The 113,435-nt window shown below is 35.1% G+C and carries 131 protein-coding genes, 2 pseudogenes and 3 riboswitches (1 of these 136 running past the window's edge); of the genes and pseudogenes, 89 read left to right on the forward strand and 44 right to left on the reverse strand.

Features of this window, described 5'->3' with window-relative positions; all coding sequences use genetic code 11:
* Positions 1-126: 126 nt before the first annotated feature.
* Genes ACUXEY_RS17700 through ACUXEY_RS17715 form a run of 4 tightly spaced genes read right to left on the reverse strand, consistent with a single transcriptional unit; the run spans position 127 to position 3,524 of the window.
* Positions 127-1,191 (reverse strand): ABC transporter permease, encoded by a 1,065-nt coding sequence (locus ACUXEY_RS17700; RefSeq protein ID WP_429599816.1) that lies wholly within the window; start codon positions 1,189-1,191, stop codon positions 127-129.
* Between the two features lie 12 nt (positions 1,192-1,203).
* Positions 1,204-2,268, reverse strand: a complete 1,065-nt coding sequence (locus ACUXEY_RS17705; RefSeq protein ID WP_429599813.1) for an ABC transporter permease subunit — start codon at positions 2,266-2,268, stop codon at positions 1,204-1,206.
* Positions 2,258-3,139 carry an ABC transporter ATP-binding protein gene (locus tag ACUXEY_RS17710; protein WP_461301252.1) on the reverse strand — a complete coding sequence of 294 codons (882 nt, stop codon included), beginning with the start codon at positions 3,137-3,139 and terminating at the stop codon, positions 2,258-2,260. Before ACUXEY_RS17710 ends, ACUXEY_RS17705 begins: the two co-directional genes overlap by 11 nt.
* The gene (locus ACUXEY_RS17715) at positions 3,105-3,524 is read right to left on the reverse strand and encodes a GntR family transcriptional regulator (RefSeq protein WP_000548033.1); all 420 of its coding nucleotides are present in this window, start codon (positions 3,522-3,524) and stop codon (positions 3,105-3,107) included. Before ACUXEY_RS17715 ends, ACUXEY_RS17710 begins: the two co-directional genes overlap by 35 nt.
* A gap of 166 nt (positions 3,525-3,690) precedes the next feature.
* Here ACUXEY_RS17715 and dacF point away from each other — a divergent pair, with 166 nt between their 5' ends.
* From dacF to ACUXEY_RS17785, 14 genes are all read left to right on the forward strand, one after another.
* Positions 3,691-4,881, forward strand: a complete 1,191-nt coding sequence (dacF, locus tag ACUXEY_RS17720) for a serine-type D-Ala-D-Ala carboxypeptidase DacF (RefSeq protein WP_166701907.1) — start codon at positions 3,691-3,693, stop codon at positions 4,879-4,881.
* A 170-nt stretch (positions 4,882-5,051) separates the two neighbouring features.
* Positions 5,052-5,402 carry an anti-sigma F factor antagonist gene (spoIIAA, locus tag ACUXEY_RS17725; protein WP_048530890.1) on the forward strand — a complete coding sequence of 117 codons (351 nt, stop codon included), beginning with the start codon at positions 5,052-5,054 and terminating at the stop codon, positions 5,400-5,402.
* Positions 5,403-5,843, forward strand: coding sequence for an anti-sigma F factor (gene spoIIAB / locus ACUXEY_RS17730; protein ID WP_001243399.1), 441 nt, complete (start codon positions 5,403-5,405; stop codon positions 5,841-5,843). It begins immediately after the preceding gene.
* Positions 5,844-5,855: 12 nt separating this feature from the next.
* The gene (sigF, locus tag ACUXEY_RS17735; protein ID WP_000350734.1) at positions 5,856-6,614 is read left to right on the forward strand and encodes an RNA polymerase sporulation sigma factor SigF; all 759 of its coding nucleotides are present in this window, start codon (positions 5,856-5,858) and stop codon (positions 6,612-6,614) included.
* A gap of 138 nt (positions 6,615-6,752) precedes the next feature.
* A complete protein-coding gene (locus ACUXEY_RS17740; RefSeq protein ID WP_166701908.1) occupies positions 6,753-8,279 on the forward strand; it encodes a sodium-dependent transporter in 1,527 nt (508 codons plus the stop codon).
* Positions 8,279-8,377 (forward strand): methionine/alanine import family NSS transporter small subunit, encoded by a 99-nt coding sequence (locus tag ACUXEY_RS17745; RefSeq protein ID WP_000016826.1) that lies wholly within the window; start codon positions 8,279-8,281, stop codon positions 8,375-8,377. Before ACUXEY_RS17740 ends, ACUXEY_RS17745 begins: the two co-directional genes overlap by 1 nt.
* 116 nt (positions 8,378-8,493) lie before the next feature.
* Positions 8,494-9,114 (forward strand): stage V sporulation protein SpoVAA, encoded by a 621-nt coding sequence (gene spoVAA, locus ACUXEY_RS17750; protein WP_429599801.1) that lies wholly within the window; start codon positions 8,494-8,496, stop codon positions 9,112-9,114.
* Positions 9,107-9,523, forward strand: a complete 417-nt coding sequence (spoVAB, locus tag ACUXEY_RS17755) for a stage V sporulation protein SpoVAB (protein ID WP_166702113.1) — start codon at positions 9,107-9,109, stop codon at positions 9,521-9,523. The genes spoVAA and spoVAB overlap by 8 nt, the downstream gene beginning before the upstream one ends.
* A gap of 14 nt (positions 9,524-9,537) precedes the next feature.
* Positions 9,538-9,996 (forward strand): stage V sporulation protein AC, encoded by a 459-nt coding sequence (spoVAC, locus tag ACUXEY_RS17760; protein WP_166701910.1) that lies wholly within the window; start codon positions 9,538-9,540, stop codon positions 9,994-9,996.
* Between the two features lie 13 nt (positions 9,997-10,009).
* A complete protein-coding gene (gene spoVAD / locus ACUXEY_RS17765; protein WP_166701911.1) occupies positions 10,010-11,026 on the forward strand; it encodes a stage V sporulation protein AD in 1,017 nt (338 codons plus the stop codon).
* 3 nt (positions 11,027-11,029) lie between these two features.
* Entirely contained in the window at positions 11,030-11,380 is a 351-nt protein-coding gene (spoVAE, locus tag ACUXEY_RS17770; protein ID WP_461301253.1) for a stage V sporulation protein AE, read from the forward strand.
* Positions 11,381-11,385: 5 nt separating this feature from the next.
* Positions 11,386-11,955: a stage V sporulation protein SpoVABEA gene (spoVAEA, locus tag ACUXEY_RS17775; protein WP_048530877.1), complete on the forward strand. Its 570-nt coding sequence runs from the start codon at positions 11,386-11,388 to the stop codon at positions 11,953-11,955.
* Complete coding sequence (spoVAF, locus tag ACUXEY_RS17780; protein WP_166701914.1) at positions 11,942-13,414, forward strand: spore germination protein SpoVAF; 1,473 nt, start codon at positions 11,942-11,944, stop codon at positions 13,412-13,414. Before spoVAEA ends, spoVAF begins: the two co-directional genes overlap by 14 nt.
* Positions 13,415-13,510: 96 nt before the next feature.
* Positions 13,511-14,314: a Cof-type HAD-IIB family hydrolase gene (locus ACUXEY_RS17785; RefSeq protein ID WP_166701915.1), complete on the forward strand. Its 804-nt coding sequence runs from the start codon at positions 13,511-13,513 to the stop codon at positions 14,312-14,314.
* 30 nt (positions 14,315-14,344) lie between these two features.
* Here ACUXEY_RS17785 and ACUXEY_RS17790 read toward each other — a convergent pair whose 3' ends face one another.
* Entirely contained in the window at positions 14,345-15,211 is an 867-nt protein-coding gene (locus tag ACUXEY_RS17790) for a DUF1002 domain-containing protein (RefSeq protein WP_461301254.1), read from the reverse strand.
* Positions 15,212-15,398: 187 nt separating this feature from the next.
* Here ACUXEY_RS17790 and ACUXEY_RS17795 point away from each other — a divergent pair, with 187 nt between their 5' ends.
* The 3 genes from ACUXEY_RS17795 (at position 15,399) to ribT (ending at position 16,675) form a co-directional block, all read left to right on the forward strand.
* The gene (locus ACUXEY_RS17795; RefSeq protein WP_000853783.1) at positions 15,399-15,836 is read left to right on the forward strand and encodes a peptidylprolyl isomerase; all 438 of its coding nucleotides are present in this window, start codon (positions 15,399-15,401) and stop codon (positions 15,834-15,836) included.
* A gap of 220 nt (positions 15,837-16,056) precedes the next feature.
* On the forward strand, positions 16,057-16,239 hold the full coding sequence (locus ACUXEY_RS17800) for a hypothetical protein (RefSeq protein WP_243870695.1): 183 nt from the start codon (positions 16,057-16,059) through the stop codon (positions 16,237-16,239).
* A gap of 67 nt (positions 16,240-16,306) precedes the next feature.
* Positions 16,307-16,675 carry a GNAT family N-acetyltransferase RibT gene (gene ribT, locus ACUXEY_RS17805; RefSeq protein ID WP_166701917.1) on the forward strand — a complete coding sequence of 123 codons (369 nt, stop codon included), beginning with the start codon at positions 16,307-16,309 and terminating at the stop codon, positions 16,673-16,675.
* Between the two features lie 20 nt (positions 16,676-16,695).
* On the opposite strand, the gene ACUXEY_RS17810 is transcribed toward ribT, so the two are convergent.
* Positions 16,696-17,214, reverse strand: coding sequence for a DUF309 domain-containing protein (locus ACUXEY_RS17810; RefSeq protein WP_166701918.1), 519 nt, complete (start codon positions 17,212-17,214; stop codon positions 16,696-16,698).
* Between the two features lie 97 nt (positions 17,215-17,311).
* Entirely contained in the window at positions 17,312-17,407 is a 96-nt protein-coding gene (locus ACUXEY_RS17815; RefSeq protein ID WP_000510194.1) for a YjcZ family sporulation protein, read from the reverse strand.
* Between the two features lie 169 nt (positions 17,408-17,576).
* Between ACUXEY_RS17815 and scpA the strand changes: the two genes are divergently transcribed.
* From scpA to phnF, 6 genes are all read left to right on the forward strand, one after another.
* The gene (gene scpA / locus ACUXEY_RS17820) at positions 17,577-18,320 is read left to right on the forward strand and encodes a segregation/condensation protein A (protein WP_048530863.1); all 744 of its coding nucleotides are present in this window, start codon (positions 17,577-17,579) and stop codon (positions 18,318-18,320) included.
* A gap of 158 nt (positions 18,321-18,478) precedes the next feature.
* A complete protein-coding gene (gene scpB, locus ACUXEY_RS17825) occupies positions 18,479-19,051 on the forward strand; it encodes a segregation/condensation protein ScpB (protein WP_048530861.1) in 573 nt (190 codons plus the stop codon).
* Between the two features lie 79 nt (positions 19,052-19,130).
* Positions 19,131-20,033, forward strand: coding sequence for a ComEC/Rec2 family competence protein (locus tag ACUXEY_RS17830; protein WP_429606925.1), 903 nt, complete (start codon positions 19,131-19,133; stop codon positions 20,031-20,033).
* A 361-nt stretch (positions 20,034-20,394) separates the two neighbouring features.
* Positions 20,395-21,537, forward strand: coding sequence for an N-acetylglucosamine-6-phosphate deacetylase (gene nagA / locus ACUXEY_RS17835; protein ID WP_429600095.1), 1,143 nt, complete (start codon positions 20,395-20,397; stop codon positions 21,535-21,537).
* Positions 21,538-21,541: 4 nt separating this feature from the next.
* Positions 21,542-22,330 carry a glucosamine-6-phosphate deaminase gene (gene nagB, locus ACUXEY_RS17840; RefSeq protein ID WP_048530857.1) on the forward strand — a complete coding sequence of 263 codons (789 nt, stop codon included), beginning with the start codon at positions 21,542-21,544 and terminating at the stop codon, positions 22,328-22,330.
* Positions 22,260-22,991, forward strand: a complete 732-nt coding sequence (gene phnF, locus ACUXEY_RS17845; protein WP_002194085.1) for a phosphonate metabolism transcriptional regulator PhnF — start codon at positions 22,260-22,262, stop codon at positions 22,989-22,991. The genes nagB and phnF overlap by 71 nt, the downstream gene beginning before the upstream one ends.
* A 70-nt stretch (positions 22,992-23,061) precedes the next feature.
* Here the strand turns inward: phnF and ACUXEY_RS17850 are convergent, their stop codons facing one another.
* On the reverse strand, positions 23,062-23,868 hold the full coding sequence (locus tag ACUXEY_RS17850) for an HAD family hydrolase (RefSeq protein ID WP_166701920.1): 807 nt from the start codon (positions 23,866-23,868) through the stop codon (positions 23,062-23,064).
* Between the two features lie 165 nt (positions 23,869-24,033).
* Here ACUXEY_RS17850 and glcT point away from each other — a divergent pair, with 165 nt between their 5' ends.
* The 4 genes from glcT to ptsP all read left to right on the forward strand — a co-directional run bounded on the left by glcT (position 24,034) and on the right by ptsP (position 29,396).
* Positions 24,034-24,882, forward strand: coding sequence for a glucose PTS transporter transcription antiterminator GlcT (gene glcT, locus ACUXEY_RS17855; protein ID WP_166701921.1), 849 nt, complete (start codon positions 24,034-24,036; stop codon positions 24,880-24,882).
* A 339-nt stretch (positions 24,883-25,221) separates the two neighbouring features.
* Entirely contained in the window at positions 25,222-27,285 is a 2,064-nt protein-coding gene (ptsG, locus tag ACUXEY_RS17860; RefSeq protein ID WP_166701922.1) for a PTS glucose transporter subunit IIABC, read from the forward strand.
* Positions 27,286-27,420: 135 nt separating this feature from the next.
* Positions 27,421-27,684: a phosphocarrier protein HPr gene (gene ptsH, locus ACUXEY_RS17865; RefSeq protein ID WP_000411080.1), complete on the forward strand. Its 264-nt coding sequence runs from the start codon at positions 27,421-27,423 to the stop codon at positions 27,682-27,684.
* Entirely contained in the window at positions 27,684-29,396 is a 1,713-nt protein-coding gene (gene ptsP, locus ACUXEY_RS17870; protein ID WP_445423646.1) for a phosphoenolpyruvate--protein phosphotransferase, read from the forward strand. Before ptsH ends, ptsP begins: the two co-directional genes overlap by 1 nt.
* Positions 29,397-29,493: 97 nt before the next feature.
* Here the strand turns inward: ptsP and ACUXEY_RS17875 are convergent, their stop codons facing one another.
* The 3 genes from ACUXEY_RS17875 to ACUXEY_RS17885 form a co-directional block, all read right to left on the reverse strand.
* Complete coding sequence (locus tag ACUXEY_RS17875) at positions 29,494-29,874, reverse strand: DUF3915 domain-containing protein (RefSeq protein WP_429599767.1); 381 nt, start codon at positions 29,872-29,874, stop codon at positions 29,494-29,496.
* Between the two features lie 196 nt (positions 29,875-30,070).
* On the reverse strand, positions 30,071-30,289 hold the full coding sequence (locus tag ACUXEY_RS17880; RefSeq protein ID WP_000100487.1) for a hypothetical protein: 219 nt from the start codon (positions 30,287-30,289) through the stop codon (positions 30,071-30,073).
* 290 nt (positions 30,290-30,579) lie between these two features.
* Positions 30,580-31,197: a nitroreductase family protein gene (locus ACUXEY_RS17885; RefSeq protein WP_000180385.1), complete on the reverse strand. Its 618-nt coding sequence runs from the start codon at positions 31,195-31,197 to the stop codon at positions 30,580-30,582.
* A gap of 331 nt (positions 31,198-31,528) precedes the next feature.
* Here ACUXEY_RS17885 and ACUXEY_RS17890 point away from each other — a divergent pair, with 331 nt between their 5' ends.
* The 4 genes from ACUXEY_RS17890 (at position 31,529) to ACUXEY_RS17905 (ending at position 35,269) form a co-directional block, all read left to right on the forward strand.
* Positions 31,529-32,821 (forward strand): GGDEF domain-containing protein, encoded by a 1,293-nt coding sequence (locus ACUXEY_RS17890; RefSeq protein ID WP_429600093.1) that lies wholly within the window; start codon positions 31,529-31,531, stop codon positions 32,819-32,821.
* A 90-nt stretch (positions 32,822-32,911) separates the two neighbouring features.
* On the forward strand, positions 32,912-34,048 hold the full coding sequence (locus ACUXEY_RS17895) for a serine hydrolase domain-containing protein (RefSeq protein ID WP_461301255.1): 1,137 nt from the start codon (positions 32,912-32,914) through the stop codon (positions 34,046-34,048).
* A gap of 4 nt (positions 34,049-34,052) precedes the next feature.
* Positions 34,053-34,931: an NAD(P)-dependent oxidoreductase gene (locus ACUXEY_RS17900; RefSeq protein WP_048530841.1), complete on the forward strand. Its 879-nt coding sequence runs from the start codon at positions 34,053-34,055 to the stop codon at positions 34,929-34,931.
* A 5-nt stretch (positions 34,932-34,936) separates the two neighbouring features.
* The gene (locus tag ACUXEY_RS17905) at positions 34,937-35,269 is read left to right on the forward strand and encodes a DUF3909 family protein (RefSeq protein WP_166701926.1); all 333 of its coding nucleotides are present in this window, start codon (positions 34,937-34,939) and stop codon (positions 35,267-35,269) included.
* Between the two features lie 50 nt (positions 35,270-35,319).
* On the opposite strand, the gene ACUXEY_RS17910 is transcribed toward ACUXEY_RS17905, so the two are convergent.
* From ACUXEY_RS17910 to ACUXEY_RS17935, 6 genes are all read right to left on the reverse strand, one after another.
* Positions 35,320-35,595, reverse strand: coding sequence for a hypothetical protein (locus ACUXEY_RS17910; RefSeq protein WP_048530837.1), 276 nt, complete (start codon positions 35,593-35,595; stop codon positions 35,320-35,322).
* Positions 35,596-35,900: 305 nt separating this feature from the next.
* On the reverse strand, positions 35,901-36,413 hold the full coding sequence (locus ACUXEY_RS17915) for a 1,2-dihydroxy-3-keto-5-methylthiopentene dioxygenase (protein ID WP_000057308.1): 513 nt from the start codon (positions 36,411-36,413) through the stop codon (positions 35,901-35,903).
* Positions 36,391-37,029, reverse strand: a complete 639-nt coding sequence (locus tag ACUXEY_RS17920; RefSeq protein ID WP_000811317.1) for a methylthioribulose 1-phosphate dehydratase — start codon at positions 37,027-37,029, stop codon at positions 36,391-36,393. Before ACUXEY_RS17920 ends, ACUXEY_RS17915 begins: the two co-directional genes overlap by 23 nt.
* Positions 37,026-37,685 (reverse strand): 2-hydroxy-3-keto-5-methylthiopentenyl-1-phosphate phosphatase, encoded by a 660-nt coding sequence (mtnX, locus tag ACUXEY_RS17925; RefSeq protein ID WP_000027472.1) that lies wholly within the window; start codon positions 37,683-37,685, stop codon positions 37,026-37,028. The genes ACUXEY_RS17920 and mtnX overlap by 4 nt, the downstream gene beginning before the upstream one ends.
* Positions 37,682-38,926, reverse strand: a complete 1,245-nt coding sequence (mtnW, locus tag ACUXEY_RS17930; protein WP_461301256.1) for a 2,3-diketo-5-methylthiopentyl-1-phosphate enolase — start codon at positions 38,924-38,926, stop codon at positions 37,682-37,684. Before mtnW ends, mtnX begins: the two co-directional genes overlap by 4 nt.
* 64 nt (positions 38,927-38,990) lie before the next feature.
* Positions 38,991-39,096, reverse strand: a riboswitch (SAM riboswitch).
* Positions 39,097-39,160: 64 nt separating this feature from the next.
* Positions 39,161-40,339 (reverse strand): aminotransferase class I/II-fold pyridoxal phosphate-dependent enzyme, encoded by a 1,179-nt coding sequence (locus ACUXEY_RS17935; protein ID WP_461301257.1) that lies wholly within the window; start codon positions 40,337-40,339, stop codon positions 39,161-39,163.
* Between the two features lie 14 nt (positions 40,340-40,353).
* Between ACUXEY_RS17935 and ACUXEY_RS17940 the strand changes: the two genes are divergently transcribed.
* The 4 genes from ACUXEY_RS17940 (at position 40,354) to ACUXEY_RS17955 (ending at position 43,968) form a co-directional block, all read left to right on the forward strand.
* Positions 40,354-41,217 carry a carbon-nitrogen family hydrolase gene (locus ACUXEY_RS17940; protein ID WP_461301279.1) on the forward strand — a complete coding sequence of 288 codons (864 nt, stop codon included), beginning with the start codon at positions 40,354-40,356 and terminating at the stop codon, positions 41,215-41,217.
* 71 nt (positions 41,218-41,288) lie between these two features.
* Positions 41,289-41,430, forward strand: a riboswitch (SAM riboswitch).
* A 91-nt stretch (positions 41,431-41,521) separates the two neighbouring features.
* A complete protein-coding gene (mtnK, locus tag ACUXEY_RS17945; RefSeq protein ID WP_461301258.1) occupies positions 41,522-42,703 on the forward strand; it encodes an S-methyl-5-thioribose kinase in 1,182 nt (393 codons plus the stop codon).
* Positions 42,700-43,761, forward strand: coding sequence for an S-methyl-5-thioribose-1-phosphate isomerase (gene mtnA, locus ACUXEY_RS17950; protein WP_461301259.1), 1,062 nt, complete (start codon positions 42,700-42,702; stop codon positions 43,759-43,761). Before mtnK ends, mtnA begins: the two co-directional genes overlap by 4 nt.
* 69 nt (positions 43,762-43,830) lie before the next feature.
* A complete protein-coding gene (locus tag ACUXEY_RS17955) occupies positions 43,831-43,968 on the forward strand; it encodes a YvrJ family protein (protein WP_000393345.1) in 138 nt (45 codons plus the stop codon).
* A gap of 54 nt (positions 43,969-44,022) precedes the next feature.
* Here ACUXEY_RS17955 and ACUXEY_RS17960 read toward each other — a convergent pair whose 3' ends face one another.
* Positions 44,023-44,799 carry a 3-hydroxybutyrate dehydrogenase gene (locus ACUXEY_RS17960; protein WP_461301260.1) on the reverse strand — a complete coding sequence of 259 codons (777 nt, stop codon included), beginning with the start codon at positions 44,797-44,799 and terminating at the stop codon, positions 44,023-44,025.
* A gap of 194 nt (positions 44,800-44,993) precedes the next feature.
* Between ACUXEY_RS17960 and ACUXEY_RS17965 the strand changes: the two genes are divergently transcribed.
* From ACUXEY_RS17965 to ACUXEY_RS17985, 5 genes and pseudogenes are all read left to right on the forward strand, one after another.
* Positions 44,994-45,326: a PadR family transcriptional regulator gene (locus tag ACUXEY_RS17965; RefSeq protein WP_327801936.1), complete on the forward strand. Its 333-nt coding sequence runs from the start codon at positions 44,994-44,996 to the stop codon at positions 45,324-45,326.
* On the forward strand, positions 45,326-46,093 hold the full coding sequence (locus ACUXEY_RS17970; RefSeq protein WP_461301261.1) for a DUF1129 domain-containing protein: 768 nt from the start codon (positions 45,326-45,328) through the stop codon (positions 46,091-46,093). Before ACUXEY_RS17965 ends, ACUXEY_RS17970 begins: the two co-directional genes overlap by 1 nt.
* 14 nt (positions 46,094-46,107) lie before the next feature.
* Positions 46,108-46,869: a DUF1129 domain-containing protein gene (locus ACUXEY_RS17975; protein ID WP_461301262.1), complete on the forward strand. Its 762-nt coding sequence runs from the start codon at positions 46,108-46,110 to the stop codon at positions 46,867-46,869.
* A 22-nt stretch (positions 46,870-46,891) separates the two neighbouring features.
* Positions 46,892-47,557 (forward strand): DUF1129 domain-containing protein, encoded by a 666-nt coding sequence (locus tag ACUXEY_RS17980; RefSeq protein WP_461301263.1) that lies wholly within the window; start codon positions 46,892-46,894, stop codon positions 47,555-47,557.
* A 54-nt stretch (positions 47,558-47,611) separates the two neighbouring features.
* A pseudogene (locus ACUXEY_RS17985) lies at positions 47,612-47,833 on the forward strand (DNA-binding protein).
* 42 nt (positions 47,834-47,875) lie between these two features.
* On the opposite strand, the gene ACUXEY_RS17990 reads toward ACUXEY_RS17985, so the two are convergent.
* Positions 47,876-48,493 carry an ImmA/IrrE family metallo-endopeptidase gene (locus ACUXEY_RS17990; RefSeq protein WP_098344945.1) on the reverse strand — a complete coding sequence of 206 codons (618 nt, stop codon included), beginning with the start codon at positions 48,491-48,493 and terminating at the stop codon, positions 47,876-47,878.
* A gap of 160 nt (positions 48,494-48,653) precedes the next feature.
* Between ACUXEY_RS17990 and ACUXEY_RS17995 the strand changes: the two genes are divergently transcribed.
* The 3 genes from ACUXEY_RS17995 (at position 48,654) to ACUXEY_RS18005 (ending at position 50,823) form a co-directional block, all read left to right on the forward strand.
* Positions 48,654-48,947 (forward strand): DUF3928 family protein, encoded by a 294-nt coding sequence (locus tag ACUXEY_RS17995; RefSeq protein ID WP_098344946.1) that lies wholly within the window; start codon positions 48,654-48,656, stop codon positions 48,945-48,947.
* A 111-nt stretch (positions 48,948-49,058) separates the two neighbouring features.
* Complete coding sequence (locus tag ACUXEY_RS18000) at positions 49,059-49,508, forward strand: NUDIX hydrolase (RefSeq protein ID WP_341077241.1); 450 nt, start codon at positions 49,059-49,061, stop codon at positions 49,506-49,508.
* 139 nt (positions 49,509-49,647) lie between these two features.
* The gene (locus tag ACUXEY_RS18005) at positions 49,648-50,823 is read left to right on the forward strand and encodes an acetyl-CoA C-acetyltransferase (protein WP_002194058.1); all 1,176 of its coding nucleotides are present in this window, start codon (positions 49,648-49,650) and stop codon (positions 50,821-50,823) included.
* 29 nt (positions 50,824-50,852) lie between these two features.
* Here ACUXEY_RS18005 and ACUXEY_RS18010 read toward each other — a convergent pair whose 3' ends face one another.
* Both ACUXEY_RS18010 and ACUXEY_RS18015 read right to left on the reverse strand, forming a co-directional pair.
* Positions 50,853-51,605, reverse strand: a complete 753-nt coding sequence (locus tag ACUXEY_RS18010) for an AAA family ATPase (RefSeq protein WP_461301264.1) — start codon at positions 51,603-51,605, stop codon at positions 50,853-50,855.
* 10 nt (positions 51,606-51,615) lie between these two features.
* Positions 51,616-51,884: pseudogene (locus tag ACUXEY_RS18015) on the reverse strand (hypothetical protein).
* Positions 51,885-52,032: 148 nt separating this feature from the next.
* Here ACUXEY_RS18015 and ACUXEY_RS18020 point away from each other — a divergent pair.
* The gene (locus ACUXEY_RS18020) at positions 52,033-52,761 is read left to right on the forward strand and encodes a DUF4184 family protein (protein WP_429599728.1); all 729 of its coding nucleotides are present in this window, start codon (positions 52,033-52,035) and stop codon (positions 52,759-52,761) included.
* A 37-nt stretch (positions 52,762-52,798) separates the two neighbouring features.
* Positions 52,799-53,563, forward strand: a complete 765-nt coding sequence (locus tag ACUXEY_RS18025; protein WP_166701936.1) for a hypothetical protein — start codon at positions 52,799-52,801, stop codon at positions 53,561-53,563.
* 46 nt (positions 53,564-53,609) lie between these two features.
* Here the strand turns inward: ACUXEY_RS18025 and ACUXEY_RS18030 are convergent, their stop codons facing one another.
* Positions 53,610-54,041, reverse strand: a complete 432-nt coding sequence (locus tag ACUXEY_RS18030) for a DUF3997 domain-containing protein (protein ID WP_151632861.1) — start codon at positions 54,039-54,041, stop codon at positions 53,610-53,612.
* A gap of 132 nt (positions 54,042-54,173) precedes the next feature.
* On the opposite strand from ACUXEY_RS18030, the gene ACUXEY_RS18035 reads away from it, so the two are divergent.
* From ACUXEY_RS18035 to ACUXEY_RS18045, 3 genes are all read left to right on the forward strand, one after another.
* On the forward strand, positions 54,174-54,629 hold the full coding sequence (locus tag ACUXEY_RS18035; RefSeq protein ID WP_461301265.1) for an RDD family protein: 456 nt from the start codon (positions 54,174-54,176) through the stop codon (positions 54,627-54,629).
* A 161-nt stretch (positions 54,630-54,790) separates the two neighbouring features.
* Positions 54,791-54,889, forward strand: coding sequence for a hypothetical protein (locus tag ACUXEY_RS18040; protein WP_000145657.1), 99 nt, complete (start codon positions 54,791-54,793; stop codon positions 54,887-54,889).
* A 64-nt stretch (positions 54,890-54,953) separates the two neighbouring features.
* Positions 54,954-55,463 (forward strand): SDR family NAD(P)-dependent oxidoreductase, encoded by a 510-nt coding sequence (locus ACUXEY_RS18045; RefSeq protein ID WP_461301266.1) that lies wholly within the window; start codon positions 54,954-54,956, stop codon positions 55,461-55,463.
* 65 nt (positions 55,464-55,528) lie between these two features.
* Here the strand turns inward: ACUXEY_RS18045 and ACUXEY_RS18050 are convergent, their stop codons facing one another.
* Positions 55,529-56,629: an ABC transporter ATP-binding protein gene (locus ACUXEY_RS18050; RefSeq protein ID WP_151632857.1), complete on the reverse strand. Its 1,101-nt coding sequence runs from the start codon at positions 56,627-56,629 to the stop codon at positions 55,529-55,531.
* Between the two features lie 260 nt (positions 56,630-56,889).
* Between ACUXEY_RS18050 and malL the strand changes: the two genes are divergently transcribed.
* The gene (gene malL, locus ACUXEY_RS18055; RefSeq protein WP_461301267.1) at positions 56,890-58,566 is read left to right on the forward strand and encodes an oligo-1,6-glucosidase; all 1,677 of its coding nucleotides are present in this window, start codon (positions 56,890-56,892) and stop codon (positions 58,564-58,566) included.
* 39 nt (positions 58,567-58,605) lie between these two features.
* Here malL and ACUXEY_RS18060 read toward each other — a convergent pair whose 3' ends face one another.
* Entirely contained in the window at positions 58,606-60,366 is a 1,761-nt protein-coding gene (locus tag ACUXEY_RS18060; RefSeq protein WP_429599715.1) for an alpha-glycosidase, read from the reverse strand.
* A gap of 323 nt (positions 60,367-60,689) precedes the next feature.
* Here ACUXEY_RS18060 and ACUXEY_RS18065 point away from each other — a divergent pair, with 323 nt between their 5' ends.
* The 4 genes from ACUXEY_RS18065 (at position 60,690) to malR (ending at position 65,464) form a co-directional block, all read left to right on the forward strand.
* Positions 60,690-61,949 carry an extracellular solute-binding protein gene (locus ACUXEY_RS18065; RefSeq protein WP_461301268.1) on the forward strand — a complete coding sequence of 420 codons (1,260 nt, stop codon included), beginning with the start codon at positions 60,690-60,692 and terminating at the stop codon, positions 61,947-61,949.
* A gap of 65 nt (positions 61,950-62,014) precedes the next feature.
* On the forward strand, positions 62,015-63,316 hold the full coding sequence (gene malC / locus ACUXEY_RS18070; RefSeq protein ID WP_001194989.1) for a maltosaccharide ABC transporter permease MalC: 1,302 nt from the start codon (positions 62,015-62,017) through the stop codon (positions 63,314-63,316).
* The gene (gene malD, locus ACUXEY_RS18075) at positions 63,317-64,159 is read left to right on the forward strand and encodes a maltosaccharide ABC transporter permease MalD (RefSeq protein ID WP_001022608.1); all 843 of its coding nucleotides are present in this window, start codon (positions 63,317-63,319) and stop codon (positions 64,157-64,159) included. It begins immediately after the preceding gene.
* A gap of 282 nt (positions 64,160-64,441) precedes the next feature.
* Positions 64,442-65,464, forward strand: a complete 1,023-nt coding sequence (malR, locus tag ACUXEY_RS18080) for a maltose operon transcriptional repressor MalR (protein ID WP_087956791.1) — start codon at positions 64,442-64,444, stop codon at positions 65,462-65,464.
* 15 nt (positions 65,465-65,479) lie between these two features.
* On the opposite strand, the gene ACUXEY_RS18085 is transcribed toward malR, so the two are convergent.
* Together ACUXEY_RS18085 and ACUXEY_RS18090 are read right to left on the reverse strand one after the other, a co-directional pair.
* Entirely contained in the window at positions 65,480-66,643 is a 1,164-nt protein-coding gene (locus ACUXEY_RS18085) for an aminotransferase A (protein ID WP_166701941.1), read from the reverse strand.
* Between the two features lie 122 nt (positions 66,644-66,765).
* Positions 66,766-66,966, reverse strand: a complete 201-nt coding sequence (locus ACUXEY_RS18090) for a hypothetical protein (protein WP_000929281.1) — start codon at positions 66,964-66,966, stop codon at positions 66,766-66,768.
* A 309-nt stretch (positions 66,967-67,275) separates the two neighbouring features.
* On the opposite strand from ACUXEY_RS18090, the gene kinB reads away from it, so the two are divergent.
* A complete protein-coding gene (gene kinB / locus ACUXEY_RS18095; RefSeq protein WP_461301269.1) occupies positions 67,276-68,550 on the forward strand; it encodes a sporulation sensor histidine kinase KinB in 1,275 nt (424 codons plus the stop codon).
* Positions 68,551-68,602: 52 nt separating this feature from the next.
* Here kinB and ACUXEY_RS18100 read toward each other — a convergent pair whose 3' ends face one another.
* Positions 68,603-69,352 carry a DUF3967 domain-containing protein gene (locus ACUXEY_RS18100; protein WP_461301270.1) on the reverse strand — a complete coding sequence of 250 codons (750 nt, stop codon included), beginning with the start codon at positions 69,350-69,352 and terminating at the stop codon, positions 68,603-68,605.
* Positions 69,353-69,588: 236 nt separating this feature from the next.
* Between ACUXEY_RS18100 and nucA the strand changes: the two genes are divergently transcribed.
* Both nucA and ACUXEY_RS18110 read left to right on the forward strand, forming a co-directional pair.
* On the forward strand, positions 69,589-70,023 hold the full coding sequence (gene nucA / locus ACUXEY_RS18105) for a DNA-entry nuclease (RefSeq protein ID WP_000811502.1): 435 nt from the start codon (positions 69,589-69,591) through the stop codon (positions 70,021-70,023).
* Positions 70,024-70,058: 35 nt separating this feature from the next.
* Complete coding sequence (locus ACUXEY_RS18110; RefSeq protein ID WP_461301271.1) at positions 70,059-70,448, forward strand: competence protein ComJ; 390 nt, start codon at positions 70,059-70,061, stop codon at positions 70,446-70,448.
* A 37-nt stretch (positions 70,449-70,485) separates the two neighbouring features.
* On the opposite strand, the gene metE is transcribed toward ACUXEY_RS18110, so the two are convergent.
* A complete protein-coding gene (metE, locus tag ACUXEY_RS18115) occupies positions 70,486-72,774 on the reverse strand; it encodes a 5-methyltetrahydropteroyltriglutamate--homocysteine S-methyltransferase (protein ID WP_429599701.1) in 2,289 nt (762 codons plus the stop codon).
* A 128-nt stretch (positions 72,775-72,902) separates the two neighbouring features.
* Positions 72,903-73,090: riboswitch (cobalamin riboswitch) on the reverse strand.
* Between the two features lie 329 nt (positions 73,091-73,419).
* On the opposite strand from metE, the gene ACUXEY_RS18120 reads away from it, so the two are divergent.
* Positions 73,420-73,851: an NUDIX hydrolase gene (locus ACUXEY_RS18120; RefSeq protein ID WP_048530766.1), complete on the forward strand. Its 432-nt coding sequence runs from the start codon at positions 73,420-73,422 to the stop codon at positions 73,849-73,851.
* A gap of 183 nt (positions 73,852-74,034) precedes the next feature.
* Here ACUXEY_RS18120 and ACUXEY_RS18125 read toward each other — a convergent pair whose 3' ends face one another.
* Both ACUXEY_RS18125 and ACUXEY_RS18130 read right to left on the reverse strand, forming a co-directional pair.
* The gene (locus ACUXEY_RS18125) at positions 74,035-74,592 is read right to left on the reverse strand and encodes a PadR family transcriptional regulator (RefSeq protein ID WP_166701945.1); all 558 of its coding nucleotides are present in this window, start codon (positions 74,590-74,592) and stop codon (positions 74,035-74,037) included.
* A gap of 151 nt (positions 74,593-74,743) precedes the next feature.
* Entirely contained in the window at positions 74,744-76,285 is a 1,542-nt protein-coding gene (locus ACUXEY_RS18130) for an MDR family MFS transporter (RefSeq protein WP_166701946.1), read from the reverse strand.
* A gap of 419 nt (positions 76,286-76,704) precedes the next feature.
* Between ACUXEY_RS18130 and ACUXEY_RS18135 the strand changes: the two genes are divergently transcribed.
* Positions 76,705-77,205, forward strand: a complete 501-nt coding sequence (locus ACUXEY_RS18135; protein ID WP_166701947.1) for a hypothetical protein — start codon at positions 76,705-76,707, stop codon at positions 77,203-77,205.
* 32 nt (positions 77,206-77,237) lie between these two features.
* On the opposite strand, the gene ACUXEY_RS18140 is transcribed toward ACUXEY_RS18135, so the two are convergent.
* A complete protein-coding gene (locus ACUXEY_RS18140) occupies positions 77,238-77,471 on the reverse strand; it encodes an SPP1 phage holin family protein (protein ID WP_033691462.1) in 234 nt (77 codons plus the stop codon).
* A 164-nt stretch (positions 77,472-77,635) separates the two neighbouring features.
* Here ACUXEY_RS18140 and ACUXEY_RS18145 point away from each other — a divergent pair, with 164 nt between their 5' ends.
* Positions 77,636-78,277, forward strand: a complete 642-nt coding sequence (locus ACUXEY_RS18145; protein WP_461301272.1) for a diguanylate cyclase domain-containing protein — start codon at positions 77,636-77,638, stop codon at positions 78,275-78,277.
* A gap of 669 nt (positions 78,278-78,946) precedes the next feature.
* The gene (locus ACUXEY_RS18150) at positions 78,947-79,609 is read left to right on the forward strand and encodes a YkyA family protein (protein ID WP_429599688.1); all 663 of its coding nucleotides are present in this window, start codon (positions 78,947-78,949) and stop codon (positions 79,607-79,609) included.
* A gap of 31 nt (positions 79,610-79,640) precedes the next feature.
* Here the strand turns inward: ACUXEY_RS18150 and ACUXEY_RS18155 are convergent, their stop codons facing one another.
* Positions 79,641-80,099 carry a YkyB family protein gene (locus tag ACUXEY_RS18155; RefSeq protein ID WP_000804864.1) on the reverse strand — a complete coding sequence of 153 codons (459 nt, stop codon included), beginning with the start codon at positions 80,097-80,099 and terminating at the stop codon, positions 79,641-79,643.
* Between the two features lie 177 nt (positions 80,100-80,276).
* Between ACUXEY_RS18155 and ppx the strand changes: the two genes are divergently transcribed.
* Together ppx and ACUXEY_RS18165 are read left to right on the forward strand one after the other, a co-directional pair.
* Positions 80,277-81,815 carry an exopolyphosphatase gene (gene ppx, locus ACUXEY_RS18160; RefSeq protein WP_461301273.1) on the forward strand — a complete coding sequence of 513 codons (1,539 nt, stop codon included), beginning with the start codon at positions 80,277-80,279 and terminating at the stop codon, positions 81,813-81,815.
* Between the two features lie 108 nt (positions 81,816-81,923).
* A complete protein-coding gene (locus ACUXEY_RS18165; RefSeq protein WP_429599681.1) occupies positions 81,924-84,032 on the forward strand; it encodes a polyphosphate kinase in 2,109 nt (702 codons plus the stop codon).
* A 159-nt stretch (positions 84,033-84,191) separates the two neighbouring features.
* Here the strand turns inward: ACUXEY_RS18165 and ACUXEY_RS18170 are convergent, their stop codons facing one another.
* Positions 84,192-84,428, reverse strand: coding sequence for a hypothetical protein (locus ACUXEY_RS18170; RefSeq protein WP_166701952.1), 237 nt, complete (start codon positions 84,426-84,428; stop codon positions 84,192-84,194).
* Between the two features lie 97 nt (positions 84,429-84,525).
* The gene (locus ACUXEY_RS18175) at positions 84,526-85,383 is read right to left on the reverse strand and encodes a metallophosphoesterase (RefSeq protein ID WP_461301274.1); all 858 of its coding nucleotides are present in this window, start codon (positions 85,381-85,383) and stop codon (positions 84,526-84,528) included.
* A gap of 243 nt (positions 85,384-85,626) precedes the next feature.
* Between ACUXEY_RS18175 and fadH the strand changes: the two genes are divergently transcribed.
* The 3 genes from fadH to ACUXEY_RS18190 all read left to right on the forward strand — a co-directional run bounded on the left by fadH (position 85,627) and on the right by ACUXEY_RS18190 (position 88,535).
* Positions 85,627-86,391: a 2,4-dienoyl-CoA reductase gene (gene fadH, locus ACUXEY_RS18180; RefSeq protein WP_087958527.1), complete on the forward strand. Its 765-nt coding sequence runs from the start codon at positions 85,627-85,629 to the stop codon at positions 86,389-86,391.
* Positions 86,392-86,646: 255 nt separating this feature from the next.
* Positions 86,647-87,864 carry an EAL domain-containing protein gene (locus tag ACUXEY_RS18185; protein WP_166701954.1) on the forward strand — a complete coding sequence of 406 codons (1,218 nt, stop codon included), beginning with the start codon at positions 86,647-86,649 and terminating at the stop codon, positions 87,862-87,864.
* 182 nt (positions 87,865-88,046) lie between these two features.
* Entirely contained in the window at positions 88,047-88,535 is a 489-nt protein-coding gene (locus ACUXEY_RS18190; RefSeq protein ID WP_048530737.1) for a DUF3993 domain-containing protein, read from the forward strand.
* 113 nt (positions 88,536-88,648) lie between these two features.
* Here ACUXEY_RS18190 and ACUXEY_RS18195 read toward each other — a convergent pair whose 3' ends face one another.
* The gene (locus ACUXEY_RS18195) at positions 88,649-88,885 is read right to left on the reverse strand and encodes a glutaredoxin family protein (protein WP_048530732.1); all 237 of its coding nucleotides are present in this window, start codon (positions 88,883-88,885) and stop codon (positions 88,649-88,651) included.
* Between the two features lie 233 nt (positions 88,886-89,118).
* Here ACUXEY_RS18195 and ACUXEY_RS18200 point away from each other — a divergent pair, with 233 nt between their 5' ends.
* The 10 genes from ACUXEY_RS18200 (at position 89,119) to ACUXEY_RS18245 (ending at position 96,110) form a co-directional block, all read left to right on the forward strand.
* A complete protein-coding gene (locus ACUXEY_RS18200; protein ID WP_000055151.1) occupies positions 89,119-89,355 on the forward strand; it encodes a YkuJ family protein in 237 nt (78 codons plus the stop codon).
* Positions 89,356-89,572: 217 nt separating this feature from the next.
* On the forward strand, positions 89,573-89,722 hold the full coding sequence (locus tag ACUXEY_RS18205; protein WP_048530729.1) for a hypothetical protein: 150 nt from the start codon (positions 89,573-89,575) through the stop codon (positions 89,720-89,722).
* 74 nt (positions 89,723-89,796) lie between these two features.
* Complete coding sequence (locus ACUXEY_RS18210; protein WP_166701955.1) at positions 89,797-90,315, forward strand: ribonuclease H-like YkuK family protein; 519 nt, start codon at positions 89,797-89,799, stop codon at positions 90,313-90,315.
* A 107-nt stretch (positions 90,316-90,422) separates the two neighbouring features.
* On the forward strand, positions 90,423-90,614 hold the full coding sequence (gene abbA, locus ACUXEY_RS18215) for an antirepressor AbbA (protein ID WP_000817794.1): 192 nt from the start codon (positions 90,423-90,425) through the stop codon (positions 90,612-90,614).
* A gap of 170 nt (positions 90,615-90,784) precedes the next feature.
* Positions 90,785-91,228 carry a cyclic-di-AMP-binding protein CbpB gene (cbpB, locus tag ACUXEY_RS18220; protein ID WP_048530727.1) on the forward strand — a complete coding sequence of 148 codons (444 nt, stop codon included), beginning with the start codon at positions 90,785-90,787 and terminating at the stop codon, positions 91,226-91,228.
* 141 nt (positions 91,229-91,369) lie between these two features.
* The gene (locus ACUXEY_RS18225) at positions 91,370-92,254 is read left to right on the forward strand and encodes a LysR family transcriptional regulator (RefSeq protein WP_002003406.1); all 885 of its coding nucleotides are present in this window, start codon (positions 91,370-91,372) and stop codon (positions 92,252-92,254) included.
* A gap of 71 nt (positions 92,255-92,325) precedes the next feature.
* The gene (dapD, locus tag ACUXEY_RS18230) at positions 92,326-93,048 is read left to right on the forward strand and encodes a 2,3,4,5-tetrahydropyridine-2,6-dicarboxylate N-acetyltransferase (protein ID WP_048530722.1); all 723 of its coding nucleotides are present in this window, start codon (positions 92,326-92,328) and stop codon (positions 93,046-93,048) included.
* Positions 93,049-93,110: 62 nt separating this feature from the next.
* Entirely contained in the window at positions 93,111-94,241 is a 1,131-nt protein-coding gene (locus ACUXEY_RS18235; RefSeq protein WP_461301275.1) for an N-acetyldiaminopimelate deacetylase, read from the forward strand.
* A 253-nt stretch (positions 94,242-94,494) separates the two neighbouring features.
* Entirely contained in the window at positions 94,495-95,361 is an 867-nt protein-coding gene (locus ACUXEY_RS18240) for a cytochrome C oxidase assembly protein (RefSeq protein WP_166701956.1), read from the forward strand.
* 83 nt (positions 95,362-95,444) lie between these two features.
* Positions 95,445-96,110 carry a potassium channel family protein gene (locus ACUXEY_RS18245; RefSeq protein WP_166701957.1) on the forward strand — a complete coding sequence of 222 codons (666 nt, stop codon included), beginning with the start codon at positions 95,445-95,447 and terminating at the stop codon, positions 96,108-96,110.
* 38 nt (positions 96,111-96,148) lie between these two features.
* On the opposite strand, the gene rnjA is transcribed toward ACUXEY_RS18245, so the two are convergent.
* Positions 96,149-97,816 carry a ribonuclease J1 gene (gene rnjA, locus ACUXEY_RS18250; protein WP_000670370.1) on the reverse strand — a complete coding sequence of 556 codons (1,668 nt, stop codon included), beginning with the start codon at positions 97,814-97,816 and terminating at the stop codon, positions 96,149-96,151.
* Between the two features lie 4 nt (positions 97,817-97,820).
* Entirely contained in the window at positions 97,821-98,033 is a 213-nt protein-coding gene (locus ACUXEY_RS18255; protein WP_048530714.1) for a DNA-dependent RNA polymerase subunit epsilon, read from the reverse strand.
* A gap of 547 nt (positions 98,034-98,580) precedes the next feature.
* On the opposite strand from ACUXEY_RS18255, the gene ACUXEY_RS18260 reads away from it, so the two are divergent.
* Positions 98,581-99,354, forward strand: a complete 774-nt coding sequence (locus tag ACUXEY_RS18260) for a Cof-type HAD-IIB family hydrolase (protein ID WP_461301276.1) — start codon at positions 98,581-98,583, stop codon at positions 99,352-99,354.
* Positions 99,355-99,414: 60 nt separating this feature from the next.
* On the opposite strand, the gene def is transcribed toward ACUXEY_RS18260, so the two are convergent.
* Positions 99,415-99,969, reverse strand: coding sequence for a peptide deformylase (def, locus tag ACUXEY_RS18265; RefSeq protein ID WP_461301277.1), 555 nt, complete (start codon positions 99,967-99,969; stop codon positions 99,415-99,417).
* Positions 99,970-100,119: 150 nt separating this feature from the next.
* Positions 100,120-100,266, reverse strand: coding sequence for a YjcZ family sporulation protein (locus ACUXEY_RS18270; RefSeq protein WP_048530707.1), 147 nt, complete (start codon positions 100,264-100,266; stop codon positions 100,120-100,122).
* A 513-nt stretch (positions 100,267-100,779) separates the two neighbouring features.
* On the opposite strand from ACUXEY_RS18270, the gene pdhA reads away from it, so the two are divergent.
* The 5 genes from pdhA (at position 100,780) to ACUXEY_RS18295 (ending at position 106,140) form a co-directional block, all read left to right on the forward strand.
* A complete protein-coding gene (gene pdhA / locus ACUXEY_RS18275; protein ID WP_000536893.1) occupies positions 100,780-101,895 on the forward strand; it encodes a pyruvate dehydrogenase E1 component subunit alpha in 1,116 nt (371 codons plus the stop codon).
* A gap of 3 nt (positions 101,896-101,898) precedes the next feature.
* Positions 101,899-102,876 carry a pyruvate dehydrogenase complex E1 component subunit beta gene (pdhB, locus tag ACUXEY_RS18280; protein ID WP_000068166.1) on the forward strand — a complete coding sequence of 326 codons (978 nt, stop codon included), beginning with the start codon at positions 101,899-101,901 and terminating at the stop codon, positions 102,874-102,876.
* A 93-nt stretch (positions 102,877-102,969) separates the two neighbouring features.
* Complete coding sequence (pdhC, locus tag ACUXEY_RS18285; RefSeq protein WP_087958536.1) at positions 102,970-104,259, forward strand: pyruvate dehydrogenase complex dihydrolipoyllysine-residue acetyltransferase; 1,290 nt, start codon at positions 102,970-102,972, stop codon at positions 104,257-104,259.
* Positions 104,260-104,264: 5 nt separating this feature from the next.
* Positions 104,265-105,677, forward strand: coding sequence for a dihydrolipoyl dehydrogenase (lpdA, locus tag ACUXEY_RS18290; protein ID WP_061678278.1), 1,413 nt, complete (start codon positions 104,265-104,267; stop codon positions 105,675-105,677).
* Between the two features lie 235 nt (positions 105,678-105,912).
* Positions 105,913-106,140 (forward strand): hypothetical protein, encoded by a 228-nt coding sequence (locus ACUXEY_RS18295; RefSeq protein WP_048530702.1) that lies wholly within the window; start codon positions 105,913-105,915, stop codon positions 106,138-106,140.
* A gap of 1 nt (position 106,141) precedes the next feature.
* Here ACUXEY_RS18295 and ACUXEY_RS18300 read toward each other — a convergent pair whose 3' ends face one another.
* The gene (locus tag ACUXEY_RS18300; protein WP_166701961.1) at positions 106,142-106,534 is read right to left on the reverse strand and encodes a DUF1885 family protein; all 393 of its coding nucleotides are present in this window, start codon (positions 106,532-106,534) and stop codon (positions 106,142-106,144) included.
* A gap of 128 nt (positions 106,535-106,662) precedes the next feature.
* On the opposite strand from ACUXEY_RS18300, the gene ACUXEY_RS18305 reads away from it, so the two are divergent.
* From ACUXEY_RS18305 to ACUXEY_RS18320, 4 genes are all read left to right on the forward strand, one after another.
* On the forward strand, positions 106,663-106,959 hold the full coding sequence (locus ACUXEY_RS18305) for a DUF3055 domain-containing protein (protein WP_166701962.1): 297 nt from the start codon (positions 106,663-106,665) through the stop codon (positions 106,957-106,959).
* A gap of 194 nt (positions 106,960-107,153) precedes the next feature.
* Positions 107,154-107,282, forward strand: a complete 129-nt coding sequence (locus ACUXEY_RS18310) for a GapA-binding peptide SR1P (RefSeq protein ID WP_000536778.1) — start codon at positions 107,154-107,156, stop codon at positions 107,280-107,282.
* Between the two features lie 59 nt (positions 107,283-107,341).
* Complete coding sequence (locus ACUXEY_RS18315; RefSeq protein WP_000536800.1) at positions 107,342-107,470, forward strand: GapA-binding peptide SR1P; 129 nt, start codon at positions 107,342-107,344, stop codon at positions 107,468-107,470.
* A 44-nt stretch (positions 107,471-107,514) separates the two neighbouring features.
* Entirely contained in the window at positions 107,515-107,643 is a 129-nt protein-coding gene (locus ACUXEY_RS18320; protein WP_048530698.1) for a GapA-binding peptide SR1P, read from the forward strand.
* Between the two features lie 35 nt (positions 107,644-107,678).
* On the opposite strand, the gene ACUXEY_RS18325 is transcribed toward ACUXEY_RS18320, so the two are convergent.
* Positions 107,679-108,509 carry a protein-glutamine gamma-glutamyltransferase gene (locus ACUXEY_RS18325; protein ID WP_151632785.1) on the reverse strand — a complete coding sequence of 277 codons (831 nt, stop codon included), beginning with the start codon at positions 108,507-108,509 and terminating at the stop codon, positions 107,679-107,681.
* Between the two features lie 75 nt (positions 108,510-108,584).
* Complete coding sequence (gene speA / locus ACUXEY_RS18330) at positions 108,585-110,057, reverse strand: arginine decarboxylase (protein ID WP_166701964.1); 1,473 nt, start codon at positions 110,055-110,057, stop codon at positions 108,585-108,587.
* 367 nt (positions 110,058-110,424) lie between these two features.
* Here speA and ACUXEY_RS18335 point away from each other — a divergent pair, with 367 nt between their 5' ends.
* Positions 110,425-110,694, forward strand: coding sequence for a UPF0223 family protein (locus tag ACUXEY_RS18335; protein WP_166701965.1), 270 nt, complete (start codon positions 110,425-110,427; stop codon positions 110,692-110,694).
* 81 nt (positions 110,695-110,775) lie between these two features.
* On the opposite strand, the gene ACUXEY_RS18340 is transcribed toward ACUXEY_RS18335, so the two are convergent.
* The gene (locus ACUXEY_RS18340) at positions 110,776-111,402 is read right to left on the reverse strand and encodes a YktB family protein (RefSeq protein ID WP_166701966.1); all 627 of its coding nucleotides are present in this window, start codon (positions 111,400-111,402) and stop codon (positions 110,776-110,778) included.
* A 206-nt stretch (positions 111,403-111,608) separates the two neighbouring features.
* Between ACUXEY_RS18340 and ACUXEY_RS18345 the strand changes: the two genes are divergently transcribed.
* Both ACUXEY_RS18345 and ACUXEY_RS18350 read left to right on the forward strand, forming a co-directional pair.
* On the forward strand, positions 111,609-111,797 hold the full coding sequence (locus tag ACUXEY_RS18345) for a hypothetical protein (protein WP_001250164.1): 189 nt from the start codon (positions 111,609-111,611) through the stop codon (positions 111,795-111,797).
* Positions 111,798-111,885: 88 nt separating this feature from the next.
* A complete protein-coding gene (locus ACUXEY_RS18350) occupies positions 111,886-112,677 on the forward strand; it encodes an inositol monophosphatase family protein (protein WP_461301278.1) in 792 nt (263 codons plus the stop codon).
* A 44-nt stretch (positions 112,678-112,721) separates the two neighbouring features.
* On the opposite strand, the gene ACUXEY_RS18355 is transcribed toward ACUXEY_RS18350, so the two are convergent.
* Positions 112,722-112,901 carry a DUF5325 family protein gene (locus ACUXEY_RS18355; protein WP_000400130.1) on the reverse strand — a complete coding sequence of 60 codons (180 nt, stop codon included), beginning with the start codon at positions 112,899-112,901 and terminating at the stop codon, positions 112,722-112,724.
* Between the two features lie 140 nt (positions 112,902-113,041).
* On the opposite strand from ACUXEY_RS18355, the gene typA reads away from it, so the two are divergent.
* Positions 113,042-113,435, forward strand: partial view of a translational GTPase TypA gene (gene typA / locus ACUXEY_RS18360; protein WP_000914759.1) — the 5' portion only. Its footprint extends 1,451 nt past the window's final position; 394 of the gene's 1,845 nt are visible here — the first part of the coding sequence; its start codon is at positions 113,042-113,044; the stop codon falls past the right edge of the window.

Consider the following 113,435-nt stretch of genomic DNA (forward strand, 5'->3'; position numbering starts at 1 on the left):
GAAATCTCTCCTTTTCCTCTTTTTATCAGTGTTGACACATAAAAAGAGGCTCAGACACAAAAACAGGCTGTGGAGAAGACTTTCTCCACAGCCTGGAAATAACCTCCTCATCTAGAGGAGGTTATTTTATTTAAAATTCCAAGAGACTTTCCATTTTAATATTTTTGATAGGAAGAAATACGTAATGAAACTAGTAACTAAAAATCCGATGTAAAAGCTGGACAATGACTGCGCACGACTCAGCATTAAACCTCCAACCATTCCACCAAAGAAAATCGCACAACCCATAACTATTTTTTGTAGTTTTGGATATAATAAGTAGTTACCATTTCGCTCATTGACTGAACGAGCATATAAATATATACCGAGTGGTAATAAAACAATGATATGTGCGATAGGTGCAATCAATGTTTTTGCTGGCGGAATCTTTGTAAAGTTTGGTTCGTTATGACGTACTCCATTTTGATCGGTATAAGCGCTTTGTGGATCATAATTAAAGTTAATAGTAAAATCTTCTGCTGGACCAGAAATACGTATGTTTTCCATAACATCATGTATACGGCCATTCTTCTCATGAAAGTCGACATTCGAGTGAACAGCGATGACTCCTGATATAAGTGGTGGAAGTAATAACGGGAAGATGAATATAACGGCAGTGAGAAATCCTTGCGAGATAATATTCCCAGTTATTGTTCCTACGCATAATGCGAGTGTATAAATAGCGATTAATACAATTAACATATATATATAGTAACTATGAAACGGGGAAAATACTTGATATTTATTATGAAAAGTCAACCTTTTCATAATAGCAAATAGCCCCCAGTTTAAAATGACAACAGCGGCAATATTACAGATTCCAAACAACCACTTTGTTATATAAAGGTGTGAACGCTTAAAGGGCATAGACCATAACAAGTCGCTAGAGTTGTTTTGTCTTTCCCATCCAATTAACGTACAAGCTAGAATGATCAGTACGCTACCTAACAGCATGACAGGATCTAGAAGTGTTAAATCAAAGTGATAATGATATACATAGTTCCATTTTTTATTGTCATTTAGAAAGTGTTGCTGTTGAATAGAAGTCATATAGTAGTAATATGACAAAGTATAGAAGCTGACGAGCCAAAATAACCATACAACATATTTACTTTGTTGATACGTTCTTAGCCACAGTGCTTTTTGAAACATAGGATCTCTCCTTTAAAAAACTTTATAATTTGTTAGGCGTGATAATATAACATAAGTAATGATTCCAGTTAGAAACAAACCGATATAGTAGCTAGGTAAGAAATTAAAATTGTTTATTTTATAGCCGCCTAGTAATGCAAAGTAAATGGTTGTCCCCCATATCCATATTTTTAAATGCTTCTGGAAAATAAATATTTTTTGACTGTTTTCATTTGGTGATCGCATATATAAATATGTTCCAAGTAGTAAGTAAAAAATCGTATAGAAAATAGGGACTAACATTGATTTAGCTGAATAATACGCATGAGATACTGGATTTCTTAAAATAGTTGGATCGTTTTCCTTCTCAAGGTGTTCTGGATGATAGTTATAATCAATAGAAAAGCGATAAATTGGTGCAACTATATTTGTTTTTTGATTGATTTCATAGAGTTGTCGATATAAGTTTTTATTTTTAATATCTGCAGCGTACAAATGATTTATTGTAAAAGTGTATAGTAATGTAATAAATGTAACCCCTGCTAGTAACCACGGAATACAAAAAACAATCTGTGAAACAACACTGCCAGTAAAAGTACCGATGCATAGTGCAGCTGAATATACTGCAACATAAGAAACAATCGCATAAAGAAAGTATCGATGAAACGGACTAAATGATTGATAATCAAAATGAATAGTTGTTCTATAAATAACATACATAAGGATCCAATTTATAAGTAACGAGCTCACAATACAAAGTGAACCGAAAGTCCATTTAGATAAGAAAACATCTTTTCTTTTAAACGGCATTGTCATAAGTATTGTATTCGATTGGTTGCTACGTTCCCATCCTATCAATAAGCAGGCTAAAGCAATGATAAGAACAGTTAACCAAAAACTATTACCTTCTCCTGAAGAAAAGGAATAAAAATAATAATACTGTTTTCCCTTTTCTTGTAATTCGTAATACACATCAAGTTGTTGCTGAGCACTTCTATAATATCCAAAAGATAAAAGATAAAGCGAACTAAAGAAGAATAGCAATACTGCATATTTCCCGCGTTTCCAATTCCACATCCACAACGCCTTATGAAACATACCCATCCTCCTCTAGTGTCGTAACGAAGACATCTTCAAGTGACATTGTTAATTCTTCAATGAGTATAGGTTGTTCTTTATAAAACTTCTCCAGTGTTGTAGCCACATTTCCCTCAATTAAGATTGTATATACTTTTCCTGTTTGATTTAATATTTTAATATTGCTTAAGTTTTCTAGTTTTTGAGGTAATGAACGTTCGTAAGCTACTTGTATTTTAGCAAATCGTGATTTGGCATCGTCTAGTGATGTAATAGACGAGATAGTATGGCCTTTTAGTATAATAATTGTATCTGCAATTTGTTCCACTTCATCTAAATGGTGAGTGGAGATGAAAATGGTAATCTCTTTTTCTGCAACTTCTCCAACGAGAAACTGTAAAATTTGTCTTTTCACAATAGGGTCAAGTCCGTTTGTCGGTTCATCTAAAATGATATATTCTGCTTTTGTAGAAACGGCTAAAATGATGGCAAGTAATGCTTTCATCCCTTTCGAATAACTACGAATTCGTTTGTTTGGTAAGTTAAAACGTTCTAACAGTTCATAGAAATAAGCTTCATCAAATGCGGTATAAACTTCTTTATAAAACTTTACAATTTCTTTTACCGTATATCCGTTTAGTATGTTAGTAGAATCAGGGACATAAACAATTTTTTGCTTTATTTCAGGACACTGATGAATGTTTGTATCTTCATATGTAATAGTCCCGGCATCAGGTTCTAAAATACCGACCATCGTTCGTAATAAAGTTGTTTTCCCCGCACCGTTTCTTCCGAGTAATCCGATAATACTTCCTCTTTGTAATGTGAAAGAAACATCATCTAAAATCGTTTGATTATCAATTGTTTTCTTCAAGCTTGTCACTTTCAGCATCCGCATTTCCTCCAATCTCTTTGTAGTATGAGTCTATCCAATCATGAATTTTATCTTTCGTAACACCAAGATAAGAGGCTTCTAATAGTAATTGATGAAATTGCTTTTCAACCATAGCGATTTTCCTTTCGTCTAATGTTGGGGTAATCGATTGGGATACAAATGTTCCTTTTCCTCGTAATGTTTCAATAATCCCTTGTCGCTCTAACTCTTGGTACGCTTTACTCACTGTGTTTGGATTTATAACGAGTAAAGAAGCGAGTTCGCGTACAGAAGGTAGTTTGTCACTTGGAGCTAACATGTTCTTCAATACGAGTTCTTTTATATTTTGAACAATTTGTTCCCATATCGGAGTGTTGCTTCTTGGATCAAGTTGAATATGCAAGAGCAATGTCTCCTTTCTGACGTGTATTAAGTGTACTACTGTATGTAATACACTTAATACAATATAGGTGATGAATGTATTTGTCAACTGTAAATATTAGAAAAATATGGTATTAAAAAATAAAAAATTGGAAAAAATAGGTCTGATATAGAATGGAGGGTTAGTCATGAAGCGAGTTTTTGGAATACTTGTTTGTTTCATGTTATTGCTTTCTGGTACTTCAGTTAGTTTCGCACAATCTGAGAAGACGAAGCAGGAGAAAACAGAAGAAACAACGCCGAAGTTAGCGGAACAAGCGTCATCAGCAATTGTAATTGAACAAGATACAGGTAAAGTTTTGTTTGATAAAAATCCAAATGAGAAGTTACCACCTGCTAGTATGACGAAGATTATGACAATGCTATTAATTATGGAACAAGTTGAAAAAGGAAAACTAAAACTGACCGATAAAGTTAGAGCAAGTGAGCATGCAGCTTCAATGGGTGGATCACAAATCTTTTTAGAGCCTGGAGAAGAGATGACTGTAAATGAAATGCTAAAGGGAATTGCAATTGCATCAGGAAATGATGCGTCTGTTGCAGTAGCGGAGCATATCGCTGGTTCAGAAGAAGGTTTTGTAAATATGATGAACAAAAAAGCGAAAGACTTAGGACTGAAAAATACTCATTTTCAAAATCCAACAGGTCTTCCGGCTAAAGACCATTATTCTACAGCGAATGATATGGCTATAATGGCGAAAGAATTGATGAAGTACCCACTTATTCGCAAATACACAGGTAAATACGAAGACTATTTACGTGAAGATACGGATAAGAAGTTTTGGCTCGTTAATACGAATAAGTTAGTACGCTTTTATCCTGGAGTAGATGGTGTGAAAACGGGCTTTACGACAGAAGCAAAATATTGTTTAACAGCATCGGCTGAAAAGAATGGGATGCGTGTTATTTCAGTTGTTATGGGAGCACCTACATCGAAAGAACGGAACAATCAAGTAACGAAGCTTCTTGACTACGCGTTTGGTCAATATATGACAAAGAAATTGTATACACGAGGCGAAAAAATTAAGACTGTTCAAGTAGGAAAAGGGAAAAAAGAAAAAGTAGATTTAGTTGCGTCAGACAATGTGTCTCTTCTTATGAAGAAGGGCGAAAATATGGACAAAGTAAAGCGAGAAGTTATTGCTGAAAAGAAAGTGAAAGCGCCAATTAAAAAGGGCGATGCACTTGGTACACTTGTTATTAAAAGAGATAAAGATGTTTTACTAAAACAAACAATTGTAGCAAAAGAAGATGTTGCTGCAGCGAGCTGGTGGGAGTTATTTAAAAGAAGTTTTGGGATGTTTTCAACATCAAAATAGCGGCAAATATTTTGCCGCTTTTCTATTCATATGTAAGTAAATAATTGCTGAATGGTTTCACTTTATGGCGAAATAGTTCTTCTTTTGTCAGTAGGAAGGATTCTTATGTTGTATCACGAAAATCTTTATGTATGTAAATGAGTAAAGTTTGAGCATAAGGAGGAAATCGTGTGAGTCTTTCCATGCAATTAGAAGTAAAACGTGACGTCCTATGTGTGAGACTAGCGGGTGAATTAGATCATCATACTGCTGAAGAGTTGCGAACGAAAGTAACAGATATGATTGAGACACGTGGTGTTCATCATATTGTTTTGAGCCTAGAGAACTTATCGTTTATGGATAGTTCTGGTTTAGGGGTTATATTAGGCCGATATAAGCATGTAAAGGGATTGGGTGGAGAAATGGTTGTTTGTGCAATTTCACCGCCTGTTAAACGTCTATTTGAAATGTCGGGCTTATTTAAAATTGTTCGTTTAGAAGAAAGTGAAGCGCATGCGCTCGCGACGTTGGGGGTGGCATAAATGAGAAATGAAATGAACCTTCAATTTTCAGCATTAAGTCAAAATGAATCGTTCGCTCGCGTTACAGTAGCTGCTTTCATTGCGCAACTAGACCCAACGATGGAAGAACTTACGGAGATTAAAACAGTTGTGTCAGAAGCAGTTACAAATGCAATTATTCATGGGTACGAAGGAAATGCAGAAGGTGTTGTTTATATTTCTGTAATTTTGGAAGAAGCAATGGTGAAACTCACGATTCGAGATGAAGGGATTGGCATCTTTGATTTAGATGAAGCGAGACAACCCCTTTTTACAACTAAACCTGAATTAGAGCGTTCCGGAATGGGATTTACTATCATGGAAAATTTTATGGATGAAGTAGAAGTTATTTCAAACGAATCTTTCGGGACAACAATCCATTTGACAAAATACTTATCAAATAGTAACGCTCTATGCAATTAAGGAGAATAGCCTATGGACATAGAGGTCAAAAATGAGAAGAAGAAACCTCAGTTAAAGGACCACGAGCTAAAAGCGTTAATTCAACAAAGTCAAGATGGAGATCAACAAGCGAGAGATACAATCGTTCAAAGCAATATGCGTCTCGTATGGTCGGTTGTGCAGCGTTTTCTTAATCGAGGATACGAACCAGACGATTTATTTCAAATTGGATGTATTGGGCTCTTAAAATCGGTAGATAAATTTGATTTATCTTTCGACGTGAAATTTTCAACATATGCAGTTCCAATGATTATTGGGGAAATACAGCGGTTTTTACGTGATGATGGATCAGTGAAAGTAAGTAGATCTTTAAAAGAAACAGGAAATAAAATTCGGAAGATGAGAGACGAGCTTTCGAAAGAATTTGGAAGGGCTCCAACGATTAATGAAGTAGCTGAAGCGTTAGAACTAACGCCAGAGGAAGTGGTTCTTGCGCAAGAAGCAAGTCGTGCTCCTTCATCCATACATGAAACGGTGTATGAAAACGACGGGGATCCGATCACTATTTTAGATCAAATTGCTGATCAATCTGAAACGAAATGGTTTGATAAAATTGCTTTAAAAGAAGCAATTAGAGAACTAGATGAGCGAGAACGTTTAATTGTGTATTTACGCTACTATAAAGATCAAACTCAATCAGAAGTAGCAGAGCGCATAGGTATTTCGCAAGTACAAGTTTCAAGACTTGAAAAGAAAATATTAAAACAGATGAAAGATCGAATAGATGAATAGCTATCTATTCGATCTTTTTTTTATGAATTTAATAGAAGGAGATTATAAACTTTCTTAAAAATTAACAGAATTTATTGATAATTTAGTAAATTTAAAATATAATCCAATTATGAACTTGTCACAAAGGGGGAAGGAAATATGGAAACGAGGCAACAATGGGGAACGAGGGCTGGATTTATTTTCGCAGCGGTCGGCTCTGCCGTTGGATTAGGAAACATATGGCGTTTTCCTTATACAGCGTATGAAAATGGGGGAGGCGCATTCTTTTTACCGTACTTATTCGCATTATTAACGACTGGTATTTCATTATTGGCGTTTGAATTCGCTCTTGGGCATCGTCACCGTGGTTCCGCGCCACTTACGTTCTTCCGTATTAGTCCGCGTGCTGAATTCATCGGATGGTGGCAAATGTGTGTAACGTTTATCGTTTCAACATATTATGCAGTAATTATTGCTTGGTCTATTTCATATACGTATTTTTCAATTACTGGAGCGTGGGGGAAAGACACGCAAACATTTTTATTTAAAGAGTATTTGCATGTTGCAGATAAGCCAGGGCAGTTTGGAGGGCTCGTACCGGAAGTATTAATTCCATTAGCTCTCGTTTGGATTATTGTGCTCGGCGTTGCATTCAAAGGAGTTAAAAAAGGAATTGAAGTTGTTAACCGCATTTTCATTCCTTTACTAGTTGTTATGTTCCTTATTATCGTAGTTCGTGCAGTGACGATGGAAGGTGCGATGCAAGGATTAGATGCATTCTTTAAACCAGATTGGAGTCGTATTTTTGATGGGAAAGTATGGCTTGCTGCTTACGGTCAAATTTTCTTTAGTTTATCTTTAGCATTTGGAATTATGATTACGTATTCTAGTTATTTACCGAAAAATTCAGATACAACAAATAATGCCTTTATTACTGGCTTTGCAAACTCAGGATTTGAATTATTAGCAGGGATTGGAGTCTTTGCAGCTCTTGGATTTATGGCAAACAATATGGGAGTACCGGTTGATAAAGTAGCAAGTGCTGGTGTAGGGCTTGCGTTCGTAGTGTTCCCGCAAATTATTAATGAATTACCGATGTCACCGTTATTTGGCGTATTATTTTTCTTATCATTAACAGTTGCTGGAATTACATCTCTCATTTCACTTGCGGAAGTATGTTTTGCTGCCGTATCTGAAAAGTTCAGCTTAAGCCGCCAAAAAACAATTGGAATTATGGGGACGCTTCTCGTACTCGTTTCTCTTGTTTTTGCAACACGTGGCGGGCTTATGTTCCTAGATGTTGTTGATTATTTCGCTAATAACTTCGGATTAATTTCAATTGCACTAGCAGAAGTAGTTACAATAGGGCTCATTTTACGCCGTTTACCAGTTTATCAAAATCACGCAAACTTCGTATCTGATATTAAGTTAGGCACGTTTTGGAGAGTGAGTTTACTCGTTATTACTCCGCTTATGTTAGGATACATGTTAATTGATGGTACAATCCAAAATATTAAAAAGAACTACGGAGATTATCCAACGGAGTTTGTCGTAACGTATGGTTGGTCAATCGCAGCAGCGTTCCTTATCGTTGCACTAATCATTAGTCTAAAGAAATGGAATGCACAAATACATTCAGATTCTGCTAAGCTTGAAAAAGAATGGAAAGATCGGGGTGTTTCATAATGAGTGGATCAGCGATTATGATGATGGTTATTGGTATTGTAGTCATTTGGGGAGGACTTGCGTTAAGTATTGCAAATTTATTTAAGAAAAAAGCATAAACTAAAAAACATCTGTACCGAAATGGTACAGATGTTTTTTTATGAAAAAATTGTATTAGAAAAAAATTCAATAACCATACTACAACTACGAGGAAGAGTGAAGAGGTGAATGGAAATTGGAACAAACAATTTATATTAAAATGCGTAATCGATTAAAAGTTTCTCCTACGTATGAAGTGAAGCTGGGTGATGTTGCTCAACTTGCGGGAGATGCTCTCGTAGTTCAGTCGTTACAGGATGAGGTAGTTTACAAAATAACAGCGCATGATAAGACGCATGTTGTAATTGATGTTATGAAAATTATTGAGATTATTAGGCAAAAAGCGGCCCATATACAAATTAATTTACTCGGTTCTGGACAAACTCTAGTTGAAATTATATATGAAAAAAAGAGAGTACATCCAATTTTCTTCGGACTTGTATGGTTGTTACTTTTTATTGGAGCGGCCCTTGCGATTATTTATTTCCATGAAGATGTAAGCATGCAACAAGTGCACCAACGGTTATATTACATGATTACAGGAGAATTTAAGGCGCAGCCACTTTTATTTCAAATTCCGTATTCATTAGGTCTTGGGTTAGGTATGGTCTTATTTTTTAATCATGTATTTCAAAAGCGAATTAATGAAGAGCCGAGTCCGTTAGAAGTAGAGATGTTCCAATACCAGCAATCACTTGACCAATATGTAATTGTTCATGAAAACAAGGACAATATGAAACAACTTGCCGATGATTGAATCTGGGTTTGTTATTCTAATTGGTTTAGCGGGAGGAATTGCAGTAGGTAGCGGATATGTCGCGTTTTTAGCTGTACTTGGTATAATCCCCCGGCTAGCTCAATTAACGAGAAGTGGAAAGCACATTCAATATTTTGAGTGGGCCGTTATTGCAGGTACGTTAACAGGAGCTTGGTGTAGTTTGAAAAACATTACATTTCAAACATCGCAATATTGGCTTGTTGTATTAGGTATATTTTGTGGTACATTCATTGGAATGCTTGCAGCCGCATTAACAGAGGTGTTAAATGTTCTACCTATTTTAGCGAAGCGAGTAGGGGTAGAGGGGAAAATTGTTGTTTTACTCGTTGCTCTTGTACTTGGGAAAGTAATAGGCTCGTTGTTTCACTGGATTTATTTCGTAAAGTAGGAGGCAATATATAAATGACAGGGCGAAAACTAAAGGATGATTACGTAAATAAAGTGAAGGAGTACCATCCGAAACCAAATTATTTCATAAATTGTGTTAAAGCATTTCTTGTAGGTGGACTCATTTGTACAATCGGTGAAGTATTGATGAAATTTTATATACATTATTTTCATTTCAGTGAACAAGAGGCAGGGAATCCTACGGTTGCCACTCTTGTATTATTGTCAGCGATTTTAACAGGTTGTGGTGTATATGATAAAATTGGTCAATTTGCTGGAGCTGGATCGGCTGTACCTGTTACGGGATTTGCGAATTCTATGGCGAGCGCTGCGTTAGAACATAAGAGTGAAGGAATTGTGCTTGGGATTGCTACAAACATGTTTAAGCTAGCGGGAAGTGTTATCGTTTTTGGGGTCGTTGGGGCATACATTATTGGGTTAATAAGATATACTTTTAACATTTTTATGTCTTAAAGGAGGGGCTAGTATGAGGTTGACTGGAAAACAAACGTGGGTATTTCAAAATGATATTTATGTGAATGCAACCGGTACTGCTGTCGGTCCGAAAGAAGCTGAAGGCCCTCTTGGAAAGGATTTTGATATTTCATATGATGATTTACATTGCGGAGAGGAGAACTGGGAACTTGCTGAACGGAGATTAATGTCAGATTCAATTCAGCAAGTCGTGCAAAAAGGAAATGTAGAAACATCACAAATTGATTTCTTTTTAGCGGGTGATTTATTAAATCAAACAGTGACAGCAAATTATGTTGCGCGTAAGTGGGGGATTCCCTTTTTAGGGATGTTCAGTGCTTGTGCGACCTCAATGGAGACTTTAGCGGTCGGATCCGCCTTTATAGATGGTGGATTTGCAAATCGTGTTTTAGCGACGGTAAGTAGTCATAATGCAACGGCTGAAAGACAGTTCCGTTATCCAACCGAGTATGGGGGCCAAAAGCCAGGAACAGCAAATTCCACTGTTACAGGTGCGGGATCCATATTAATTAGTAAAGAAAAAAGTGCCATTAAAATTACGGCAGCTACGATTGGAAAAGTGCAAGATTTAGGAATTGCGAATCCTTTAGATATGGGGTCAGCGATGGCGCCTGCTGCTGCTCATACAATTCAGCAACACTTTGAAGATTTAAAGAGAAGTGCCGATGATTATGATTTGATTGTTACCGGTGATTTATCAGCTATTGGGACACCAATCGCGAAACAACTGTTACTGGAAGAAGGTTATGATCTTGGGCATATATATAATGATTGCGGATTAATGATTTATGATTCCGGTCAAGAAGAAGTATTTGCCGGTGGTAGCGGTTGTGCTTGTTCAGCTGTTGTCACATATGGTCATTTATTAAGCGAGATGCAAAAAGGGAATTTACAACGAATTTTTGTCGTTGCTACTGGCGCGTTATTAAGTCCGATGATGATGCAGCAGAAAGAAACAATTCCAACCATTGCGCATGGTGTCGTATTTGAGAGAGTGAAGGGAGAGTGAATTGTGGATTTTATATATGCATTTCTTGTAGGAGGCGCTATTTGTATAATTGGACAAGTATTATTAGATTTCGCAAAGTTAACACCAGCCCATTTAATGGCTACCTTTGTAGTCATAGGAGCAGTGTTAGATGGCTTTGGATTATACGATAAGCTCATAAAGTTTGCTGGTGCTGGTGCGACAGTTCCTATTACAAGTTTTGGACATTCACTATTACACGGAGCAATGCATGCGGCAGAAAAACACGGATATATAGGGATTGGTATGGGTATGTTTAGTTTAACGTCTGCAGGCATTTCAGCAGCGATATTATTTTCATTTTTTGTAGCACTTATATGTAAACCGAAAGGATAAATCAAATGAGACGAAGGGTTATTTTGGTCACAGATGGAGATGAATATGCAAAGCGAACAATTGAGCTTTTAACGAAGGAATTTGGGGGAAGGTGTATTTCAGCATCACAAAGTAATCCAACCAAATTAACAGGGAAGAAAGTTGTTGAGCTTATTATGCAAACGCCATATGACCCTGTATTTGTCATGTTTGATGACAGCGGATTTATTGGAGAAGGATCTGGTGAAAAAGCTTTAAAATATGTAGCTACGCATAAGCAAATTGATGTACTCGGGATTTTGGCAGTAGCGTCTAATACACATCATTGGGAATGGGCACGCGTAGATGTAAATGTAGATCGGAACGGAAACTTAACCGAATATGGTGTTGATAAATTTGGACTTCCAGATGGAGAAATTGGCAGAATTAGCGGAGATACAATTTATTGTTTAGACGATTTGAATGTTCCTGTCATCGTTGGAATTGGTGATATTGGTAAGATGTGTGGAAATGATGAATGGGAGAGAGGATCACCAATTACTAAAAAAGCAATTCAGTTAATTTTGGAAAGGAGTGGTTTTTATGACGAAGCCTAAAAAAGTAGAAATCCCTATTTCATCTTTCATAAGTGATAATGAAAATTACTTAAAGCAAACAGCTGGACTGGGTGTTACATACGATGTTGGTATTCGTAAATTTCAAATTTTAAATAAAGAAATTGGTGTGTTATTTGTAAACGGACTTTGTGATACAAATTATATTATCCCTATTTTAGAAGAAGCGGTGGATACAAATGAAATAAGAGATGTAGAAGAAGATACAGTGAAGCTTTTAGAGAATCGTTTAATTCATCAACAAGTAAGTAAAGTGAGAACGATGGATGAGGTAATGCTTCAAGTATTATCAGGACTCATTATTATATTTGTGGAAGGAGAAACGGAAGCTTTTGCGATAGATGTTCGTAGTTATCCAGGACGAACACCAACAGAACCAGATACAGAAAAGGTAGTACGTGGTGCAAGGGATGGATTTGTTGAAAATATCGTTGTAAATACAGCATTAATTCGTAGAAGGATACGTGACCCACGTCTTCGAAATGAAATGATTCGAGTAGGAGATCGATCACAAACGGATATTTGTATTACATATGTACAAGATGTTGCAAATCCGGATTTAGTTAAGATTATAAAACAAGAATTAAATAACATTGAAGTAGACGGAATTACGATGGCGGATAAAACGATAGAGGAATTTGTAGTTAAACAAGGCTATAATCCCTTCCCGCTTATTCGATACACAGAAAGACCAGATGTAGCGGCAAATCATCTACTAGAAGGACACGTGCTAGTACTTGTTGATACATCACCGAGTGCTATGATTACTCCAACAACATATTTTCATCATTTACAGCATGCAGAAGAGTTTAGACAAAATCCAGCTGTAGGTACATTTTTACGTTGGGTACGTTTTTTAGGTGTTATATTTTCGCTGTTCTTATTACCATTTTGGTTAGTTTTTGTGTTTGATCCAACTCTTTTACCAGAAAGTCTTGCTTTCATTGGACCAAACAAGATGACGCATTTACCAATTTTATTACAAATTTTGATGGCTGAAATTGGACTTGAATTTTTAAGGATGGCTGCCATTCATACACCGACATCATTATCATCTGCAGCAGGATTAATTTCTGCCATATTAATTGGTCAAATTGCAATTGATGTAGGTTTGTTTGTACCAGAAGTAATTTTATACGTAGCAGTTTCTATGATTGGAGCATATGCAACACCGAGTTATGAACTAGGGCTTGGGAATAAAATCGGGAAGCTATTTGTCATTATTTTGACAGGGATATTTCATGAAATGGGATTTGTAGTTGGAATGACGATATTAATTTTATTTTTAACGTCTATAAAAAGTTTACAAACACCGTATTTATGGCCGTTTTTACCATTTGATTGGGGCGCATTAACAAAAATTCTACTCCGTCCAACGATGTCTAGTTTAAAAGTACGCCCAAGTATTGTAAAACCTCAAAATGTAAGAAGACAAAAATAAACGGGTGTATACACCCGTTTATTTTTTTAGCAAAAATTTATTGTTTTTTAACAAAAATCAAACATTTTTTGTGTACACTTAGAGTAGATATTGTGTATGGAAGGGGAAGAGGACATGATTAAATTATTTGTAAGTGATTTAGATGATACGCTCGTTTACAATGTGAATCATATGCAAAAAGAAGATGAACGTGCACTTTGTTGGTTAGCTGAAAAAGGGACAAATATTTGTTTTGCCTCTGGCCGCTTTACTCATCGAATTGATGAAGTTGTAAATAGGTTTGCATTCCCGTATTACACAACTAGTTTAAATGGAGCAACAATGTTACTGCCAGATGGAAAAATATTTCATGAATCAAGTTTTGAAGATGGGATTGCCCAGGAAATATATCGATATATCCATAAAAAGGGACTAGCAGATATTGTTTGTGCAAATGAGCAACGGTATACAAAAAGAAAGAATGAACATCATCATAATTTTGAAACATATATGGGCGTGCATATTGCTGAGATAGAAGCATTAGAAGAGGAATTTGGTAAGACTGTACATCCTGCGAAATTGTTTGTTTTTGGGGAAGAAGAGACAATTGTAGCATTAGATCAAGAATTACGAGATACATTTCAGAGCGAAGCGGAAGTTTTTATGTCTGGTAAACGCTATGTTGACATTATGCCAAGGGGAGTAAGTAAGGGGAGTGCTTTAAGGCGACTAATGGAACATTTGCAAATTGAGGCAAATGAAGTTGCATGCATTGGAGATTCCTTCAATGATATTTCTATGTTTGAAGTAACCCCGCATTCATTTACTCTACATCATGCTCATCCATATGTGAAGGAGAAGGCAAATCATATTGTTCGTTCGGTTGAAGAAGCTGTTATGAAATTGCCGTTACTTGTATAAAGAAGAAGCTCGTCACTGACGAGCTTCTTTTTATTTGAATAACGATTTAACAAAATCAATGATACTTGAGAAGAAATCTTTCACTTTATCTAGGAAACCTTGCCCTTCTTCAGATCCTAAAAAGGCAGAAACATGTTCTTTTGCTTTATTTAACTGACTGCCAACTTGATTCCAATCAATATTAAGATTTTTCATTTTATCAAATAGCGCAACTAAGTTATCTAACTGTTCATCCGTTAATATAATACCAAGTTGGTCCGCAATTTTTTTAATTAATGAACGTAAATCTTCAGTCGTTTTTGGTTGCTCTTTAGCAATTTCTTCTTTAATTTTTGCAACAAGTTGAACTGCTTTTTCTTCACCAATTTTATCGCCGAGCTGGGATGTTTGCACCATTTCTTCATTGGCTACTTTTTTTACTTCTTCAGGAATTGCTTTGTTCGATGTTGTTTCATAGGCTTTCATTAAACCTGTTAAAGCAGCGGTTCCTGAAACTTTAAATGGTGCAGTAATTTGAATTTCTGCATCTTTCACACCTGCTGTAATAAGTGCGTTTGTGTACATTGCATCTGTTATGGAATTAATGTTTTTTGAACGTACAATAAGGCCAGAACCTGGCTTTGTATATGTGATCATAGAAGAGGAAATTGCTCTCGTACCAATTTGCGCTTTTGGAACAATCCCTTCTAGAAATTTATGTTCTTCCGCATTAGAAACAGTAATGATTGTAGCATCTTTCGGTGCTTTCATTTCTTTTAACAGATCTTGTTTTTGTTGTTCGGACAAGTTTTCTCCTAGTGTAACAATTGATTCTCCTTCAATGATGTCTGCAAACGAAGCTGTTGGCATCATAAATACCGTTACAGCTAATAGCAGAGCTAGTAATTTCGTTTTCACGAAAAATCGCTCCCTTTCTCTTTCTAAAATTTTCGGGCAACACAGTTATTATAGTATATATTTCTTATTTGTCACCTAGCTTTTTCCACATTTCAAAAAAGAAGTATGTAGATTGTCGGATTCTTTTTGTTTCTAGTCATGAATGTGGTAATATAGTGCTGAGATAGTTGAAAGGAGACATATACATATGAAAACTTTAGGATACATATTAATGGAAAATGGTGAAAAAATCGATTTAGAATTTTTCCCAGAAGAGGCACCAAAAACAGTAGAAAACTTTAAAAAACTAGCAGAGCAAGGATTTTATGATGGTGTGACATTCCACCGCGTTATTCCTGGCTTCGTAAGCCAAGGTGGCGATCCAACAGGAACAGGTGCAGGTGGCCCAGGTTACTCTATCCCATGTGAAACTGATGGAAATCCTCATAGACACCTTGTAGGATCACTTTCTATGGCTCATGCTGGCCGTAACACAGGTGGTAGCCAATTCTTTATCGTTCATGAGCCACAACCGCATTTAGATGGTGTACATACTGTATTCGGTAAAGCAACAAGCGGTATTGAAACAGTATTAAACATGCGTCAAGGTGATGTAATGAAAGAAGTTAAAGTTTGGGAAGAATAAGTTAATGAGAAAAGAGAGCTATTGCTCTCTTTTTTGTTTTTTTGATAGGAATCGGTATTTTGTTTACAGTGCATGATACAAGTAGTACTGTTATTGTAGTGAAAATATGTCGCTTATAAGAACAAAATTTTAACAAATTACATAGAATACATTACATAACATGTTTCAATAAATCTTTTTTATTACATTCATTTTGCTAGAATTCATTTGCTCTAAGGTGATGACTAGTGAAGTGATAATGAGCGGTGGATGTGTCTTTTCACTTTCATATAACAGCGTTTCTTCTTTTATCTACTTAGAAAAAATAGTACTGAAACATATATTTGACTTTCTTCTTTTCGCTTTGTATGATTATCAAGTTGCTTTAAGCCCTTCTCACTCTGTTGAAAATATTGTAAAATGAATGAGATATGAAAAGAGTGGTTGAGGGGATTAATAGTTTGTAACTTTTGTAAGAAGGGATAAGGGTTATGTTAATTCGTTTTAAGAAAAGTTATGAAAAGATTGCAATGGGGCTTCTTTCATTTATGCCAACAGAAAAAGATGTGAAAACATTACAATTGACTATGAAAGATTATGAAGCAAAGGATGAGTGGCAATTGTATTTGTGGAAACAAAACGAAGATTTTGTTGGGATAATGGGGATTGTAAAAAAAGAAAATCAAGTTTTGGAAATTCAGCATTTGAGTGTGAACCCATCTCACCGTCATATGGGTATTGGGACGAAGATGGTACAAGAGTTAAAGAGTAAATTTCTTGAGTTTACAATTTGCGGAAATGAGCAAACAGCAAGTTTTTGCAAAAAGTGTAAAGAGCTTGAACAAAATATACATTCGTGAAAGCAGAGATAAGTAGTTTATTATCTCTGCTTTCTTTTTTGTAATTGCTCATTTCGTTCAGCAATAACTTCTGTTCGATCACGTAATGTGTGCTTATGTATGATATATTCATTAGAACTAGCATTCGCATCTTTCCAAGGGAGGTTTTTTTTCTGACATAATTCCATGCAGTGCTTTTCTAATGCTGTATCCAATAATGGTAAAAATAACGGTGTAAAACCTTCTTCTTTCTGTATAGATTGCAATCTATCCTTGAGTAAGAATAGAAGTTGTGTGGCATTTATTCCTAAACGTTGTAAAGGTGCACTGTTTTTTTCTAAAATCGTTATGGCGCTTTTCATCATTTTCTCTGAGCCATTCCAGTTAGAGCGTCTTTGATGGTATAAAGAAACTGCAATTTGAATGAGGCCGACTAAGTAAATGTCACGATTTCCTCTTGGTTTTTCTTTCCAATATTCTTCTAGTATTTCGTGGCATTCAAAATAATCATAATCTCCGTGAAAATGAATTAAAAATTGTATGTATTCGGTAGGATACATTTTCTTCACCCCTGTTTAACGGTTATAAATACAAGTGTATCATAGAAATATGAACAATAAACGACTAGGGAGTTTTCCCTAGCCGTTATTGTTCATATTAGCAGAAGCAAGCTGCCCCTACAATAATTAGTAAAATAAACAATACAACAAGTAATGCGAACCCACCGCTAAAACCGCAATCAACGTGACCCATAGTTTTTTGACCTCCTACATTGTTCTTACTACACTGTTATCATATGAAGTGATGGGCATGATGACATAGGCATCGGTCTATTTTTAATTAAATTTCTTAAAAAGGTTGGATAGAACATGAGTATGCTCTATACTTATGTTGTTATAGAAAAAATGTGGTGGGATGCTTTGTGCAGTATAATTTTAAAGTAGAGGCTTTTGAAGGGCCTTTAGATTTATTGTTACATTTAATACATCGTTATGAAATTGACATATATAATATTCCTGTAGCGGAAATTACAGAGCAATATTTATCTTATGTTCATACGATGAAAGAACTACAATTAGATGTTGCAAGTGAGTATTTAGTAATGGCTGCAACGTTATTACAAATTAAAAGTAAAATGTTGTTGCCGAAACATGAAGAAGATGTACTTGATAACGGTGATGACTTTATAGATGATCCTCGTCAAGAATTGATGGAGAGGTTAATTGAATATAAGAAATATAAGCAAGTTGCTACTGAGCTAAAAGAAAGAGAACAAGAAAGAGCACAGCTATATACACGTCCGCCAATTGATTTTACATCGTTACAACAAGAAGAGGAGACGAACTTACCTCTTGATGTTACGTTATATGATATGCTAGCGGCATTTCAAAAATTAATGCGCCGAAAAAAAGCAAAGAAACCTGTAACAACACGTATTACTCGTCAAGAAATACCAATTGAACAGCGCATGACTGATATTTTAAAGCAGCTAGAAATACAAGGTGGTCGTCAAAGTTTTTATGATTTGTTTGTTGATGATGAACGAGAAATAATGGTTGTAACATTTTTAGCGGTTCTTGAGCTGATGAAAAATCAACAAATCATAATTGAACAAGAACATAATTTTGATGAAATTTTCGTATCAAGCTCTATTAAATCAGCATAGATCTAGTATGGAAAATGGGATAGAAATATTATATCTCATGCTAAGTTCGAATGTATCGTTTGGAACAAGAGAAAAAATATTGAACCGAACGCATTGATTGTGATTCGGTTTTTTGATGTGTATTTTTATGGAGAAAATAGGAGGAAGGAGCTCGTAAAATGGATAGAACAGAACAGAAATCAATCATTGAAGGGCTTTTATTTGTTTCTGGTGATGAAGGAATTTATCCAGAACAAATAGCGAAAGTCCTTGAAATTGAAGGAAACGAAGTAATCGATATTTTAGAAGAAATGCAAAAAGAATGTGAAAGTGCACACCGCGGTTTGCAAATTGTACAGTATGCAAAAGTATATCGTTTTGCTACAAAGAAAGAACATGCGTCGTATTATCAAAAATTAATAGACATCCCAACAGCTGCTTCACTCTCTCAGGCTGCTCTAGAAACGTTAGCAATTGTTGCATATCGTCAACCAATCACAAGAACAGAAATGGAAGAGATTAGAGGGGTAAAAACGGATAAGGCGTTACAAACGTTAGTTTCACACTTACTTATAAAAGAAATGGGAAGAGCAGAAGGACCTGGGCGTCCTATTTTATATGGAACAACGAAAGAATTTTTGGACACGTTTGGATTGAAAACATTAGATGATTTACCTCCGCTTTCTGAAGAAAACGAACAAATGAATGAAGCGGATTTATTCTTCGGTTCTTTACAAGAGATATCGAAATAAAAGCTTAGCATTTTGCTAAGCTTTTTTTTGTATATCAATTATATACCGTGCCATACTAATTGAAAAAAGGAGACGAGTTATGAAAGGTATGCGAAGTATTTTATTGTTAGTTTCTGTTTTGTTATGCTTTTCTTTAAATAGTGCATCGGCCAAAAGGTATATGATGTCTATTCATACTGCGTCTCCAATACATATGCAGCGGCAACATTTTGGTAAAATGAAAGTGAGTTTCTTAAAAGTAGGGCAAGGTGATGCAACACTTATTATATTGCCAAATGGACAAACAATGTTAATTGATGGGGGACCTTATGAAGCTGGTGAGGTTATTATCCAAAAACTAATTGAAAAAGGGATTAATCATTTAGATGCTATCGTCAGTACTCATCCGGATATGGATCATATAGGAGGACTCATTCCGATTGTAGAGCAAATGCCGGTTTCACTTATATTAGATAGTGGAAAAACATATAGTTCTTTTACTTATCATACGTATCGGAATCATATTAAAAAAAGAGGAATTCCTTTCGTTTCAGTAAAAGAAGGACAATACATCCCGCTAGATCCGCATGTTTCCATACAAGTATTAAATAATGGGAAATCAAAAGATGAAAATAATGAATCTTCAATTGTGTTAAAGGTACGATACGGAAAAGCGGATTTTTTATTAATGGGTGATGCGGATGTGCGGACGGAAACTGAAATATTAAAGCAATTTGATGTACATGCAGATGTATTAAAGGTGGGACATCACGGCTCCTATACTTCAACAAGTGAAATGTTTATAAAGAAGGTAGAACCGCAGTTCGCGATTCTTTCATATGGGAGCAAAAATCCGTATGGACATCCGCACCAAAGTGTAGTGAGACGATTAAAACAGCATGGTATAATGATGTATGGAACAAATAGACGTACAGTAGAAATGGAAACAGACGGCGAACATATTACAATCGGGTCTAGCGGATTAATGCCATTACTTAAGTGATTTATCCCGCATTAACGGGCAGTAAGACCCCCACCTCAAAATTCAGCGGAAGCAAAGAAGTTAGGTGGGGGTCGGGCTGCCCGTAAAAGCCCGATTGGTGAGGGCTAATAATCAGTGGGGGATGAACAAAACCCCCACTGATTAAAGTTTCACTTTATACGATAGATGATATTGTTCCTTTTTGGAAAAAATGAATAACATATATTATAATTGCGAGAGATGTACTAAGCTTTCTTTTTGTTAAACAAAGAGGAAATTTCATTCGAATGTATAGACAACTACTCGTGCATATATTAAGATGGAACTAGGCGAATAAGGTAATAATAACAAGTAGGTATTTCATGGGAAAGGATCGATGAAAATGAAAACGCAAGTTGTCATCAATGCCAAAATTTATACAGGTCAAGAAGTAGTGGAAAACGGATTTATTCGTTACGCAGAAACAATTAAAGAAATTGGTTTGATGGCTCAATATGTATCACAAGAAAATGAAGCGGTTTTAGATGCAACAGGGAAAATTGTGATTCCAGGTATGATTGATGTTCATATTCATGGTGGATACGATATTGATGCGATGGATGCAAATAGCGATGGGTTAGTAACTCTAGGTAAAGAAATGTTAAAAGAAGGAGTTACAACTTACTTCCCAACAACAATGACACAAGCTCCAGAAGCAATCGAAGCGGCATTACATGCTGCGAAGGAAGCGAAAGAAAAAGGAGCACATTTCGAATACATTCACTTAGAAGGACCATATGTTTCAAAAAAACGTGCAGGTGCACAACCACTTGAACATATTGTTCCTGCGAATATTGAACAATTTAAACAATGGCAGGAAACAAGCGGGAATTTAATTAAATTAGTAACATATGCACCTGAAGAAGAAGGTGCGTTAGAGTTTGAGCAGTATCTTGCTGAAACTGGTGTTGTTGGCACAATGGGACATACAGATGCAATTGATGCACAACTAAAAAATAGAAACATTACACATGCAACGCATTTATACAATCAAATGCGTGGATTACATCACCGTGAACCAGGAGTTGTTGGTCATGTGTTATTAAATCCAGATGTAATGGTTGAAGTAATTACAGATGGTATTCACATTCACCCTGATATGGTGAAATTAGCATATAAATTAAAAGGCCCGAAAAAAGTAAGTGTTATTACTGACGCAATGCGTGCAAAAGGTCTTGAAGATGGATTATATGAGCTTGGCGGACAGCCAGTACATGTAAAAGATGGTAGTGCTCGATTAGAAGATGGAACGTTAGCTGGTAGTATTCTAAAAATGGATCAAGCTTTCCGAAATGTAATTGAATTTACAGGTTGTTCAATCGAAGATGCAGTACTAATGACATCAGTTAACCAAGCAGAAGAGTTTGGATTAAATAATAAAGGTGCGTTAGCGGTAGGAAAAGATGCAGACTTTGTTGTGATGAATGAAGATTTACATGTATATGATACAGTTCGTTTAGGAATTCATATGAAGGAAGGGAAGTAATTAAATGAATATTCTTGTTGTAAAAACTCCAGAAGAACTAGCAGAAGCAGGTTATAAATTAATTGAAGAAGTTGTAAAAACAAAAGAAAATCCAACATTAGGAATGGCTACAGGAAGCTCTCCATTAGGTATTTATGCAGAAATGCGAAAAAATAAACTTGATACAAGCCGTGTAACCACTGTAAACTTAGATGAGTACGTAAATTTACCACATGAAGATAAAAACAGCTATCATTATTTCATGCAAGAACAGTTGTTTGATCATCTTCCATTTAAACAAACTTATGTACCAAACGGGATGGCAAGTGATTTAGAGGAAGAGTGCAAACGTTATGAGGGCATTCTAGCTGCTAACCCAGTTGACCTACAGATTCTTGGAATCGGTGAAAACGGTCACATCGGATTTAACGAGCCAGGAACACCGTTTAATTCTCCAACAAACATTGTTGAATTAACAGAATCTACACGCCAAGCAAACCTTCGCTTCTTCGAGAAAGAAGAAGATGTGCCAACTCATGCAATTACAATGGGAATTGGAAGCATTATGAAAGCGAAACAAATTCTACTTGTTGCTATGGGTGCTAAAAAGGCAGAAGCTGTTAAAGAATTATTGCAAGGTGAATATAGTGAAGCGTGTCCTGCTACAGTTTTACAACGTCATCCGAATGTAACCGTAATCGCTGATCAAGAAGCTCTATCTTTATGCAGTGAGGCGATTGCTGATGAACATCGACAAGTATTCACCATTTCCGATCTATTATCAGATTCAAGAGTGGGTGAAACAGCTAATTGAGGACGGCGAATGGAAGCCGGGAGATAAAATCCCATCTGAGAATGAACTTTGCGATAAGTTCGAAGTGAGTCGTATGACAATCAGACAGGCGATTAATAATTTAGTGGAACAAGGTTATTTATATCGGAAACGTGGAATCGGTACGTTTGTCCAACTTCCGAAAGTGGAACAAAAATTGCAAGGAATGACGGGATTCACAGAAGACATGATTTCTCGTGGGATGAACCCAAGTAGTCAATTATTAAGTTTCCGCCTCGTTCCAGCTACTGCGAAAATAGCAGACCGGCTGAGAATACAGGAGGGAGAGTCGGTTTATGAAGTGAGGCGTATTCGCTTAGCTGATGATGAACCGATTGCTTTTGAGACGACATATTTGTCGCCAGCTCTTGTAAAAGATATTAACGAAGAAATATTGCAACAATCTTTATATGAACATTTAGAGAAAAAACTGGGCTTTAAACTTGTTAGCGCTACTCAATCAATTGAAGCTTCAATTGCAACGGATAATGAAGCTGAGCATCTGCATATTCCTAAAAAGGCGCCAGTACTTGTAATGCGTCAATGGTCATATTCAGAAGGTGAAGTACCGTTAGAGTACGTGAAATGTATTTATCGTGGGGATCGTTATAAATTTATTACAAACATCGCACGTAACAAATAATATATTTCAGTTTGTGAAGTACAGTAAATGTCAAATTGTTTAACATGTAAAGAAAAAATACGACTCATCCTTACAAGGAGTGAGTCGTATTTTTATTATGAGCAATTACGTGGTTAACAGCATCTTTAACTGTATTTACTACATAGTGAGCGTGTTCTTTTACTGCGTCATCAGCTTGAGACATAGCAAAACTGTGAGGAGTTAAAGAAAACATTGGAATATCATTATAAGAATCTCCTATGCAAGCAATTTCCTCTGGTTGTAATTGAAACTCTTTTAATAAAACAGAAATAGCAGAACCTTTACTAATATTAGGTGGCATTACATCTAAACATTGTTCTGCTGAAATGAAGGTACTAACTTTTCCATGGAATTTTTCATCAATTTTTTTTTGAAGAAGTTGTAAACTTTCCTTTGTTCCGCCGACAGAGATTTTATTTGGGAAAATAGTATCATCAATCTTTTCTAATAGATGCGGTTCTTCAACGGAAGTCATCGTTACTTGTTGTTCAAGTTCATGAATAAACGGTGTTTTCTCTTCAATGTAATAATTATGTTCATCACTTACATAACGAAAATAAGGCTCTTCATTTGTCATTGCTAATAGATCAGGTAGAATACTCGAATCGAATGTTGCCGATAATAGTTGCTTGTTTTCGTGCGTGTATACGAAAACACCATTTACACTAATACGATGGAAATTTGTATTTACAGCTTGCATTAAATTTGCAATTTCATTATCCAGTCGGCCAGAAGCGAAACAAAGAATCACATCTTGCTTAGCAAGACTGCGAAGTGCTGCAATATCCTGTTCGTCAATTAATCCTCCGTGTTGCATCATTGTACCATCGATATCACTTACAAACATTTTAATCATGTTGTTATCCCCTTTCTATGTACAGTTGCTCTTACATTATACGCATCATATATAAACATGTCTAAAAAATGAATTTTTATGAAATGGTAGATGTTTTACATTGACGACAAAGAAGAATATTCTGTAACATAAAAGCAGGCTATTTAAGTACGAGGGTGGTGTTATATGAGTAATTATCTAGAAATTAAAAAAGTTTTAAATAATAATGTCATCATTGCTAGCCATCCTGAACACCAGGAAGTAGTAGTGATTGGTAAAGGAATTGGCTTTGGAAAAAAAGCGAAAGACGTATTGGAGCAAGAACAAATTGAAAAAATGTTTGTTTTAAAAAATGAACGTGATCGTGAACAATACAAACTGTTAGTGCCACATGTGAGTGAAAAATTAATTGAATTAATGAATGATATTATGTTCTATATTCAAGAAAAAGCAAAATCATCATTAAATGAACATATTCATATCGCTTTAACAGATCATATTTCTTTTGCGATTAAGCGATTAAAACAAGGACTTACCATTGATAATCCTTTTTTAGTTGAAACGAAAATGCTCTATCCAGAGGAATATGAAATTGCTGAAGGTGTTGTAGAACTTTTAAATTCGCGTTTGCAAATTACATTGCCAGAAGGAGAAATTGGTTTTATTGCACTCCATATTTATAGTTCACTTACAAATTCAGATTTATCTTCAGTTAATCAAAACTCCCGTCTCATTGCACAGCTTGTATCTTTAATTGAGACAAACTTACAAATTACATTAGACCAAGAAAGTATCCACTATTTACGCCTTATCCGTCATTTACAATATGCTATTGAGCGGGTGAAAAAAGGGGAGAAAGTAGAGGAATCACAAAGTTTCGCTGATTTATTGAAGGCAGAATATCCTGTCTGTTATAATTTAGCTTGGAAGCTAGTTAAGGTCATGCAAAAAGAATTGCAACTTCCTGTTTATGAAGCAGAGAGCATATATTTAACGATGCACCTGCAGCGCTTAGTGAAGGCAGAGCATGTGTAAAAAGACATATATTTTTGTCTAAAATGAAAACGTTAAAAAAAATCATTGAATCGCTTACAATAGTTATGTATAATAACTATTGCAAAGTTATACAAATTTCGACAAACACATTAAGGTAAATAAAGAAAACGTTTGCCTTAATTATAGTGAACTTATACGTAAACCTATTTTTGACACGTGTTACTGATTCGATCAGGCATGAGTGGAGAAAAGTAAGGAATGTAAGCTAGAGAAAGGGATATACTACCCTTTGTATAGCTATCGTTCTATCTTTTTTTCCTCATGCCTTTTTGGCGTTTGTCGGAAGGTATCAATATAGATAAGAGAGGAAGGGTTTCCATGTTTAAGAAGATCTTTGGTGTTCTTCAAAAAGTCGGAAAAGCGCTTATGCTTCCAGTTGCGATTTTACCGGCAGCAGGTATTTTACTTGGATTTGGTAATGCATTTCAAAATCCACAGTTAACAAATGTTATTCCTGCTTTAAAAGCTGATTGGTTCGTAATGGTAGCAAAAATTATGGAACAATCTGGTGATATTATTTTCGCTAACCTTGCATTATTATTCGCAGTTGGGGTAGCAATTGGTTTAGCTGGTGGAGACGGAGTAGCTGGTTTAGCAGCATTCGTGGGCTACTTAATTATGAACAAAACGATGAGTGTGTTCTTAGAAGTAGATAAACTAGTGAAAGTAACAAGTTCTGGAGCAGACCCAGTAAAAATTGGATTTGCTGATCCAGCATATGCAAACGTATTAGGAATTCCAACGCTACAAACGGGAGTGTTTGGTGGTATTATCGTCGGTATAGTGGCGGCATATTGCTATAATAAATACTTCAATATTGAATTACCATCATACTTAGGTTTCTTCGCAGGTAAGCGTTTCGTACCGATCGCAACTGCAACATTCTCTTTAGTAGTAGGTATTATCATGTGCTTCATTTGGCCATACATTCAAGGTGGCTTAAATACGTTCTCGCATCAAATGATTGATGCAAATAGAACGATAGCAGCATTCATATTCGGTTTAATTGAACGTTCATTAATTCCATTTGGATTGCATCACATTTTCTATTCACCGTTCTGGTTCGAATTCGGTCAGTATACAAATGCGGCTGGCGAATTAATTCGTGGTGACCAAAAAATCTTTATGGCACAGTTAAAAGACGGTGTAGAATTAACAGCAGGTACATTTACAACTGGTAAGTATCCGTTCATGATGTTCGGTCTGCCAGCAGCAGCATTAGCAATGTACCATGAAGCACGTCCAGAAAATAAAAAATTAGCAGCTGGTATTTTAGGTTCTGCTGCATTAACATCTTTCTTAACAGGTATTACAGAACCACTTGAATTTTCATTCTTATTCGTAGCACCAGTATTATTCGGAATTCACGCAGTATTCGCTGGTCTATCATTTATGACAATGCAAATTTTAGGTGTTAAAATTGGTATGACATTCTCTGGTGGTTTAATCGACTTCCTATTATTCGGTGTACTACCAGGCCGTACAGCATGGTGGTGGGTAATTGTTGTTGGTCTTGTACTAGCAGTTATTTACTACTTCGGATTCCGCTTTGCAATCCGTAAATGGGATTTAAAAACACCTGGTCGTGAAGTAGCAAATGCGAATGACGGCGCAGGAAAAGCAGAAGCTGGTGAACTTCCACGTGAAGTATTAGTTGCACTTGGTGGTAAAGAAAACATTGCTTCTTTAGACGCTTGTATTACTCGTTTACGTGTTCAAGTTAATGAGCAAAAGAATGTAAATAAAGATCGCTTAAAAGAGCTTGGAGCAGCTGGTGTACTTGAAGTTGGAAATAACATTCAAGCTATTTTCGGACCGAAATCTGACACGTTAAAATCACAAATTCATGATATTATGTCAGGTCGTACACCTCATGTTGAAAAAGAAGAACCTGTAAAAGTAGAAGAAGCTCCTCAAGAAGTTGATGAAAACGAAACAATCGTTTCACCAATTGAAGGGAAAATCTTACCGATTACAGAAGTACCTGATCAAGTATTCTCAGGAAAAATGATGGGAGACGGATTTGCAATCGAACCAACAGAAGGAACAGTAGTTTCTCCAGTTAACGGTGAGATCGTTAACGTATTCCCAACAAAGCATGCAATTGGTATTCAATCTGAAGGCGGAAAAGAAATTTTAATTCACTTCGGTATTGATACAGTAAAATTAAATGGTGAAGGTTTTGAAGCACTTGTAGCACAAGGCGACAAAGTGAAACAAGGACAACCATTATTAAAAGTAGATCTTGCATTTGTAAAAGAAAATGCACCATCTATCATTACACCAATTGTCTTTACGAATTTACAACAAGGGCAACAAGTCGAATTGAAAAAAGATGGAAATGTTAAGAAGGGCGAAAACGCTATTATTGACATTCAGTAGGAATTTGACGCAAAATGTTTATAATTATAATAGGCGATGTGGTTGACCGAACATCGCCTATTATATACAATAGATGATGTAGTACTCACGTCTATACAACTAAAAAATACTGTAATTTAAAGGAGATAAATTATCATGGAAAAAATCTTTAAAGTAACTAGCGACTCAGGAATTCATGCTCGTCCAGCAACTCTACTTGTAAACACTGCAAGCAAATTTGGTTCTGACATTAACTTAGAGTATAACGGAAAGAACGTTAACTTAAAATCAATCATGGGCGTTATGTCTTTAGGCATTCAACAAAACGCAGAAATTAAAATCACTGCAAATGGTGATGATGCAGCTCAAGCACTAGCAGCTATCGAAGAAACTATGAAAAACGAAGGATTAGGAGAATAATGACTCTTAACATTCAAGGGATCGCTGCATCAAGTGGGATTGCTATTGCAAAGGCTTTCAGACTTGAGAATCCTGAATTTAACATCGAAAAGAAATCAATTACAAACGAAGCTGCAGAAATTGCACGCTTAGACGCTGCGCTTGAGAAAGCAAAAACTGAATTAGAAGCTATTAAGGACCACGCTTTTGCTGAGCTAGGTGCTGACAAAGCTGCGATCTTTGAAGCACATTTATTAGTGTTAAATGATCCAGAACTAGTAAACCCAGTAAAAGATAAAGTAAATAGCGAAAAAGTAAATGCTGAATTTGCAATGGATGAAGTTGCATCAATGTTTATTTCTATGTTTGAAAACATGGATAACGAATATATGAAAGAACGTGCTGCGGACATTCGTGACGTAACAAAACGTGTTCTTGCACATTTACTAGGCATTAACTTCTCAAATCCAGGTACAATTTCTGAAGAAGTAATCATCATTGCTGAAGATTTAACACCATCTGATACAGCTCAGTTAAACCGTAAGTATGCAAAAGGTTTTACAACGGATATCGGTGGACGTACATCTCACTCTGCAATTATGGCTCGCTCTATGGAAATTCCAGCTGTTGTTGGTACGAAAGTTGTTATGGAGAAAATCCAAAACGGCGATATCGTAATCATCGACGGTTTAGATGGAGAAGTAATTGTAAATCCATCAGAAGAAACTCTTCGCTCGTTTGAAGAAAAGAAAGCGAAATTTGAAGAGCAAAAAGCTGAATGGGCAAAATTAAAAGACCAAGCTACTGTAACAAGTGACGGACATCACGTTGAGCTTGTTGCAAATATCGGAACACCAAATGATGTACAAGGTATTATCGATAATGGCGGAGAAGGTGTTGGTTTATACCGTACAGAATTCTTATACATGGGCCGTGACAATCTTCCAACAGAAGAAGAGCAGTTCGAAGCGTATAAAGCAGTTCTTGAAGGTGTAAAAGAAGGTCAACCTGTTGTTGTTCGTACTCTTGACATCGGTGGAGATAAAGAGCTTCCATACTTACATTTACCAAAAGAAATGAACCCATTCTTAGGATACCGTGCAATTCGCTTATGTCTTGATGAGCAAGATGTGTTCCGTACACAACTTCGTGCATTACTTCGTGCTAGCGTATACGGTAATTTAAAAATTATGTTCCCAATGATTGCAACTCTTGATGAGTTCCGTCAAGCAAAAGCGATCTTATTAGAAGAGAAGGCGAAGCTTGTAGAAGCGGGTACAACTGTTTCTAATTCTATTGAAGTTGGTATGATGGTTGAAATCCCAGCTTCAGCAGTATTAGCAGATCAATTCGCAAAAGAAGTTGACTTCTTCTCTATCGGAACAAACGACTTAATTCAATATACAATGGCTGCAGATCGTATGAACGAACAAGTATCTTACTTATACCAACCATATAACCCATCAATTTTACGTCTTGTAAAAATGGTTATCGATGCTGCTCATAAAGAAGGCAAATGGGCTGGTATGTGTGGTGAGATGGCGGGAGATTCACTTGCTATCCCATTATTATTAGGATTAGGTTTAGATGAGTTCAGTATGAGTGCAACATCTATTCTTCCTGCAAGAACACAACTAAGCAAGTTGTCAAAAGCAGAAATGGAAACATTAGCAGAAAAAGCATTAATGATGTCAACTGCTGAAGAAGTTGTTGAACTAGTTAAAAGCATATAAGTAATAAAAAAACCTGAGTCGATTTGAAATCGGTCTCAGGTTTTTTCTATGAGAAAAGTAAATCTTGTTTTCTTACTATAGAGGATAAGACACAGAACTAGATAGCGATAGCAACGATATCAGTTGGGCATACACGTAAAATACCAGTAAAAGTATTTCGATTTTGATTGTGCTTATCATCTTTGTTGTCGTCTTTATTATCTTTGTCATTGTTATTACGAGCTAAAGCAGAGAAAAGAGCAACACCGTTACAGAAACCTTCAAAAATTACATTGTTGAAAGATCCAATACCTTTAACGCTTAATAGAGAAAGCTCTGTTCCAACTGAAATGCTAGCAAGTACGTTACATACAGCTGGTTGTTGTGGTTTTACCTCTTTCTCTTTCTCGCGATGGTCGCGATGGTCACGACGGTCACACTCTCTTTCATGATGATGACAGTCTCTAAAGTTATCACAGCATCCAAATGATCCAAACATAATCCTCATCACCCCCTTCACACTTATAATCTATGTAAGTTCGGTAGTGAGTGACTGGACAGAGAGTGGAATTTTTTCTAGGGGATTTTCTCATTTTAAATGACTAGCTGGGTGTTTACTACGGGATGATGTTTAAAATAGGATAGATATCACAAAAAAATGTAAAGAACACCGGAATGAATGAAATAGGTAGCCTTTACACTTTTTTGCTTTTATATAAAACGATGATATATACAGGAAGAGCTAGGAGTAGTGGTACAATGGATCGTGCAGTATGTTTTTCTGATTCTAATTGGAACGCTTCTTCTTTAGGAAATTGTAATACTGAAATGTTCGCAGCATCCCCAATAAAATATAGAAGCAGTACAGTTACTATGTAACATAAAAGTGCAATAAAGCTTCCGTATGAACTCAATGAAAATCCCTCTCTTGTTATCTATTTGTTATCATTGTATCATAATTGTAACAAAAATACACGGTTATATTTCGATACTTTAACAAAATTCGACACGAAACGCCATTTATGTATATGAAAATAGCATAAAATTTACTATTTTTTTATGTGTAGATGTCGAATAGTACATTGTAATATTACAGATGTGTGACAAAAGAAAAAGAAACGCAGGTAATGAAATTACCTGCGTTTCTTTTTTATTCCGTATTAATAGGCAGTAAGCCCCTCATATTGATTACAGCTTCACTTTATTATTTTGCCCATTCACTCACTTGCTCTACGCTCATTCGTGGTGCAGGGTGACCTTTTAAAGTTGATTCACCAATTGTAATAAGCATAATTGGTACGTAGCGAGATGAAACATTAAATTCTTCTGTAAGTGCTTGTGGGTTGAAACCACCAATAGCGCAAGTATCCCAGCCAGTTGCTTTAGCTGCAAGCATAAGTTGCATTGCTGCTAAAGATGCATTTGAGAAGGCTGCATCTCTTGGGAATTGCTCACGAGCATATGCAGACTCAATATTTTTAGCTAAGCGCTCTTTTGCTTCCTCTTTCATAAATCCTTGTTCTACAATTGGACCATAAACTGGTTCAACGTTTTTATAAGCTTCTAAATCACCTAAAATAGCGACTACAGCAGAAGCATCAAGAATTTGTTGCTGGTTATAAGCAATTGGATGTAATCGTTTCTGTACATCTTCACCTTGGAATACAAGGAATTTCCAGTGCTGCAAGTTCCAAGCAGAAGGTGCTTGAGCAGCTCCCTTTAAAATCTCGTGTAACTCTGTAGATGAAATCTCTTTCTCTGGGTTGAATGCACGTGTAGATGTGCGTTCATATAGAACATTAAAAAAGTTATCGTTTGTCATTATATATCCTCCAAATTACATATCAAATAATGAAAAAATACATGTAATATATTCTACTTACATTTTGTAAGTTATCGAATTTAAGAATATAATATATTTATTTTAATTGTCAAGTTTTAAAGCGGAAGCTAGGGCATTCATACAAACGATACAATTCCTATAATCATACACTAAAAAAGGAATTTATAGAGTGAAAAAGCGAAGATAACATTCTCAATTAGCTTGTTAACATGTATCCCTCACTCATTAAAGTTTTTAGAGAACAGTCTTTTATAAAATGTTTGTGAGGAATTCAGTAGAACAAGATATATGAAGTGAGTGAAGACTAGTGATGAACATACTACATTTTTTATTAGAGAATACGGTTTTCCAAAATGTATTACAAGATCTTCAGTTAAATGTCCTTTATATAGAAAATGGATGCACACATCAACAAACGATAGAAAATATCCATCCAAAATGTATGTTTATAGCAAATAGTTTTGAAGAAGGAGAATTGTTGTTTCAGAGGACTAAACCACATATTGTAATTATGTATGTAACAGATTTTTCTCAAATAAAATATATAAAGAATATGTATAATCCACAGAGTACGTTTATTGTCATTTGGGATCAACAAATAACAAGCGAGTTTACAGAGGTGCTTACGTTAGGGATACGTAATATTGTGATAGCCCCTGTTACTCCACAAATGGTGTTAGAGGAAGTGAATAAAAGTTTGTATCAGCTTTCTTTAGTGCGACAAGTAAGTTTGCAACAAGAACTACTTCAAACGATGTTTGATTTTCGAAATGATCTATTATTCATAGTAGAAGACGATGAGATTGTTGATTGTAATACAAATTTTTTAGAGTTTTTCGGATATGAAAATTTGTTCGCCTATCGTGAGCAACATTTAGTATTTGCTGAACATTTTATTAGAGAAAATGGATACTATTCAACAACTCATGATATAACATGGTTAGATGATACATTATCATATGATAGAAGAATTAAGATGTCCAACTATGAAGGGGAGGTGTCAACTTTTTTATTGCGTGCGACACCATTGCCAGAAGATTTATCAAGATTTATTGTGAAGTGTACAGAGATTACAGAATTAGATGAAATCTATCAAGAACAAGAAAGGCTCGCTATGATAGATTCATTAACAGAGATTTATAATCGTTTGAAGTTCCAACAAATACTAGAGTCAGAATGGGATAATGCGATGCGTAATAATGAAAACATAGCACTTATTTTATTTGATATAGATAATTTTAAAGCAGTAAATGACACGTATGGCCATGATTTTGGTGACTTAGCGTTAATTCAGCTTGCAGAGCTTATGAAATCTAAAGTGGAGGAGCAACATGTATTTGCTAGGTGGGGCGGAGAAGAGTTTATCATTTTAGTAACGAATACAGTAGAAAAAGAAGCATTTCAGGTTGCGGAATCATTACGATTTTTCATTGAAACAAAGCAATTCTCAGGAATCTCGAAATTAACAGCGAGTTTTGGAGTTGCATTATATGAAAAAGGGATTACAAGAGAAGAATTAATGCAACGAGCGGATATTGCATTGTATGAAGCGAAAAAAAATGGGAAAAATCAAGTGTGCGTATATAGAAAAGAAAAAAAGTGATTTTTCGCAACAAATTGTTGCGATTTTTTTTTATTGTTCGATAATAGAATGTGAGGGGGATTTTGAAGGAAGGAATTATGGAGGAGCAACATGATAAAAAAAATAATGACGATGGCTTCGCTGTCCGCTGTAGTTTGTGGTGGAGTATACTATTTTTTCTATAATCCCAATATAAAGGAAAGTACCGTATTAACAACTAAGGTGAATCCTACTATTGAATCAGAAGTACAAGAGAATATAGAAAAAAAAGAAGGACAGCAAATTGATTATGCTAGTATATCTCAAAAGTTAGATCAATATTTAATAGGAAAGCAATTTAATGGAACAGTTTTAGTAACAGATAAAGAGCGTGTTATATTGAATAAAGGATATGGGTATGCTGATGTTCAAAATAAGATAGAGAATACGCCTCAAACAAAATATCGTATCGGTTCTATTACGAAAACAGTTGTGGCTACATCTATTTTACAGATGCAGGATCAAGGGAAGCTAAATATTCAAGATAATGTAAATAAATATATTCCCTCTTTTCCAGTAGATAAAAATATTACTTTATATCATTTGTTAACACACACATCAGGTTTACCAGAAAGCGGAAAAGGGAAAGTGAATGCTGCTTCTCGTATAAACTTAGTAAATTGGATTGGAAGCCAAAAATTAGAATTTCCACCAGGCGCAGGTTGGAGATATACAGATTATAATTATATGGTGCTTGCCTATATTATAGAAAGCGTATCAAAAAAGCCTTTAGGAGATTACATAAAAGAAAATATATTTACTAAAGCAGAAATGCATGAATCTGGTATGGGCAATATGGCTCAGGGAGATCAGCATTTTACTAAAGGATATGTAAAGAAAGAGAATGTACTTGAACCTGCACAAAAATTGTTAATGGATTGGTTATACGGATGCGGTGAGATGTATACGACAGTTGGTGATATGAAGAAGTTAGACGAAGCGATTATAAATGGGAAACTTCTTTCTGAACAAAGTATACAAGCGATGTTTTCACCTTCAACAGAACGAAAATATGCATTTAGTTTTTACATATATCCGGATTATTTTCATAATCACGGTGTACTATCTGGTTGGAACACTTTTAATAATTTTAATAAAGAAAAAGGCACTTTTGTTATTTTATTTTCAAATGTGAAAAATAGTATAGATGATGATTTTAATAATGAGTTTCGAAAGATGGTAAATGATTTATTAGAACAAAGGGGATGAGAAAATGGAACGTAAAAATGTATCAATAGGTTTCATCGGTATTGGTGTAATGGGAAAAAGTATGGTGCGTCATTTAATGCAAGACGGCTATAAAGTATATGTATATAATAGAACAAAAGCGAAAACAGACTCTTTAGTGCAAGATGGTGCAAATTGGTGTGATACACCGAAAGAGTTAGTAAAGCAAGTTGATGTTGTAATGACTATGGTTGGATATCCACATGATGTAGAAGAAGTGTACTTTGGAATAGATGGAATTTTGGAGAATGCAAATGAAGGCACGATAGCGATTGATTTCACGACATCTACACCAACATTGGCAAAACGTATTAATGAAACTGGTAAAAGTAAGAATGTATATACGTTAGATGCACCTGTATCTGGAGGAGACGTTGGTGCGAAAGAAGCAAGACTCGCAATTATGGTCGGTGGAGAGAAAGAAATATATGAAAAATGTTTACCGTTATTTGAAAAACTAGGAACAAATATTCAGTTGCAAGGGCCAGCTGGAAGTGGACAACATACAAAAATGTGCAATCAAATTGCGATTGCTTCTAATATGATTGGAGTATGTGAAGCTGTTGCTTATGCGAAAAAGGCTGGATTAGATCCCGATAAAGTATTAGAGAGTATTTCAACGGGAGCAGCAGGTAGCTGGTCATTGAGTAATTTAGCTCCTCGAATGTTAAAGGGAGATTTTGAACCAGGGTTTTATGTAAAGCATTTTATGAAAGATATGAAGATTGCTTTAGATGAGGCTGAAAAATTGCAATTACCAGTACCGGGTTTAAGTTTGGCGAAGGAATTGTATGAAGAGCTAATAAAAGATGGGGAAGAGAATAGCGGAACACAAGTGTTATACAAAAAATACATAAGGGGGTAAATGAAATGGATCTTCAAAAATTTGATGAGATGATTGATGCTGTGCAACGAGCAACTTGTATACAAATTAATGAAAAGCAAAAAGAAGCTTTTAAACAAAAATATGATTTTGAACCGGAATTCGAATATGGAAAAGATGAAAAAGGGCATTACGTTATTCGAACTTCAAAAAAGATGCTGGAAGAAATGGAATTTTATTTGGCATTGAAATATGATCGAGATGGAGTTGACCTTTATATGCAAGCAGAGATCGATGGTATAAGTCACGTATCTGTTAGCTATAGTAAAGATGCACTGCATTTACAAGAATTGTTTCAATTTCTAGAAGAAAATAAATAAAAGTCCTCAAATGAGGACTTTTATTTATTTAAGTATATTTAATTTTATAATTATAAGCTAGAAGCACGGCGGCAACGTTCAATTGGGAATGGAATCACTTGCGCGGTGTGATTAGGACCAAATTGTTTTGTACGAGCATGGCGTATTATATAAAATGCACAGAGAATTGAAACAGGAATAGCACCGAACAAGCCAAAAAATAAAGCGCTTACACAAGATGCGACAAAACCTAAAACACCAACCTCTAACTCTTCCATAATAGCTCCTAAAATAACAGGAAGTGCTCCACATGTAACCCCTAGTATAAGTGCGATAAGTAAACTCATGATTCTCCCCCTCTGTTTGCGATATTCTTTTCCATCTTAGTTAATTGTAGTATATCATATACAAAACAGAATTTTCAGAAAAAATTCAAAAAAAGTTCAATAAATGTTCAAAAAGTATTAAAAAATATACTTGAAAAATTGAAGGGATAGATTGTGTTGAACGGAAGGAAATATACAGTTAGAGCCATAAAAAATTAGGCTTATTTCATTTTTGAAATAAGCCTGTTCCATAGGAGGATGTATATATGTAGAGTGAATAAAAGGTTGGAAAAGGGGATCCAAGACCTTTTATTCAACTGACTACCTTAATAGATTGGAACCCAGCCTTCAGTTGTAACAAAAATACGAATAGCTACAACTTGACGATCATCTTGCAAGGTAAAATAATGTCTTGCATTTTCAGGAACAGATATGAGATCGCCTGGCTCAAGTTCGACGTCAAAGAATTTGCCATCTTTTCCTTCAATGGCGAAGATGCCATGACCACTAACAATAAAGCGAACTTCATCATCAGTATGATGGTGTTCTTTTTGGAAATTAATTAATAATTCGTCAAGGTTAGGTGTGCTATTTGAAAGTGAAATTACATCATGTGCTTTATAACCTCGGCGCGCTGAAACATCAGCGATTTCCTTTGAAAACAAAGCTAATATTTCAGCTTTGTTTTCATCTGTTAAAGAATAATTTTCACTTAAATGAGTAGGAAGTTTAGAGATGTTCCATTTCTCATATAAAACACCTTCCTCTTGTAGAAATTTACATACTTCCACTTCATTTTCAATGCGAGTATTTACTTCATGAATACGAATTTGCGCCATTAGAAACGCCTCCTTGAATTGATAATAGTTTTATATGAAATTGGAATAAAAACTCATAAGCTTCTAATCTTTTCTTTGCATCAAAGCTATCTCGGCCCCATACGGTAATACCATGGTTACGGATTAATACTGCTCCCGAATCACCTTGTATATGCTTTCGGAAGTTTTCACCAAGCGTTGGAATATGAGCATGGTTTTCGATAATAGGAATGTTAATTGTTGCGCCTTCTTCCCAAATATCGAGGGCTTTAATAATTTCTTGATTTTGAAAGGTGACTGCATCACTATATAAATTTGTGATGACATTGTTATCAGTTGTATGAACATGAAGTACGCATCCGGCATTCGTATTGTTATAAATATGTGTATGCAATATTGTTTCTGCTGAAGGACGTAACTCAGTCTCTAATACGGGAACCCCTAGATGATCTACTAATAGAAAATCATCTGGAGTAGTTTTTGTTTTATCTTTACCACTTGCTGTAATGAGAAAAGTGAGTGGTTCATGACTAACCTTTATAGAAATATTACCACTTGTTGCAGGAAACCAATTTCGCAGTGTTAATTCTTTTTTTATCTCGCTTAAGTCATACCATTGACGAAAAAGTTGTTTCATAATTTCACCTCCAACAAATGTTTTAATGCATATTGAACATCGTGAAATGTTTCAAAAGGTGTGTAAGCGATATGATTCTCTTCACACTTTGTAATAAGGAAGTCGCGAGCAAATACTTTATCTGCTTGTTTCGCAGCTTGTAAATCAGTAATGGAATCTCCAATTACAATATGGAAGTCATTCGTATCACTTAATTTACGGATTAAAGATGATTTGCATAATCCGCAATGGTTTTGACAATGATGATCACAAGGGTGAGGCCATTTAACGGTAATGTATTCACTTGAAAAATCAGTTTCATTACAGTAAATGTGCTCTTTTGGAATGGTTCCTTGTAAGAGTGGGTAGACGAAGAAATCCATTCCACCAGATATAACATAAAAAGAAATGTTATTCTCATTTACAAATTGTATAAATTCATGAAAACCACTACGGATTTCAGCAGTCTCTATTAAAAATTGAATAATATCATCGTGTAGATTAGTAGGTATTAATTGAAATAATTGAGAAACGCCTTCTTGAATAGATAGCTCTTGTGATAATATTCTATTCTTTACTTCTTCAGCTTCTGGTGGTGCGAATTTTTCCATAATGGACATAATGTTATCATTATTTGTAATCGTGCCATCGAAATCACAAAATACTTGAATACTCATAATTTCACCTCATGAGAGGGATTTCCCCATATTTGTAGTGCACTATGCAAATTTATGTCATCTACTTCATGGAGAGGTATATTTTGCAAGGTAGCATCAATCGCAGTACGGAAAGCTATCCCGCCGCCCTGCGCCCCATTCGGATGTCCGTGTATCCCGCCGCCAGCATTAATAACAACATCTTTACCAAAATCTCGTACAATAAAGGGAACGAAACCAGGGTGAATACCAGCAGACGGAACAGAGAAACTCTTCTTGAAAAATGCGTCATCTTCAGTTAAATATTTTGAGATGGCAAGAGCTTCTTCTTTTTCGAGCGCAACACTCCCATATGGAGATGGGAATAATGAAAAGTCAGCGCCAGCGTAACGTAGTAGCTTGCCGAGTAATAATGGAGATGAAACCCCATATAACTTGGATGCTGAGTAAGCACCACTTACAGCAGGGTGTGCCATAATAGGAACTGGGATTTCATCATCTTCTACAAGTGATTGTAGTACATCTAGTCCGTAAGCAAATACGTTAAATAATAGAATATCAGCCCCAGCTTGCACTGCACGTTTCGCATTTTCTTTTAAATCAAAAGTTCGTCCTGTTAAATTTACGGCATATAACGTTTTATGTCCGTACGTTTCATATACGGATTGTAAAACTTCTTTTCCAGATGCAATGCGTTTCGTAAGTGGAGTTAATGTATTCTCAAATAATATTTCATCATCTTTTACGATATCTACACCACCAATTGCTTGATCGCGTAATTGCGTTTTTAAATACCCAATATTTCGTCCAATCATCCCTTTAAAAATACTCATTAAAAGAGGGCGCTCATACACTTGTAAAAGGTTTCGAATACCATCTATGCCGAACTTTGGACCAGGAAAATGTTTTTTTAATTCGTCTGAAAAAGTTAAGTCAATTAATTTTACTTCGCCATCAAGTGATAGCTTTCCGAATGTAGTTGTTAAAATAGCTGGTAAGTCTGGACTGAAGTTTAATAAAGGGTATTCGATTTTAATAATCCCGCGTTTTACTTTTTTACGTAAATACAAATTGGTATGTTCATGTTCAGGTAATTCCTCAACATGAATGACGTTGCCTTTATGTTGTTTTAATTGTTCTTGCAATAAATGTGGCAAATGTGTCCAAGATCCAATCGTTAAACCGAGTGCAATTTGCTCAGCCTTTTTTTCTAAGTTATGTGAATCATCATGGATTAAATACGTCGCTATAATTCCGCTCATTGTTATAACCTCCTAGTTAAATAAAAAAACCTCTCAGCTAAGGAGAGGTTTTTTTACAACCAGCTCCTTATCTGTCAGCGTAATGCTGCGAGAATTAGCACCGTGTCTACAATTGTAGATCGGTTGCCGGGTTTCGTCGGGCTCGTCCCTCCACCTGCTCTTGATAAGAAGTATTTAGAAATGTTTAAATTTTTAAGATAATTGAATTTTGTCAGATATTTTTCGTGTTGTCAATTACTTTTTGAAAAAATTTAATTTATCGATTCGATTAATGGCTTCTCGTAATCTATCTTCTGTATGCAAGAGACCAACGCGGACATACCCTTCACCATGCTCACCAAATCCAACACCAGGAGCAACTGCAACGTGTGCTTTTTCTAGTAAAATATTAGAAAATTGCTCAGAGGTATATCCTTTCGGAACAGGAAGCCATGCAAAGAATGACCCTGTTGGAATGTCTACATTCCAACCAATTGAGTGACAAGCTGAAATAAGAGCGTTTCGTCGAGATTCGTAACTATTTACAAGGTCTATTACGCAAGACTGTGAATTTAATAGTGCTTCGCGGGCAGCATCTTGAATTGCACCAAAAATACTAACATACATATGATCTTGTAATAAGTTAATGGTTTCAATGACACTTTCATTTCCTACTGCAAAAGCGATACGCCACCCAGCCATATTGAAAGTTTTCGATAGAGTATAAATTTCAATTCCTGTATCCTTGGCACCGTCTGCTTGTAAGAAACTCACGGGCTTTTGACCATCAAATCCAATAGCGCCGTAAGCAAAATCATGAACAACTAATATATTATGTTCATTAGCAAAATCAATGGTTTCTTCAAAGAATTCTTTTGATGCAGTAGCACCAGTAGGATTATTTGGATAGTTTAAAAACATTAATTTTGCTTGTTTCGCAATAGAGTCATCAATTTTCGTATAATCTGGTAAAAAATTATTTTCTGCAAGTAGTGGCATTGTTTCAAATTGTGCTTTTGCTAAAGCAACACCTGATAAATAATCTGGATAGCCTGGATCGGGAACGAGAATCGTATCACCAGGGTTTGTAAAGCAAACTGGTAATTCTACTAATCCAGCCTTTCCGCCAAACAAAATAGCAACTTCTGTTTTTGGATTTACTACTACATCATATTCACGTTGATAGAATGTTGCCACGGCTTCTTTTAAACTTTCATGTCCGCGAAATGGCGGATATTTATGATGAATGGTCTTTTCTGCAGCATCTTGTAAAGCTTTTACGATATGCTGCGGTGTTGGTTGATCTGGATTACCTTGACCTAGATTAATAACATCGTGACCAGCTGCTACGACTTTGTTAACTTTTGCAACAAGTGAAGCGAAAAATTGTGTCGGCAATGATGTTACTATCTCAGAAGGTTGAAATAATTTCATACTTTCCACCTCTTTTGAAAGTTGTTACAATTCTAGTGACAAATGATATAATCTTTCCAGTATTTTGTAAAGAAAAAATTATGAATGGGGCTGACAAAATGAAAGTCGCATGTATTCAAATGGATATTGTCTTTGGAGATGTAGAAAAAAATATTGAGAATGCTAAAAATAAAATAAGCGAAGCGATGAAAGAAAGACCAGATGTTATTGTCTTACCAGAGCTATGGACAACAGGATATGATTTAACGAGACTCTCTGAAATTGCAGATAGGGATGGATTGGAAACGAAAGAAAAGTTGAAAGAATGGTCGAAACAATATGGTGTACATATTGTCGGTGGTTCCATAGCGAAGCAAACAAAACAAGGTGTTACAAATACAATGTATGTTGTAAACAAGGAAGGAGAACTAGTCAATGAATATAGTAAAGTACATTTATTTCAGCTTATGGATGAACATAAATATTTAATAGCTGGAAATAGTACAGGTGAATTTAAGCTAGATGATGTAGAGTGTGCCGGCACAATTTGTTATGACATTCGTTTTCCAGAATGGATGCGCGTTCATACTGCTAAAGGTGCAAAGGTTTTATTTGTTGTAGCAGAATGGCCATTAGTTCGTTTAGCACATTGGCGTTTACTATTGCAAGCAAGAGCAGTTGAAAATCAATGTTATGTTGTCGCATGTAATAGGGCAGGAAAGGATCCGAATAATGAGTTTGCTGGTCACTCTTTAATTGTCGATCCTTGGGGAGAAGTTGTTGTAGAAGCGAATGAAGAAGAATCCATTTTATTTGGAGAGCTTCATTTGGAGAAAATTAATGAAGTACGCAAAGGAATTCCCGTTTTTGCAGATCGTCGTCCAGAATTATATAAATAAAATGTTGACAAGTGATTTTTATTCTTGGTATAGTCTTCAACATAAAGTTAAAAATTCAAAAAATTATACAACTCTTATCAAGAGCAGGTGGAGGGATTTGGCCCGATGAAGCCCAGCAACCGACCGTAATACCATTGTAAAATGGGGCGTTTATTTACGCCAAAAGGCACGGTGCTAATTCCAGCAGAAAGTTTACTTTCTGGCAGATAAGAGGGGAGAAGATAAACTTCAAACCTCTTTCTTAGTGGAAAGAGGTTTTTCTGTGTTAGAAAAACCTCTGAATTAAAAAAAGGGGGAGAAGACGATGGGATATTATTCATTGACTGAAACGACAGCTATACAATATGCGAAAGAAAACGGTTATTTTGAAAAGAAAGCAAATGTAGTTTGTCATGAAATTGGAGATGGAAATTTAAATTACGTGTTCAAATTAGGTGATGGAGAGAAGTCTATTATAATAAAACAAGCATTGCCATATGCGAAAGTAGTTGGTGAGAGCTGGCCGTTATCTATAAAAAGGGCGACGATTGAAAGTAAAGCATTACAAATTTTTGCGAAGTATGTGCCGGAATACGTGCCGGTAGTGTACAGTCATGATGAAGAGTTAGCAGTAACAGTAATAGAAGACTTATCAAGGCTAACAATTGCTAGAAAAGGATTAATAGATGGAGAAGAGTATCCACTTTTATCCCAACATATTGGTCGTTTTCTAGCACATGTTTTATTTTATACTTCAGATTTTGGATTAGAGTCAGAAGAGAAAAGAGTACTAGAAGGTACATTTGTAAACCCAGACCTTTGCAAAATTACAGAGGATTTAGTGTTTACAGATCCGTTCGGTCATTACGATACGAATGATTATGAGCCAGAGTTACAACTAGCGGTTGATGAATTGTGGAGTGATAAAACTTTAAAGTTAAAAGTCGCACAGTATAAATATAAATTTTTAACGAGAAAAGAAGCGCTTATTCATGGTGATTTACATACTGGTAGTATTTTTTCATCGCCTTCTGAAACGAAAGTGATTGATCCGGAATTTGCAACATATGGCCCATTTGGATTTGATCTTGGTCAATTTATTGCAAATTTATTATTAAATGCGTTATCACGTGAAGAGGAAAAAAGAAATGTGCTATTTTTCCATATTGAGAAAACATGGAGTTATTTTGTAGAAGCTTTTACGAAGTTATGGATTGGAGAAGGTGTAGAAGCATATACGAAAGAGAAACAATGGTTGCCGATTATTTTGCAAAATATTTTTACGGATGCCGTTGGATTCGCTGGATGTGAGCTTATCCGCAGAACAATTGGATTAGCGCATGTAGCGGATTTAGATGAAATAGCGAATAAAGAAACGAGAATTGAAGCGAAGAAACAAGCGCTATCTTTAGGTAAAGAACTAATAAAATATGAATCTAAGAACGCTGATATTCAACTGTTCCGAACATTATTTCAACAGACAGTTTCTGGAGGGGTAAAAGCATGAGTACAATTGTTACTATTCCGAGGTCTGTCAGTTGGAAAGGTGATGCCATTGCAGTATTAAATCAAACAAAGTTACCGCATAGTACAGAATACAAAACATTAACGACGATTGAAGAGGTATGGAAAAGTATTGTTATGCTAGAAGTACGAGGAGCACCTGCAATTGGAATTGTAGCTGCATTTGGCTTGGCGCTTGCATCAAAAAAATATACTGCTTTACATATTGAAGAATTTCAAAAGAAGTTTAATAGAGATTGTAATTATTTAGGAACGTCACGCCCGACAGCAGTCAATTTATTTTGGGCAATCGATCGCATGAGAGAATCGATTCGAGAAATTACTACAATAAAAGAAGCACAAAAAATATTAGAAGAAGAAGCGCTTCGCATTCAACAAGAAGATGAAGCGGTATGCCGGAGTATTGGAGAACATGCATTATCATGTTTTAAAGACGGTGATAACATTTTAACAATTTGTAACGCTGGCAGTATCGCAACTGCTAGATATGGTACTGCATTAGCGCCGTTTTATATTGGGAAAGAAAAAGGTGTACGGTTACATGCGTATGCGTGTGAAACGAGACCGGTTTTACAAGGCGGGCGTTTAACGACTTGGGAATTGAAACAGGCCAATATTGATGTAACTCTTATTACAGATAATACAGCAGCGCATGCTATTCAAACGAAGGAAATAAACGCGATTATTGTAGGAGCGGACCGAATTGTCGCAAATGGAGATACGGCAAATAAAATCGGAACAATGAATTTAGCAATATTAGCAAAGTATTTCGATATCCCGTTCTACGTTGCAGCTCCGCTATCGACATTTGATATTCCGAAACAAACAGGCGCTGAAATAGTTATTGAAGAAAGAGACGAAACAGAAGTTACGAAAATTTTTGGGAAACAAGTGGCACCAATTGGAACTACTGTTTATAATCCTGCATTTGACGTAACACCAAACGAATTAATTACAGGTATTATTACTGAGAAAGGTATTATACGAGGAAATTATAAACAGGAAATTGCATCATTATTTGAAAGACAAGCTAATACATAATGGCTTGTCTTTTTTTATGCCTAAATGTTTTCTTTTCTCTTATTTATATAATGAAAGGAGGCGTAAAAGATGGAAGAGTGGATCAGGATGGTAGGTAATGTAGGATTTCCGATTGTTGTAACATTATATTTACTCCACCGTATCGAAAGTAAATTAGATGGGGTAATTGTTGCAATCGAAAAACTCCCTAAACAATTACTAAAGTAGGAAGGTCCTAGCGATAAAAAATAAAGTTTGCTCTTCGTGAGCAAACTTTATTTTTTATTGAGCAGTATAACCACCATCGATAACGACAGCTTGACCGGTTATACCTTTCGCTTTTTCGCTCGCTAAAAATATAGCATAATCCGCGATTTCTTGTACTTGTAATAAGCGTTTTTGTGGTACAAGTGGATAAATGATATCCTCTAAAACATTTTCAAGTGGTACGTTTCGTGTCGTAGCTAAATCTTGTAGTTGATTACGTACGAGAGGGGTATCGACATAACCAGGACAAAGGGCGTTAACGGTAATTCCATGAGTAGCGCCTTCTAAAGCGGCAACTTTTGTTAATCCAATTACGCCATGTTTTGCGCTATTGTAGGCGGATTTCCCTGCAAATCCAACGAGACCATTAATGGAGGCGACATTAATAATACGACCATACATTTGCTTTTTCATGATCGGGAAAGCATGCTTCATTGCGATAAAAGGGGCGATTTGCATAATTTTAATAAGTAATTCGAACTTTTCAGTTGGAAAATCTTCAATTGGTGAAACGTGTTGCATTCCTGCGTTGTTAATTAATATATGTAATGAACCGAAATGATTAACTGTTTGAGATATTGCAGCTGTAATTTCTTCTTCAGATGTAACATCACATTTCAAACCAATAGCTTGGTAGCCTTCTTTTTGTAATTGTTCAGCAGCTTCTTTTGCCCGTTCTTCAAGACGATCGGTAATAACAACTTTTGCACCTTCTTTTGCAAAAGCATTTCCCATTTCATAACCAATACCACTTGCAGCGCCTGTTAAAAAAATAACTCGATTTGTAACCATGATGAAAAACATCCCTTCCTAATAAAGTTCTCATATTGCTCTATTTAGAGGGGGGATATTAAAAATCCTGCAAAGATTTGGAAAAAATTATTAGCTATCTTGTTTTGCAAAATAGTCTCTGCTATACTATTTTGTAAAGCAAGATACTTACGCTTATCTATCTTGTAAAACAAGATAGTAGGAGGATTTAAATTATGTCGACAAGTCAAATGCTGAAAGGAATTTTAGAAGGATGCTTACTTGCTATTATTTCTGAAGGTGAAATATACGGTTATGAAATGAGTGAAAAGCTAGCAAAGTATGGCTTTACAATGGCGAGTGAGGGAAGTATTTATCCGTTATTAATACGAATGCAAAAGGAAGGATTAATAACAAGTGTAATGAAGGAATCTCCATCTGGTCCAAAGCGAAAATATTATACATTAACAGAAAAAGGCGAGGAAGCACTTAATGAATTTATGGGTCGCTGGGAAGCGATGCAAAGTAGTGTAGAGCGTCTACTTGAAGGGAAGGGGAGAAAAAAATAATGCTATCAAGTGAAGCACGAAAATTTTTATTAGATATGAGATTATTTTTAACGGCAAAGGGCGTGAAAGAAAGCGATATTGAAAATTTTATAGAAGATGCAGAACTTCATTTAATCGAGGGTGAGAGTGATGGGAAGAATGTAGAAGATATTTTCGGAAGTTCACCGAAAGAATATGCAAATGAACTTGCAAAAGTAATGGAAAGGGATAGACAGGAAACGTGGAAGCAAATTGGTTTTACAGTAATGAATATCGTATCGTTTTGGATTATTGCTTTTATCCTAATAGTGAATAACGGATTATTACAGATGTCACTTATTCAGTGCGTTGGGTATAGTTTGTCATTGATTTTAGGTGTTATGGGTCCTAATTTTCTACTTCGTAAAATGATCTTCGTAACAAGCTTTACAAAAACGTGGTTTTCTATGTGGTTTTTAGTTATGATTGCGCCAATGTTTTTAATAGGAGTTGTTACGATATTAGATGTGATATATCCTACAAAAATGTTTATATTCACTCAAATGCAAAGTTATTTATTAGCTGGTGGTATTTTTATCATTACAGTAGCGGTAAATATGTATTTTGATGGATGGTTTAAAAACTTATATTTAATTATTCCACTTTCGATTATGTTACTGTTTAAAACATTTACATCAGAAGATCTCGTGCCAATGTTATTTCAAATTATATGTTTATACGGAAGTTTGTTTATTTTAATTTTCCTTGAAATTATGATGAAGACGAATAGAAGAGAGACGGTTAAATGAGGGAGGGGGTTAACATGCAGATTTCTAAAGAAGGAGAAAAGTTTTTAATTGATACGAAAGTGTATTTAATAACAAAAGGAATGAAAGAAGATGATGTAGACACTTTTATAGAGGATGCAGAACTTCATTTAATAGAAGGTGAGAAAGACGGAAAGACGGTAAGCGATATATTCGGTGATTCACCAAAAGAATATGCGGAAGAATTAGCGAAAGAGATGGAAAAGGATAAAGGCGGGAGTATAAAGAGTATTCTAGGGATGATAATTGGGATAGGCGGATATTGGTTACTTACAAATATCTTATTTCAAAGTCCAAATCATGAATTTACATTAACAAATGTACAATTGATTGGATACCCAATTGTTTTAATGATTACGATTGTAGGAATTATATGTGCTTTTAAAATGTCGTCATTTAAGAGTAAAATAATAGAATTTGGCATTCTTTATGTAGCATCTTTGCTACCGATTTTATTACTAGTATTATTAATGTTTATGAATAAGTGGTATGGGACACCTGTATTGCAATTAACTACTATGCAAAGTTATATATTAGCTGGAATTGTCTTATTAGTGTTGTTAATTGGTGAAGCGTACATACTTGGATGGATTGGAATATTAGCTGTTATCGTACCGCTATTCATTATGTTTGTATTTAAAGGATTGGGAGAGAAAAGTCCATACTGGGGGATGTTAGAATCTTTACTTCTGTACGGAAGTTTATATGTATTAATGCGTTGGTCTTTCAAAAATGAGGGAAAAAAAACTGCAAGCTAGTAGTTTGGAAGGAGGAAATGCGATGCTTTCTCAAGAATCACGAGATTTCCTTGCAAATACAGGTACTTATTTAACAGCAAAGGGGATAAGTGAAAAAGATATTGAATCCATTTTAGAAGATGCAGAATTGCATTTAACTGAAGGTGAAAAAAGGGGTAAGAGTGTAGAGGATATATTTAGTGATTCACCAAAGGAATATGCAAATCAACTTGTAAAAGAAATGCAAGTTGATTATAAACGGAATTTAGGGTGGCTAGCTACAGCTATTATGAGTATATTATGCTATTGGACTGTTCCAGATCTTTTATTTCGAAATTTAAATGAGCCTTATACCATTTCTTTAATAGGGTTAATTGGATATCCGATTATCTTAGTGTTAATGATTGTGGGAGGGATATTATTTTTAAGAGGTGCTAGTTTTCAAAGGAATATGTTGAAAAAGAGCTTACTGCTATTTGGAGCAGTAATACTTACTTATTTACCAGTATTAATAATGTTTTTAAAAGATTGGTATAGTTTCCCTGTTTATGAACTCCCTCAATTAGGAAGATATTTAATGGGAGGAGTTCTACTAGTGATAACAACGATTGTGAATGTTCGGTCTTTTGGTTGGGTTGGTTTGTTTGTGTTAGGAGTTCCGGTTTTTATGATAGTGATGGTTGAACAACTAGTAAGAGTATTTTTCTAATGAGAAATTCTAGAAATAATAGAAGAGGATGAGCATATATGTATATTAACTATTATGTTTCTAGGATTAATGACTTTAGGAATTTATATTGCCTTCACCAAAAGAGCATAATGAATATTTTAAACATCACGATATATTTTGTTCTTCGGTTTAATAGGAAAAGGGCTGCTTTGGATATGCAAAAAATTATTTCCAAAGAAATATTATATAGGGATTTTTAGAGGGATTACGTTTATATTTAGTTGCTTATTTTTATTTCTAGCAGCCGGGCTTTAGTTTATGGATTGGAATAATTTGTTTTAAACAGTAACAAGATTGTTACTGTTTTTTTCTTTGTAATAAAGAACTTTGTAAAGAGAGTGCTTTTTGTTCGTTCGTTAATAGGGATTGAATATGGACATTTTCAGGGCGCGGGACTATCGGATACATAAGATTTGTTGGAGAAGGATGGTGCTCTGAGCCAATTGGGGAATGAGGATCTGCGTGAGTAAGCTTTCCGTGAACACGTCTTGTAAATAAAATATGACCGATTTCGTGAGCGAGTGTATATATATTTTTCATAGGAGCAGCTGAATTTGTTAACACGATATAACCAGTAAGTTGCTGTTGTTTTGCTAAAGAATAAGCGCAGGCAATTACGGCTGTTTCTTTGAAATAATCACTGCCAATATAACAAATGTAAAGGTCGCATTCAGGAGCTTCATTTACACATGTTTGGAAAAAGGATGATAATTTTTCCTGACTTTGAATAGAGTTTTTATAACTAATTTCACGGTCAGAAAAACGGAAAAGTTCATTTAAAATAATTACTTCTTTAATTTGAAATGTAATCGGGTGCCAGATTGACTCTGCAACTGCTAAATCTTTTGCGATACGGTCATCAGAAATATTGGCGCCTGGAGTAATGCAAATACATATATTGACGTATGGATCCATAAGGAACACCTCAACTGAAAAAATTCTTCCTATAATATATGTTGGGAAAAGACCCTATGTATGGATAAAAGCCTTGTTTATTACAAGTCGAAAAAATTTCATAGTTCTATAACGTAGTGTGATCATCTTTTTGATATAGTAAAGAAAAGGGGGAGAATATATGTATACATTAAAAATCGTTTCAGACAGAGAAGCTCTTTATCAATTTGCAAGTTATGTAAGAGTTGTGCAAGGGGTTGAAGATGTATATGTTGAGGTGGGAGAACCTTTATATGAACATCCGTTGATGAAGTTTTATGTACATATTAAGCTGGCAGAAACATATGAGCAACAGAAAGCGTTACAAGAAATAGCAAGATTAGTAGAATTAGGGCGTTTTACATACGTCCATTATCGTAATGATGAAATTGAAGAAGCTTTTGAAGCTGTAAAATATGAAAGTTTTAAGAAATAGAAATGGGAAAAAAGGAAGCGAAAACTTCCTTTTTTTTCTTGGAAATTACATCAACAAAAGGAGAAAAATTTTGTTATGATAAGGGAGGGTGAGGAAAGGAGAGTTTACATATTGGGGTATATTGAAGAGTTACGCAAAGTCGTTGGGACAAGGCCACTTATTCTCGTTGGGTCAGCAATAATTATATTAAATGATAATCAAGAAGTATTGCTTCAATATCGTTCGGATACATATGATTGGGGTGTACCTGGCGGCGCGATGGAACTAGGAGAAACGACGGAAGAAACTGCTCGCCGAGAATTATTCGAAGAGACGGGGCTACAAGCAAAAATTATGCAATTTCTTGGTGTCTTATCGGGAAAAGAAGTATATTTCCGTTATCCTAATGGGGATGAAATTTTTAATGTCATTCATCTGTATCAGGGGCATCATGTGAGTGGAGAATTAAAACTTGATCATGAGGGATTAAAGCTTCAATATTTTCCAGTAGATAAGTTACCAAAATTGAATGAAACGACAGAGAAAATTTTACAAAAATTTTTATATGCATTAACAGAATAGAAGGTTAATTCCTTCTATTTTTATTATATTAAATATTTTGATTTTTTAGTATGTTTATAGTATGATAGTTGTAGACATACATCTTATGGAATTTCACCTAAAAACTGACTAGGGTACATAAGAGAGGGGCAAGTGCAAAATGCATAATGTTGTTATTACAGCTGCAGTTCGTTCGCCAATTGGAACTTTTGGGGGAGCGCTAAAAAATGTAACGCCAGTAGAATTAGCTGTTCCTGTACTTCAGGAAGCTGTAAAACGAGGCGGGGTAGAACCACACGAAGTTGATGAAGTGATTTTAGGTCATTGTATTCAAAGAACTGATGAAGCAAATACGGCAAGAACAGCTGCATTAGCGGCAGGATTTCCTGACACAGTTACAGGGTATACAATCCAACGCCAATGTTCTTCAGGTATGCAAGCAATTATGTCAGCTGCAATGCAAATTCAATTAGGTGTAAGTGATGTTGTTATTGCAGGTGGAGTAGAAGCAATGAGTTCAAGCCCTTATGCATTGAAACAACACCGCTGGGGACAACGTCTACAGCACGGAGAAATTCGTGATACGGTGTGGGAAGTGTTAGAAGATCCGATTCATCATATTATGATGGGGGAAACAGCGGAAAATTTAGTTGAACAATATGAAATTACAAGAGAGGAACAAGATGAAGTTGCTCTTCGCAGTCATACATTGGCACTGAAGGCAATCGAGTCTGGATACTTTGACGATCAAATTGTTCCTATTACGATAAAAGAACGTAGAAAAGAAGTAGTATTTTCAAAGGATGAACATCCACGTGCTGATATTACAGCAGAAAAATTAGCAGGATTAAAACCAGCTTTCCGTAAAGACGGATCAGTAACCGCAGGAAATGCATCTGGCCTGAATGACGGAAGCGCAGTTTTAGTATTAATGAGCGAAGAAAAAGCGAAAGAAAAAGGCTTACAACCGTTAGCTAGAATTGTTGGATATTCAGTAGCTGGAGTAGATCCGAAAATTATGGGTATTGGACCAGCACCAGCAATTCGTAAAGGATTAGAAAAAGTAGATTGGTCATTAGAAGATGCAGATTTACTGGAAATTAATGAAGCTTTCGCTGCGCAATACTTAGCTGTAGAGAAAGAATTAGGTCTGGATCGTGAAAAAGTGAATGTAAACGGTAGTGGTGTAGGACTTGGACATCCAATCGGTTGTACAGGCGCCCGTATCACGGTAAGTTTAATTCACGAATTAAAAAGACGTGGATTAGAAAAAGGTATTGCTTCTTTATGTGTCGGTGGCGGCATCGGGGTTGCCTTATTTATAGAAGCATTATAAAAAAGAAGCAGCGATTGCTGCTTCTTTTTTTATGATTCAAATAGATGATGAAATAATCGATCGCGATTTTCAAAGAAAAGTTTCGTCGTTTGGTAATGTTCAGTTTCTTCTAATGTGGATTCGTGAATCCCTTCTTGTGTTAAAGAGTATATAGTGGATTCAGGGTAAGCCATTAAAATAGGAGAATGCGTCGCGATAACAAATTGTGAACCTTGTTCCGCTAGTTCGTGCATTCGAATGAGCATGGAAAGTTGTCTCATTGGTGATAAAGCTGCCTCAGGCTCATCTAAAATGTATAAACCTTGTCCTGAAAAACGATTCATAAATAAGGAGAAAAATGATTCACCGTGTGATTGGTTGTGTAGTGAGGTGCCACCATATGAGTCAATAACTGGATTTCCACGTGCGTATGGATCGGCATCCATTTCATCAATATAAGAAGCGACGTTATAAAATGATTCAGCACGAAGAAAGAAACCATCGCTTGGTGTATTGAAACTTTTGGAAATTCGAAGGTATTCATGTAAAGATGAATGTGAATCGTTTGTGCTAAAGCGGAAGTTTTTCGTTCCACCTTCTGCGTTAAAACCTAAAGCGATTGCAATTGCTTCGAGTAATGTTGATTTACCCGTTCCGTTTTCTCCAATAATGAATGTTACATTTGGGTGGAAAGCTAATGATTGTAATGTTCGGATAGCGGGTAGACAGTAAGGATATGCGGAAAAACTAGGGATATTTTCTTTTTTTAATGTGACATTTTTTAAAAAGGGTACGTCAATCAATATATAAACCTCAATTCATAACGGATTTTGATTCTAAAAAAGCAGCAAATACAAGGGGAAGACAACTTGCAAATAGTATTGTATATTGAAGTGGACCAAAGCCAGGGCCTTCCCAGCCGAAAGTCATTCTCTTCCATATGAAAATAAATAGAACACATATAAAACCAACGAGAGCAGGCATATATTTTATAATTTTGTAGTGTTTCCATAGATAGAAGCCAATGTATGTACTTAAAAAAAGATAAACAGAACAAGAAAAAAGACAAGTGTTAATGACACGTGAACCCCTCCTTATTTTCTGAATATTTAATGTGGATTATATCATTTAAACTACCATATTCCAATGTGAAAATAAATGTTGCATCAAGATTATTTCTCTCGTTATGATAGATGTTATTCTATTGAAAATATGAAAAGGAGTCAAAACATGCCGTTTACATTTGCGCATCCAGCAGCTATCCTTCCTTTTACTAAGAGAAATTCTAGTTATATTTCAGTAACAGCTCTTATATTAGGGAGTATGGCGCCTGATTTTGAATATTTTTTACACTTTAGACCGTATGGTGTTATTGGGCATACATGGCTTGGATTCTTATATTTAAATTTACCACTTGTATTTTTGCTCGCATATATGTATCATTACATTTTAAAAAAGTCGTTTATAACACATTTACCTAGTCCATTTGCTGGCTACTATACATATGCAGTAGATGAGAGGTGGGGGCTTCATACATGGAAGGATTTCTTTGTATTTTGCTATTCCGCTTTATTTGGTATGCTCACGCATGTCGTTTGGGATGCGTTTACTCATAATACGGGCTACTTCGTTATGAAAATACCATTTTTACAAAGAGAATTACATAGTATTCCAGTGTATAAATATATGCAACACGGGAGTACATGTGTTGGTTTATTATTGCTATTGTACGTACTATGGAAGTGTAAAGATGAAACAGGGAAAGATATTATGATAGCTTCAAAAAAAAGGAAGTATTGGATTTCGGCAATCATTGTGGCATTTCTTATATTTGTCGTTCACGCGCTCGTAGATCCCTATTTTCATATTTTCCAAATAGGGGGTATAATAGTATCTGGACTGACAAGTTCGTTTTGTGGACTTCTCATTGTCTCTATAGTTTACAAAGCAAAGGACTAATTAAATATTAATGAATGATAGTGTTAGGAGAAATTATATGATGAAAGCATGGAAAAATATTTTTGTTTTATGTAGTTTTCTTCTTATGTTAAGTGGTTGCTTCCATCAAGAAGAAAAGAAAGTTGAACCAAAGAAGAAAGAATCTATTCCTGAAACAAAAGAATACGGCGGGCGTGAGCTGAAAAAAGTAGGACAAAAAGTGAAAGAAACAGGTTGGGGTACTTTTAAGTTAGAACAGATTCACTCTGTGAATCAAACATTTGAAGTAGCACCAATGAAAATTCATGTACAAGATGTGAAAGTAATCTCCTTATCACAGATGAGTAAAGATGCAAAAAATACATTAAAAGTATATACGGCATTAACTCCTGAAGAAGTAAAGCGTAGATTAGGAGATAAAGTAAGTCAAGAAGATGCGGAGTTATATGCATCGCTAAGTGGAACAGAGATTAGTGATACGATTCGTTACGTTGAAATTACATATAAGGTGGAAAATAGCGGGAATAAAAATATGCAATTTTTCTCTATGAATGATGTTGCGATTAATGATAAACAACATTTTAAAGTAGCAACTCAAAACTTTTTATATGATGAAGATACGCTCGTTGGTACAAAAAATGTATCAAGGGAAGACTATAAGCCTGGTGAAACAAGAGATGGTATTATCGGCCTAATACTTGATGATGGAAAAGAAAAGGTAAAGGATATTAAATTTACAACAGATAATGTCATCGCAGCAGATACAGAAACGCAAGATATTGTAAAAGAGCCACAAACTTTTAATATCTCACTTTCTGAGTAAGTTTTTTTTAAATATATGCAAGAAAAAACAGTCAGCACTTAAAATACTATGCTGACTGTTTTTTCTGTTCTTCTATGTATGAATCTACACTTTGAAAAGGCACCTTAATTTTAAACGCATCTTTTTGTTCATTAAATTGCTTTTCATTATAGGGGCCAAAACGTTTATTATGCTTTACGTCAATAATCCAATAATGCTCACTTTTTTTATTTGCAATTGCTGCGTCAGGGTTATTCGGATCTGACTTTTCCTCAGTTTGTTTTGCGATAATGTATTTATCATCCCAACCAATGTCTGTAATTTTTGCAGGGATGTATTGTGTGGCATATACAGCATCTTGCGAAGGAAAAAGCTCAAATGCATTTCCAGAAGTACGTATGAGTTCGTATTCATCGTTAATCGTATACGTTATATGATTTGTATTTCCAGCACAACCGGCTAATAGGAATGCGACGAATAGGATTATCCATTTTTTCAATATGGGAACCTCCTTTACAATGCTGTTGTAACACATTGTACAAGAAAAGTAAGAGAAACGCTAGTTTACAATGTTTTTTAGAAGTGGTACGATGAGACGGGTAAAGAAGGATATGAAGGAGTCGACATAAAAATGAAGTTAAAGATGCATCGTCCAGCGCTTGTAATGAATCGCATAGGTGCTTCCCTAATTGACATGTTTTTAATCTCGGTTATGTATGGTGCAGTAGTAGCTGTTATGACTGGAAATTATAGTGCTATTTTTGATCGCTTTAATATTAGTTTTGGTGATTATAGATATGATCTCGCAGTAGTTTTTATATTAATGGCGATATATTTTATTTTGGTACCCTTTATTTGGAACGGTGTAACACTTGGTAAAAAGGTAACAAGAATAAAATTAATTTCATTGAAGAGTGAAAAGTTAACAATACAAACATTAACGATACGATTTTTTGTATTGTTATTACCGAACATATTACTACTTGGAATTCCGATATTATGTAACGTATATATGATGTTATTCCGCAAAGATAATTGTGGTTTTCAGGATTTAATTACAAAAACGAAAGTAATAAGTCTTGTATAATGAAAAAAGACCTTCTTATTTTATACATAAAATAAGAAGGTCTTTTTTGTTATACAAATACATTTATATAATAATATCATTTTTGGTTTTAATAGATTGAAAATTAAGAAAATATTATAATAATTAAAATAATATCTTTATATAATAAGGGGGAAATTGAAATGACTGGAGGTAGTGTAATCTTTTGGGGGATTTTAATTTTCATCGGTTTAGTTTTTGATCAGCGTAATAGTAAGAAAAAAGAAGGAGTAAAAAAGTAACCGTTTACAAACGAATAAGCAACTTTTCTTGCTTGCAGACTAATCTCATAAAGGAGTATACTGAATGACGGTAAGACTTATAGAAGGGGTAATGAAAATGAAGCTTGCAGGAAAAGTTGCTATCGTAACTGGCGGTGGCATCGGTATTGGACGTAATACAGCTCTTTTGTTGGCTAAACAAGGCGCAAAAGTAATTGTGACGGACATTGATCAAGAAAGTGGACAAGCAACAGTGGAGGAAATTACGAATCTAGGCGGAGAAGCACTTTTTGTATCCTATGATATGGAAAAGCAAGGTGATTGGCAACGCGTAATCAGCATTACTTTGAATGCATTCGGTCGCATTGATATGCTTTTTCAAAATGCTGGTTTATATAAAATAGATTCTATTTTTTCACGCCAACAAGAGAACGATTCCAATGTACTTTGTATTAATGACGTTTGGATAGAGATAAAACAATTAACGTCATCTTTTATGAAACAGCAAGAAGAAGTGGTGCTGAGTGACTTACCGATTTTCGGTATTATTGGCACGAAAGGACAATCATTTCATACAGTAGAAGCCCTCGTATAATAATGAAAACCGCCCTCAAAATATGTGGACGGTTTTTTTGTATGTGATATAGGAAAAATTATTTTTTAACGAATACGTTGTTCAGTTTGACTATCAAAGAAATGCGCTTTATTCATATCAAATGCTAGTTTAATTTGATCTCCAGGTGAAAATGTATGTCTTGCATCAACACGTGCTGCAAAATCTTGATCTCCAAGTTTCATATATAAAATAGATTCAGCACCTAGTAATTCAGCAACTTCGATTTTTGTTGTGAAGGCAGTAGATTGTGAAGCTTCTAAAAATAATAGTTCATCATGCATGTCCTCAGGGCGAATACCTAAAACAATTTCCTTATTTACATAGCCTTGTTCACGTAACATCTTCATTTTTCCTTCAGTTACTTTAATTTTTATTGCATTGTCTATAACAAAATCGGTTTCAGTTAATTTACCACGGAAGAAATTCATCGCTGGAGAGCCGATAAACCCACCAACGAAAATGTTTTCAGGTGTTTCATATACTTCTTTTGGAGTTCCGATTTGTTGAATCTTTCCGTCTTTCATAACAACGAGACGTGAAGCCATTGTCATTGCTTCTGTTTGATCATGTGTTACGTAAATTGTTGTCGTTCCAAGACGGTGGTGTAATTTAGAAATTTCTGAGCGCATTGCAACACGTAATTTAGCGTCTAAGTTAGATAAAGGCTCATCCATTAAGAACACTTTCGCGTCTCGAACGATTGCTCTGCCTAACGCAACACGTTGACGTTGTCCACCGGATAATGCTTTCGGCTTTCTATCTAAATATTGTTCCAGTCCTAAAATTTTTGCTGCATCTTTCACACGACGATCGATTTCATCTTTTGGTATTTTTCTAAGTTTTAATCCAAATGCCATATTATCATACACACTCATATGTGGATATAGAGCATAGTTTTGGAAGACCATTGCGATATCGCGATCTTTTGGAGGGACATCGTTCATTAGCTTACCATCAATTGAAAACTCTCCTTTTGAAATATCTTCAAGTCCAGCAACCATTCGTAATGTTGTAGATTTTCCGCATCCAGAAGGACCGACAAATACGATAAACTCTTTATCTTGAATGTGTAAATTGAAGTCTGTTACAGCTGTTACGTTATTATCATATATTTTATAAATGTTTTCTAATTTCAGTTCTGCCATGGTATTTCCTCCTAGAAATAATTATGCAAACGTTTTCTTTTAGTTCATTATAAACTAATAGATTCGAAAAATAAACAAAAAAATAAAACGTTTTCATACAGGAGAGGAATAGTAGTAATTTTCGTATGTTTTCTTAGAAAAATAAGAATAAAAGTTGTAAGCGCTATTTTAAATTAAGATAGAATCTGTTATCATTCATTAATGAAAACGTTTGCGCCTTAAAAAAGAAAATCGAATTATTAATGAAATGGGGTAGCATAATGGAAAAACAGTGGTGGAAAGAAAGTGTAGTATATCAAATTTATCCTCGTAGCTTTATGGATAGTAACGGTGATGGTATTGGGGATCTTCGTGGTATTATTTCAAAGCTAGATTACTTAAAAGAATTAGGGATTGATGTAATTTGGTTATCGCCAGTCTATGAATCTCCAAATGACGATAATGGTTATGATATAAGTGATTATTGTAAAATTATGAATGAGTTCGGAACAATGGAAGATTGGGATGAGCTATTACATGAAATGCATGAACGTAATATGAAACTTATGATGGACTTAGTTGTTAATCATACTTCTGATGAACATAATTGGTTTATTGAATCACGTAAATCAAAAGATAATAAATATAGAGATTACTATATGTGGCGTCCTGGAAAAGAAGGAAAAGAGCCGAATAACTGGGGAGCAGCTTTTAGTGGATCAGCATGGCAGTATGATGAAATGACAGATGAATATTATTTACATCTGTTTTCTAAAAAACAGCCAGATTTAAATTGGGATAATGAAAAGGTAAGACAAGATGTTTATGAAATGATGAAGTTTTGGTTAGAGAAAGGAATTGATGGCTTCCGTATGGATGTTATTAATTTTATTTCTAAAGAAGAGGGATTACCAACTGTTGAAACAGAAGAAGAGGGATATGTTTCAGGTCATAAGCATTTTATGAACGGTCCAAACATTCATAAATATTTACATGAAATGAATGAAGAAGTATTGTCTCATTATGATATTATGACGGTTGGTGAAATGCCTGGTGTAACGACAGAAGAAGCGAAATTGTATACTGGGGAAGAACGAAAAGAACTGCAGATGGTATTCCAATTTGAACATATGGATTTAGACTCAGGAGAAGGCGGGAAATGGGATGTAAAACCATGTTCACTCCTTACTTTAAAAGAGAATTTAACGAAGTGGCAAAAAGCGTTAGAGCATACGGGCTGGAATAGTCTGTATTGGAATAACCATGATCAGCCGCGCGTGGTATCTCGTTTTGGTAATGATGAAACGTATCGCATTGAATCTGCGAAAATGTTAGCAACGGTGCTTCATATGATGAAAGGGACACCGTATATTTATCAAGGGGAAGAAATCGGAATGACGAACGTTCGATTCGAATCGATTGATGAATATCGAGATATTGAAACATTAAATATGTATAAGGAAAAAGTTATAGAGCGCAGTGAAGATATAGAGAAAGTGATGCAGTCTATCTATATAAAAGGACGAGATAATGCTAGAACACCGATGCAGTGGGATGATCAGAATCATGCTGGATTCACAACAGGTAAGCCTTGGATTACGGTAAACCCTAATTACAAAGAAATTAATGTGAAACAAGCGATCCAAAATAAAGATTCAATTTTTTATTACTATAAAAAATTAATTGAGTTACGTAAAAATAATGAGATTATTGTGTATGGATCATATGATTTAATATTGGAAAATAATCCATCTATTTTTGCATACGTAAGAATATATGGAGAAGAAAAACTTCTTGTTATTGCAAACTTTACTGCGGAAGAATGTGTGTTTGAATTACCTGAGGACATTAGTTATAGTGAGGCAGAGTTATTCATACACAATTACGACGTAGTGAGTGGATCGATAGAAAACATGACATTACGTCCGTATGAAGCAATGGTATTCAAATTGAAATAAGAAAAATCCTTATACCACTTCGGTATAAGGATTTTTTGATTACCATTTTAATATGGAGAATCCATATGGAGGAAGTGTAACTTGTAATACACTTGCTTCCGCTGAAAATTCTTCGTTAGTATAAATATTAATGATTTTCTTTCCAGTAACATGGAGAGGGAGTGAAGCTGTAATGTCACTATTAGTCGGATTTAAAACGAAAAAGATCGTTTCATCTTCATACGTTTTCGTATAAGTAATATAATTATGTTCATCATTTGCTTCAATGAATTGGAAAGTGCCGTGTCCTCCAAATGCTTTATACTGCTTTCGTAATGAAATTAATGTTTGTACATGTGTAAATAATGTATGATCTTGTTCTTTCGTATCCCAAACCATACATTTGCGGCAAGCTGGGTCCATACCACCGTCCATACCAATTTCGTCTCCATAATAAATACAAGGGGAGCCGATGAAAGAAAGGTGGAATACATAAAGTAACTTTAATTTATTTTTATCTCCGTTGCATGTTGTCAATATTCTTGGTGTATCATGGCTGTCTAATAAATGAAATGCTGCTTCATTTACATTCATAGAGTAGGAATGTAGAGATTCTGTAATTTGTTTCATAAATTCATTTGCCTTAATGGAATCGTTAGCAAAGTAAGACAGTAGAGCATTTGTAACGGGATAGCTCATTACAGCATCAAATTGATCTCCTTGTAGCCATGGAAGTGCATCGTGCCAAATTTCTCCTAAAATATATACTTCAGAATTTAATGCCTTTATCTCACTTCGGAATTCTCTCCAAAAGCTATGGTCGACTTCATTTGCTACATCAAGGCGCCAACCGTCTATGTTGAACTCTCTTACCCAATAACGTCCTACTTCAAGTAAGTATTCTTTTACATCTGGGTGTGCTGTATTTAATTTAGGCATATACGGTGTAAATGCGAAAGTATCATAATTTGGGAATGGCTCAGTTCGAATTGGGAACTCATGAATATGGAACCATTCTTTATATGCTGAATGCTCACCATTTTCTAGTACATCTTGAAATTTATCAAAAAAGTATCCGCTATGATTAAATACGGCATCGAGCATTACTTTTATACCGTGTGTATGACATGCCTGAACGAGTTCTTTGAACGTTTCTTTTGTGCCAAATTGCGGATCGATTTCCATGTAGTCAATTGTGTCATATTTATGGTTGGAATGTGCTTTGAAAATAGGGGTGAAATATATTCCTGAAATTCCAAGCTTCACAAGGTAATCAAGATTTTGAATAACACCAGCAAAATCTCCCCCAAAGAAATTAGTTGGAGTTGGCTCAGCGCTGCCCCAAGGAAGGGTGTTTTCTGGATTTAGTGCACGATCTCCATTAGCGAACCGTTCCGGGAAAATTTGATACCAAACAGTATCTTTAATCCATGAAGGTGCTTGGAATACATCATGTGCATGAATAAATGGGAAACAGAAAAAGTTACCAACGTCATCATTTGGAATACTGGAAAAAAATCCTCGTTCTGCATAAATAAGCGTTTCTGTCTCCGCTTTTAATTCAAATCCGTAACGTAAGCGCTTAAATTTTGGTTCAATGGAAATGGACCAAAAATCAAATAATGCAGTTGAACCAGTTTTTTTCATCGGTGTACTTGATGTAACCCATTTCCCGTCTTTCCAATCATAAGGATCACCATAAATAAGAGTGGCGCTTTGTACATCGTCTCTTTTCGTACGTATTCGGATGTGAATCGCTTTTTCATCGTAAGCGTATGCATAATTATCTTTTGGCCTATGATAAATGGCTTCTTTAAGCATATAGAAAATCCCCCTTTAATATCTCCATGCGTATTGTTCCCATAAGTATAATAATAAAGCATATGTTGCAAACGATTGCTTTTTGCATAGCTTTAATATTGCTTATAAGAGTAGTATTCATTTCATATAAAGTCAATGTATAAAGAGTATAGGAATAATATTTTAAAATTAATATTTGCAAAATGAATAAAAGAATGTATAATGATAGACAAATAGCGCAAACGTTTTCATAGATTGAGATATTGTTTGCGCTTCTATTAAACCATATAATGCAAACGTTTTCAATCAGTAAGGTACATATACAATTTAGGGAGGTTTTTGGGATGAAGAAAGCATTATCATTATTAACGGTTTCAGCATTATCAATTGGTATGTTATCTGCATGTGGACCGAAAGATTCAGGGGAAAAAGAAGAAAGTAAAGCAAAGAAAGATTACGATCTTCTCGTTTGGGAAGATGATAAAAAAGGTGTTGGTTTAGAACCAGCAGTGAAAAGCTTTGAGGAAAAATATAAAGTAAAAGTAAAAGTTGTTGAAATGCAAATGACAGATCAAGTGAAGAAGTTACGTCTTGATGGACCAGCGGGGACGGGACCAGATGTTGTAACATTGCCACATGATCAAATCGGAAACGCAGTAACAGAAGGTTTACTTTCTGAAGTGAAAGCTGACGATGCTGTAAAGAGTAAATTTACTGAGTCATCAATACAAGCACAGACATATAACGGAAAACTATACGGTTTACCAAAAGCAATTGAGACACCAATCTTTATTTACAATAAAAAATTAATGCCAAAAGCACCAGAAACGATGGACGAGCTGTTTAACTTCTCAAAAGAATTTACGAAAGATGGCAAGTACGGATTCTTAACATTAGGAGATAACTTCTACTTTGCTAATGCATTCATGGCAGGTATGGGTGGTTATGTGTTTGGTGAAAAAGATGGAAAGCCAAATGCAAGTGACGTTGGATTAAATAATAGCGGAGCAGTACAAGGTGCTGAATATCTTCAAAAATGGTACAAAGAAAAGTTATTCCCGAAAGGTATTATCGGTGAATCTGGTGGACCTGCTGCTGATGGACTATTTAACGAAGGAAAAGCAGCATCTATCATGAATGGTCCATGGGCGTTCCAAGCAATGGAAAAGAACGGAATTGATTATGGCGTTGCTCCAATGCCAAAATTACCAAACGGTCAACCAATGAAAACATTTGTTGGAGTTAAAGGATGGCATGTAACAAGTTTCTCTAAACAAAATGATTTAGCTACAAAATTCACTGAATGGGTAACAAATGAAGAGAACGCAAAAATTCGATTTGAGAAAACAAAAGAAATTCCTCCAGTAAAAGCAGTAATGGAAGATCCAATCATTAAAGATAATGAAGCTGCAAAAGCAGTTGCAACGCAATCTGAAAATGGAATTCCAATGCCGAACATTCCAGAAATGCAAGAAGTATGGAAACCAGCTGGAGATGCGCTTCAATTAGTTGTTACGGAAAAAGAGGCACCAAAAGCAGCACTTGATAATGCAGTGAAGCAAATTAAAGGTAATATTGAGGCAAATCATAGTAAGAAAAAATAAGGTGAAATTCGTGCCTCTAATATGAGGGGGCACGAATTCTCTCCCAGAAAAAAGGGGGAAGGAACATGCAAACATCTATGGAACCAGCAAACGGTTTAAACGGTTCAAAGCATAGGAAAATGGCAACCATGTTATCTATCATTCCAGGCGTGGGCCAAATGTATAATAAGCAATTTGTAAAAGGTCTTATTTTTCTAGTATTAACAGGTTCATTTATTGTAGCCTTTGCTGATTTATTAAATATGGGATTATGGGGAATTGTAACGCTTGGTACAGAAGTTCCACGTGACCATTCTGTCTTTCTATTAGTAGAAGGAATCTTGGCGCTCATCGTCATCGTGTTTGGACTCGGAATATATGCATTTAATTTATATGATGCATACCAAAACGGGAAGAAACGTGATATAGGAACACCTTTAAACTCTGTAAAAGAGCAATACCGTAATTTACTAGATCAAGGTTTTCCATATTTAATGGTTTCACCAGGTTTTCTATTACTTATCTTTGTAGTTGTATTTCCAATCATCTTCGTAATTTTAATTGGATTTACGAACTATGATTTATATCATTCTCCTCCAGCTAAATTAGTAGATTGGGTAGGATTTAAAAACTTTATTGATATCTTTACATTACCGATGTGGAGAGAGACATTTTTAAGTGTATTTTCTTGGACTGTTATTTGGACATTCGTTGCAACGACATTACAAGTTGCGCTTGGTATTTTCTTAGCGATTATCGTAAATCAGCCTGGTATTAAAGGGAAGGCAATTATTCGAACAATCTTCATTTTACCGTGGGCGGTCCCAGCATTCGTATCTATTCTTGTTTTCTCTGGTATGTTTAATGAAACATTTGGAGCCATTAACAATCAAGTATTAGCTTTATTCGGAATTGAAAAGATTGCTTGGATGACAGATCCATTTTGGGCGAAGATTGCTTTAATTATGATTCAAACGTGGCTTGGATTCCCGTTCGTCTTTGCAATGACAACAGGTATACTGCAATCGATTCCAGGAGAATTATACGAAGCAGCTACAGTAGATGGAGCTACAGCTTGGCAACAATTTCGTAAAATTACATTGCCACTTGTTTTATATGCAACAGCACCAATATTAATTACGCAATATACGTTTAACTTTAATAACTTTAGTATCATCTATCTATTTAACGGCGGAGGTCCTGCTGTAGCTGGACAAGACGCAGGTGGAACAGATATTTTAATTTCATGGATTTATAAGTTAACGATGACTTCGGCGCAGTACGGGAAAGCAGCAGCTCTTACAATGATCTTATCGTTAATCGTTATTACAGTTGCGTTATGGCAATTTAAGAGAACAAAATCATTCCAAGAAGAGGATATGATGTAAATGAATATTAAAAGACAAAAGATGTTACGTCTCTCATTAAGTTATCTCGTTATTTTCGTAATGTGTGCCATCATTTTCTATCCATTATTATGGATTATTGGCTCATCGTTTAATCCAGGTGATAGTTTATCTGGATCAAGTATTATTCCACAAAATGCAACGTTAGATCATTATCGTAAGTTATTAGATTTAGAGAATAGTAATTATTTACTATGGTATAAAAACACATTAAAAGTAAGTGTTTTAACGATGATTTTCTCAGTACTAGCAATTAGTTTTACTGCTTATGCATTTTCGAGATATCGTTTTGTTGGAAGAAAAAATGGTTTATTAACATTTTTAATTCTGCAAATGATTCCAAACTTTGCAGCGTTAATCGCTCTATACGTATTAGCACAGTTAACAGGATTAATTGATACGCACCTTGCATTAATTTTAATTTATGTCGGCGGGGCAATCCCAATGAATACATGGCTTATGAAAGGGTATTTTGATACGATTCCGAAAGAATTGGATGAGTCAGCTCGTATGGATGGAGCAGGACATTTCCGTATTTTTTGGCAAATCATTATGCCACTTGCAAAGCCAATCGTAGCAGTTGTAGCGTTATTCACTTTCATCGGTCCATTTACAGATTTCATTTTAGCGAGTATTATTTTGCGCACACCAGAAAATTATACGTTAGCAGTTGGGTTATATGAAATGGTAGCGAAGAAATTTGGTAATGAATTTACAACGTTTGCAGCGGGTTCGGTATTGATTGCAATCCCAATTTCAATTTTATTCCTATCACTACAAAAATACTTTATCTCTGGTTTAACTGCTGGAGGTACGAAAGGATGAAAAATGGGACATTACGTCCCATTTTTCTTTTCATCTCCCTATAAAACATTTTATAGGGAGATGAAAAGAGATTTGACATCCCATATGAAAAGAAGTGAAATAAATAGTATATTATAGTATAGGAAAAAAGAGCTATATCCCTTACAATACATGGAGAGGGAGAATATGATAGGTTTTGCAAGATAGAATCAATGAAAGTTTATGACTTCTCCTATTACTTGCAACGGGTGCAAGATAAAAAAATATATAAAATGACAGAGAAGTGAAAGGAGGGGGATTTTTATGACAGTTACAATTAAAGATGTGGCGAAGAAGGCAAATGTAGCACCATCTACCGTTTCTCGTGTAATTGCTGATAATCCAAGTATAAGTGAAAAAACAAAGCGTCGTGTTCGGAAAGTAATGAGTGAATTAGGGTATCATCCCAATTTAAACGCAAGAAACTTAGCTAACCAAACAACAAAAACACTTGGTCTTGTTATGCCAAGTTCTGCAAGTAAAGCTTTTCAAAATCCGTTTTTCCCAGAAGTTATAAGAGGAATTAGTTCATTTGCACATGTGGAAGGGTATGCGCTTTATATGTCGACAGGTGAAACGGAAGATGAGATTTTTAATGGTGTTGTAAAGATGGTGCAGGGACGCCAAATTGGTGGCATTATTCTTTTATATTCAAGAGAGAATGACCGGATTATTCAATATTTGCATAAACAAAATTTCCCGTTTGTTTTAATTGGAAAACCATATGATCGAAAAGATGAAATTACATATGTAGATAATGACAATTATACAGCGGCAAGAGAAGTAGCTGAATATTTAATTTCATTAGGTCATAAACAAATCGCGTTCATCGGCGGTGGATCTGATTTACTTGTGACGAGAGATCGTTTGGCTGGTATGAGTGATGCTTTAAAATTAGCAGACATTGTATTACCAAAAGAGTATATTTTACATTTTGATTTTTCAAGAGAAAGTGGTCAGCAAGCCGTAGAGGAATTAATGGGGCTGAAGCAACCACCAACAGCAATTATGGCAACGGATGACTTAATTGGACTTGGTGTGTTAAGTGCACTTTCTAAAAAAGGATTTGTTGTACCGAAGGATGTTTCTATTGTAAGCTTTAATAATGCTTTATTATCAGAAATTGCGAGTCCGCCACTTTCAACAGTTGATGTGAATATATATCAGCTAGGATATGAAGCTGCAAAAGCTTTAGTTGATAAAGTAGAGAATGCAGAGTCTACAGCAAAGTGTATCATCATTCCGCATAAATTACTGAAGCGTCAAACTTGCGACCATTATGCATAACAAAAAGCTAAGAGTTTAACTCTTAGCTTTTTGTTGTAGAAAGGCTTCTAAACGGTCACAGCCTTCTTTTAAAGTTTCGATACTATATGCATAGGATAAGCGAAGGTAGCCTTCACCATATTCAGAGAATGCTGTTCCAGGAACGACGGCAAGTCCAGCTTCTTTCACAAGGTCAAGTGCAAAATCAAATGATGACGATGTTAAATGGCCAACATATGGGAATAAGTAAAATGCACCTGTTGGCTTCTCAACTGTTAATCCCATTTGAATGAGTCTATTATATACGTAATCACGGCGTTTTTTGTATTGATGACGCATCATTTTTGGTGCATCTTTAGCAGCTGTTAATGCTTCAATTGCAGCGTATTGAGCGATTGAAGTAGCGCAAGTTACGTTATATTGATGAACTTTTAATATATGTCCTGCTAAATAGCTTGGTGCGAATAATAGACCGATACGCCAGCCAGTCATAGAATGAGATTTTGATAAACCGTTAATGACGATAGTCTTTTCACGCATTTCTGGGAAATGGGCAATAGATGTATGCTTTTGTTCATATACAAGTTCGCTATAAATTTCATCAGAAAGGACGAAAATATTTTTATCTTTTAAAACATCTACAATCTCTTGTAGTTCTTCTTTTGATAAAGTTACACCAGTTGGGTTAGAAGGATACGGCAGTACGACACATCTTGTTTTTTCTGTAATAGCATTTTCTAGTGCTGCAGCTGTTAAGCGGAAGCCAGTTTCACGAACATCGATAAAAATAGGCGTTGCGCCGCATAATCGAATAATCGGCTCGTATCCTGGATAAATAGGGGCAGGTAAAATGACTTCTGTTCCTGGCTCTAAAACCGTTCGGAATGCAACATCAATTGCTTCACTGGCACCGATTGTAACGATGGTTTCGTTTTCAGGTGAATAATGTAAATCGTAGTTATCTTTTACAAAGTTACAAGCTGCCTTGCGTAATTCTAGTAAACCAGCGTTATGTGTATAGCTCGTATAATTTTCGGTAATAGCTCGTTTTGCCGCTTCTTTTACGAGAGAAGGTGTAGGAAAATCAGGTTGTCCAATTGTTAAAGAGATAAGATTATCATAGTTTTGAATCATGTTAGAGAATTGACGGATTCCAGAAATCTGGATGTCCTTCACTCTAGGATTAATGAATTGTTCCATTGTATCTCCCTTTCTTCCGTTTGAAAATTAAGTTCATTTTAACATATTTTCTATAATTTCGCTTGCGTATATGTTATGTAGAAAGGGAGGGATAATAGAAAAAAAGCCGCTGTAAGCGACTTTTAATATCCGTACTCCCAATCTATTTCATCTTCATTCCAAAGTACAGAGGATACTTTGCCAAGGTGAACAACTGATTCATTCACAGCGCATGTGCAATTTTCATCTCCTGTTTTATGCTGCAACTCTTCATATACTGATTTTTCAACATTCTCTAGAACGACCAAATTTTCTTCTTTTAAAACAAGCGTAGTACCCGCCATATTTATCTTCCTCCTACTAAAATAATGATCACTTATTTGTAAACATAGATAGTATGGATTATATGCTGTATTTTGCTATAGTTGTCCGTCTCATGAAGTATTTTTTATTTTCTTTGTAATCCGTATTCATTGTATACTGCCCGGCAGAAATTTGGTACAGGGTTTACATTCATTTCGAAAATCTGTAACAATTATTATGCGTTGTTAACAAAGAATTAACAAATATGTTAAGAAAAATCAAAATCTTACAACAAATATGTCTGTAAAATGATATAATCATATCAAAATACATATAGGGGATGAGAGGCTATGGAGCTTATCCGTGATTTAATGATCCAAATTGCCATCATAATTTTGCCACTATTTTTATATGAAGCGATTCGTTTAAATCGTTATCAAGAAATGCCTCCGAAGCCAAACCGCTACTTTATTATGTTCTTATCTAGCATTACACTCGTTCTCTCCATGACATACTCTATTTGTTTTGGTGAAGTTTGTGGGTATAACTTTCACCCAATCCCGATTGTTAGTGGTTTTCTATACGGTGGAATTGTTGGTTTAATCCCGGCCGTTATTTTTGTTGCATATGAATGGGCGCTAAAGGGGATAAACCTCCTTCCAGTCATAGAAATAATATTTCTATTGATAGTTCCATTATTTTTATCAAAGAAATGGTCTCTATTTTCAAGGGATAAGAAGCTAATTCTGGCATTTATGATTTCATCATTGTACGTACTTGTTACTTTAGTGATTGGGATGATTAACGTTCTGTTAGAAACGGGGTTTACACCGTATGTTTCCCACCTATATAACGGATATATATTTGCTTCGCTTATTATGGTTATGACGATGGTGTTTCAGGTGTACTTAACAGAATATTTAAATGAAAATGCAATACTGCGTACAGAGATGCAAAAGTCAGAAAAGCTTAATATTGTAAGTGAGTTAGCAGCAAGTGTTGCACATGAAGTTCGAAATCCGCTCACTGTTGTTCGTGGATTTATCCAATTGCTAGAAAGTACGGAAGATGTGAAGAATAAGGATTATATGCGTCTCGTATTAGCCGAATTGGACCGGGCAGAACAAATTATTTCGGATTATTTGAATTTGGCAAGGCCACAAATTGAGAAAAAAGAACATATTTGCTTATCCGCTCAATTAATAGAAATGACAACTCTTATGTCATCATTTGCAGCGATGCAAGGTGTATATTTGCAAGTTGAGATTTCTGAAAGTCTTTATACGATTGGTGATAAGACAAAATTGAAGCAAGCGATTATGAATGTTGTTAAAAATGGTATTGAAGCAATTCAAGGGAATAAAGGATATTTAAAAGTAACGGCTATGCAAAAAGATGAAACGATTGTAATAAGAGTTAAAGACAGTGGTGTTGGAATGACGAAAGAACAGTTAGCAAGGCTCGGACAACCGTATTATTCTTTAAAAGAAAAAGGGACAGGATTAGGGCTTATGGTGACATTTAGTATTTTACAAGCGCATAATGGTACGCTGGAATATAAAAGTGAAAGTGGGAAAGGAACTGAAGCGATTATTATATTGCCAGCTGTAAGAAATAAGGAATAAAAGTTACCGATGGAAGGTAACTTTTTATTTTATATAGGAAAAATATATTATATTATTCATTTGTTTTTTCTGGCTTTGTTCGGCTAAATAAACTTCTAAATGATTGGAAAAAGCTTTGTTCTTTTGAAGCTGCGACTAATCTTTTTGTTTCTTGAATTTCGCGAATTACTTGCATAAGTTGTGCATCACGATTGCTGTCTTTATTATAAATTTGATTTACGAGTTTATTCATTTTTTCTTCTTGCTTAGATTCTCGTTTATACATATGATTCATTAATAAGTCCATCTTTTCTTTTTGCAGGGCATCTGTTTGAGCGGCATGATCGACTAACTCTTGTAGCATTTTTTCTTGAGAGCCTTCTTTTACATAAACTTGTTGCATCAATTCATCTAGCTTTTCATCTTTTAAACGATTTTGGGTAATAAGGGTAGAATTTTGATGAATAATTGCTTCATTTAATTGAGCGAGCATTTCAAGTTTTAACATGAACTCCTCGAAGTTACGCCCATCTTCTTTTTCTTTCGGTTGTATTTCTTGTTTATCTTGTATAACTGGTACAGGTGGGGCCTCTTTTTCTTTTAAAATAATTGGTATCGTTTCTGAAATATCTTCTTGCAATGTAGCAGCTCTTTCATGAATAGATTTCAATAGTTTTAAATCATCCAGCTTATAAATACGAGCATCAGCTGTTTTGGAAATCATATAACCATGTTCCTCTAACAGTTGACTATATTTGCGAACTATATGTTTTGGGATGCCTGTTTTATTCGTGACATCTTTCGTTTTATAGGTAGCTTCCATAATATTTCCTCCCCAAAAAGTATCGTATATATCATTTCAATCTTTTATGAGGACTTCCTTTGAAAAAGAATGTCGGAAGGTTATTAGTTTTCTACAGCATTAGTGAAAAGATGAAGAAAAATGAGAGTTTTTGGCGGAATGGCGAAGAAGAGCTGCAATAATGTCTGAAAACATATACAGAAGAAGTTTGTTATAATAACTGAGGAAAAGAAACTGGTAGAATCATGGAGGTATACATGAAGCAATTAAAAGGTATTATCATTTCAATTATTGCAATTCTTTCTATTGTAGTAGCGGTGTATGAAGTACTTGTTCCAGAGGAAACAAGTATCAAAAAAACAAATGCGTATGATCAAGTTCTAGAATTTCCGAAAGAGCGATATCCAGAGACAGGAAAACATATTACGGATGCTATAAAAGAAGGGCATTCAGAAGTTTGTACAATCGACCGTGGTGGCGCTGCGGATAGAAGAAAATTATCGTTAGCTCCATATCCATCAAAAAAAGGGTATGATCGTGATGAATGGCCAATGGCGATGTGTAAAGAAGGTGGAAAAGGAGCACATATTGAGTATATAAGTCCAGCCGATAATCGCGGAGCAGGCTCTTGGGTAGGAAATAAGTTAGATAAATATCCAGATGGTACGCGTGTGAAATTTGACGTGAAGTAGTAGTTGCATATTTCATAATGAAGGAGAAGGGAACTATGGAGTTAACAATTTCGTATTCGCAATTAATGTTGATGAACTATAAAGGTGATCAGCCTTACGTTGAATGGACGGATGAAGATTTTGAAAGAGGTTATGCGAAGGCGGATGGAACTGTTATTTTTGAAGCACTCTCTGATTATACTTGTGAAGTAAAAGTGACTTACGGGAAACATAGTGAGAAAGAAGAAGTGATTAGAACGGTTACAGTTCCTTTTACAGTTGAAAATGAATGTATCGTTGTAACAAGTATTCTTTCAAATAAATTTCAAATCCCTATTCCAAATGGTGAGTATACAGTTGTATTACAAGTAACGCCTCTTGAAGAACCAACGGATGATGAATTATATAAAATACAATATGAATTCTTTTTTGAAAGTAAAGAATAAAAAATGGGTTATCCTTAACGAGGATAACCCATTTTTGTTATGCGTTTGTTTTTAGCAGGGAGCGAGCATCTTTTGCTGCTTGCACCATGTGCTCTAAAGCTGGAATAACTTCTTCTGTTCTTCTCGTTTTTAAACCACAATCAGGATTAATCCAGAAATATTTAGGATCGCATACTTGTAAAGATTGTTCTACGATCTTATACATTTCATCTTTACTCGGTACACGCGGACTATGAATATCATATACCCCTAGACCAATACCTTTTTCATATGTTGTATGTTTTAATGTATCAATAAACTCACCGTGACTTCTTGATGTTTCGATAGAAATCACATCTGCATCTAATGCACGAATCGCATCAACAATATCTTCGAAGTTACTGTAACACATATGAGTATGAATTTGTGTTTCATTTGCTACAGAAGAAGTTGCTAAAAGGAAGGATTGTACTGCCCATGTAATATAAGCGTCCCAATCTTTTTCTTTTAACGGCATACCTTCGCGAAGTGCTGGCTCATCGACCTGAATTACTCGAATTCCTGAAGATTCAAGTAGTTCAATTTCGTGACGAAGAGCTAATGCAATTTGATATGAAACTTCTTTTCTTGGAATGTCATTTCGAACGAAGGACCAATTTAAAATCGTAACAGGTCCAGTTAACATTCCTTTTACAACTTTCTCTGTTAAGCTTTGTGCATAAACAGTTTCCTTAATAGTCATTCCGTTAATAAAGGCTACATCACCATAAATAACAGGCGGTTTTACGCAGCGGGAACCGTATGATTGTACCCAACCGTTTTTAGTGAATGAGAAACCAGCAAGACGCTCACCAAAATATTCGACCATGTCAGTTCTTTCAAATTCACCATGTACAAGGACATCAAGACCAATTTCTTCTTGGTAACGAATCCATTTTTCTGTCTCTTTTTCAATAAATTGCTCATATTGTTCATTTGAAATAACGCCGTTACGCCATTCTTTTCGTGTTTGACGAACTTCAGTTGTTTGCGGGAAGCTACCGATTGTTGTTGTTGGTAACAACGGTAACTTTAGGGCAACCTGTTGTAAGTCGTATCGTTTTTCAAATGGAAGAGGGCGTGAAAAGTCTTCTTCTTTTAGTGCAGTTCGTGCTGTTTTAACATCTTCTCGGTTACGTGCAGCAGATGAACGAATTGTATGATGTACGTTTCGATATGTTTCCAGCTCATTACTAATGCTTTCTGTACCTTGAGTCAGAGCGGAATGAATGAGAACTAATTCTTCTAATTTTTGATTTGCAAATGCTAATGCATCAAATAGCTCAGTCGATAAATGAGTTTCTTCTGTTTTATCGATTGGTGTATGCAATAAGCTACAAGAAGGCTGAATGATGAAATCCTTCGTTTGGACTTGTTTTTGTAACGTTGTAAATAATGTAAGAACTTCATCAAGGTCAGCTCTCCAAATGTTACGGCCATCTATACAACCGACAGCTAAAGTTTTATCAGCTGGGAATCCATATTTTGAAATAGCATTTAGATTACCTTCTTTACCATGAACGAAATCTAAGCCAATACCTGATACAGGGAATGTAATAATTTCTTCATAGTTTTCTTCTACACTATCAAAATATGTTTGTAAAAGAAGATTCGCATTTGGAACTTCTTTACGAATAGCTTCATAAATTTCTTTTGCTTGTTGAATTTCTTCGTTTGTTAGAGAAGCGAAAATCGGTTCATCAACTTGAATGACTTGTGCACCAGCTGCATGTAGTTCTGAAAGCAGTTGTACGTAAGGTGCAACTAACTGTTTTAAAATAGTAGTAAATTGCTCTTTTGTATAGCCTTTAGCTAATTTTAAGAAAGTATATGGTCCTAAAATAACAGGTTTTCCATCTACTCCTAATTCTTGTTTCGCCTCTTCATATAAGCGAAGTGGACGATTATCTTTTAAAGAGATTTGTAATCCCTCTTCATATTCCGGAACGATATAATGATAGTTTGTGTTAAACCATTTTGTCATTTCGGAAGCTACGTGATTTTTAGAGCCACGCGCCATTGCAAAATATACATCAAGGTAAGATGTAAACTCAGAAAAACGTGATGGGATAAACCCTAGCATATAAGCAGTATCCAAAACGTGATCATAATATGTAAAGTCGCCAACTGGGATGAGTTCAATCCCTTTTTCTTGCTGTACTTTAACGTGTTGAAGGCGAATTTCTTTCATCGTAGTTAAAAATTGTTCTTCATCGATTTTATTGGACCAAAAAGCTTCCAATGTTTTTTTCCACTCTCTTTGTAGTCCGATACGTGGATAACCTAAATTACTTGTTTGAATTGCCATTTCAAATTCCTCCCTAATTGAAAGTAAGCATTTCCGTTTACTAGGAAATACTTATAACAAAAAGTATAAAGGCATAGAGAATAAGCCTTCCTTTTTGTTTTAACACCTCATCATCATCCGTGAATCTATCAGTGTTGTTAAAACAGGCAGGTCTCCTGACTTATGCTTCATATAATTTCTTTCACCTTCCCGTTTTCACAGTGGCACTAAAAAGAAATCTCAGCATTTACAGTGGCGGGACCGTGTTGGAGTTTCACCAAGCTTCCCTTTTAAACACGAAACGAAATTTTCGTGTACCTATTTTCCTTTTGAAAGGAAGTTAACAAGCGATATGATATTGAAACAAATTCTAACACAATTTTTGGAATTTTGTCTACTGTTTTAAAATAAGAAAATTCTAAAGTTTTTTATTTTAATTATTCATATTCTTCAGATTTTTTAGAGGTGAATCACGATTAAACATACAAAGAAGAATGTACTTGTATAGACGTAAGGTGCTAGTTATGTTATTTGAAAATTCGTCCATATTTTGGAATAAGGAAGGGAATTGGATGGTTCATTTTGAAATAGTAAGTTATGACAAGAAAGAACAAGATTTCTGTATAAAGGTACATAAACTAAGTTTATAGAAATGGGGAATTTCAATTGGAACAAAGTACACAAAATATATATTCACCGCCAAAACATATAGTTTCAGCAGCGACAATTGTAATGAATGAACAAAATGAAATCCTATTAATTAAAGGACCTAGAAGAGGATGGGAAATGCCAGGTGGACAAGTTGAAGAAGGGGAGTCTTTGAAAGAAGCTGCAATAAGGGAAACGAAAGAGGAAACGGGTATTGATATTGAGGTTTTAAAATTTTGTGGGGTATTTCAAAATGTGAACCATTCAATATGTAATACGTTGTTTTTAGCTAGGCCAGTTGGAGGTAAATTAACGACTACACCAGAAAGTTTGGAAGTGGGGTTCTATCCTATTGAGCAGGCGTTAGAAATGGTGAGTTTTATGAATTTCAGACAAAGAATTGAATACAGTTTGGATGAAAATCAACAACCTTTTTATATAGAATTTTAAGAAATAATCTGCCATTATGGGATGCCGGTGATAATAAATCTTGTTATATTTTTAAGTGCAGTGAAGTATCTTATAGCGAAAATAAAACAAGCATCCCCGTACTAAATTAGAACGGGGGATGCTTGTTTTAGGTTTTAAAATGAAATAACTTTATCGCCTTTTTACGGTTTCTTTTTTACAAGTTTAACCTTCATCTATATCAATTTCTGAAAGTCGCCCTGCAACTGCATCTGTAAGGAGGGTGTTTAACCATTGTAATTCAACTGAGATATGTTCGATAACACTTTGCAAAATATATAGTTGTGCACGTGGAATTTGTCCTTTGCTACAATCATAAATAGTTTGCATTTTATGTAAATATTGAACGGTATCATTTTTCTTTTTTTCTAAAATAGGAACTAACTCTTGGTCATCACCAAAATGAGCGAAAGAGAGTGCCGAATAAATTGGTTTATATATTTGATTTTTTGCCTCGAATTGTTTTAATAGTAACTTGTGAAATAATTGTTTACCTTCTTCAGTTATATGAAAGATTGTTTTATCTGGTCTATTCGTATCTCGAACAATCGTGGTAATACAAATTGCACCTTGCTTTTCTAATTGCTCGAAGGCGTAGTAAAGTGATCCTTTTGCATATTTAATATAACAATCCATTTGTCTTTCTTTCATGATATGTTGCACTTCATATGGATGTTTATCCCCTTCGAGTAGCAAGCCGAGAATGACTAATTTCATGCTCATTCTGTCTCAACTCCTGTATATAGAAACTTTATCCCGATTGGTGAGGGATAATAACCAGTGGGAATGGTTCCTTACTGATCAAAGATTTACTTTATATATTATAAACGGCATACCCTTTTTCATAAAGGGTATGCCGTTTCTTTTTTCTATACTAACTTACTTGCTTTTGTTTTTGTTTCGTTTTTGGACCTGTAAAGAGTCGTTCATTTCCCATAAGTAAAATACAAATAATACTTAGTACAGCCGGGATAAGTGCCCAGAAGAATGTGCTGGCAATAGATGTAGCTAGAGCCTCTTTAATACCAGTTAATATTTCAGCTGGAATCTTCTCGGTAGCACCTTGTGATAATAAGAAACTTGTGTCTCCACCTTGTGGAGCTAATTTAGCTAGTTCAGGAGGGAACAACGTGCTTAATTTATTAGTAAAAATATGATTTTGAATGGTACCGAAAATTGTTACACCAAGAGTCATACCGAGTGAACGGAAGAATGAGTTTGTTGATGTAGCAGAACCACGGTCTCGCATTTCTAACTTGTGGATAGAAGACATACTTAAAACTGAGAACGAGAAACCAACTCCAAGTCCAGTGAGAACCATAAATAGTGTTACAAGTAGACGAGGTGTATCCATTGTTAAAGTGCTTAGTAAATAAATACCAATTACAAAGAAAACGCCAGATACGATCATGATGTTACGATAACTTGTTCGTGAAGCTAACTGTCCACCTGTTTGACTTCCAATTACAGAGCCAACCATCATAGGTGTTAAAATTAATCCAGCATTGGAGGCTGAACCGCCGAGAACACCTTGAACGAAGATTGGAATATAAACTGTACAGATAATAAAAGCGGCACCATAGAAAAAGGCAACGCCTTGGCTAGCTGCGAATAAAGGTTTTTTAAAGAGATGGAAAGAAATGATAGGCTCGGTTGCTTTTCGTTCTACGAAGAAGAAAATAATGAGCATAATAACAACTGTTGTAAATAAACCGATAATTACAGTGGAATTCCATGCATATTCTTTACCACCAAGTTCTAAGGCGAACATTAAGCAAACGATACTAATAACAAGCGTAATAGCGCCAGCCCAATCAATTTTCTGTTTTCTAAATTCTAGAGATTCACTGTAGTATTTAGTAATGAAGAAGAAGGAGATAAGCCCTAATGGAATATTAATATAGAAGACCCAGTGCCAACTTATATAGTCTGTAATATAAGCACCTAATAAAGGACCGAACACACTAGATGTCCCGAAAACGGCACCGAATAGCCCTGTCATTTTTCCGCGTTTTTCTGGTGGGAATATATCGTACATAATTGTGAAGGCAATAGGCATAAGAGCGCCCCCGCCAATCCCTTGAATTGCTCTATAAATACTTAGCTGCTCAATACTAGATGCTGTTCCGCAAAGTGCAGAACCGAATAAGAAAAGAATGAGGCCACCGATATAAAAACGTTTCCGCCCGTACATATCAGAAAGTTTTCCGAAGATAGGCATACCTGCCATTGTTGCAACCATATATGCAGACGTAACCCAAACGAACTTGTCAAATCCTCCTAGGTCTCCAACGATCGTTGCCATTGCTGTTGCAACAATTGTATTATCCATTGCCGCCATTAAAATACCAAGTAGTAAACCAGCAACAACAAATTTTGTCTTGTTGGAGTCTTTTTTTGATAATTGAGATTCCAAATATAACCCTCCTTTAAAAATAAGTAAACTATATTAAGTTTTGAGTGCAGCGCATAAAAATGTAAAGGATAGTTCTTTCAAATCAATTTACACAAGTGCACAAGCCATAAAGAATATTATAGTCAAATTTGACTAAAAGGCAAACTTTTTCATCCGTCAAAATATTCTGTTGTATGGACTGCGAAAGAGTGAGTAATACTTAATATTGGTATAAAGTCAATGAAGGAAATTGTAAAAAAATATTTCAGCAAGAATACCTTCAGTTAACAGAGGAAAAATGGTTTTTTCTTTATATTGTCGAATAGGATAAAAGGAAGAGTAATAACTATATATCGTTTGTAACAAGCTTTATTAATATTGTGCAGAGAGGCAGAATAAGGTCGTATGAATGATGCATCTGAAATGGGGTGAATATTATTATGAAAATATGGAAACGAATTTCGGATCAAGGAAGGCGTACAATACCGCTACAACCGGTATTGTGGATTGATGGCTCAAAAAAGGAAAACGAATGTCCTAATGTAGCAGTTACATTGCAAATCCGTAGTATGTATAAAGAAAAATTTTCATATGAACTGACCTATGATGTAAACGACATACTTATTATTGGAATTGAAGTTGAAAATAAAGGAATAGAAATGATTTCACGAGTTGTAGTAAGTCATATGATTCGCGATTATTTTGCATATATCCCCAATTCATTAAAGGCAGATAAGGGGGTAAGTGAGTTTCTATTCCAACTTGTAAGGTGGCGAATCGATAATTTATTACCAAATGAAAAGGTAGAATTAATTTGTAAAATAAAAGCAAATAAAGATAAAGCACTCAAAAATGCATTATTTCAGGCTACATATACATTTCAATATAACGGAGTATCATATGGTCCACTGCAAACAAATGAAGTTGTTGTGCGGCAATGAAAAAAAGGAACCTGTATGAAAGGTTCCTTTTTTTAGTGAAGGTTGTGCTTTTTGAGTACTTTTTTTTGCTCGATTCCTTTTTTTCCTACATAATTATTTTTATAACCAAAATATAGAATGAACAGAAAGGAAACAACATTTACAATAGCGTCAATTTGATCGTTTGAAATAAAGTTCACTCCGAAAGAATTAAATAGTAATTTTAACGATAACAGAAAACCGGCTAGTAAACGTATAATATCTGATAGATTTTCTTTTTGTAGCATATAGGTCACCACCTTTCTAAAACGATATATAGTATATATATGAAATAGAATAGAGATGGTAGACAAGCTTAAGCGGAAATGTACACTCAATATGTACATTTTTTATTTTGTAGAAAAACATAATTGTTATAGAAACATATATTGGTATAGAAAGGAGGAGAAATATGAAACATAAAGGGAAAATTAGTGGATTATTACTTGGGAATACAGTGGCAGTTACAGAATGGATTGCGCTTCAGGATGTAATTACAAAACTGGATTCGCGATCATTTTATACCGTCTTTATTATTTATATATTGCAAATGGTACTCAGTTATTATTTTGGGCATTGGTATGATAAAAGAGCGAGTGGTCGTATGGATACGGAAGGAGGAGGAATGGCAAGTAATGATTTTGTAGTTGATTTCTTTGAGAAAGTAGCTGCTTTATCAGAACGGGATTCTCATAATATTACAGTGTACATTCTTTCTATGAAAGAATGGAAAGAACTAAAAGAAACAGTGCAAGAAAAAAAATTGGAGGCGTTAGTACAAAAATTGGAGAGCACGATTGTAAAGACAATTCGTAAAGGGGATGTCGTTACTAGATGGGATGAAAATAAGTATGTTATTGTGGCGATTGATAACGGACATGAAAAGTCGACAATAACAAACAGATTAATGAAAAATATTGAAAGTGAAATAGAAAATGGCTTGTTAAGTATGACTCTATTATTTGGAGCTGCTAGTTATCCAATAGAAGGGAAAACTTTTGAAGAATTGTTAAGAAAAGCACAAAACCAATTGTATCAGCATAGGGATTTGTAAGGAAATCAGTGAAACTTTGATTTAAAGAAATATGATATGAAGAAGTTTTTGAATGTAACATTCTTTTGACTTTTATTACAAAAAGAACTTTTATTGTAATAAAAGTCTTTAAAAATATATGGAATAAGCATATAATTATGATGGATGTGTCAATGCATTTTGCACAATGTGTTTCATTTTTAAAGTGTAGAGGAAAGCATGCTCTACACTTTTCCTTTTTAGGAAATAAAAAGAGTATTTGTAAGTTGTTGCAAGGTAGCGTTTGTACTGTGTAAAATGAACAAAGAGATTATTTGATAGAAAGCAGGAAAGGGAATGATAGAATGATAGACGTGAGAAAACAACGAACATCTTTTATCAGGTGAATTATTACTGTTGTTCTTCAAATTATTATAGCTGTGATGAATTCCGCTGTACTTGAATGTAGCACATAGTGTGAACAAATTTTAAGAAGTACTAAGTAAAATCATGCTATTAAGATGGATATGAAACTGCTGGATAATTCAAAGAGAGTGACGTAAAACGTAATTTCAAGTAATAATTTTGTACAAACGTTATAAACAATAGGAATGATCTTCGTAAAAAAGATGTGAGTGTGAATTGTATAGAAGGATACATAATTTTCATAGTTTTTTTACACGATGATCGTATACAAGTAGGAGGAAAAAGATGTTGAAGTATAGTAAATTAGCAATTGTAACTGCATTATCAATGACTTTATTAGCCGGTTGTTTCGGGCCGAAACCAGAAGAAGAATTATACGTTGCGTTTGAAGATGCTGCAAAGCAAGAAAAAACAATGTTTGAAGATGCAAAGAAACTTGAAACTTTAGAAAAAGAGGGACAAGAATTATATAACCAGATCGTTCAAGAAGGAAAAGATAATAATCAAACTGTTAAGGAAAAACTGAACAAAGCAGTGAAAAATACAGATGAACGAGAAAAAGTACTTACAAAAGAAAAAGAATCTTTAAATAAGGCACAAGAAGAAGTGAAGTCAGCAGATAAATATGTGAAAAAAATTGAAGATAAGAAATTGAAAGATCAAGCGGATAAAGTGAAAAGCACATATGAGAAACGACATGATTCATTTAACAAAATGTATGATAGTTATAGTAAATCGTTAAAACAAGAAAAAGAATTATATACAATGCTACAAGATAAAGGTACAAAATTAAAAGATATTAGTGAAAAAGTTAAAATAGTAAATCAGTCTTATAAAGATATTGAATCAGAAAAAGACAAGTTTAATGAATTTACGAAATCTTATAATACAGAAAAAATAGCTTTTTATAAACAAGCAAATATTAAAATTAAAGAAGAGAAAAAATAAAACAGTTTGGCCTACAATGGGCCAAACTGTTTTATTTTTTTGTATACGTACGACTATACCATGGGACAGGTTCACTTAATTTTTTTTCTTGTTTCAGTGCTTCAGGACCAATATAATCTTGAAGTGTCTTTTTTGCTACTGTTAAAGATAAGGTTGTTTTCGGATTTCGATAGGAGGATTCAAGATGACCAAGGTGTGGTAGGATTCGAAAATCTTCTTTGGTAGGAGGAATATGGAAAAAGTAATCACCTAAACGTATAAGAACATCGGATTGTTGTTGGCTAAAACGTGGATTTCTAGAAAAATGTAATCCTTCTTTAATAGCTTTTTTTTCAGCAATTAAGCGTTCTAAAGCCGTCTTTTTTAACCAGTATAAATACTTTGGATTAGTTGCAGCTTTAGCATGGCGATTCACAACGAAAATAGATTGAGCTAGTCGATTAATAGAATGTTGGTTTTGTAATTGAGATTGTGGTTGTGAAGGTTTCATATTGAATCTCCTTTCAATTTTTCATTATTATACCATAAATAAAAGAGGTTTTTATTATATGCAAAAAGTGATTGTATATATTTTCAATATTAAAGCAATATTGTTACAAAAAACAACTATTTTGTATAATAGTAATAGAATGTGTTTTAGAAATTTGATAATGAAAGAGTGAGAAGTTTGAAAGAAATATTAAAACAGCAATATGCCATTATAGATATTGGATCTAATACAATGCGTTTAGTTATTTATGAAAAGCAAAACGGAGGTTTTTATAAAGAGATTGAAAATACGAAAGTGGTTGCGCGATTAAGGAATTACTTAGTCGATGGTATGTTGATTGAAGAAGGAATAAAAATATTGTTACAAACATTATTTCAATTTCAAGAAAGTACACGATTCCACCAGTTGCATCATGTACTTTGTGTCGCAACAGCAACAATTAGGCAGGCTGAGAATCAAGAGGAAATTAAAAAACTTGTTGAAGGACAAACAGACTTTACTCTTAGAGTATTATCAGAATATGAAGAAGCGCGTTATGGCTATTTAGCAGTTATGAATTCAACTTCGTTCTCTGAAGGAATTACAGTAGATATTGGTGGAGGAAGTACGGAAGTTACATACTTTCGAAATAGAGAGATTTTAGAGTATCATAGCTTTCCTTTTGGAGCACTTTCTTTAAAGCAACAATTTATTAAAGAGGATATACCTACTAAAGAAGAGTTGGAAAAGATTCAAACGTACTTAGAGTATCAATTTCGAACATTACCATGGTTAATTGACAAGAAATTGCCTCTTATTGCAATTGGTGGTAGTGCGAGGAACTTAGTGAAAATCCATCAAAATTTAATTTGTTATCCGATAGCAGGATTACATTTATACAAGATGAAGGAAGAAGATATTAAAAATGTGAAAGAAGAATTGGAAGCATTGTCGTTCATAGAACTTCAAAAATTGGAAGGATTGGCAAAAGATCGAGCAGATACAATTATTCCAGCAGTCGAAGTATTTCATACGCTTGTTAACGTTATAGAGGCACCGGCATTTGTATTAAGTAGAAAAGGATTACGAGAAGGCGTTTTCTATGAAGAATTGACAAAAGATTTGGGGATTTCATATTATCCGAACGTAGTCGAAGAAAGTTTATATTTATTATCACATGAATATGAAATGGATATGGAATTTGTAATGCAGCTTATTAAACATGGAAGACTCATTTGTCAACAACTTGAAGAAACAGGGCTGATTTCTATGTCAGAAAAAGACTGGGAAGTATTCCAGCAAGCAGCGAAAGTATTTAATATAGGAAAATATATAGACGATGAAGCGAGCCGCTTACATACGTTTTATTTATTAGCGAATAAAACAATTGATGGTATGATGCATAAAGACCGAGTTAGGTTAGCGCTTATTGCGTCTTATAAATCAAAAATGTTATTCAAACAACATTTGTCCCCGTTTGAAGGATGGTTTGATAAAAACGAACAAAAAAAAATTCGCCTATTAGGGGCTGTTTTACAATTTTCAGCAGCTTTAAATATAAGAAAAAGATCGCTTGTTGAATCGATATCTGTAACAGAAAGTAAAGAAGGATTAACATTTAAAATTGTATGTGAGGAAGCGGCATTAGCGGAAAAAGTGCAAGCTGAAAAGCAAAAAAAGCAGCTGGAAAGAGTATTGAAAACAACTATTAACTTATTCTTCGAATCAAAACACTAAGTTGTACGGATGTCTTTACGAAAAATTTACACTTTATAATATTGTAATTTGCTAAAATGAAAGTAACTAAATTATAGTAAAAAAGTTTCAAGGGGAAGTGTGAAGAGAATGGAATTATCTAAGGGGAACATAGTAAATTTAAATGATACAGCTTATTATAATAATCGAGAGTTAAGTTGGTTAGCATTTAATGAACGTGTACTACAAGAAGCACAGGATGAAACGAATCCGCTCTTGGAAAGATTAAAGTTTATTAGCATTTTTAGCTCAAATTTGGATGAATTCTTTATGGTACGTGTAGCAGGATTGAAGGATCAAGTGAGTGCTGGGTTTAACCAACCAGAAAATAAGGCTGGCTTAACACCCAAAAAGCAATTAAATAAAATTGCGATAAAGGCCCACGAATTAATGACTGTACAATATGATACGTTTAAAAATTATGTATTGCCGGCGCTGGGGATAGAGGGAATTGAGCGTTTAACATTCCATGATTTGACGAAAGAACAGAGAGAATTTATAGAAGAGTATTTTGATGAACAAATTTTCCCGGTTTTAACACCTGTAGCTATCGACGCATATCGTCCATTTCCGATGTTATTAAATAAAAGTTTGAATTTAGCTACACTTTTATATGATGAGAAACAAGTGGAGGAAGAAAACCGTACGAAATTAGGAATTGTACAAGTTCCTTCATTACTTGAACGTTTCATATTTTTGCCGAGCGAAGGGCAAAAGCATAAATTTATTTTATTAGAAGATGTAATTAGTGGTTTTACTCATAAATTATTCACTGGATATAAAGTATCATCTGTTACTCGTTTCCGTATTACACGCAATGCGGATTTAACGATTCATGAAGAAGGTGCGAGAGATTTATTAAAAGTAATTGAAAAAGAATTAAAAAAGCGTAAGTGGGGAGCTGCTGTACGTTTAGAAGTCGGCAAAGAGCATATTGATGAAAGAGTTTTAGCATTATTATATGAGGTGTTGGAAGTAAAAGATGAAGATGTATATATAATGGATGGACCGCTAGATTTAACATGTCTCTTCTCTTTATATAAAAAACTAGCTCCATTATATGAACATTTAGTATATCCGGCTCTTATTCCGCAACGACCTCAAGACTTAGGGGATGCGGAAGATGTATTTGAAAAAGCAATTGAACATGATATTTTATTACATCATCCGTTTGAATCGTTTCAGCCAGTAGTTGATTTTGTGCGTGATGCAGCAGACGATCCGAATGTACTTGCAATCAAACAAACCTTATATCGAGTAAGTGGGGATTCGCCGATTATTCAGGCGCTCAAGATAGCGGCTGAAAAAGGAAAGCAAGTGACGGTATTAGTTGAGTTAAAGGCAAGATTTGATGAAGAAAATAATGTACATTGGGCTAAAGAGTTAGAAAAGGCAGGCTGCCACGTTATTTACGGTGTAAGTCATTTGAAAACACATAGTAAAATTACGTTAGTTGTAAGGAGAAAAAACGGAAAAATTGAAAGGTTCGTACATCTTGGGACTGGAAATTACAATGATGCAACAGCAAAGTTATATACTGATTTCGGTTATATTACATCACGAAAAGACTTTGGGGTTGATGCAACAAATTTCTTTAATTATTTAAGTGGTTATACAACAAAACCGCATTTTCACCATTTATCGGTTGCGCCATTTGATATAAGAGAGCAATTTATCGATTTAATAGATGAAGAAATTCGTTATCATAGACAATATGGAAATGGATATATTATCGCCAAGATGAATTCATTAACAGATAAACCATTAATAAAAAAAATGTATGAAGCATCACAAGCCGGAGTAAAGGTAGAGCTCATCGTTCGAGGAACATGTTGTTTAAGGCCTGGTATTCCAAATGTAAGTGAAAATATTAGGGTGGTTAGTGTTGTTGGGAGATATTTAGAACATAGTAGAATTTATTATTTCCATCATAATGGAGAAGAGAAAATATACTTATCTTCAGCTGACTGGATGACACGAAATATGGAGAAGCGAGTAGAAATATCTTTCCCGATATTAGATATTGAAATGAAGGCGAGAATTAAGGCGATTTTACAGCTTACTTTAGCTGATAATGTGAAAACGCGTGAACAAAATAAAGACGGTGACTATTATTATGTTATTAATAATGGGGCAGAAGAGATTGATAGCCAAGTGAAGTTATTTAAGATGGCGTATCAAAATACGGATGCTGAATAATGAGAACAAAGTAAAAAACCTCTTTTTTAAGAGGTTTTTTACTTTGTTCTCTACTTATTATATAAGATGTGTAGAGAGAACAGTTTTTATTGTAAGCATGTTAATGGATCATGAATCGGTTAAGAAAGGAAATAACATTAGTAGAATTGTTGGGGGACATTAATAATAGAATGGTTGTTGACAAGGTCCACCATAACAAGGATAAGGTGCTGGCGGTGGGAAAGGTGGTGGATATGGTGGATAATACGGTCTAGGACCGAAAGCTAATGCTCCGCCGAGTAGTCCGCCAGCAATACCAGCTAGAAATGGGACGCCAAAAAACGGCAAAAAGCGTGAGTCGCCTACTGGACCAATAGGTGCTGAACGGACTGGGATTGGTTGATAATATGGATACATGAACAAACCTCCTTTATTGGACTCACTTTTATCATATGGTAAATGAAACGTGGATGAGCGCGTACAAGAAAGGTTATGTAAGAAAATAGGCGAATTATTACGAATGTTGAAGTGTGAAAATCGTAATTTCAGGTTTTGACATAAATCGGAATGGGACACGTGTTCTGCCAAGGCCTCGATTGACATATAGGGCTAAATCTTGAATCGTATAGAACCCTTCTACATAGTTTTTAGCAAGTGATGGGGTAATGATTGCGCCTAAAAAGGGAATTTGTACTTGTCCACCATGGCTATGACCAGAAAGCTGTAAGTTAACTGGATATTGAGCAATTTTGGGTGCGATATCTGGCTCGTGAACAAGAACAATGTTATAAGTGTTTTGCTTTGCGTGATGTAATGTCTCCTCTATTTTTGGTTTACCTAGTAGTATATCATCAAGACCGAAAATTGAAATTTCACTATTATCTAGTAGACGAATTTTCTTTTCACTATTTAGTAACAGTTCAAATCCAGATTCGCGCATGATGTTTTCGTAGTACTCTGTTCCATATCCGCCGTGATCATGGTTACCATAAATAGAAAATTTACCGAAGGGGGCTTGTATATTTTTTAAAATAGATGCAACGAAAGGCGTGTCAGTATATGTTTGGTAATTATCAATGAGATCACCAGTAAAAAGAACAATATCGGGTTTTACAGCATTAATTTTAGAAACGATGTGAGATAAATGTTGAAGAGAGAAATAGTATCCAAGATGTAAATCGCTAAATTGAAGAATCTTCATACCATGAAAACTTTTTGGTATGAGTTGTGATTTAAGTGTATGTTCTGTAAAAGAAAGTAAATGAGGCTCAATATATTTAGCGTAATAGTATCCGATGCCAGTTGTTATAAATGAATATAAACAAGTGCGTATGCCAGTTTTTAAAAAATCTCTTCTTGTAATTTTCTTCATAAAAATATGAGTATACCTATTTGACTTATATTACATATGTTCGTTTCGTTTATAGGTTACTCAAATCTCCTTTCAGTTTATTTAAAATATATTTTAAATAATATAAAAGTAGTATAGATTACGAAAAAACGAGTGAAAAGAAACCTCTTTACGTTAAAATATCAGAAAAGTTTAAAAATATAAAGATTTCTATTAAATAAAATGATAAAATGAATGTGTATTCATTTTTTGGAGGGGATGTATGTGAAAGAAAAGGTAGTTATTATAACAGGTGGATCGAGCGGAATGGGAAAAGGAATGGCAACTCGTTTTGCAAAAGAAGGGGCACGAGTTGTTATTACAGGACGTACAAAGGAAAAGCTAGAGGAAACAAAGTTGGAAATTGAACAATTTCCAGGGCAAATATTACCTGTACAAATGGATGTAAGAAATACGGATGACATTCAGAAAATGATAGAACAGATTGATGAGAAGTTTGGTCGAATTGATGTTTTAATAAACAATGCAGCTGGCAACTTTATTTGTCCAGCAGAAGATTTATCTGTTAATGGCTGGAATTCAGTCATTAATATTGTGTTAAACGGTACATTTTACTGTAGCCATGCTGTCGGGAAATATTGGATTGAAAAAGGTATAAAAGGAAATATCATTAACATGGTAGCAACATATGCATGGGATGCGGGTCCGGGAGTTATTCATTCGGCTGCAGCAAAGGCTGGAGTATTAGCAATGACGAAGACACTCGCTGTTGAGTGGGGACGTAAATATGGAATACGAGTTAACGCGATCGCGCCAGGACCAATTGAACGTACGGGCGGTGCTGATAAATTATGGATTTCAGAAGAGATGGCTAAGCGTACGATACAAAGTGTTCCGCTTGGAAGACTGGGTACGCCAGAAGAAATTGCAGGTCTAGCTTATTATTTATGTTCAGATGAAGCTGCGTACATAAATGGAACTTGCATGACAATGGATGGAGGACAACATTTGCATCAATATCCATTTTAAAAGGGATGAGAGAATGAATGTTTGATTCGTTTTTTTACGGTTAAATGTGACGGAATTGTGACATATGAAAGAAAAGTGTTTACAAGAGGTCATATATAAGTTATATTTAAGACCTCTTTTTTCTTCATAGTAGAATTGCTAATTCCCCTTAGCATTTTACCCCTCTAATCCCTTCAGGAAAACTGAAGGGATTTTTTATTATTTTTCCGTAAATATCATGTTATAATTTTTGAAAAGTAAAGGGAGGGAAGCACGTTGATAGATGCATTAGATGTAATGAGTAACTTGGATAAAGTCCTTCCTTATTATCAAGCTATTTTTAGTGCTGATGAGCATACTGTAATTGGATATGAAGTAGTAGGGCGTATTCAAACAGAAGAGGGCATACAAAGTTTAGCTTCTTTCTTTCATGATGATTCTATTCCAAGTGAGTTTCAACTGGAAGCGGACAACATTATAGTAGAAAAAGCTTTAAATCGTTATTTGGAAAGTGATCAAAAACTATTATTATTTATACATCGGAATGCGAACGTATTAATGAACGATGATGATGAAAGTTTACTGCAACTTTTATTGATGTATGAAGAGCAAGGTTTAAATTTGAAACACATTGTTTTAGAGATTACAGAACATGAATGTAAAGAAGATATAGAGCAATTTAATCATTTGCTTATGTATTATCGTACATATGGTATTCAAATTTCGATTAATAAAGTCGGAACGGGTACAAGTAATTTAGAACGTATTAGCGTGTTAGCACCGGATATTTTAAAAGTAGATTTAACAAACTTAAGGCAAACCGCACTTTTACAATCTTATCAAGATATTTTATATTCTTTATCATTACTTGCTAGAAGAATTGGTGCAACATTGTTATATGAAGAAATAGATGCTTTTTACCAACTGCAATACGCTTGGAAAAATGGTGGTAGATACTATCAAGGGAATTATTTGAAAGAATGCTTACCAGATTTTATTGAAAAGAACGTTTTGAAAGAACGACTTGGTAATGAGTGTCATCAATTCATTCAACATGAGAAGAAGAAGTTACAAAAAATTTATAATTTAACAGAAATGTTACGTGACCGAATCGGTGATGTTTTAGCGAAACAGAAGAAGAATGAAGATATAAATGATTGGTTATTACAATTTAGCCAAAGTGTATCACAATGTAGTTTTCGCATATTTATTTGTAACGAAGATGGTTTTCAACAATCAGGAAACGTTATGAAAAAAGATGGGGAATGGATTGTGATGCCTGAGTATTATATGAAGAACTGGAGTTGGCGTCCGTATTTTCTAGAAAATATTATGAAAATGCGCTTTGAGAATAAGGCAAGACTTTCAGATTTATATGCTGATATTGAAACCGGTGAGATGGTACGAACATTTTCTTTCCCGATTGATGATGAAAACTTTTTATTTATAGATTTATCGTATGAATATTTATATGAAGAAGATGTTTTATTTTAATGCACGAAGAGATTCGTGCATTTTTTGTTTGTTTTTATCATAAATTGGTAATAGTGAAAATGGTGCTAAAAATGCTGTCTATCGTTGTAAAGATTTTACGAACGAAATCAGCCCTTTCTTTGCATAATCATTGTTACAATGAATACTACAAAGACAAGTTTTCTTAAAAGGAAGGTGAAAAAATGAGGAAATATGGAATATGGTTAGTTCTATTTGTATGCGTTGCCTTTCTAGTTGGTTATAGTGTTACAACTGTTTTAGGAAAAGAGGAAGTGAAAGTCGATCGGAAAGAAGTGTATACAACGATACAAAAGGGCTATGAAACCCAATTTTCACTTCGTGGGAAGCATTTGCCGATGAATAAGATGATAGAAACGTTATCACCGTATTTTACAGAGAATTTCCTTCAAGTATTTACAGATGAAAATAGTAGAAGTGATAAACAAAGTGGTGAATATTTACTTCCAGCAAAAGAAGCGCCATTTTCTTTTAATTCAGAAACGAAAATGTCATATGATGAAGAGCATAAAATTTTATATGTATATGAGCGGGCGAAAAGTGGACAATATCAAATTGTAACATTGCAAAGAGATCAAGGGAAATGGAAATTGGCTGGATATCATGAAAGCCAAGAACTTTTAAGTGAAATAAAAAGGTTACAACAGTTATAAAGTGAAACTTTCATTAGTAGGGGACATATCACGCTGAGTATTAATACGCCACAATTGGATGTTTACTTCCAAAAAATAGCGGGATAAGAATAGGAATAGGTCTTTACCTATTCCTATTCTAGATTGAGAAGTTGTTGTAATTTTTCAATTTGAAAACCAGCAACAACTTCTCCGTCAATTACAACCGTTGGAGTTGAATAAGAATCATAGTCATATAAAAGACGATTGCGTGCAGCGGCGTCTTTTTTTACGTCAAATTCTTCATATACAACGTTATTATGTTTTAAAAATTCTTTCACAATGACACATGGCGGACAATCAGGTTGTGTGTAAACCTCAATTTTTTTCATTGTAATTCCTCCTTTTTACTGTTTTTTATTATATTCTGCCAGTATAAAAATCGCAATAAAGAAGGGAAATGATATTTTTTCTGTTTTTTCCTTCGTATTTCGACAAATTTTTAGTTGAGTTTCTGGCCAATAACCTTTATCCTAGAGTGTGGAACATTTTTTCTGTTATGACGGATAGAATGAGTATAGCTGTAAAACCTATTGGTAGGAAGATCAGAGAAAGGAGAGATTTCATGTCTCTACTCCAAGGAATTTTAACTCGACTTGTTAGTCTACAAGAACAAGCTGAAAGCGGTGAAGTAGCACAACGCTATTTTGAAGTGAACGGTGAGCGCAAATGTAGCGTGAAATTTTTCGATAAAAGTGAAATGTATGAGTTAGAAGTGTATCAACAAGGTGAAAAACCTCAAGTGTATCAATTCGATAATATCGACATGGTTGCAATTGAGATTTACGATATCATTTCTTGATACATATAAAAAAGGTGTTGCCATACGGCAGCACCTTTTTTAGTTCTATTACTTTTTAGCATATATGTATAGGGAGTTTTCATTTTTCCTACAATGGTAATAAAGTGAAATTGTAATCAGTAGAGATTCTTATTTCCACACTGATATAGTAGCTATCACCAATTTGATGTTTACGGATAGTAAATAGGGAGAAAAACATAATGAGGAGGTGTGTTGTATGGAACGTTTACCAGTTGTCATTTGTCCTAATTGTCACAATGCTGCTGAGATTATTCATGTATTAACAGCTCAATCAAATCAAAATGTAATTTATACGTGCCAAGTTTGCCAGTATGTAATTCGGAATATTGAAACGAATAAAGGATAGGAAGTTATAATTTTTATTTTTGTCCCATACAATGAGAATACGAAAAGTCTGTCTAATTGAAAGGACGTGACTATGTGGCCGGTGAACATAAATTTTATAATGTTTCAGAGAGACATTTAAATTTTGATATGGTCTTTACCCGTATTTGTAATTTCATTGAAAAGGATCCACGAAATTTATATCGCTTATCCATTGGGACAGACTCACAAGCACATCAAAAGGATACGAGATTTATTACGGCAATTCATATTCATCGCGTTGGAAAAGGAGCCTGGGGATGTTTACACCATCAATCAGTAAAAGATAAGCCAGCAACTTTACGTGAGAAGATATATTTAGAAACGCAGTTTAGTCAAGAAATCGCCTGCTTATTTACTCCAAATCATATACAAGCAATATGGGATTTATTGCATCCATACGCTCAAGATGGGGCTGGATTTATAATGGAAATTCACTTAGATATCGGAAATGATGGTTTAACAAAAGAATTTATTCTAGATATGACAGCGAAAATTCAAGCGATGGGATTAACGGCAAAAATTAAGCCTGATGCTTATGCGGCGTTTAGTTATGCAAATCGATATACGAAATAAAAGCAATTTATATATATCTTTCACTAAAAACTGAATATTACATCTATTAAATAGGCTGAAAATTTTATATAATAGGAGTAACGATGCGAGTATAAGGAGAGGGGTATATGAAAAGGGAATTTGTTTTAACGGAAGAAGAGGAAAGTTTGTTACTAGATATTTTATTTCAGCAAAATTATGCGAGTGAAATTTTAGCTGTGGAACTTACGGATATTGAGAATGGTTTAAAAAAGACAGATGTGATGCAATATAAAAAAATCACAAGGTTATTTTACAGATTAAAAAATAAAGGGTATTAAGCGCTACCGGAATGGTAGTCTTTTTTTTGTGTTGTATGCTAAAATAGCTGTGTAATTTTGTTTTTTCCTGAAATAATGTAAGGACAAAATAATAATGTGAAAACGCTGTCATAAAATGTGAATAGAGCCGGTGATTAAAAGCAGGAAAAAGGGAAAATGGGGGATGTAATATGATTAGTATTCCAAAAGACGAGTTTCAACAAATTTTTGTGAAAGATTTAATGATTTCATCCGAAAAAGTAGCACACGTCCAAATAGGGAATGGTTTAGAGCATGCTTTACTCGTACTTGTGAAATCTGGATATTCGGCGATACCTGTTTTAGACCCGATGTACAAATTACATGGGTTAATTAGTACTGCTATGATTTTAGACGGTATGTTAGGGTTAGAACGCATTGAGTTTGAAAGACTTGACGAAATGAAGGTAGAACAGGTGATGAAGGAAGATATTCCGGTTCTTAAGTTAGAAGACTCTTTTGCAAAAGCATTAGAAATGACAATTGATCATCCTTTTATTTGCGCTGTCAATGAAGAGGGATATTTTGAGGGGATTTTAACACGTCGAGCGATTTTAAAATTGTTGAATAAAAAAGTAAGACAACATAATCGATAATGTGAGAAAAGTGACTTCATAGAAGCGGAGAAGTCACTTTTTTTCGTGCATATCAGTTGTGTATGTATTATATTTAAAAAGATAAAAAATATAAGAGTATGTAGTTAAATTAAGGATGAAAAGCTTATTGAGATAAGGTGTATGGAAGCTAAGGAAAGAGGGAGAAAGTTGCAAATTGATGATTTTCAAATGATGGTTGTGTTAGCACAGGAATCAAATATGAGAAAAGCGGCGGAACGTTTATTTGTTTCACAACCTGCGCTTAGTCAACGATTACAATCTATGGAGAAACAATGGGGCATGAAGTTTTTTATTCGTTCGCAAAAAGGATTGACAATTACACCTGAAGGGGAAAAAGTCGCAAATTATGCAAAAGAAATGCTACAAAAGGAAGAGGAAATTAAAAGTGAGTTAGCTATTTTTAGAACAGAAACTCACGGAACGTTAAAAATAGCTGTTGCATCAGTTATTGGTCAATATTGGCTTCCTCCTGTTTTGAAGAAGTTCGTGCATAAATATCCTTCTGTGAAAATATCACTGTTTACTGGCTGGAGTAGTGAAGTACAAAAGCAGTTTTATGAAGGAGACGTTCATGTTGCTATATTAAGGGGCACACAAGAATATAAAGGTCAGAAGCAACAATTATTTGAAGATGAACTTTATTTAGTGGATAAAGAAATAAAAGATATTTCGATGTTAAAAGAAACAAATAGACCTTTTATTCAATTTAAAAGTGATTCTACTTATTATGGACAAATACAAAATTGGTGGTATGGTTTATTTTCTAATCCACCTAAGAGAACAATTGTCGTTGATCAAATTGAGACTTGTAAACAACTCGTTTTAAATGGTATAGGTTATGCTCTTTTACCTTCTACTGTTTTAAAAGAAGTGCAGGAAAATATGTATAAGACACCTGTGCAATTAACGAGAGAAACATGGTTATTGACGAGTGAATCAGCTAGACAATTGAAGCAAGTGCAAGCATTTTTAGAAATTATAGAAGAAATTCAAATGGAAAAATAGGATTATTATCTTGCTACTCGCTCTATCGTTTGGTAGAGTAACATTATAAATGGATTTAGGAGGCAACAAGAATGAAAATGATGGACGCTAACGAAATTATTTCGTTTATTCAAAAAAGTGAAAAGAAAACTCCTGTAAAGGTATACATAAAAGGGGACTTAAAAGAAGTAACATTCCCTGAAACGGTACAAGCATTTGTAAATAAAAAGTCTGGTGTATTATTTGGAGAATGGTCTGAAATTAAGACAATTCTTGATGAAAATAACAAGAACATTGTTGATTACGTTGTTGAAAATGACCGTCGTAATTCTGCAATTCCAATGCTTGATTTAAAAGGTATTAAAGCTCGTATTGAGCCAGGCGCGATTATTCGTGACCACGTTGAAATCGGTGACAACGCTGTTATTATGATGAATGCAACAATTAATATCGGTGCTGTAATTGGTGAAGGTTCTATGATTGACATGAACGCAGTACTTGGTGGACGTGCAACTGTTGGTAAGAACTGTCACGTAGGTGCTGGTGCAGTACTTGCAGGTGTTATTGAGCCACCTTCAGCAAAACCAGTTATCGTTGAAGATGATGTTGTAATTGGTGCTAACGTAGTTGTGTTAGAGGGAGTTACAGTCGGTAAAGGTGCAGTTGTAGCAGCAGGAGCTGTTGTGACAGAAGATGTACCTCCATACACAGTTGTTGCGGGTACTCCAGCACGTGTAATTAAAGAGATTGATGAGAAGACAAAAGCAAAAACTGAAATTAAACAAGAGCTTCGTCAATTAAACCCAGAGAAATAAAATCAAAAAAAGCGTAAGGGCATAAACGGGCTCTTACGCTTTTTATAGATAGAGGTGCAAAAATGGCAGTAAGCAAATTCATTCAAATTCGTAGAGACTTACACAAAATACCGGAAATTGGATTTAAAGAGTGGAAAACACAACAGTATATTTTAGATTACATAGGAACGCTTTCGAATGAACATGTAGAAGTGAAAGTATGGGAAACGGGTGTCATTGTTAAAGTAAATGGAAAAAATCCAGAAAAAATTATCGGTTATCGCGCAGATATAGATGGTTTACCAATTACAGAAGAAACTGGATATGAATTTGCTTCTATTCATGAAGGAATGATGCATGCATGTGGACACGATGTACATACAACAATCGGTTTAGGCCTTCTAACAGCAGCTGTAACAGAAAGAATAGATGATGACCTTGTGTTTCTATTCCAGCCAGCTGAAGAAGGGCCAGGAGGGGCTCTTCCTATGTTAGAGAGCGAAGAGTTAAAAGAATGGAAGCCAAATGTAATTCTCGGCCTTCATATTGCACCTGAATACCCTGTAGGAACAATCGCCACAAAAGAGGGGCTATTATTTGCGAATACATCGGAGTTATATGTTGATTTAAAAGGGAAAGGTGGACATGCAGCCTACCCTCATACTGCCAATGATATGATTGTTGCAGCAAGTCATCTTGTTACACAACTGCAATCCGTTATTAGTCGTAATGTGAATCCTCTTGATAGTGCAGTAATTACAATCGGAAAAATAGCAGGTGGTACAGTTCAAAATATCATAGCAGAAAAGTCTCGGTTAGAAGGAACGATTCGAACGTTATCAGTGGAATCAATGAGTCGTGTGAAAAGTAGGATTGAGGCAATTGTTGCAGGTATAGAAGCTTCCTTCCAATGTGAAGCGGTGATTGACTATGGAGCGATGTATCATCAAGTATATAACCATGAAGCATTAACGAGAGAGTTTATGCAGTTCGTAAGTGAACAAACTGATATGAATGTCATTACATGTACTGAGGCGATGACAGGAGAAGATTTTGGTTATATGCTTCAAGAGATTCCTGGATTTATGTTTTGGCTTGGGGTAAATTCAGAATATGGTTTACACCACGCAAAATTAAAACCAGATGAAGAGGCGATCGAGAAAGCTATCGTATTTTTAGATCAATATGTGAAGTGGAAGGGAACTAGAAAGTGAACTGGCTTGCCAACTTTGCAACAATTTAAAGTGGGTACTTGTTAGCTCAAGAATGGAAAGGTCTTTCACATTTGTTTTGGATGCACAGCGTCATACAAATGGATAAAATAATGAGCAGTGGTTTTGAGCCACTGCTCATTATTCATTATCGCTTATTGAGAAGATGATAGTTAACTAGCTTATATATGTTTACATTTCGTGTAGAAAGTGTGTAAAATCAAGGTGAAACATAGAAAAAAGGGTGGGGAATTACGTGCAAATTAGCAGTGCGATATTGTGTTTCGTCTTATATGCGTATGTGATTATTGCGGCAGTTTATTTTGGGATAAGTTTTTATGCCTACCGTTTAGTAGATAATCACGAATATGACGAGACATATAAATGGGTGAAGAGATATTTATCACCTGTATTAGAAATTATGAATGGGTTTGTGCTCTTTTTATTTATTGGATTAATTGCTTTCTCAACGAGTTTAGTAGGGAATAAAACAACATTATTTGTACTAGGTATCATTATTTTTATGTTGTTAGGTATACGGATTGGTAACACCGTGTTTTGGAATGAAAGAAAAGTAGATGGTTGGACGGGAATGCTCATTCCATGTATGCTAGCTGCTATTGTGACGAATATAGAACATGAATATTACCAGTTACATTTTTGGCTCATTATTGTATTAACAATACTCTCCGTTTTGTATATAAGTACTGTTGTGCTAACATACATTGCAAATGAAAAAGGAGATGTAAAAGGTACGCGTTTCTTTAGAGGGCGTGCATTGTTATGGAGCGTGCCGACAATGGCGGTTATAGGAATTATTGCGATATTAGTAAATGGATATCAATTTACTAGTTGGCAACTGTTTTTGGAAAGTTGGTGGATTTTCATCATTTCGTTTATCGCTTTTTTAGGTGCAACGCATTATTTATTCCATCAACATCATTACATATTGGCATTGTTATTCGCATTTATCCAACTATTATTTGCTTTCTTCGGACAAGAAACGTTATTATTCGTTTTTGAAACATTTAGTTCATTTGGAAACATATTTGTATTTGGTATGTTAATTTTTAGTATCGCATTTTATTTACAACAGTATTTTTATATGCAAAAACAAAAATAAGAATGATATACGGGTTTTTGTAGCAAATCTAAAGTATGTTACAATAAAAATACTTAGTATTCGATATTATTGGAGGAATTCCTGTGGGTGAAAAAGAGAAAGAATTTGCTGTCATCGGGCTTGGACGTTTTGGTGGAAGTATTTGCCGAGAACTCGCTCAATTAGGTATGGAAGTAATGGCAATTGATTCGGATGAGGATAAAATTAATGAGTTTGCAAATATAGCTTCACATGCTGTAATTGCAGATTCAACAGATGAGATGGTATTAAAAAGTCTTGGTATTCGTAATTTTGATCATGTAGTCGTTGCTATTGGAGATAATTTAAATTCAAGTATTTTAACAACATTAATTTTGAAAGAGTTAGGTGTAAAAAATATTACTGTAAAAGCTCAAAATGATTACCATGAAAAAGTGTTAAGTAAAATAGGGGCAGATCACATTGTGCACCCAGAGCGTGATATGGGAAAAAGGATCGCTAATAATATTGCATCAAGTAATGTATTAGACTATCTTGAGCTTTCAGATGAGCATAGTATTGTAGAGATTATTGCAAATAAAAAAATTGATGGTCAGTCTTTAATCGAATTAGATATCCGTGCGAAGTTTGGATTGAATATTGTAGCAATTAAACGTGGTAAAGAAGTAATTGTATCTCCTCGAGCTACGGAAAATATTCAAGCGGGAGATATATTAATTGTAATTGGTCATGATGATGAAGTAGATCGTTTTAAACACTTTTTAAGATAAGAGAAAAGGACAATACCATGAAGGTATTGTCCTTTTTCTTATATTTCCATAATGATTGGTAAAATCATTGGACGACGTTTCGTTTTTTCATATAGGAATGGTGCTAATGTGTCTGTAATTTCATTTTTAATTTCAGACCATTGTGTTGTTTTGCGCTCCATTACTTTTTCTAAATGAGTTGTAATTAATGTTTGAGCATCATTAATTAAATCACTACTTTCGCGCATGTACACGAAACCACGTGAGATAATATCAGGTCCTGCTGCAACTTTAAACTCTTTCATATCAATACTTACAACTACAATTACAAGTCCTTCTTCAGAAAGAATACGACGATCGCGTAATACGATATTACCGATATCTCCAATACCATTTCCATCAATATAGACAGATCCAGATGGGATTTTACCAGCTACGCTTGCTTCATCTGAACGAAGAGCAAGAACATCTCCATTATCCATGATGAAACAATTTTCTTCTGGAATACCACAATCATTTGCTAACTTCATATGCATGCGTTGCATACGATATTCACCATGAATTGGCATGAAATATTTCGGCTTGATTAAGCGAAGCATTAGTTTTTGTTCTTCTTGGCCGCCATGTCCACTCGTATGAATGTTTGACAGTTTTCCGTGGATTACATCCGCACCAGCACGATACAACATGTTAATTGTACGGCTTACACTAATTGTATTACCAGGGATTGGTGAAGAAGAGAAAACAACTGTGTCGCCAGGAATGATTTGAATTTGACGATGCGTACCATTGGCAATACGTGAAAGTGCTGCCATTGGCTCACCTTGACTACCTGTACATAAAATAACAACTTTATTAGCTGGTAGGCGGTTTAGTTGAGCTGTATCTATGAATGTATCCTTCGGGCAGCGAATATAACCGAGGTTTTGTCCGATTTCAATCGCTGCTTCCATACTTCGGCCAAACACAGCCACTTTACGATTGTTTTCAACAGCCGCTTCAACAACTTGTTGCAAGCGATGGATATTTGATGCAAAGGTTGCAAAGATAATACGACCTTCTACTTTGCGGAAAATATCTTGAATACTATCACCAACACGGCGCTCAGACATTGTAAAGTTTGGAACTTCACTGTTTGTACTGTCAGATAAGAGACAAAGTACACCGTCTTTTCCGATTTCAGCCATTTTTGTTAAGTCCGCTGGTTCACCAACTGGTGTGAAATCAAATTTGAAATCTCCAGTATGAACAACTTGTCCTTGAGGTGTTTTCACAACAACTCCGTATGAATCTGGAATACTGTGAGTTGTACGGAAGAAGGAAACAGATGTCTTTTTAAATTTAATAACATCATCTTCTTGAATTTCATAAAGTTTTGCTTTACGAAGTAATCCGTGCTCTTCTAATTTGTTTTTGATTAGTGCAATTGCTAATTTTCCGCCATAAATCGGGATGTTTACTTGACGTAATAAGTAAGGAATTCCACCGATATGATCTTCGTGACCATGTGTAATGAATAATCCTTTAATTTTATCTTCGTTTCGCACAAAATAAGTGTAATCTGGTATTACATAATCGATTCCGAGGAGTTCGTCTTCTGGAAATTTAATTCCAGCATCAATAATAATAATTTCATCTTGAAATTGAACAGCATATGTATTTTTACCGATTTCACCAAGTCCACCTAAAGCAAAAACGGCTGCTTGATCATTCTTTAGAAATTTCATATGACTATACGATTTCCGCTAATGTTAAATCAGCGTTTTCTTTTTCATATTCAAGATGATTGCCAGTAACAGACTGAACGAACTCGATATTATATGCGAACTTATTTAATTTCTTACGAACATCCTTTTCAGACGTAGCCTCTAAATATAAAACTTTTGTATTTTCACGTACTGGAACCTCAGTCATTTTGTCTTGATAAAATACTTTAAAAATCATTTGGAAAACCTCTCCTTGTCTATGTTTTGCATTATCTGTTACTTATTATAAAGCAAACAGTCACGATTTTCATGTTTTTTCGAATGAGAATGAAGAAAAAGCCCGAAATGGGCACAATTTAAGCGATTGTCTTTTTACGGACTAGATCTTTTAAATAACGCTTGAGCTTTTTCTTCAGCTTCTTCAGCATGATTACTCCTTCCTTTCCTTATTTAAAACATGCATAGTACTAGTGAAAACGCCGTCTCTGATATAAGAAAGAAGACAAAAGTGAATGTTGAATCTTGTCTTTTCTCATACAGGGAAAGTTATTCTATAGTAACGATTAGTAGCCGTTAGTTATAGGTATAGTATGAGAAAGAATAGAAAAGAAAATTCATACGAACAAGTATCCACATTTTTTACTAATATATATATGCAGGTTTCATAAATAAGGTCAGAAAGTGAACGCTTTCTTCACAGATGTTTAATATGTTATACTTTTTTTTAGAATTTGAAAAGCGATAATCAAAATAGGAATATAGAGTAAAAGAAAGGATTTTGACAAATGAATGATAAAATTGTCTTTTTTGATATTGATGGGACATTATTAGATTATGATAAGAAGATACCTCAATCTACAAGAGATGCAGTAAGACAGTTACAAGAAAAAGGTGTGCATGTAGCAATTGCGACAGGGCGTGCGCCATTTATGTTTGAAGATATTCGTAAGGAACTTAATATCCATAATTATGTTAGTTTTAATGGACAGTACGTTGTATTTGAAGGCGAAGTAGTATTTAATAACCCATTACATCCAGCTGCTCTACATAAGTTTACTCAGTTTGCAAATCAAGAAGGGTATCCACTTGTATATCTTGATCATCAAGAAATGAGGGCGTCAGTAGAATATCATGATTATGTGAAAGAAGGTTTTGGAAGCTTGAATTTTGAGCATCCGGCATATGAACCTGATTTTTATGAGGAACGTAATATTTATCAAACGCTTCTTTTCTGTGAAGTGAATGAAGAGGAGAAGTTTATTAATCAGTACCCAGACTTTCATTTTATTCGTTGGCATGCGTATTCAATGGATATTATTCCAAATGGTGGTTCGAAGGCAAAAGGGATTGAGAAATTCATTGAAAAATTAGGATTTAACCGTGAACAAGTGTATGCATTTGGAGATGGCTTAAATGATTTAGAAATGATCGAAGCGGTTGGGACAGGTATTGTGATGGGGAATGGTCATGAAGACTTGAAAAAACTTGCAAATCATGTGACAAAGGATGTTACTGAAGACGGCATATACCATGGATTAAAATGGGCTGGATTGCTATAAGTGAATATGGAACCCATTTCATATAAAAAAAGGCGGAAGATTAACTCCCGCCTTTTTTTATTATCGCTCTAGAGGCTTTGAATTGTCAGGAGCAGCAAATGGATTTTCTTTATTAATGTGGTCATAGAACATAACACCATTTAAATGGTCAATTTCATGCTGAAATACAATTGCTGGTAAACCTTTTAAACGTAATTTTACTTCTTCACCGTTAATAGATGTTGCTTTCACTGTAATCCTTGTGTAACGAGGGACATAACCAGGTACTTCGCGGTCTACTGATAGACAGCCTTCACCACTTTGTAAATATGTACGTTCAACAGAATGACTAATGATTTTTGGATTGAATAATGCATGACTATATAACGTACCGTCCGTATCAGTTACATGAACCGCAATCATCTTCTTTGAAATACCGATTTGCGGAGCCGCTAATCCAATTCCAGGACGTAAACTATATTTTTCAGCCATTTCAGGATCTTGGCTATTTATTACAAATTCAATCATTTCTTGAAGTGTATTTGTATCTTCTTCGCTCGCTGGTATTACTACCTCTTCTGCAACGTTTCGCAAAATAGGAACTCCTTCGCGAATGACATCTTTCATTGTAAGCATATGTAATCTCTCCTTTCCCCTTTAGTCTACCAAAGGAGATGAAAAAAGTCATCGACAAGTAGGGAAAGCGTTCTACTATAGAATATGTATGTAAGAAAAAGAAAAGACGGCAGAGCCGTCTGTTTCTTTCCATAGTTGTTTCGTTTTACATTAGCGAATGCAAGCAGCACCAACGATAATTAAAAGAATAAACAACACAACGATTAAGGCGAAGCCGCGTCCAGACCCGCCACAAGAACCGCCATAACCGTAGGAAGGGGTTGAACAAGTTGGATAGCAATATGAGTATCCGTACATGAGATGACCTCCTTTATCATTTCCCGCTAATACTGCGGTTACTATAATGTATGGAGGGAAGAGTAGAAATGTATGGGTAATTACCTATAAAAGGAAGAAGAGTTTGTATATTTTTGTTAAGAAGAGAGAAAAACTAAAGAGAATTAAATCGTTTACATATTATTCTAAGAGAAAAAACAAGTTAAAAAGGGAATAATATAACAGCGGGTTAATGCTTACTAATACAGATGTGAAAAATAAAAACACGTTTGTGTAGAAGAGACCTGCAGATTATTTATAAAAAAACGTATTCAAAGTAATTGACATCGTAATTAGAATAGTTGTAAACTAAAAAACGTGATCAAGATTGTATTAATATGTTTCTGAAAAAACATTAGTACAGATTGTTAGGTACACAAAATTATTCTCAACCGACAAATAAATTTGTTGGTTTACATTGTTGCGTTTTCAGTCTAGCCAATAGATAGTGAAAGCGTTTCAGAATATGGTTCAAGAGAGGAAGAGGTGAACGGAATGGGTACTAAAACAAAAAAGACCCTATTTAATGTTGATGAGCAAATGAAAGCTATCGCAGCTCAATTTGAGACATTACAAATTTTAAATGAAAAAGGCGAAGTTGTGAATGAAGCAGCTATGCCTGAATTATCTGATGATCAATTAAAAGAATTAATGCGCCGTATGGTGTATACTCGCGTACTAGATCAACGTTCTATTTCTTTAAACCGTCAAGGACGTTTAGGTTTCTACGCACCAACAGCTGGACAAGAGGCTTCTCAATTAGCAAGTCATTTCGCACTTGAAGCAGAAGATTTCATCTTACCAGGATATCGTGATGTGCCACAATTAGTATGGCACGGTTTACCATTATACCAAGCATTCTTATTCTCTCGTGGACATTTCATGGGTAACCAAATGCCTGAGAATGTAAATGCACTTGCTCCACAAATCATCATCGGTGCGCAAATCATCCAAACTGCTGGTGTTGCGTTAGGTATGAAATTACGTGGCAAAAAATCTGTTGCAATTACTTACACTGGTGACGGTGGTGCTTCACAAGGTGACTTCTACGAAGGTATGAACTTTGCGGGTGCATTCAAAGCTCCAGCAATCTTCGTTGTACAAAACAACCGTTATGCAATCTCTACTCCAGTAGAAAAGCAATCTGCAGCTAAAACTGTAGCACAAAAAGCAGTAGCAGCAGGTATTTACGGAATTCAAGTAGACGGTATGGATCCATTAGCTGTATACGCAGCAACTGCTTTCGCTCGTGAGCGTGCAGTAAACGGTGAAGGCCCTACTTTAATCGAGACTTTAACATTCCGTTACGGTCCACATACAATGGCTGGTGATGACCCAACTCGTTACCGTACAAAAGATATCGAGAACGAATGGGAACAAAAAGATCCAATCGTACGCTTCCGTGCATTCTTAGAAAACAAAGGCCTATGGTCTCAAGAAGTTGAAGAGAAAGTAATCGAAGAAGCAAAAGAAGATATCAAACAAGCAATTGCTAAGGCTGACCAAGCTCCAAAACAAAAAGTTACTGATTTAATGGAAATCATGTACGAAAAAATGCCTTACAACTTAGCTGAACAATATGAAATTTACAAAGAAAAGGAGTCGAAGTAAGCCATGGCTCAAATGACAATGATTCAAGCAATCACTGATGCTTTACGCGTTGAAATGAAAAATGACCCTAACGTACTTGTGTTTGGTGAAGACGTTGGTGTAAACGGCGGTGTATTCCGTGCTACTGAAGGTTTACAAGCTGAATTCGGTGAAGATCGTGTAATGGATACTCCACTTGCAGAGTCTGGTATTGGTGGACTTGCAGTTGGACTTGCACTAGAAGGATTCCGTCCAGTTCCAGAAATCCAATTCTTCGGTTTCGTATATGAAGTAATGGATTCAATTTCTGGTCAATTAGCTCGTATGCGTTACCGTTCTGGTGGACGTTGGACTGCTCCAGTAACAGTTCGTTCTCCATTCGGTGGCGGTGTTCATACTCCTGAACTACATGCTGATAGCTTAGAAGGATTAGTGGCTCAACAACCTGGTCTAAAAGTTGTTATTCCATCTACTCCATACGATGCAAAAGGTCTTTTAATCTCTGCGATTCGTGACAACGATCCAGTTATCTACTTAGAGCATATGAAATTGTACCGTTCATTCCGTCAAGATGTACCAGAAGGCGAATACACAATTGATTTAGGTAAAGCTGATATCAAACGTGAAGGTACAGATGTATCTGTTATCGCTTACGGTGCTATGGTTCACGCTGCATTAAAAGCTGCTGAAGAACTTGAAAAAGAAGGTATCTCTTTAGAGGTTGTTGACTTACGTACAGTTCAACCATTAGATATCGAAACAATCATCGCTTCTGTTGAAAAAACAGGCCGCGTAGTTGTAGTTCAAGAAGCACAAAAACAAGCTGGTATTGCGGCTAACGTTGTAGCGGAAATTAACGACCGTGCAATCTTAAACTTAGAAGCTCCAGTTGTACGTGTTGCAGCTGCTGATACAGTATTCCCATTCTCTCAAGCTGAGAGCGTATGGTTACCAAACCATAAAGATATTGTTGAAGCTGTTAACAAAGTAATGAACTTCTAATTTTTAGCTTTTCATGTGCAAAAGAAATCAGCACATGCTGGTTTCTTTTGTACATATTCTATAATAATGAAATGAATCAGGGGGCTGAATTCCGTGGCATTTGAATTTAAACTACCAGATATCGGTGAAGGTATCCACGAAGGTGAAATCGTAAAATGGTTTATTAAACCAGGCGATGAAGTAAACGAAGACGATGTACTTCTTGAAGTACAAAATGATAAAGCAGTAGTAGAAATCCCTTCTCCAGTTAAAGGTAAAGTACTTGAAGTACTTGTAGAAGAAGGAACAGTTGCAATCGTAGGAGATACATTAATTAAATTTGATGCTCCTGGATACGAAAACCTTAAATTTAAAGGTGACGATCATGATGCAGCTCCAAAAGCTGAAGAAGCAGCAGTAGAAGCTCCAGCAGCGGAAGCTACTCCAGCAGCAACTGCAGAAGTGGTAAATGAGCGCGTAATCGCTATGCCATCTGTTCGTAAATATGCTCGTGAAAACGGCGTAGACATTCATAAAGTAGCTGGTTCTGGTAAGAACGGCCGTATCGTAAAAGCTGACATCGATGCATTTGCAAATGGTGGACAAGCAGTAGCAGCAACTGAGGCTCCAGCAGCAGTAGAAGCTACTCCAGCAGCAGCGAAAGAAGAAGCACCAAAAGCACAACCAATCCCAGCTGGTGAATATCCAGAAACTCGTGAGAAAATGAGTGGTATCCGTAAAGCGATTGCAAAAGCAATGGTTAACTCTAAGCACACAGCTCCTCACGTAACATTAATGGATGAAGTTGATGTAACTGAGCTTGTTGCTCACCGTAAGAAGTTCAAAGCTGTTGCAGCTGACAAAGGTATTAAATTAACTTACCTTCCATACGTTGTTAAAGCTTTAACATCTGCATTACGTGAATTCCCAATGTTGAATACTGCTTTAGACGATGCTTCTCAAGAAATCGTTCATAAACATTACTTCAACATCGGTATCGCAGCTGATACAGACAAAGGTCTATTAGTACCAGTTGTTAAAGATACAGATCGTAAATCAATCTTCACTATTTCTAACGAGATCAATGATCTTGCTGGTAAAGCACGTGAAGGTCGTTTAGCTCCGGCTGAAATGAAAGGTGCTTCTTGCACAATTACAAACATTGGTTCTGCAGGTGGACAATGGTTCACTCCAGTTATCAACCACCCAGAAGTAGCAATTCTTGGTATCGGCCGTATCGCTGAGAAGCCAGTTGTGAAAAACGGTGAGATCGTTGCAGCTCCAGTATTAGCATTATCTCTAAGCTTTGACCATCGTTTAATTGACGGCGCAACTGCTCAAAAAGCATTAAACCAAATTAAACGTCTATTGAATGACCCACAATTATTAGTAATGGAGGCGTAATAACAATGGTAGTAGGAGATTTCCCAATTGAATTAGATACAGTCGTTGTTGGTGCAGGTCCTGGTGGATACGTTGCGGCAATTCGTGCAGCACAATTAGGTCAAAAGGTAGCAATTATTGAAAAAGCTAACCTTGGTGGCGTATGCTTAAACGTTGGATGTATTCCTTCAAAAGCGTTAATCAATGCAGGTCATCGTTATGAGAATGCAATGCATTCTGATGACATGGGTATCACTGCAGAGAACGTAAAAGTTGACTTTACAAAAGTTCAAGAATGGAAAAACGGCGTAGTTAAGAAATTAACTGGCGGTGTTGAAGGCCTTCTTAAAGGTAATAAAGTTGAAATCATTCGCGGTGAAGCTTACTTCGTAGATGCTAACACATTACGCGTAATGACTGAAGATGCAGCTCAAACTTACACGTTTAAAAATGCTGTTCTTGCAACTGGTTCTACACCAATCGAAATTCCTGGATTCAAATACTCTAAACGTGTTATCAACTCTACAGGCGCTTTAAGCTTACCTGAAATTCCTAAAAAACTTGTTGTAATCGGCGGCGGTTACATCGGTATGGAATTAGGTACTGCATATGCTAACTTCGGTACAGAAGTTACTGTAGTAGAAGCTGGCGACGAAATCTTAGCTGGTTTCGAAAAAGCTATGAGCTCTGTTGTTAAACGTGCTCTTCAAAAGAAAGGTAACGTAAATATCCATACAAAAGCTATGGCTAAAGGCGTTGAAGAAACAGAAACTGGCGTAAAAGTTAGCTTCGAAGTTAAAGGTGAAATCCAAACTGTAGAAGCAGATTACGTATTAGTAACTGTAGGTCGTCGTCCAAACACTCAAGAAATCGGTCTTGAGCAAGTTGGAGTTAAAATGACTGACCGCGGCATCATCGAAATCGATGAGCAATGTCGTACAAACGTACCAAACATCTATGCAATCGGTGATATCGTTCCTGGACCACCATTAGCTCACAAAGCTTCTTACGAAGGTAAAGTAGCTGTTGAAGCAATTAGTGGCCATGCATCAGCAATCGATTACATCGGAATTCCTGCAGTATGCTTCACTGATCCAGAATTAGCATCTGTTGGTTACACTAAGAAACAAGCTGAAGAAGCAGGAATGACAGTAGCTGTATCTAAGTTCCCATTCGCTGCAAACGGTCGTGCGTTATCATTAAACAGCACTGACGGTTTCCTACAACTTGTAACACGTAAAGAAGATGGTCTTCTTGTAGGTGCTCAAGTTGCAGGTGCAGGCGCTTCTGATATTATTTCTGAGATTGGTTTAGCTATCGAAGCAGGAATGACTGCAGAAGATATCGCTCAAACAATCCATGCTCACCCAACATTAGGTGAAATCACAATGGAAGCAGCTGAAGTTGCTCTTGGAATGCCAATTCACATTGTAAAATAATTTAAGTAATGAAAATAGCCCATCTCTTATTTAAAGAGATGGGCTATTTTTTATTTTAATAAAAATGGCTTGCAAGGTCTTTATATGTAGTTGTCGAATGAATATATAATACTTTAATTGAATGATTAGAACATATATTAATTCAAAAGCCACATATGCTTTCGTATAATATGTAATTGATTCAAACATAATCCCATATATTAATAAAATAGAGCATGTCAAAGGAGAAGGTTCCATGAGAAGATTACATGTTATATTTTATCATTTTTTATTATGGAGTGGTTTTTCCGTTGTACTATCATTGTCAAATGGTGATAAGTTGCATTATAAAGTAATTCTATTTTTTGTGTTTCTTTATTTAGCATATGTGATCGCATATTTTGTATTGCAAATTAGAAAGCAGGCATTATTCCTTACGTGTTCAAATTGCATACTATTCTTAATCATATTTTCCATTTTTTAAATTAACGTTTATAGAAATACATTGTTCTTCCATTAAATAATTGTAACTCTCCTTCTAATTTCTTCGCTAGAAAACGGCAAAATTCATTTGCTTTTCCTTTATCACCAAATGTTGCATTAGGTGGTAAAGAAATCTGAATAAAAGATTGTTCCTTTTCTATACCGATACCAACATAAATGGAGTCATATCGATCGTGAGTAGATTGTAGTTTTAATGTTGTTGCTGATGTATCTAAAATTTCATAAGGAAAAGCGGTATTTGTATAAGCGTAATTAATTTGAACACCAGTTTTGGAAGTAACTGTTTGATAGTAATGAAAAAGTTGTTTTATATCATCTATTGAAACAGATTGTTGATTGGATTTAGGTACAAGCGTAATAAAGGCATGTTGCATATAAGTTCCCCCTAACTTAGTAGAATACTATTATTCTACCTCCTACTGAATTTTTTGACAATTAAAAGGAGTATTACTTTTTTTGTTTAATATACTAAATAAAAGGTGATGGAGAAAGGTGGAAATCGATGTTTGAAAAATTGTATGATGAGCATGAAAGTGTGAAGGTACGATTTTTAGGGTTTATGACACATGATACTCGTTATGATTTTGGTGTTATTTATACAAATATGTTTTTTGGAAAGCCACTCATTGTTTGCATGCAAACAGGAAGGTCTACTTTGCTTGGACGAGATGATGTAGAGAATGTTCAACATATACAGGAAATTTTCAAATTGGGATCAGAAAAAGAAGCGGCAGAGTTAGCTCAGTTCTTCAAATTTTTAGTCCCATCTACTTCTTTACATGCCGAATATGAAGAATAATTAATGTGAAACAGTCGTACTTATAAATATGGCTGTTTTTTCGTTTGAATAACGCATACTAATTTAAATTTAAAATATTTAATGTGTTATACTAAAAACCTATTGACGTAAAAAGTATAACATATTAAAATAAAGACAGAAAGTTAAGCGGTTACAAAAGTTTTTGGGATTATAAACTTAGGGGGAAATGAAAAATGGGAACGATCGTATGTCAAGATTGTGAAGGTACAATTGCACACTTCGAGGATGAAAAAGTAACGGTACTTTACGGGAAATGTGGATCTTGCGGATGTGATCACACAGAGCATACAAAAGCCCAATAATTGATAGGAAATGGACAGCTAAAAGTTTTTAGGACCATAAACTTAGGGGGAAATGAAAAATGGGAACAATCGTATGCCAAGTATGTGAAGGAACAATCGGACATTTTGAAGATGAAAAAACGACAGTGCTTTACGGGAAATGCGGTACAAATTGTGATTGTGCTAATAAAGATAAGGCGAAAGCTTAATTATAAATAAGAAAATTATTATTAAAACTCAGGGGGAAATAAAAATGGGAACAATCGTATGCCAAGTATGTGAAGGAACAATCGGACATTTTGAAGATGAAAAATCAACAGTACTTTACGGAAAATGTGGATCTCATTGCGAGTGTGACCATAAAGAACATGCAAAAGCTTAAATAAGAAAAAGCGCCTACATATGTAGGCGCTTTTTTTAATAAATTGTAGTTGTATTGCCAACTGTTGCAACGATTGCATCATCTCTAATTGGAATAAACCCTATGGATGTCTGTGGAGTTTTAGGAGAAGCGTAGTGGCTCATGAGACGGCTATCAATACGGGTAATAGTATCGGTCAAAAAAGCTGAAATAAAAGCGTAAGGGACTCGTCGTTCATTTAACGAGTATATAATTTCCTCTTTTGTTTTTACACCTACGCCATGTCCGTAAAAAAAGAAATTTCCTAGGTAGATTGTATTTTCTCCTTGCCACTCAATTGTAGCTGGATTCACTTGTGGATTTTTAAAATAAACGAGATCACCTGGTACAAGATCGCCACCCGTTTTTGTTATGAGCTTTAAATCTTGATCGTAGTCCCACGTATAAAGTAAAAGGTTTGCAAAGAGGCGGTTGAAAGTTTCTTCTTCATATAATGATAGTAAAGCTTTGTAAAAAATAATAATCATCGCGGTGGCACATTCAGTTCCATATAGTTTTCCGTTTTTGAAAATATCTTGTATGGCAATGGAAGGGGGTATGTTTGGAAGGAGCTCGAATCCTCCAAGTGACGTTCTTTTCCAATACTGAGGGTTGCAAAAGGATTGTTGAAATGTGCGAAACTGAAATCCACTTTGAAAAAGTTCTAATGCAGAAGTAATAATATTAACGCGCAAGTTTAAATCAAAGCTGAGTTCATCAGATGTTCGGAAGGAATAGATTTCTTGATTTCCTGCCATTATAGATAAAATTTGTTGTTTCTCAGCTGCAAATGGCTCATATTCATTTGTGATATAAGGATGTACAATAGAACGGCCTATTACAATCATAATAGTATCCCCACCTATACGTTACATTACATAATATCGTATGAGAAAAGGAAAAAAGGGTGAAAGAAAAGCCTATCAACTGATAGGCTTGTACTCTTTAATCACACGTAATGTTTGTAATGTCATATCTTCAGGACCTTGTACAGGTAAACCTGCTTCTAAGTTTTTACGAATATACTCTAAGTTATCTTGTGTAATAATTTCCCCCGGAGTAAAGATTGGAATCCCTGGCGGATAAACCATAACGAAATCAGCTATAATACGACCGGCTGCATTTTCAAATGGAATGACTTCTGTTTCCGAATAAAAAGCGTCCCGAGGAGAAAGTGCTAGCACTGGTATTTCTGGAATTTCTACTTGTATTTGAACACCTTTATCAGCTTTATTTCTAAATGTTGCTGCTAAATCTTGTAATGCTGCAATAAGTGTATTCGTCTCACTTTCTGTATCCCCGAAAGTGACAAGACATAGTATGTTGTATAAATCTGAGAGTTCTACTTCGATATTATATTGCTCTCTCAGCCATACTTCAGCCTGATGGCCTGTAATACCTAAATCTTTTACAGATACAATTATCTTTGTAGGATCATAGTTAAAAGTAGCATCCGTACCTAGCATTTCTTTCCCAGGACAGTAAAGATGCTCAATATCATTTATAGCATCACGAACTTGTGTTGCTAATTGTATTGTTTGTTCTATGAGTGCAGTTCCTTCTGTAGCAAGACGTTTTCTAGCAACATCAAGAGATGCTAATAAGATGTAAGAAGTTGATGTAGTCGTAAGCATGCTAATAATAGATTGAACATGTTTTACGTTCACAAGGCCTTCTTTCACATTAAGAATAGAACTTTGCGTTAAAGATCCTCCTAATTTGTGAACACTTGTTGCTGCCATATCAGCTCCGGCTTGCATCGCTGACATCGGCAATTCATCGTGAAAATGAATATGAACACCATGAGCTTCATCAACGAGTACAGGGATATCATAAGAATGTGCTAATTGTACAATCTGTTCTAAATCCGCAGCAAAGCCAAAGTATGTTGGGTTAATAACAAGTAAGCCTTTCGCATCTGAGTGCTCTTCAAGCGCCTTTTTGACAGATTGAATTGTAATTCCATGTGAAATACCGAGTTTTGGATCGATCTCAGGATGCATAAAAATCGGTTTTGCACCTGAGAAGATAATAGCTGACATTACTGATTTATGCACGTTTCGTGGTACTAGAATTTTGTCACCAGGACCGCAAACGCTCATCACCATTGTCATAATAGCGCCGCTTGTACCTTGAATGGAAAAAAAAGTATGGTCTGCACCGAATGCAGCGGCTGCTAAATCTTGTGCTTCTTTAATCATACCTTTTGGATGATGTAAATCATCGAGCGGCGCAATATTAATTAAATCAATTGCTAATGCATTATGCCCAATAAATTCGCGAAATGTAGGATCCATGCCTTGTCCTTTTTTATGACCAGGAATATGGAATTGAATTGGATTTCGCTTACTGTGCTCAACTAAAGCGGTAAACAATGGTGTTTCGTATTGGGACAATCTATACACCCCTTCTTCTTCTTAATATTTAGTATAATTTGTTTTATATAATCCTGTACTAAAAAAGTTAAGACCTTGTTAGTATGAGACTTGTTTTTCTGCCATTCACAAAAGTGTTTTTGAGATGGTAGGTTCACTTTATTTTTTATAAAACAAAAGCATTATATCACCAATAATTATAGATGTATAGAAAAAAATATTTTGACAGTGGATAAGTTAAATAGTTATTCCGAACTTACGTACAGAGGAAGAGAATTCCATCATAAAGAATAAATAGTGTATAATGCAAAGTGGCTATAGTGAAGAATAAAAAATCCCTTTAAGATAGCATATTGAAAATAAGAAGAAATGATGAATGAGGTGCAAAATGGAATATCAATATCCGTTAGATTATGATTGGTCAAATGAGGAAATGGTTGCAATTGTGAAGTTTTATGAAGCGATTGAGAAAGCATATGAAAAAGGAATTACAAGGGAAGAATTAATGGGATTATATCGTCGTTTTAAGGAGATTGTTCCATCGAAAGCAGAAGAAAAGAAAATTGATAAGGAATTTCAAGAAGTAAGTGGGTATTCTATATACCGTGCGATTCAAAGGGCGAAAGAAACTGAAGAACAAAAGCTTGTGAAAATATAAAAAATATTTTGAAAAATAAAAACTGAAGTGATATAATGTGATAACAACTAAAAACGGACAATATTAATTGTCCGTTTTCTACTATCGATTACAAAGCGCATATAAAGGAAGGAGTGATTGCATCGTAGATTCAATCTTAGCAAGGAATTGTTCGTTGGTCATTGCTGAAAACTCCTCTGGTGATATATGGATACCAACTAATAATTCTGCTTTTTTCACAGTAGCTAGACGTTCAATCATCTTTTGTAAGTCTTCTGTTCCAAGTGTTTTATGTGATTTTACACTTGGTTTAGTATGGTCAATGGACCAAACGAAGTCATTTGGAATATTTGTTTTTAAATCATTTAAATGTTCTAAGAAGGCGTGAGCCGTCTCCACTTTTTGTGGACACTCATAGATTAAACCAAAGTATATGAAGGCATGAGTACCCCATAATCCAATTTGGAAATGTGGCAGCATTTTATATCCTCGTTTATTTGTTGAAAAAGCAACCCAAGTATCGTTTGGTGGATTGACTTTACGACGTGCATGTTTTGCGACATGATAAAAAAAGTTCTCATCAGTTTGTTTTGATAAATATGCTGCAAACTGTTCCCCTAAAGCTTCTAGCTTAGGATGAATGTTCGTTTTAATTGCACTCATTCGTTCTTCGAGACCATCAACTGTAAAGACCTCAAAATCAGTTGATTTGAATGTTTGTAGTGTCATGATTGTTCCTCCAACTCCTATTTTGCTTTTATTTTAGCATAGCTTGTACTATTCATAAAAAAAACAGCACAAAAAAATTTAAATAAAAAAATATAATTTTGTTGCATAGATGATTTATCCAACATAGTATAGTATAAAACAAAAAATCAGAAAATTTAATCAATTCTAGTCCGAGGGCAGACGAATATTGGGAGGAGGCAAATAATATGAGACAGGTGATTAATGCGTTAAAGAGAACAGATGCTGAAAAGAGAATTCCGGTGCTACGTTTGGAGCTAGATTATGAATTAGCAACTTTATATGATGCGATGATGGAAGATGATAAACAGAAAAAAGAAGAGTGTGTACAAAAGTTAGAAGTGTTAAGACTTGAAATGATTCGTTTAGAAGCGTAATAATAGTATATGTATAAAAAATTAGTTGGTGCGAACCTTATAAAGGGTTCGTTTTTTCTGTGAACAGTATAGATCGGAGTGTTTAAACATGCAAGAAGTATGGAAAGACATCGATGCACACGCCAAACAGTGGATTCGAGATGCGGGAGAGCGTTTAATGGCATCAATGAAAAAAGCACTTATTATAGAAACGAAATCCAATGCAGCTGATTTAGTAACAAATATGGACCGAGAAATAGAACAGTTTTTAATGGGGAAAATTAAAGAGACATTCCCGAATCATAATATTTTAGGGGAAGAAGGCTATGGAGATGAGGTAACTTCTTCTGATGGGGTTGTTTGGTTAATTGATCCAATTGATGGCACGATGAACTTTGTTCATCAAAAGAGAAATTTTGCAATTTCAATTGGAATTTATGAGAACGGTATCGGAAAAATTGGACTTATTTATGATCCAGTTCATGATGAATTATATCATGCGCTAAAAGGGACTGGAGCTTTTTGCAATGAAGTACCAATACCTTTATTAGAAAAAGGGACTGTAGAGCAAGGGATTGTAGCTTTAAATGCGATATGGCTTACCGACAATCCATTACTCAATATGGAGAGTATGATGGCACTTGTTAAGAAAGCAAGGGGCACAAGATCATATGGCTGTGCCGCATTAGAGATGGTATATGTTGCAACAGGGAGAATAGATGCATATGTAACGCCGAGATTATCACCATGGGATTTTGGTGGGGGACAGATAATAGTGGAGGAAGTTGGAGGCAAGGTGACAACATTCTCTGGAGCAACGCTTTCTATTATAGAGAAGAGCAGCGTATTAGTTGCGAAACCAGGGGTGTATGAAGAGGTGTTATCGTTTATATCGGAGTAACAAAAAAAGTAAGAGGCTGTATACACGCTTCTTACTTTTTGACGTTATTGCGATTTACGCATTTTTCTTTTTGTTACAAAACCGTATCCAACTGTAACAAATGTGCCGATAATGCAAATAATAACACCGATTGGACTATTTTCAGCAACCATAATGCCGATACCGATTAAGAAGATAACACCGATAATTGCAGTTAATAAAAAGCGATATTGAATGTGTTCCATTTCTTCACCCTCCAATCTCATTTTACTTTCACAAAAGTAAGAATACAACTATATTTTCATTCTTGATTTTATTTTAATTGCTATTGTATCCCCTTCGCTCTTATAATAGAGAAGGATTAAAAAGACATTAGGAGTTGGACATGTTGAAAAAACGACAAGATTTACGTAATATAGCAATTATTGCCCACGTTGACCATGGTAAAACAACACTTGTTGACCAGTTATTACGTCAAGCGGGGACTTTCCGTGCGAACGAACACGTTGAAGAGCGCGCAATGGATTCAAATGATCTAGAAAGAGAACGCGGTATTACAATTTTAGCAAAAAATACAGCGATTCACTATGAAGATAAAAGAATTAACATTTTAGATACACCAGGTCACGCTGACTTCGGTGGAGAAGTAGAACGTATCATGAAAATGGTTGATGGTGTTTTACTTGTTGTTGATGCATATGAAGGTTGTATGCCACAAACACGATTTGTTTTAAAGAAAGCTCTTGAGCAAAACTTAACTCCAATCGTAGTTGTAAACA

It is taken from the genome of Bacillus sp. F9_6S_D1_P_5 (genome assembly GCF_054823925.1).

Bases quoted from the DNA above. Each gene is read 5' to 3' on its own strand.
- ACUXEY_RS17700 (WP_429599816.1), bottom strand. From the start codon at position 1,191: ATGTTTCAAAAAGCACTGTGGCTAAGAACGTATCAACAAAGTAAATAT.
- ACUXEY_RS17705 (WP_429599813.1), bottom strand. From the start codon at position 2,268: ATGTTTCATAAGGCGTTGTGGATGTGGAATTGGAAACGCGGGAAATAT.
- ACUXEY_RS17710 (WP_461301252.1), bottom strand. From the start codon at position 3,139: ATGCTGAAAGTGACAAGCTTGAAGAAAACAATTGATAATCAAACGATT.
- dacF (WP_166701907.1), top strand. From the start codon at position 3,691: ATGAAGCGAGTTTTTGGAATACTTGTTTGTTTCATGTTATTGCTTTCT.
- spoIIAB (WP_001243399.1), top strand. From the start codon at position 5,403: ATGAGAAATGAAATGAACCTTCAATTTTCAGCATTAAGTCAAAATGAA.
- sigF (WP_000350734.1), top strand. From the start codon at position 5,856: ATGGACATAGAGGTCAAAAATGAGAAGAAGAAACCTCAGTTAAAGGAC.
- ACUXEY_RS17740 (WP_166701908.1), top strand. From the start codon at position 6,753: ATGGAAACGAGGCAACAATGGGGAACGAGGGCTGGATTTATTTTCGCA.
- ACUXEY_RS17745 (WP_000016826.1), top strand. From the start codon at position 8,279: ATGAGTGGATCAGCGATTATGATGATGGTTATTGGTATTGTAGTCATT.
- spoVAB (WP_166702113.1), top strand. From the start codon at position 9,107: ATGATTGAATCTGGGTTTGTTATTCTAATTGGTTTAGCGGGAGGAATT.
- spoVAC (WP_166701910.1), top strand. From the start codon at position 9,538: ATGACAGGGCGAAAACTAAAGGATGATTACGTAAATAAAGTGAAGGAG.
- spoVAD (WP_166701911.1), top strand. From the start codon at position 10,010: ATGAGGTTGACTGGAAAACAAACGTGGGTATTTCAAAATGATATTTAT.
- spoVAEA (WP_048530877.1), top strand. From the start codon at position 11,386: ATGAGACGAAGGGTTATTTTGGTCACAGATGGAGATGAATATGCAAAG.
- spoVAF (WP_166701914.1), top strand. From the start codon at position 11,942: ATGACGAAGCCTAAAAAAGTAGAAATCCCTATTTCATCTTTCATAAGT.
- ACUXEY_RS17785 (WP_166701915.1), top strand. From the start codon at position 13,511: ATGGAAGGGGAAGAGGACATGATTAAATTATTTGTAAGTGATTTAGAT.
- ACUXEY_RS17795 (WP_000853783.1), top strand. From the start codon at position 15,399: ATGAAAACTTTAGGATACATATTAATGGAAAATGGTGAAAAAATCGAT.
- ACUXEY_RS17800 (WP_243870695.1), top strand. From the start codon at position 16,057: ATGACTAGTGAAGTGATAATGAGCGGTGGATGTGTCTTTTCACTTTCA.
- ribT (WP_166701917.1), top strand. From the start codon at position 16,307: ATGTTAATTCGTTTTAAGAAAAGTTATGAAAAGATTGCAATGGGGCTT.
- ACUXEY_RS17810 (WP_166701918.1), bottom strand. From the start codon at position 17,214: ATGTATCCTACCGAATACATACAATTTTTAATTCATTTTCACGGAGAT.
- ACUXEY_RS17815 (WP_000510194.1), bottom strand. From the start codon at position 17,407: ATGGGTCACGTTGATTGCGGTTTTAGCGGTGGGTTCGCATTACTTGTT.
- scpB (WP_048530861.1), top strand. From the start codon at position 18,479: ATGGATAGAACAGAACAGAAATCAATCATTGAAGGGCTTTTATTTGTT.
- ACUXEY_RS17830 (WP_429606925.1), top strand. From the start codon at position 19,131: ATGAAAGGTATGCGAAGTATTTTATTGTTAGTTTCTGTTTTGTTATGC.
- nagA (WP_429600095.1), top strand. From the start codon at position 20,395: ATGAAAACGCAAGTTGTCATCAATGCCAAAATTTATACAGGTCAAGAA.
- nagB (WP_048530857.1), top strand. From the start codon at position 21,542: ATGAATATTCTTGTTGTAAAAACTCCAGAAGAACTAGCAGAAGCAGGT.
- phnF (WP_002194085.1), top strand. From the start codon at position 22,260: ATGAACATCGACAAGTATTCACCATTTCCGATCTATTATCAGATTCAA.
- ACUXEY_RS17850 (WP_166701920.1), bottom strand. From the start codon at position 23,868: ATGATTAAAATGTTTGTAAGTGATATCGATGGTACAATGATGCAACAC.
- glcT (WP_166701921.1), top strand. From the start codon at position 24,034: ATGAGTAATTATCTAGAAATTAAAAAAGTTTTAAATAATAATGTCATC.
- ptsG (WP_166701922.1), top strand. From the start codon at position 25,222: ATGTTTAAGAAGATCTTTGGTGTTCTTCAAAAAGTCGGAAAAGCGCTT.
- ptsH (WP_000411080.1), top strand. From the start codon at position 27,421: ATGGAAAAAATCTTTAAAGTAACTAGCGACTCAGGAATTCATGCTCGT.
- ptsP (WP_445423646.1), top strand. From the start codon at position 27,684: ATGACTCTTAACATTCAAGGGATCGCTGCATCAAGTGGGATTGCTATT.
- ACUXEY_RS17875 (WP_429599767.1), bottom strand. From the start codon at position 29,874: ATGTTTGGATCATTTGGATGCTGTGATAACTTTAGAGACTGTCATCAT.
- ACUXEY_RS17885 (WP_000180385.1), bottom strand. From the start codon at position 31,197: ATGACAAACGATAACTTTTTTAATGTTCTATATGAACGCACATCTACA.
- ACUXEY_RS17890 (WP_429600093.1), top strand. From the start codon at position 31,529: ATGAACATACTACATTTTTTATTAGAGAATACGGTTTTCCAAAATGTA.
- ACUXEY_RS17895 (WP_461301255.1), top strand. From the start codon at position 32,912: ATGATAAAAAAAATAATGACGATGGCTTCGCTGTCCGCTGTAGTTTGT.
- ACUXEY_RS17900 (WP_048530841.1), top strand. From the start codon at position 34,053: ATGGAACGTAAAAATGTATCAATAGGTTTCATCGGTATTGGTGTAATG.
- ACUXEY_RS17905 (WP_166701926.1), top strand. From the start codon at position 34,937: ATGGATCTTCAAAAATTTGATGAGATGATTGATGCTGTGCAACGAGCA.
- ACUXEY_RS17910 (WP_048530837.1), bottom strand. From the start codon at position 35,595: ATGAGTTTACTTATCGCACTTATACTAGGGGTTACATGTGGAGCACTT.
- ACUXEY_RS17915 (WP_000057308.1), bottom strand. From the start codon at position 36,413: ATGGCGCAAATTCGTATTCATGAAGTAAATACTCGCATTGAAAATGAA.
- ACUXEY_RS17920 (WP_000811317.1), bottom strand. From the start codon at position 37,029: ATGAAACAACTTTTTCGTCAATGGTATGACTTAAGCGAGATAAAAAAA.
- mtnX (WP_000027472.1), bottom strand. From the start codon at position 37,685: ATGAGTATTCAAGTATTTTGTGATTTCGATGGCACGATTACAAATAAT.
- mtnW (WP_461301256.1), bottom strand. From the start codon at position 38,926: ATGAGCGGAATTATAGCGACGTATTTAATCCATGATGATTCACATAAC.
- ACUXEY_RS17935 (WP_461301257.1), bottom strand. From the start codon at position 40,339: ATGAAATTATTTCAACCTTCTGAGATAGTAACATCATTGCCGACACAA.
- mtnK (WP_461301258.1), top strand. From the start codon at position 41,522: ATGGGATATTATTCATTGACTGAAACGACAGCTATACAATATGCGAAA.
- mtnA (WP_461301259.1), top strand. From the start codon at position 42,700: ATGAGTACAATTGTTACTATTCCGAGGTCTGTCAGTTGGAAAGGTGAT.
- ACUXEY_RS17955 (WP_000393345.1), top strand. From the start codon at position 43,831: ATGGAAGAGTGGATCAGGATGGTAGGTAATGTAGGATTTCCGATTGTT.
- ACUXEY_RS17960 (WP_461301260.1), bottom strand. From the start codon at position 44,799: ATGGTTACAAATCGAGTTATTTTTTTAACAGGCGCTGCAAGTGGTATT.
- ACUXEY_RS17965 (WP_327801936.1), top strand. From the start codon at position 44,994: ATGTCGACAAGTCAAATGCTGAAAGGAATTTTAGAAGGATGCTTACTT.
- ACUXEY_RS17970 (WP_461301261.1), top strand. From the start codon at position 45,326: ATGCTATCAAGTGAAGCACGAAAATTTTTATTAGATATGAGATTATTT.
- ACUXEY_RS17975 (WP_461301262.1), top strand. From the start codon at position 46,108: ATGCAGATTTCTAAAGAAGGAGAAAAGTTTTTAATTGATACGAAAGTG.
- ACUXEY_RS17980 (WP_461301263.1), top strand. From the start codon at position 46,892: ATGCTTTCTCAAGAATCACGAGATTTCCTTGCAAATACAGGTACTTAT.
- ACUXEY_RS17990 (WP_098344945.1), bottom strand. From the start codon at position 48,493: ATGGATCCATACGTCAATATATGTATTTGCATTACTCCAGGCGCCAAT.
- ACUXEY_RS17995 (WP_098344946.1), top strand. From the start codon at position 48,654: ATGTATACATTAAAAATCGTTTCAGACAGAGAAGCTCTTTATCAATTT.
- ACUXEY_RS18005 (WP_002194058.1), top strand. From the start codon at position 49,648: ATGCATAATGTTGTTATTACAGCTGCAGTTCGTTCGCCAATTGGAACT.
- ACUXEY_RS18020 (WP_429599728.1), top strand. From the start codon at position 52,033: ATGCCGTTTACATTTGCGCATCCAGCAGCTATCCTTCCTTTTACTAAG.
- ACUXEY_RS18025 (WP_166701936.1), top strand. From the start codon at position 52,799: ATGATGAAAGCATGGAAAAATATTTTTGTTTTATGTAGTTTTCTTCTT.
- ACUXEY_RS18035 (WP_461301265.1), top strand. From the start codon at position 54,174: ATGAAGTTAAAGATGCATCGTCCAGCGCTTGTAATGAATCGCATAGGT.
- ACUXEY_RS18040 (WP_000145657.1), top strand. From the start codon at position 54,791: ATGACTGGAGGTAGTGTAATCTTTTGGGGGATTTTAATTTTCATCGGT.
- ACUXEY_RS18045 (WP_461301266.1), top strand. From the start codon at position 54,954: ATGACGGTAAGACTTATAGAAGGGGTAATGAAAATGAAGCTTGCAGGA.
- ACUXEY_RS18050 (WP_151632857.1), bottom strand. From the start codon at position 56,629: ATGGCAGAACTGAAATTAGAAAACATTTATAAAATATATGATAATAAC.
- malL (WP_461301267.1), top strand. From the start codon at position 56,890: ATGGAAAAACAGTGGTGGAAAGAAAGTGTAGTATATCAAATTTATCCT.
- ACUXEY_RS18060 (WP_429599715.1), bottom strand. From the start codon at position 60,366: ATGCTTAAAGAAGCCATTTATCATAGGCCAAAAGATAATTATGCATAC.
- ACUXEY_RS18065 (WP_461301268.1), top strand. From the start codon at position 60,690: ATGAAGAAAGCATTATCATTATTAACGGTTTCAGCATTATCAATTGGT.
- malC (WP_001194989.1), top strand. From the start codon at position 62,015: ATGCAAACATCTATGGAACCAGCAAACGGTTTAAACGGTTCAAAGCAT.
- malD (WP_001022608.1), top strand. From the start codon at position 63,317: ATGAATATTAAAAGACAAAAGATGTTACGTCTCTCATTAAGTTATCTC.
- malR (WP_087956791.1), top strand. From the start codon at position 64,442: ATGACAGTTACAATTAAAGATGTGGCGAAGAAGGCAAATGTAGCACCA.
- ACUXEY_RS18085 (WP_166701941.1), bottom strand. From the start codon at position 66,643: ATGGAACAATTCATTAATCCTAGAGTGAAGGACATCCAGATTTCTGGA.
- ACUXEY_RS18090 (WP_000929281.1), bottom strand. From the start codon at position 66,966: ATGGCGGGTACTACGCTTGTTTTAAAAGAAGAAAATTTGGTCGTTCTA.
- kinB (WP_461301269.1), top strand. From the start codon at position 67,276: ATGGAGCTTATCCGTGATTTAATGATCCAAATTGCCATCATAATTTTG.
- ACUXEY_RS18100 (WP_461301270.1), bottom strand. From the start codon at position 69,352: ATGGAAGCTACCTATAAAACGAAAGATGTCACGAATAAAACAGGCATC.
- nucA (WP_000811502.1), top strand. From the start codon at position 69,589: ATGAAGCAATTAAAAGGTATTATCATTTCAATTATTGCAATTCTTTCT.
- ACUXEY_RS18110 (WP_461301271.1), top strand. From the start codon at position 70,059: ATGGAGTTAACAATTTCGTATTCGCAATTAATGTTGATGAACTATAAA.
- metE (WP_429599701.1), bottom strand. From the start codon at position 72,774: ATGGCAATTCAAACAAGTAATTTAGGTTATCCACGTATCGGACTACAA.
- ACUXEY_RS18125 (WP_166701945.1), bottom strand. From the start codon at position 74,592: ATGAGCATGAAATTAGTCATTCTCGGCTTGCTACTCGAAGGGGATAAA.
- ACUXEY_RS18135 (WP_166701947.1), top strand. From the start codon at position 76,705: ATGAAAATATGGAAACGAATTTCGGATCAAGGAAGGCGTACAATACCG.
- ACUXEY_RS18140 (WP_033691462.1), bottom strand. From the start codon at position 77,471: ATGCTACAAAAAGAAAATCTATCAGATATTATACGTTTACTAGCCGGT.
- ACUXEY_RS18145 (WP_461301272.1), top strand. From the start codon at position 77,636: ATGAAACATAAAGGGAAAATTAGTGGATTATTACTTGGGAATACAGTG.
- ACUXEY_RS18150 (WP_429599688.1), top strand. From the start codon at position 78,947: ATGTTGAAGTATAGTAAATTAGCAATTGTAACTGCATTATCAATGACT.
- ACUXEY_RS18155 (WP_000804864.1), bottom strand. From the start codon at position 80,099: ATGAAACCTTCACAACCACAATCTCAATTACAAAACCAACATTCTATT.
- ACUXEY_RS18165 (WP_429599681.1), top strand. From the start codon at position 81,924: ATGGAATTATCTAAGGGGAACATAGTAAATTTAAATGATACAGCTTAT.
- ACUXEY_RS18170 (WP_166701952.1), bottom strand. From the start codon at position 84,428: ATGTATCCATATTATCAACCAATCCCAGTCCGTTCAGCACCTATTGGT.
- ACUXEY_RS18175 (WP_461301274.1), bottom strand. From the start codon at position 85,383: ATGAAGAAAATTACAAGAAGAGATTTTTTAAAAACTGGCATACGCACT.
- ACUXEY_RS18190 (WP_048530737.1), top strand. From the start codon at position 88,047: ATGAGGAAATATGGAATATGGTTAGTTCTATTTGTATGCGTTGCCTTT.
- ACUXEY_RS18195 (WP_048530732.1), bottom strand. From the start codon at position 88,885: ATGAAAAAAATTGAGGTTTACACACAACCTGATTGTCCGCCATGTGTC.
- ACUXEY_RS18200 (WP_000055151.1), top strand. From the start codon at position 89,119: ATGTCTCTACTCCAAGGAATTTTAACTCGACTTGTTAGTCTACAAGAA.
- ACUXEY_RS18205 (WP_048530729.1), top strand. From the start codon at position 89,573: ATGGAACGTTTACCAGTTGTCATTTGTCCTAATTGTCACAATGCTGCT.
- abbA (WP_000817794.1), top strand. From the start codon at position 90,423: ATGAAAAGGGAATTTGTTTTAACGGAAGAAGAGGAAAGTTTGTTACTA.
- cbpB (WP_048530727.1), top strand. From the start codon at position 90,785: ATGATTAGTATTCCAAAAGACGAGTTTCAACAAATTTTTGTGAAAGAT.
- ACUXEY_RS18225 (WP_002003406.1), top strand. From the start codon at position 91,370: ATGGAAGCTAAGGAAAGAGGGAGAAAGTTGCAAATTGATGATTTTCAA.
- dapD (WP_048530722.1), top strand. From the start codon at position 92,326: ATGAAAATGATGGACGCTAACGAAATTATTTCGTTTATTCAAAAAAGT.
- ACUXEY_RS18235 (WP_461301275.1), top strand. From the start codon at position 93,111: ATGGCAGTAAGCAAATTCATTCAAATTCGTAGAGACTTACACAAAATA.
- rnjA (WP_000670370.1), bottom strand. From the start codon at position 97,816: ATGAAATTTCTAAAGAATGATCAAGCAGCCGTTTTTGCTTTAGGTGGA.
- ACUXEY_RS18255 (WP_048530714.1), bottom strand. From the start codon at position 98,033: ATGATTTTTAAAGTATTTTATCAAGACAAAATGACTGAGGTTCCAGTA.
- ACUXEY_RS18260 (WP_461301276.1), top strand. From the start codon at position 98,581: ATGAATGATAAAATTGTCTTTTTTGATATTGATGGGACATTATTAGAT.
- def (WP_461301277.1), bottom strand. From the start codon at position 99,969: ATGCTTACAATGAAAGATGTCATTCGCGAAGGAGTTCCTATTTTGCGA.
- ACUXEY_RS18270 (WP_048530707.1), bottom strand. From the start codon at position 100,266: ATGTACGGATACTCATATTGCTATCCAACTTGTTCAACCCCTTCCTAC.
- pdhA (WP_000536893.1), top strand. From the start codon at position 100,780: ATGGGTACTAAAACAAAAAAGACCCTATTTAATGTTGATGAGCAAATG.
- pdhB (WP_000068166.1), top strand. From the start codon at position 101,899: ATGGCTCAAATGACAATGATTCAAGCAATCACTGATGCTTTACGCGTT.
- lpdA (WP_061678278.1), top strand. From the start codon at position 104,265: ATGGTAGTAGGAGATTTCCCAATTGAATTAGATACAGTCGTTGTTGGT.
- ACUXEY_RS18295 (WP_048530702.1), top strand. From the start codon at position 105,913: ATGAGAAGATTACATGTTATATTTTATCATTTTTTATTATGGAGTGGT.
- ACUXEY_RS18300 (WP_166701961.1), bottom strand. From the start codon at position 106,534: ATGCAACATGCCTTTATTACGCTTGTACCTAAATCCAATCAACAATCT.
- ACUXEY_RS18305 (WP_166701962.1), top strand. From the start codon at position 106,663: ATGTTTGAAAAATTGTATGATGAGCATGAAAGTGTGAAGGTACGATTT.
- ACUXEY_RS18310 (WP_000536778.1), top strand. From the start codon at position 107,154: ATGGGAACGATCGTATGTCAAGATTGTGAAGGTACAATTGCACACTTC.
- ACUXEY_RS18315 (WP_000536800.1), top strand. From the start codon at position 107,342: ATGGGAACAATCGTATGCCAAGTATGTGAAGGAACAATCGGACATTTT.
- ACUXEY_RS18320 (WP_048530698.1), top strand. From the start codon at position 107,515: ATGGGAACAATCGTATGCCAAGTATGTGAAGGAACAATCGGACATTTT.
- ACUXEY_RS18325 (WP_151632785.1), bottom strand. From the start codon at position 108,509: ATGATTGTAATAGGCCGTTCTATTGTACATCCTTATATCACAAATGAA.
- ACUXEY_RS18335 (WP_166701965.1), top strand. From the start codon at position 110,425: ATGGAATATCAATATCCGTTAGATTATGATTGGTCAAATGAGGAAATG.
- ACUXEY_RS18340 (WP_166701966.1), bottom strand. From the start codon at position 111,402: ATGACACTACAAACATTCAAATCAACTGATTTTGAGGTCTTTACAGTT.
- ACUXEY_RS18345 (WP_001250164.1), top strand. From the start codon at position 111,609: ATGAGACAGGTGATTAATGCGTTAAAGAGAACAGATGCTGAAAAGAGA.
- ACUXEY_RS18350 (WP_461301278.1), top strand. From the start codon at position 111,886: ATGCAAGAAGTATGGAAAGACATCGATGCACACGCCAAACAGTGGATT.
- ACUXEY_RS18355 (WP_000400130.1), bottom strand. From the start codon at position 112,901: ATGGAACACATTCAATATCGCTTTTTATTAACTGCAATTATCGGTGTT.